At 67.3% G+C, this 112,835-nt stretch carries 101 protein-coding genes (2 of these 101 cut by a window edge); 43 read left to right on the forward strand and 58 right to left on the reverse strand.

Features of this window, described 5'->3' with window-relative positions:
- From EZ304_RS02355 to EZ304_RS02375, 5 genes are all read right to left on the reverse strand, one after another.
- A protein-coding gene (locus tag EZ304_RS02355) for a (2,3-dihydroxybenzoyl)adenylate synthase (RefSeq protein WP_142806160.1) crosses the window boundary here: on the reverse strand, positions 1-1,238 show its 5' portion. Its footprint begins 415 nt before the window's first position; only the first 1,238 of its 1,653 coding nucleotides appear in the window; it begins with the start codon at positions 1,236-1,238; its stop codon lies beyond the left edge, outside the window.
- Positions 1,235-2,428 carry an isochorismate synthase gene (locus tag EZ304_RS02360; protein WP_142806162.1) on the reverse strand — a complete coding sequence of 398 codons (1,194 nt, stop codon included), beginning with the start codon at positions 2,426-2,428 and terminating at the stop codon, positions 1,235-1,237. Before EZ304_RS02360 ends, EZ304_RS02355 begins: the two co-directional genes overlap by 4 nt.
- Positions 2,425-3,621: an MFS transporter gene (locus tag EZ304_RS02365; protein ID WP_099553361.1), complete on the reverse strand. Its 1,197-nt coding sequence runs from the start codon at positions 3,619-3,621 to the stop codon at positions 2,425-2,427. The genes EZ304_RS02360 and EZ304_RS02365 overlap by 4 nt, the downstream gene beginning before the upstream one ends.
- A 153-nt stretch (positions 3,622-3,774) precedes the next feature.
- Positions 3,775-4,086: a DUF3817 domain-containing protein gene (locus EZ304_RS02370; protein ID WP_099553359.1), complete on the reverse strand. Its 312-nt coding sequence runs from the start codon at positions 4,084-4,086 to the stop codon at positions 3,775-3,777.
- A 125-nt stretch (positions 4,087-4,211) separates the two neighbouring features.
- Entirely contained in the window at positions 4,212-5,147 is a 936-nt protein-coding gene (locus tag EZ304_RS02375) for a TIGR03571 family LLM class oxidoreductase (RefSeq protein ID WP_142806164.1), read from the reverse strand.
- Between the two features lie 66 nt (positions 5,148-5,213).
- On the opposite strand from EZ304_RS02375, the gene EZ304_RS02380 reads away from it, so the two are divergent.
- From EZ304_RS02380 to EZ304_RS02400, 5 genes are all read left to right on the forward strand, one after another.
- Positions 5,214-5,663 carry a GNAT family N-acetyltransferase gene (locus tag EZ304_RS02380; RefSeq protein ID WP_142806165.1) on the forward strand — a complete coding sequence of 150 codons (450 nt, stop codon included), beginning with the start codon at positions 5,214-5,216 and terminating at the stop codon, positions 5,661-5,663.
- Positions 5,664-5,792: 129 nt separating this feature from the next.
- Positions 5,793-7,313 carry a thioredoxin family protein gene (locus EZ304_RS02385; protein ID WP_142806166.1) on the forward strand — a complete coding sequence of 507 codons (1,521 nt, stop codon included), beginning with the start codon at positions 5,793-5,795 and terminating at the stop codon, positions 7,311-7,313.
- 240 nt (positions 7,314-7,553) lie between these two features.
- A complete protein-coding gene (locus EZ304_RS02390; RefSeq protein ID WP_142806167.1) occupies positions 7,554-8,183 on the forward strand; it encodes a superoxide dismutase in 630 nt (209 codons plus the stop codon).
- Positions 8,180-8,755 (forward strand): flavin reductase family protein, encoded by a 576-nt coding sequence (locus EZ304_RS02395; protein WP_099553348.1) that lies wholly within the window; start codon positions 8,180-8,182, stop codon positions 8,753-8,755. The genes EZ304_RS02390 and EZ304_RS02395 overlap by 4 nt, the downstream gene beginning before the upstream one ends.
- Positions 8,755-9,090 (forward strand): tetratricopeptide repeat protein, encoded by a 336-nt coding sequence (locus EZ304_RS02400; RefSeq protein WP_142806168.1) that lies wholly within the window; start codon positions 8,755-8,757, stop codon positions 9,088-9,090. The genes EZ304_RS02395 and EZ304_RS02400 overlap by 1 nt, the downstream gene beginning before the upstream one ends.
- Before the next feature lie 5 nt (positions 9,091-9,095).
- Here the strand turns inward: EZ304_RS02400 and EZ304_RS02405 are convergent, their stop codons facing one another.
- Both EZ304_RS02405 and EZ304_RS02410 read right to left on the reverse strand, forming a co-directional pair.
- Positions 9,096-10,244: a fatty acid desaturase family protein gene (locus EZ304_RS02405; protein WP_099553346.1), complete on the reverse strand. Its 1,149-nt coding sequence runs from the start codon at positions 10,242-10,244 to the stop codon at positions 9,096-9,098.
- An 11-nt stretch (positions 10,245-10,255) separates the two neighbouring features.
- Positions 10,256-11,326, reverse strand: a complete 1,071-nt coding sequence (locus EZ304_RS02410; protein WP_185959213.1) for a ferredoxin reductase — start codon at positions 11,324-11,326, stop codon at positions 10,256-10,258.
- Between the two features lie 92 nt (positions 11,327-11,418).
- Here EZ304_RS02410 and fabR point away from each other — a divergent pair, with 92 nt between their 5' ends.
- The 3 genes from fabR to EZ304_RS02425 all read left to right on the forward strand — a co-directional run bounded on the left by fabR (position 11,419) and on the right by EZ304_RS02425 (position 15,050).
- On the forward strand, positions 11,419-12,075 hold the full coding sequence (gene fabR, locus EZ304_RS02415) for an HTH-type transcriptional repressor FabR (protein ID WP_005409961.1): 657 nt from the start codon (positions 11,419-11,421) through the stop codon (positions 12,073-12,075).
- Positions 12,076-12,352: 277 nt separating this feature from the next.
- On the forward strand, positions 12,353-14,512 hold the full coding sequence (locus EZ304_RS02420; protein WP_142806170.1) for a TonB-dependent receptor plug domain-containing protein: 2,160 nt from the start codon (positions 12,353-12,355) through the stop codon (positions 14,510-14,512).
- Positions 14,502-15,050: a thioredoxin-like domain-containing protein gene (locus EZ304_RS02425; RefSeq protein ID WP_142806171.1), complete on the forward strand. Its 549-nt coding sequence runs from the start codon at positions 14,502-14,504 to the stop codon at positions 15,048-15,050. The genes EZ304_RS02420 and EZ304_RS02425 overlap by 11 nt, the downstream gene beginning before the upstream one ends.
- A gap of 40 nt (positions 15,051-15,090) precedes the next feature.
- Here EZ304_RS02425 and mntR read toward each other — a convergent pair whose 3' ends face one another.
- On the reverse strand, positions 15,091-15,561 hold the full coding sequence (mntR, locus tag EZ304_RS02430) for a manganese-binding transcriptional regulator MntR (protein ID WP_005413716.1): 471 nt from the start codon (positions 15,559-15,561) through the stop codon (positions 15,091-15,093).
- Between the two features lie 117 nt (positions 15,562-15,678).
- Between mntR and EZ304_RS02435 the strand changes: the two genes are divergently transcribed.
- The gene (locus EZ304_RS02435) at positions 15,679-17,010 is read left to right on the forward strand and encodes an Nramp family divalent metal transporter (RefSeq protein WP_142806172.1); all 1,332 of its coding nucleotides are present in this window, start codon (positions 15,679-15,681) and stop codon (positions 17,008-17,010) included.
- 298 nt (positions 17,011-17,308) lie between these two features.
- On the opposite strand, the gene EZ304_RS02440 is transcribed toward EZ304_RS02435, so the two are convergent.
- From EZ304_RS02440 to EZ304_RS02455, 4 genes are all read right to left on the reverse strand, one after another.
- Entirely contained in the window at positions 17,309-17,635 is a 327-nt protein-coding gene (locus EZ304_RS02440) for a thioredoxin family protein (protein WP_005409967.1), read from the reverse strand.
- Positions 17,607-18,074, reverse strand: a complete 468-nt coding sequence (locus EZ304_RS02445) for a flavodoxin (RefSeq protein WP_142806173.1) — start codon at positions 18,072-18,074, stop codon at positions 17,607-17,609. Before EZ304_RS02445 ends, EZ304_RS02440 begins: the two co-directional genes overlap by 29 nt.
- Positions 18,075-18,099: 25 nt before the next feature.
- A complete protein-coding gene (locus tag EZ304_RS02450) occupies positions 18,100-19,140 on the reverse strand; it encodes a ribonucleotide-diphosphate reductase subunit beta (RefSeq protein WP_099553336.1) in 1,041 nt (346 codons plus the stop codon).
- Positions 19,141-19,286: 146 nt separating this feature from the next.
- Positions 19,287-21,650 (reverse strand): ribonucleoside-diphosphate reductase subunit alpha, encoded by a 2,364-nt coding sequence (locus EZ304_RS02455; RefSeq protein ID WP_142806174.1) that lies wholly within the window; start codon positions 21,648-21,650, stop codon positions 19,287-19,289.
- A 430-nt stretch (positions 21,651-22,080) separates the two neighbouring features.
- Here EZ304_RS02455 and EZ304_RS02460 point away from each other — a divergent pair, with 430 nt between their 5' ends.
- Positions 22,081-23,058, forward strand: a complete 978-nt coding sequence (locus EZ304_RS02460; protein WP_142806175.1) for a zinc-binding dehydrogenase — start codon at positions 22,081-22,083, stop codon at positions 23,056-23,058.
- Positions 23,059-23,245: 187 nt separating this feature from the next.
- Positions 23,246-25,924, forward strand: a complete 2,679-nt coding sequence (locus EZ304_RS02465) for a TonB-dependent receptor (RefSeq protein WP_260678208.1) — start codon at positions 23,246-23,248, stop codon at positions 25,922-25,924.
- Positions 25,925-25,997: 73 nt separating this feature from the next.
- Here the strand turns inward: EZ304_RS02465 and betT are convergent, their stop codons facing one another.
- From betT to EZ304_RS02495, 6 genes are all read right to left on the reverse strand, one after another.
- Complete coding sequence (betT, locus tag EZ304_RS02470) at positions 25,998-27,977, reverse strand: choline BCCT transporter BetT (RefSeq protein WP_099553326.1); 1,980 nt, start codon at positions 27,975-27,977, stop codon at positions 25,998-26,000.
- A 233-nt stretch (positions 27,978-28,210) separates the two neighbouring features.
- The gene (locus EZ304_RS02475; RefSeq protein WP_142806176.1) at positions 28,211-28,918 is read right to left on the reverse strand and encodes a phosphotransferase; all 708 of its coding nucleotides are present in this window, start codon (positions 28,916-28,918) and stop codon (positions 28,211-28,213) included.
- A 122-nt stretch (positions 28,919-29,040) separates the two neighbouring features.
- A complete protein-coding gene (locus tag EZ304_RS02480; protein ID WP_142806177.1) occupies positions 29,041-29,601 on the reverse strand; it encodes an acyloxyacyl hydrolase in 561 nt (186 codons plus the stop codon).
- Positions 29,602-29,809: 208 nt separating this feature from the next.
- A complete protein-coding gene (locus EZ304_RS02485; protein ID WP_142806178.1) occupies positions 29,810-31,114 on the reverse strand; it encodes an ATP-binding protein in 1,305 nt (434 codons plus the stop codon).
- A gap of 1 nt (position 31,115) precedes the next feature.
- Entirely contained in the window at positions 31,116-31,802 is a 687-nt protein-coding gene (locus tag EZ304_RS02490) for a winged helix-turn-helix domain-containing protein (protein ID WP_099553319.1), read from the reverse strand.
- Between the two features lie 111 nt (positions 31,803-31,913).
- Positions 31,914-32,294 (reverse strand): VOC family protein, encoded by a 381-nt coding sequence (locus tag EZ304_RS02495; RefSeq protein WP_099553317.1) that lies wholly within the window; start codon positions 32,292-32,294, stop codon positions 31,914-31,916.
- Between the two features lie 150 nt (positions 32,295-32,444).
- Between EZ304_RS02495 and EZ304_RS02500 the strand changes: the two genes are divergently transcribed.
- The 3 genes from EZ304_RS02500 to EZ304_RS02510 all read left to right on the forward strand — a co-directional run bounded on the left by EZ304_RS02500 (position 32,445) and on the right by EZ304_RS02510 (position 36,922).
- Entirely contained in the window at positions 32,445-32,963 is a 519-nt protein-coding gene (locus EZ304_RS02500) for a sigma-70 family RNA polymerase sigma factor (RefSeq protein ID WP_099553315.1), read from the forward strand.
- Positions 32,960-33,904, forward strand: a complete 945-nt coding sequence (locus tag EZ304_RS02505; protein WP_142806179.1) for a FecR family protein — start codon at positions 32,960-32,962, stop codon at positions 33,902-33,904. The genes EZ304_RS02500 and EZ304_RS02505 overlap by 4 nt, the downstream gene beginning before the upstream one ends.
- A 69-nt stretch (positions 33,905-33,973) precedes the next feature.
- On the forward strand, positions 33,974-36,922 hold the full coding sequence (locus EZ304_RS02510; protein WP_142806180.1) for a TonB-dependent receptor: 2,949 nt from the start codon (positions 33,974-33,976) through the stop codon (positions 36,920-36,922).
- Positions 36,923-37,024: 102 nt separating this feature from the next.
- Here the strand turns inward: EZ304_RS02510 and EZ304_RS02515 are convergent, their stop codons facing one another.
- Both EZ304_RS02515 and EZ304_RS02520 read right to left on the reverse strand, forming a co-directional pair.
- Positions 37,025-37,348 carry a DMT family transporter gene (locus tag EZ304_RS02515; protein WP_005409978.1) on the reverse strand — a complete coding sequence of 108 codons (324 nt, stop codon included), beginning with the start codon at positions 37,346-37,348 and terminating at the stop codon, positions 37,025-37,027.
- Positions 37,348-37,701 (reverse strand): SMR family transporter, encoded by a 354-nt coding sequence (locus EZ304_RS02520; RefSeq protein ID WP_099553308.1) that lies wholly within the window; start codon positions 37,699-37,701, stop codon positions 37,348-37,350. The genes EZ304_RS02515 and EZ304_RS02520 overlap by 1 nt, the downstream gene beginning before the upstream one ends.
- Before the next feature lie 160 nt (positions 37,702-37,861).
- Between EZ304_RS02520 and EZ304_RS02525 the strand changes: the two genes are divergently transcribed.
- Positions 37,862-38,713: a LysR family transcriptional regulator gene (locus tag EZ304_RS02525; protein WP_142806181.1), complete on the forward strand. Its 852-nt coding sequence runs from the start codon at positions 37,862-37,864 to the stop codon at positions 38,711-38,713.
- A gap of 75 nt (positions 38,714-38,788) precedes the next feature.
- Here EZ304_RS02525 and EZ304_RS02530 read toward each other — a convergent pair whose 3' ends face one another.
- The gene (locus EZ304_RS02530; protein ID WP_142806182.1) at positions 38,789-39,709 is read right to left on the reverse strand and encodes a M14 family metallopeptidase; all 921 of its coding nucleotides are present in this window, start codon (positions 39,707-39,709) and stop codon (positions 38,789-38,791) included.
- A gap of 131 nt (positions 39,710-39,840) precedes the next feature.
- Here EZ304_RS02530 and EZ304_RS02535 point away from each other — a divergent pair, with 131 nt between their 5' ends.
- The 3 genes from EZ304_RS02535 to EZ304_RS02545 all read left to right on the forward strand — a co-directional run bounded on the left by EZ304_RS02535 (position 39,841) and on the right by EZ304_RS02545 (position 44,575).
- Positions 39,841-41,922 (forward strand): TonB-dependent receptor family protein, encoded by a 2,082-nt coding sequence (locus tag EZ304_RS02535; protein WP_142806183.1) that lies wholly within the window; start codon positions 39,841-39,843, stop codon positions 41,920-41,922.
- Between the two features lie 62 nt (positions 41,923-41,984).
- The gene (locus EZ304_RS02540; protein ID WP_260678209.1) at positions 41,985-43,757 is read left to right on the forward strand and encodes a chloride channel protein; all 1,773 of its coding nucleotides are present in this window, start codon (positions 41,985-41,987) and stop codon (positions 43,755-43,757) included.
- A 101-nt stretch (positions 43,758-43,858) separates the two neighbouring features.
- Positions 43,859-44,575 (forward strand): MgtC/SapB family protein, encoded by a 717-nt coding sequence (locus EZ304_RS02545; protein ID WP_099553298.1) that lies wholly within the window; start codon positions 43,859-43,861, stop codon positions 44,573-44,575.
- Between the two features lie 73 nt (positions 44,576-44,648).
- On the opposite strand, the gene EZ304_RS02550 is transcribed toward EZ304_RS02545, so the two are convergent.
- Positions 44,649-45,056 (reverse strand): MerR family transcriptional regulator, encoded by a 408-nt coding sequence (locus tag EZ304_RS02550; RefSeq protein ID WP_142806185.1) that lies wholly within the window; start codon positions 45,054-45,056, stop codon positions 44,649-44,651.
- 63 nt (positions 45,057-45,119) lie between these two features.
- Between EZ304_RS02550 and EZ304_RS02555 the strand changes: the two genes are divergently transcribed.
- Positions 45,120-45,947 (forward strand): class I SAM-dependent methyltransferase, encoded by an 828-nt coding sequence (locus tag EZ304_RS02555; protein WP_142806186.1) that lies wholly within the window; start codon positions 45,120-45,122, stop codon positions 45,945-45,947.
- Between the two features lie 85 nt (positions 45,948-46,032).
- Here the strand turns inward: EZ304_RS02555 and EZ304_RS02560 are convergent, their stop codons facing one another.
- From EZ304_RS02560 to EZ304_RS02575, 4 genes are all read right to left on the reverse strand, one after another.
- Positions 46,033-46,323 carry a DUF6959 family protein gene (locus EZ304_RS02560; RefSeq protein WP_014037513.1) on the reverse strand — a complete coding sequence of 97 codons (291 nt, stop codon included), beginning with the start codon at positions 46,321-46,323 and terminating at the stop codon, positions 46,033-46,035.
- 123 nt (positions 46,324-46,446) lie between these two features.
- Complete coding sequence (locus tag EZ304_RS02565; protein ID WP_099553292.1) at positions 46,447-47,283, reverse strand: OmpA family protein; 837 nt, start codon at positions 47,281-47,283, stop codon at positions 46,447-46,449.
- Positions 47,284-47,344: 61 nt separating this feature from the next.
- Complete coding sequence (locus EZ304_RS02570) at positions 47,345-52,894, reverse strand: ESPR-type extended signal peptide-containing protein (RefSeq protein WP_142806187.1); 5,550 nt, start codon at positions 52,892-52,894, stop codon at positions 47,345-47,347.
- Positions 52,895-53,129: 235 nt separating this feature from the next.
- Positions 53,130-54,110 carry an AraC family transcriptional regulator gene (locus EZ304_RS02575; RefSeq protein WP_099553288.1) on the reverse strand — a complete coding sequence of 327 codons (981 nt, stop codon included), beginning with the start codon at positions 54,108-54,110 and terminating at the stop codon, positions 53,130-53,132.
- A gap of 693 nt (positions 54,111-54,803) precedes the next feature.
- Between EZ304_RS02575 and EZ304_RS02580 the strand changes: the two genes are divergently transcribed.
- From EZ304_RS02580 to EZ304_RS02640, 13 genes are all read left to right on the forward strand, one after another.
- The gene (locus EZ304_RS02580) at positions 54,804-55,007 is read left to right on the forward strand and encodes a Flp family type IVb pilin (protein WP_099553287.1); all 204 of its coding nucleotides are present in this window, start codon (positions 54,804-54,806) and stop codon (positions 55,005-55,007) included.
- An 89-nt stretch (positions 55,008-55,096) separates the two neighbouring features.
- Complete coding sequence (locus EZ304_RS02585) at positions 55,097-55,642, forward strand: A24 family peptidase (protein ID WP_142806188.1); 546 nt, start codon at positions 55,097-55,099, stop codon at positions 55,640-55,642.
- On the forward strand, positions 55,639-56,115 hold the full coding sequence (locus EZ304_RS02590; RefSeq protein WP_099553282.1) for a TadE/TadG family type IV pilus assembly protein: 477 nt from the start codon (positions 55,639-55,641) through the stop codon (positions 56,113-56,115). Before EZ304_RS02585 ends, EZ304_RS02590 begins: the two co-directional genes overlap by 4 nt.
- A gap of 23 nt (positions 56,116-56,138) precedes the next feature.
- Positions 56,139-57,176 carry a Flp pilus assembly protein CpaB gene (cpaB, locus tag EZ304_RS02595; protein WP_099553280.1) on the forward strand — a complete coding sequence of 346 codons (1,038 nt, stop codon included), beginning with the start codon at positions 56,139-56,141 and terminating at the stop codon, positions 57,174-57,176.
- 18 nt (positions 57,177-57,194) lie between these two features.
- Entirely contained in the window at positions 57,195-58,550 is a 1,356-nt protein-coding gene (locus EZ304_RS02600; protein ID WP_099553278.1) for a type II and III secretion system protein family protein, read from the forward strand.
- A gap of 28 nt (positions 58,551-58,578) precedes the next feature.
- Positions 58,579-59,835 carry an AAA family ATPase gene (locus EZ304_RS02605; protein ID WP_099553276.1) on the forward strand — a complete coding sequence of 419 codons (1,257 nt, stop codon included), beginning with the start codon at positions 58,579-58,581 and terminating at the stop codon, positions 59,833-59,835.
- Complete coding sequence (locus tag EZ304_RS02610; protein WP_099553274.1) at positions 59,820-61,169, forward strand: CpaF family protein; 1,350 nt, start codon at positions 59,820-59,822, stop codon at positions 61,167-61,169. Before EZ304_RS02605 ends, EZ304_RS02610 begins: the two co-directional genes overlap by 16 nt.
- 2 nt (positions 61,170-61,171) lie before the next feature.
- Positions 61,172-62,128: a type II secretion system F family protein gene (locus EZ304_RS02615; RefSeq protein ID WP_099553272.1), complete on the forward strand. Its 957-nt coding sequence runs from the start codon at positions 61,172-61,174 to the stop codon at positions 62,126-62,128.
- Between the two features lie 28 nt (positions 62,129-62,156).
- Positions 62,157-63,092 carry a type II secretion system F family protein gene (locus EZ304_RS02620; RefSeq protein WP_142806189.1) on the forward strand — a complete coding sequence of 312 codons (936 nt, stop codon included), beginning with the start codon at positions 62,157-62,159 and terminating at the stop codon, positions 63,090-63,092.
- Positions 63,092-63,982: a Flp pilus assembly protein TadD gene (locus EZ304_RS02625; protein ID WP_099553268.1), complete on the forward strand. Its 891-nt coding sequence runs from the start codon at positions 63,092-63,094 to the stop codon at positions 63,980-63,982. Before EZ304_RS02620 ends, EZ304_RS02625 begins: the two co-directional genes overlap by 1 nt.
- Entirely contained in the window at positions 63,979-64,437 is a 459-nt protein-coding gene (locus EZ304_RS02630) for a DUF3613 domain-containing protein (RefSeq protein WP_099553266.1), read from the forward strand. Before EZ304_RS02625 ends, EZ304_RS02630 begins: the two co-directional genes overlap by 4 nt.
- Before the next feature lie 8 nt (positions 64,438-64,445).
- Positions 64,446-66,599 (forward strand): TadG family pilus assembly protein, encoded by a 2,154-nt coding sequence (locus EZ304_RS02635; RefSeq protein ID WP_099553264.1) that lies wholly within the window; start codon positions 64,446-64,448, stop codon positions 66,597-66,599.
- Between the two features lie 99 nt (positions 66,600-66,698).
- The gene (locus tag EZ304_RS02640; RefSeq protein WP_012480553.1) at positions 66,699-67,412 is read left to right on the forward strand and encodes a DUF2968 domain-containing protein; all 714 of its coding nucleotides are present in this window, start codon (positions 66,699-66,701) and stop codon (positions 67,410-67,412) included.
- 78 nt (positions 67,413-67,490) lie between these two features.
- Here EZ304_RS02640 and EZ304_RS02645 read toward each other — a convergent pair whose 3' ends face one another.
- Entirely contained in the window at positions 67,491-67,886 is a 396-nt protein-coding gene (locus EZ304_RS02645; protein WP_099553262.1) for a DUF4124 domain-containing protein, read from the reverse strand.
- 186 nt (positions 67,887-68,072) lie between these two features.
- Here EZ304_RS02645 and EZ304_RS02650 point away from each other — a divergent pair, with 186 nt between their 5' ends.
- Positions 68,073-68,897, forward strand: coding sequence for an alpha/beta fold hydrolase (locus EZ304_RS02650; RefSeq protein ID WP_099553260.1), 825 nt, complete (start codon positions 68,073-68,075; stop codon positions 68,895-68,897).
- A 122-nt stretch (positions 68,898-69,019) separates the two neighbouring features.
- On the opposite strand, the gene EZ304_RS02655 is transcribed toward EZ304_RS02650, so the two are convergent.
- From EZ304_RS02655 to EZ304_RS02685, 7 genes are all read right to left on the reverse strand, one after another.
- On the reverse strand, positions 69,020-70,669 hold the full coding sequence (locus tag EZ304_RS02655; RefSeq protein ID WP_142806190.1) for an MFS transporter: 1,650 nt from the start codon (positions 70,667-70,669) through the stop codon (positions 69,020-69,022).
- The gene (locus EZ304_RS02660) at positions 70,663-71,946 is read right to left on the reverse strand and encodes an alginate export family protein (protein ID WP_142806191.1); all 1,284 of its coding nucleotides are present in this window, start codon (positions 71,944-71,946) and stop codon (positions 70,663-70,665) included. Before EZ304_RS02660 ends, EZ304_RS02655 begins: the two co-directional genes overlap by 7 nt.
- Entirely contained in the window at positions 71,925-73,772 is a 1,848-nt protein-coding gene (locus EZ304_RS02665; RefSeq protein WP_185959238.1) for an amidohydrolase, read from the reverse strand. Before EZ304_RS02665 ends, EZ304_RS02660 begins: the two co-directional genes overlap by 22 nt.
- A gap of 119 nt (positions 73,773-73,891) precedes the next feature.
- A complete protein-coding gene (locus tag EZ304_RS02670; protein ID WP_049437733.1) occupies positions 73,892-74,317 on the reverse strand; it encodes a DoxX family protein in 426 nt (141 codons plus the stop codon).
- 2 nt (positions 74,318-74,319) lie between these two features.
- A complete protein-coding gene (locus EZ304_RS02675) occupies positions 74,320-74,976 on the reverse strand; it encodes a hydrolase (protein WP_024956239.1) in 657 nt (218 codons plus the stop codon).
- Positions 74,973-75,416 (reverse strand): helix-turn-helix transcriptional regulator, encoded by a 444-nt coding sequence (locus EZ304_RS02680; RefSeq protein ID WP_099553249.1) that lies wholly within the window; start codon positions 75,414-75,416, stop codon positions 74,973-74,975. The genes EZ304_RS02675 and EZ304_RS02680 overlap by 4 nt, the downstream gene beginning before the upstream one ends.
- A 50-nt stretch (positions 75,417-75,466) precedes the next feature.
- Positions 75,467-75,799, reverse strand: coding sequence for a hypothetical protein (locus EZ304_RS02685; protein ID WP_099553247.1), 333 nt, complete (start codon positions 75,797-75,799; stop codon positions 75,467-75,469).
- A gap of 96 nt (positions 75,800-75,895) precedes the next feature.
- Between EZ304_RS02685 and EZ304_RS02690 the strand changes: the two genes are divergently transcribed.
- Both EZ304_RS02690 and EZ304_RS02695 read left to right on the forward strand, forming a co-directional pair.
- Positions 75,896-78,925: a sensor histidine kinase gene (locus tag EZ304_RS02690; protein WP_142806192.1), complete on the forward strand. Its 3,030-nt coding sequence runs from the start codon at positions 75,896-75,898 to the stop codon at positions 78,923-78,925.
- Positions 78,918-79,571 carry a response regulator gene (locus tag EZ304_RS02695; protein ID WP_142806193.1) on the forward strand — a complete coding sequence of 218 codons (654 nt, stop codon included), beginning with the start codon at positions 78,918-78,920 and terminating at the stop codon, positions 79,569-79,571. Before EZ304_RS02690 ends, EZ304_RS02695 begins: the two co-directional genes overlap by 8 nt.
- Before the next feature lie 515 nt (positions 79,572-80,086).
- On the opposite strand, the gene EZ304_RS02700 is transcribed toward EZ304_RS02695, so the two are convergent.
- Entirely contained in the window at positions 80,087-81,280 is a 1,194-nt protein-coding gene (locus tag EZ304_RS02700) for an MFS transporter (protein WP_142806194.1), read from the reverse strand.
- Between the two features lie 92 nt (positions 81,281-81,372).
- On the opposite strand from EZ304_RS02700, the gene EZ304_RS02705 reads away from it, so the two are divergent.
- Positions 81,373-82,302: a LysR family transcriptional regulator gene (locus EZ304_RS02705; protein WP_043035217.1), complete on the forward strand. Its 930-nt coding sequence runs from the start codon at positions 81,373-81,375 to the stop codon at positions 82,300-82,302.
- Between the two features lie 6 nt (positions 82,303-82,308).
- Here EZ304_RS02705 and EZ304_RS21235 read toward each other — a convergent pair whose 3' ends face one another.
- The 6 genes from EZ304_RS21235 to EZ304_RS02730 form a co-directional block, all read right to left on the reverse strand.
- Entirely contained in the window at positions 82,309-82,614 is a 306-nt protein-coding gene (locus EZ304_RS21235; RefSeq protein ID WP_428999709.1) for an acyl-CoA thioester hydrolase/BAAT C-terminal domain-containing protein, read from the reverse strand.
- Complete coding sequence (locus EZ304_RS21240) at positions 82,562-83,605, reverse strand: acyl-CoA thioesterase/BAAT N-terminal domain-containing protein (protein ID WP_428999710.1); 1,044 nt, start codon at positions 83,603-83,605, stop codon at positions 82,562-82,564. The genes EZ304_RS21235 and EZ304_RS21240 overlap by 53 nt, the downstream gene beginning before the upstream one ends.
- 124 nt (positions 83,606-83,729) lie before the next feature.
- Positions 83,730-84,461: a LytR/AlgR family response regulator transcription factor gene (locus tag EZ304_RS02715; RefSeq protein ID WP_142806195.1), complete on the reverse strand. Its 732-nt coding sequence runs from the start codon at positions 84,459-84,461 to the stop codon at positions 83,730-83,732.
- A complete protein-coding gene (locus EZ304_RS02720; RefSeq protein ID WP_260678213.1) occupies positions 84,458-85,513 on the reverse strand; it encodes a sensor histidine kinase in 1,056 nt (351 codons plus the stop codon). Before EZ304_RS02720 ends, EZ304_RS02715 begins: the two co-directional genes overlap by 4 nt.
- 176 nt (positions 85,514-85,689) lie before the next feature.
- The gene (locus EZ304_RS02725) at positions 85,690-87,147 is read right to left on the reverse strand and encodes an amidohydrolase family protein (protein WP_142806197.1); all 1,458 of its coding nucleotides are present in this window, start codon (positions 87,145-87,147) and stop codon (positions 85,690-85,692) included.
- A gap of 52 nt (positions 87,148-87,199) precedes the next feature.
- Positions 87,200-87,901 carry an ankyrin repeat domain-containing protein gene (locus EZ304_RS02730; protein WP_142806198.1) on the reverse strand — a complete coding sequence of 234 codons (702 nt, stop codon included), beginning with the start codon at positions 87,899-87,901 and terminating at the stop codon, positions 87,200-87,202.
- Between the two features lie 122 nt (positions 87,902-88,023).
- Here EZ304_RS02730 and EZ304_RS02735 point away from each other — a divergent pair, with 122 nt between their 5' ends.
- A complete protein-coding gene (locus tag EZ304_RS02735) occupies positions 88,024-88,905 on the forward strand; it encodes a LysR substrate-binding domain-containing protein (RefSeq protein WP_142806199.1) in 882 nt (293 codons plus the stop codon).
- Positions 88,906-89,036: 131 nt separating this feature from the next.
- Positions 89,037-89,474, forward strand: coding sequence for a DUF3806 domain-containing protein (locus EZ304_RS02740; protein WP_142806200.1), 438 nt, complete (start codon positions 89,037-89,039; stop codon positions 89,472-89,474).
- A gap of 77 nt (positions 89,475-89,551) precedes the next feature.
- Here EZ304_RS02740 and EZ304_RS02745 read toward each other — a convergent pair whose 3' ends face one another.
- Positions 89,552-90,712, reverse strand: coding sequence for an amidohydrolase family protein (locus tag EZ304_RS02745; RefSeq protein ID WP_142806201.1), 1,161 nt, complete (start codon positions 90,710-90,712; stop codon positions 89,552-89,554).
- A 184-nt stretch (positions 90,713-90,896) separates the two neighbouring features.
- Between EZ304_RS02745 and EZ304_RS02750 the strand changes: the two genes are divergently transcribed.
- Entirely contained in the window at positions 90,897-91,538 is a 642-nt protein-coding gene (locus EZ304_RS02750; RefSeq protein WP_142806202.1) for a hypothetical protein, read from the forward strand.
- Between the two features lie 9 nt (positions 91,539-91,547).
- Here the strand turns inward: EZ304_RS02750 and EZ304_RS02755 are convergent, their stop codons facing one another.
- Together EZ304_RS02755 and EZ304_RS02760 are read right to left on the reverse strand one after the other, a co-directional pair.
- Positions 91,548-92,195: a hypothetical protein gene (locus EZ304_RS02755; RefSeq protein ID WP_260678214.1), complete on the reverse strand. Its 648-nt coding sequence runs from the start codon at positions 92,193-92,195 to the stop codon at positions 91,548-91,550.
- A 104-nt stretch (positions 92,196-92,299) separates the two neighbouring features.
- Positions 92,300-95,026, reverse strand: a complete 2,727-nt coding sequence (locus tag EZ304_RS02760; protein WP_142806203.1) for a TonB-dependent receptor plug domain-containing protein — start codon at positions 95,024-95,026, stop codon at positions 92,300-92,302.
- 217 nt (positions 95,027-95,243) lie between these two features.
- On the opposite strand from EZ304_RS02760, the gene EZ304_RS02765 reads away from it, so the two are divergent.
- Entirely contained in the window at positions 95,244-95,843 is a 600-nt protein-coding gene (locus EZ304_RS02765; protein WP_099604049.1) for a GNAT family N-acetyltransferase, read from the forward strand.
- On the opposite strand, the gene EZ304_RS02770 is transcribed toward EZ304_RS02765, so the two are convergent.
- Complete coding sequence (locus EZ304_RS02770; RefSeq protein WP_142806204.1) at positions 95,840-96,619, reverse strand: CDP-diacylglycerol diphosphatase; 780 nt, start codon at positions 96,617-96,619, stop codon at positions 95,840-95,842. The two genes, EZ304_RS02765 and EZ304_RS02770, sit on opposite strands and share 4 nt — an antisense overlap.
- A 68-nt stretch (positions 96,620-96,687) precedes the next feature.
- Positions 96,688-97,344: a decarboxylase gene (locus EZ304_RS02775; RefSeq protein ID WP_142806205.1), complete on the reverse strand. Its 657-nt coding sequence runs from the start codon at positions 97,342-97,344 to the stop codon at positions 96,688-96,690.
- 171 nt (positions 97,345-97,515) lie between these two features.
- On the opposite strand from EZ304_RS02775, the gene EZ304_RS02780 reads away from it, so the two are divergent.
- On the forward strand, positions 97,516-97,812 hold the full coding sequence (locus tag EZ304_RS02780; protein ID WP_005413768.1) for a hypothetical protein: 297 nt from the start codon (positions 97,516-97,518) through the stop codon (positions 97,810-97,812).
- Between the two features lie 97 nt (positions 97,813-97,909).
- Here EZ304_RS02780 and EZ304_RS02785 read toward each other — a convergent pair whose 3' ends face one another.
- The 9 genes from EZ304_RS02785 to EZ304_RS02825 form a co-directional block, all read right to left on the reverse strand.
- Complete coding sequence (locus EZ304_RS02785; protein ID WP_142806206.1) at positions 97,910-98,794, reverse strand: hypothetical protein; 885 nt, start codon at positions 98,792-98,794, stop codon at positions 97,910-97,912.
- Positions 98,795-98,876: 82 nt separating this feature from the next.
- On the reverse strand, positions 98,877-99,485 hold the full coding sequence (locus EZ304_RS02790) for an SMI1/KNR4 family protein (protein WP_142806207.1): 609 nt from the start codon (positions 99,483-99,485) through the stop codon (positions 98,877-98,879).
- Positions 99,486-99,577: 92 nt separating this feature from the next.
- The gene (dld, locus tag EZ304_RS02795) at positions 99,578-101,284 is read right to left on the reverse strand and encodes a D-lactate dehydrogenase (RefSeq protein ID WP_142806208.1); all 1,707 of its coding nucleotides are present in this window, start codon (positions 101,282-101,284) and stop codon (positions 99,578-99,580) included.
- Positions 101,281-102,420: an FMN-dependent L-lactate dehydrogenase LldD gene (gene lldD, locus EZ304_RS02800; RefSeq protein ID WP_010485059.1), complete on the reverse strand. Its 1,140-nt coding sequence runs from the start codon at positions 102,418-102,420 to the stop codon at positions 101,281-101,283. The genes dld and lldD overlap by 4 nt, the downstream gene beginning before the upstream one ends.
- A 4-nt stretch (positions 102,421-102,424) precedes the next feature.
- Positions 102,425-103,189, reverse strand: coding sequence for a transcriptional regulator LldR (gene lldR / locus EZ304_RS02805; RefSeq protein ID WP_012480578.1), 765 nt, complete (start codon positions 103,187-103,189; stop codon positions 102,425-102,427).
- A gap of 53 nt (positions 103,190-103,242) precedes the next feature.
- The gene (gene lldP, locus EZ304_RS02810) at positions 103,243-104,901 is read right to left on the reverse strand and encodes an L-lactate permease (protein ID WP_099553209.1); all 1,659 of its coding nucleotides are present in this window, start codon (positions 104,899-104,901) and stop codon (positions 103,243-103,245) included.
- Between the two features lie 224 nt (positions 104,902-105,125).
- The gene (locus tag EZ304_RS02815) at positions 105,126-105,578 is read right to left on the reverse strand and encodes an MgtC/SapB family protein (protein WP_005410036.1); all 453 of its coding nucleotides are present in this window, start codon (positions 105,576-105,578) and stop codon (positions 105,126-105,128) included.
- A 127-nt stretch (positions 105,579-105,705) separates the two neighbouring features.
- Positions 105,706-106,464 (reverse strand): SDR family NAD(P)-dependent oxidoreductase, encoded by a 759-nt coding sequence (locus tag EZ304_RS02820; protein ID WP_142806209.1) that lies wholly within the window; start codon positions 106,462-106,464, stop codon positions 105,706-105,708.
- A gap of 146 nt (positions 106,465-106,610) precedes the next feature.
- Entirely contained in the window at positions 106,611-106,865 is a 255-nt protein-coding gene (locus tag EZ304_RS02825) for a hypothetical protein (protein WP_142806210.1), read from the reverse strand.
- Between the two features lie 45 nt (positions 106,866-106,910).
- Between EZ304_RS02825 and EZ304_RS02830 the strand changes: the two genes are divergently transcribed.
- Complete coding sequence (locus EZ304_RS02830; RefSeq protein ID WP_142806211.1) at positions 106,911-107,864, forward strand: helix-turn-helix transcriptional regulator; 954 nt, start codon at positions 106,911-106,913, stop codon at positions 107,862-107,864.
- Positions 107,865-108,031: 167 nt separating this feature from the next.
- Here the strand turns inward: EZ304_RS02830 and EZ304_RS02835 are convergent, their stop codons facing one another.
- The 3 genes from EZ304_RS02835 to EZ304_RS02845 form a co-directional block, all read right to left on the reverse strand.
- Positions 108,032-109,942: a CocE/NonD family hydrolase gene (locus tag EZ304_RS02835; RefSeq protein WP_142806212.1), complete on the reverse strand. Its 1,911-nt coding sequence runs from the start codon at positions 109,940-109,942 to the stop codon at positions 108,032-108,034.
- Between the two features lie 152 nt (positions 109,943-110,094).
- Positions 110,095-110,481, reverse strand: coding sequence for a DUF4440 domain-containing protein (locus EZ304_RS02840; protein WP_142806213.1), 387 nt, complete (start codon positions 110,479-110,481; stop codon positions 110,095-110,097).
- Positions 110,481-111,839, reverse strand: coding sequence for an MFS transporter (locus EZ304_RS02845; RefSeq protein WP_142806214.1), 1,359 nt, complete (start codon positions 111,837-111,839; stop codon positions 110,481-110,483). The genes EZ304_RS02840 and EZ304_RS02845 overlap by 1 nt, the downstream gene beginning before the upstream one ends.
- Before the next feature lie 105 nt (positions 111,840-111,944).
- Between EZ304_RS02845 and EZ304_RS02850 the strand changes: the two genes are divergently transcribed.
- A protein-coding gene (locus EZ304_RS02850) for a LysR family transcriptional regulator (RefSeq protein WP_142806215.1) crosses the window boundary here: on the forward strand, positions 111,945-112,835 show its 5' portion. Its footprint extends 6 nt past the window's final position; 891 of the gene's 897 nt are visible here — the first part of the coding sequence; the start codon lies at positions 111,945-111,947; the stop codon falls past the right edge of the window.

Consider the following 112,835-nt stretch of genomic DNA (forward strand, 5'->3'; position numbering starts at 1 on the left):
GTGAACGAGCGCGCATTGGCCACCGCATCGTTGTGGTAGCCGCGGATGGTGTAGGGGCCACGGGTGAGCAGATGCCCCACCTCGCCTTCGGCCACCGGCTGGTCATGGTCATCGACCACGCGCACTTCGTCATCCGGGCTGATCGGCCGGCCCTGGCAGGCCACGATCAGTTCCTCCGGGTCATCCAGCCGTGTGTAGTTGACCAGGCCTTCGGCCATGCCGAACACCTGCTGCAGCGTGCAGCCAAGACCGTCGATCACCCGCCGTGCGGCTTCCGGCACCAGTTTGGCGCCGCCTACCTGCAGTACCTGCAGGCTGGACAGGTCATGCTTGCTCGTAGCCGCGGCCTGCGCCCACAGCAGCGCCAGCGGCGGCACCAGGCCGCAGCAGGTCACCTGCTCGCGGGCGATCAGCGGGAAGGCCGCATCCGGCCCGGGGCCGGGACTGAGCACCACGCGGGCACCCGCATACAGCGCGCCGAAGAAACCAGGCGAGCTCATCGGGAAATTGTGCGCCGCCGGCAGCGCGACCAGGTAGACGCTGTCGCGGTCGATACCGCAGAGGTCATTGCTGGCACGGAACGAGTAGATGTAGTCGTCGTGGGTACGCGGAATCAGCTTGGACAGCCCGGTGCTGCCGCCGGAAATCTGCAGGAACGCCACCGACTGCGGGTCCGGATCGGCCGGCAGCTGGCTGCGATCGCCCTGCAGTGCCTCCAGCGCGATGAACTCCGCCGCATCGCCGTCGATCACCACATGGCGCACGGCTGGCACTTCGGCCTGCAGCGCCCGCGCCAACCCGCGATGATCGAAGCCATCGTGCAGCTCGGTGGTGATGTAGGCACTGGCTTCGGCCTTGCTGGCGAAGTGCACCAGCTCGGTGATCCGGTGCGCCGGCAGCGCGTACACCGGCACCAGGCCGGCACGGAACAGACCGCAGACCGTAGTGATGAACCCCGCGCTGTTGCCCAGCTGCACCAGCACCCGCTCGCCCGGCTGCAGGCCGAGTGCCAGCAGGCCGGCACCGATGCGTCCGGCCTCATGCCACAGCTGCGCGTAGCTCAGGCGGACATCACCGGCGACCACCGCGATGTCGTCGGCATAGCGTTCTGCACGTTCGCGCAGGAACGCCGGGAAGGTCTCGCCACGCCAATAGCCGGCCTCGCGATAGCGCGCCACCAGCGCGTCGGGCCACATCTGCTGCAGTGGCAGGCGGGAGGAATCAGCGGAGGTGTTCATGCTGCGGGCTCGACGACAGGCGCGGATTCATGGACACCCAGCGCGTTCAACAGGGCAGCGAACTTCGCTGCGGTTTCGGCAACCTCGGCCTCGGGGTGCGAATCGGCGACGATGCCTGCACCGGCGTACAGGCGCAGCTGCGTGCCCTGCAGGCGCGCGCAGCGGATCGCCACGTACCAGTCACCGTCACCCTGCGCGTCCAACCAACCCACGGCACCGGCGTAGAAGCCGCGCGGCACCGGTTCCAGCTCGCGGATGCGCTGCAGCGCCGTCAACCGCGGAGTACCGCAGACCGCCGGCGTGGGGTGCAGCTGCGCCAGCAGTTCGGCGGCCGGCGTCTGCGGATCCTTCAGGGTGGCGTGGATGCGGGTGCCCAGGTGCCACATGCTGGCGGTGGCATGCAGCACCGGGCGCGGCTGCGCATCGATGTGGCTGCAGTACGGTGCCAGGCCCTCGACGATGGCTTCGACCACATGGCGGTGCTCGTCGTGGTCCTTGGTCGAGGCCAGCAGCGCCTGCGCCGCACGCTCGTCCTCGGCGGCATCGGCACTGCGCCGCGCGGAGCCCGCCAGCGGATGTGACAACAGCTCGGCGCCGCGCTTGCGCAGCAGCAGTTCCGGGGTCGCCCCCACCAGCCACGCCGGGGCCTGGCCCAGCTCCACCGGCAACGGTACCGCGTAGGTCGCCACCGACGGATCCGCGCCCAGGCGTGCCAGCAGCACATCCGGAGACAGCGCCTGGCGGGTATGTGCCAGCAGGCTGCGCGCCAGCACCACCTTCTGCAGGCTCAGTTCGGGCGCACGCAGTACCTGCACCGCAGCAGCCACCGACGCCGCGTACGCATCCGGCGCGGGCTCGGCGCGCAGGGCGCCGTCCAGCGGCGGTGCGGCCTGCGGCTGCAGTGCCAGCGCCGGCAGCAGGCGCTCGGGCTGGAACAGCGCATCGTCCGCACGCGGCTCGAACGGCACGGCGCCAACCAGCAGGCCCGGGCCGCCACGCTGCTGGGCAAAGAAATCCGAAACACGTTCTGCCAGTGTCGCCAGTGCACCGGCCGGCAGCGTGGCGCGGCAGCCGCGTGCATGCACGTGCTGGCCCGCATGCTGCAGCAGGAACAGCGACGCGTCGTCGGTGCTCTCCTGCGGCGCTGGCGCGGCCTCCGGCCACGCGCCCGGCATCAGGGAATCGTTCATGGGGTCTCCTTCATCCGATGCGCTGCAGCCAGCGCGCACAGCAACAGCAGCAGCGCACCGACCAGCAGGTAAGGCAGGCTTGGCCCGCCGCGATACAACAGCGTGCCGAGCATCGGCCCGGCCACCATGCCCAGCCCCTGCGCGGCAGCGACGGTGCCCGCGGCGGCACCCTGTTCGTGCGCTTCCACCGCATCGGCGGCCAGCGCCTGGAACGAGGGGAATACGAAGCCCATGCCGAACGCTGCCAGCGCATAGGCTGCCGGCAACTGCCAGGCCTGCTGCACGCCTGCCACCGAAGCGAAGCCGATGCCGGAAATCAGGGCACCCAGGACGATCCAGCGGCGTGGATGTACCTCCAGCTTCATCACCAGCGCCTGCGCCAGGATCAGGCCGACGCCAACGGCGGTGAGTGCAATGCCAGCCATGCGTGCACCGGCCGCCGCATCCAGGCCCAGGCGATCAATCGCGAAGAAGCCGACCGTGACCTGCGCGATGGTCACCGAGACCATGGCGATGAACGCTGCCAGCTGCGGCAGGCGCAGCCGCGTGTCGAGGCGGTTCATCGGCGTGCGGCGCTGTGAGGACGCGCCCACCACGGGCGGCGTGGCCGGCAGCCGCCAGGCCAGCAACGCCAGTGCCAGCAACGGCAGCAGCGCGGCCACGTACAGCGCCAACGACAGGTTCGTATAGGCCAGCCAGCCCGCGGCGGCCGGGCCGAGCACCATGCCCAGCGCGTTGGCGCTGCCCAGGCGGGCGAGGAATTTCGCACGTTGGCCGGTCGGTGCCTTGTCGGCGATCAGCGCGGCTGCGGTAGGAGGCACCGCCGCGTAGAACAGGCCGATCAGGCCACGCGCGCCGACCAGCACCAGCACTGACACCAGTACCGGCGGCACCGCCTGCAGGGCGACGTCGATGAACACCGCCAGCGCGATGTAGACCACGGTGTAGGCACTCATCGCCAGCATCAGCACGCGCTTGCGGCCGATGCGGTCGCTGAGTTGGCCCCAGGGGCGCGCGGCCAGCATCCACAACACGCCTGCGGCGGTGACCGACAGGCCGGCATGCCACTCGGACAAGCCGAGCATGCGGACCACCGGGCCGATCACGGCGACGAAGGACATCATCGCCATGGTGCCGATCAGGGCAGCCAACACCAGCGCCGGCAAGCCGGGAACGACGGGACGTGCGTGCATGGAACACCAGCCGTAACAGGAAAGGATGGGCGGGCGCACCTGCGCGCCCTACCCGGCACCGGCCCTGCTCAGGACCAGACACCATCCTTAAATGATAACGGCTCGTATTTGCATTTGATACCCATTCTCTTGAATGGGCATGCAACAGTGGGTTCAGCGCATTGCACGCAGACCCAGCAGGCCACGGCGCTTGAACCACCATTCCAGCGGCAGCGTCACCAGCGGCGGGATGGCTGCCAGCAGCGCCAGCGCACTGGCCCACCACGGCCAGCGCAGGCGCACCGCCGCGAACAGGGTGACTGCCACGTAGACCAGGAAGGCCGCGCCGTGCAGCGGCCCGAACAGCTTCACCAGCGCCACGTTGGCCATCGGACCGTACTTCATCCACATGCCGATGAGCAGGCCTGCCCAGGTCACGGCCTCGATGAAAGCGACAGCCGCGAACAGGCGTCCGGTCGGGTGCATGGGGGAACGTTGGGTCACGCGAAGCTCCGGCATCGGGATATCAAATGCGAATGATACGCAGATGCGAACCCCATGTAGAGTCGAGCCGTGCTCGACTGCTGGAGCGTGTCCACCAAGGAGGACACCTACCGGAGCACATGCGGCAGAACCTGCTCCCCGATCTCACGCAGCACCGCGTCCATCGGCCGCCCGTTGTCGACCAGGTTGAACATCACGTGCGCCACGCCCTGCGCATGCACGCGCAGCAGGTAGTCACGCAGGCCATCGCGGCCGACCTTCAGGCCCAGCGGCAGCGGCTCGGCGGGCGCCTGCGGATCGGCCTGCAGATCCAGCAGCATCGACTGCACGAACGGCTTGCCTGGGCCGCCGCGTTGCGCCAGCGCCTGCTGCCACAGGCCGATGCGCCCCTCCTGCGCGGCCTCCTCGCGATGATAGGTGGCCCAGCCTTCGGCCTCGCGCGCGATCCACTGCAAGCTCTGCCGTGCAGTGCCCACCACCAGCATCGGAATGCGGGCTGCCGGCGCCGGCAGCACGTCGAAGCCACCGGTCGCCCGCACTACGGCGGTCCGCTCATCGGCCTCCGGTGACAGCGCCGCGCGCAACAAGGTCCAGCGCTCACGGAAGGTCGCCGCCCTGCCCTCCAGATCCTCGCCGAATGCGGCGAATTCTTCCGGGCGGTCACCCGAACCCAGGCCCAGCACGAAGCGTCCGCCGCTGATCCGGTCCAGGCTCAAGGCCGATTTCGCCACCTGCAGCGGCTGCCGCAATGGCAGCACGATGGCCGCGCTGCCGACCACGATGCGCTCGGTCGCGGCGGCCAGCATGCCCAGCCACAGGAACGGATCGTCCAGCGCGCTCGCTGTCGCGTCCGGACCCTGCGGCACCATCAGCGGGACATCACGCGTCCACAACGCGGCAAAGCCCAGGTCATCCGCCAGTCGTGCGATGCGTCGGGCGTCATGCGGATCGGCCAGCCCATGTGACGCCATCGGCGTCATCAGGCCCAGGCTCAGGCCCTGCTGCGGAAACAAGGCAGCGTAAGCAGGATTGAAATCACTCATGCCGCCAGCTTAGCGTGCAGGCCTGCGGCAACGATGACGCGCCCCCCACCACCGGAAGAACACTGCATGCCGAGGATCCGCCCTGCCCACGTCGATGACCTGCCCGCGATCAGCGCGGTGTGCCTGGCTGCGTTCACTGCGGCGGTGGCGCCTTCGCTAAGTGCGGCCGGCATCGCCACCTTCGGCAGTATTGCCGCCGCCGAAGCGTTCGGCGCGCGCCTGCAGGGTGACAACCACATCCTGGTGGCCGAGCAGGACGGTCGCGTCGTCGGCGTGATCGAACTGAAGGAAGGCCGGCACCTGGCGATGCTGTTCGTCGATCCCGCCTGCCAAGGCCAAGGCATCGGCCATGCTTTGTTCGAGGCGGTGCTTCCGCAGGTGCGCGAGCCGGTCGTGACCGTGCGCGCCTCGCTCAATGCAGTGCCAACCTACCTGCGCTACGGCTTCGCGCTGGACGGCGAGGTCGGCGAGTTCAATGGGTTGGTGTATCAGCAGATGGTGCGGGCAGCGACCTGAAGGCATCCGCCCGGCGTTGCCCGGCGATGCCCGGTGGGCGTCATGCCCTGCAGCACGCCCGTCATAAGCAAACTGAATCAGCAGGCCCCCCGGCGGTTCCTACAATGGCCTGTCACCCTGCCCTTCGAGATGCTGCCGATGCGCGTCGCGCTTTCCGTGTTGCTGCTGGCTTCGGCGCTGAGCGCCTGCACCCCGGCCCCGGTTTCCACCGCCAACTCCGCCGAGGCGCCCGCGTTGGCCAAGGAAATCTCCTGGCGCCAGGGCGATGTGGACGATGCCTTCGCCGAAGCCGCCGACAGCGGCAAGCCGGTGCTGCTGTACTGGGGCGCGGTCTGGTGCCCGCCGTGCAACCAGCTCAAGGCGGGCCTGTTCAAGGACCCGGCCTTCATCGCGCTGACCAGCAAATTCGTTCCCGTCTACCTGGACGGCGACGAGGAAGGTGCGCAGGCCTGGGGCGAGCGCTTCGGCGTACGCGGCTATCCGACCCTGATCGTGCTGGACCCACAGCGCAACGAAATCACCCGTGTAGCCGGTGGAAACGATGCGGCCGAACTGACCCGCGCATTGACCGTGGCCGCCGGCCGTCGCAGCGCGGTCGCCGCTACGCTGGCCACCGCGCTCGCCACGCCGGACAGGCTGGCCGCCGAGGATTGGCAGGTGCTGGGCGACTACGGCTGGGAAGTGGACGCCAATCGCCTGGCCGGTGAGCGCAAGAGTGCCGACGTGCTGCGCCAGCTTGCCAGAACCGCACCGGATGCCGCCCTGCAGCGCCGCTTCGCGCTGCTTGCCTTGGCAACGGCCGAAAAGCCCGATGCCTCGCCCACCGAAGTACGCGAGCTGCTGCAGGCGGTGCTGGCGCAACCGGCGGAAGTGCGCCGCAACCGTGAGTTGCTGGGCTATGCAGGCGTGCAGCTGGTCAAGCAGGCCAGTGCCGGGCCGGCCACCAGCAATACGCTGGGACAGCAGCTGCTGGTCGCGCTGGAGCGCGCAGATGCCGAGCGCGGCGACCGCGCCGACGACGCGTTGTCGCGTGCGCTGACCGAAGTATCCCTTGCCCGCCAGCAGCAGCCGAAGGGTGGATTGCCCGCCGCGCTGGTTGATCGGGTCAAGCAGCGCGTGGCTGCTGCCGATGCCGCCGCCACCGATGCGCATGCACGCCAGGCCACGATCAGCAGCGCGGTCTATGCCCTGCGCCAGGTCGGTGACGACGCAGGTGCCGAGGCGCTGTTGCTGGCCGAGCTGAGGCGCAGCGAGCAGCCGTACTACTACATGCCCGAGCTGGCCGAACTGGCCGAGCAGCGCGGCGACACCGCCGGTGCGCTGGAGTGGTTGAAGCGTGCCTACGACGGTGCCCAGGGCCCGGCCACCCGCGTGCAATGGGGCGTGCTGTACGTGGAGGGCCTGCTGAAGCTGGCGCCGGACGACGCACCACGCATCGAGCAGGCCACCGCATCGCTGATCGCCGAACTGGAAGCGCAGCCGTCGGGTTACCACCAGCGTACCCGCCAGCGCTTCGAGCGCCTGGCCGGGCAGTTGAAGACGTGGAGCGGCAAGCACCAGGGTGCGGAGACGCTGGCGCGGCTGCAGCAGCGGATGCAGCAGGCATGCGGTGACCCGGTGGATGGTGCGTGCAAGGACTGGTTGAGCTGAGTTGATGAAAACGCTGGCGGCGGGCACATCAGCGCGCCGGTGAGGTTCGAAAAGCGGGTTCTGGTAGTGCCGGCCGCTGGCCGGCAACCCGACCTTCGCTGCTTGCCGGCCAGCGGCCGGCACTACCATGCCGCTCTTTCACGCATTTCAATCCTTCCCCTTGACCTCAACCAATGTTTAGGTGCGATAACGATCTCCCCACGGCCAGCCCCTCTGGCCTTCCCCACGGAGACTGCTTCGATGTCGTACTCGCTTCCCCCGCTCCCCTACGCCTACGACGCCCTTGAGCCGCATTTCGATGCGCGCACGATGGAGATCCACCACAGCAAGCACCACCAGACTTACGTCAACAACCTCAACGCCGCCATCGAGCAGGCCGGCATCGCCGAGCAGCCGGTCGAGGCACTGATCGCCCGGCTCGATACCGTGCCCGAGGCCCAGCGCGGCGCCATCCGCAACAACGGCGGTGGCCACGCCAACCACAGCCTGTTCTGGACCGTACTCAGCACCAACGGTGGTGCACCCGATGATGAGCTGGCCGCCGCCATCGACCGCGATCTTGGCGGCTTCGATGCCTTCAAGGATGCCTTCACCAAGGCGGCGCAGACCCGCTTCGGCAGCGGCTGGGCCTGGCTGACCAGCGATCGCGATGGCCGCCTGCAGGTGGAAAGCAGCGCCAACCAGGACAGCCCGCTGATGGGTGCAGCCGTTGGCCTGTCCGGCAACATCCCGATCCTCGCACTGGATGTCTGGGAACACGCCTACTACCTGCACTACCAGAACCGTCGCCCGGACTACATCGGTGCGTTCTTCAACATCATCAACTGGGCCGAGGTCGGCCGGCGCTACCGCCAGGCCAGGGCCTCATGAGCGCCGAGACACTGCCGTACGCCGGCCCGTGGGCGGGGGTCTTCCCCGCCCCGGCGCCGGTGCCGTCGGTCGAGATGCCGCCGCGTGCCCTGCGGCGGCTGCTCGGCCACTTTCCTACCGGCGTGGCCATCGTCTGCACGCGCGACGCGCAGGGCAAGCCCATCGGCCTGACCATCAATTCGTTCGTGCCGGTGTCATTGCAGCCGCCCCTGGTGCTATGGAACCTGGCGTTGCACGCGCAGAGTCTGTCCACCTTCCAGCGCGCCACCCGCTTTGCGATCAGCGTGCTGGCGGCCGACCAGGAAACGCTGGCCCGGCGCTTCGCCGATCCGCAGGTACGCAACCGCTTCGACGGCCTGGCATTGCTGGATGACGGCGAGGACGCCCCACCGCGCATCGCCGGTGCGGTCGCCCATCTCACCTGTACCCGCCACGCGATGTGGCCGGTGGGCGATCACCTGCTGCTGGCCGGACGCATCATCGAGGTTCACGAGAACGGCGGCGCCCCGCTGCTGTTCCATCGTGGCCGCTTCCAGCCCGGTCCCACCGAACTGCTGGTGGAGGTGCGTTGATGAACATCGAAGCCCTGGAATGCATGCTTGCCAACGGCAAGGACGGCGCACTGCTGCGCTTCGGCCTGGGCAAGGGCTGGCTGGATGCCGGCAACCCGGTACGCGCGGCGACCCATCTGGGCCGTTGCGTGGTTCTTGATCCGCAGTACTCGGCGGCCTGGAAGCTGCTGGGCAAAGCCTGGCTGGCCAGTGGCCAGCCGCAGGCGGCGCGCGAAGCATGGCAACGCGGCCTGAGCGTGGCCGGCAGCAAGGGCGACCAGCAGGCACGCAAGGAAATGCAGGTGTTCCTGCGACGCCTGGACCGCGAGCAGGCGGACCTGGCGAAAGCGGGCTGAGTCGATCAGCCCGCGTTGGCCGATGCCGGTGCGGACATGATGTCCGACATCGGCAGGCGGCGCGGCTTGCTCGGGAACGCGTGGCGCAGGATGCGCCAGACCACCTGGCCGAACTGGCGCGGCAGCGAGCCGTTGTTGTAGTGCTGGCCGTAGCGGCGGCAGATGTCCTTCACTTCCTTGGCAATGGCCGCATAGCGGTTGGCCGGCAGGTCCGGGTAGAAGTGGTGCTCGATCTGGTGGCTGAGGTTGCCCGACAGCACGTTGATCAGGAAGCCACCGCTGATGTTGGACGAACCCCGCAGCTGGCGCAGGTACCAGTGGCCGCGCGATTCATTGCGCAGGCATTCCTTCGGGAAGGTTTCCGATTCGGCGGTGAAGTGGCCGCAGAAGATGATCACGTAGGTCCAGATGTTGCGCAGGCCGTTGGCCACCATGTTGCCCAGCATCACGGTGAGGAAGAACGGGCCGGCCAGCAGCGGGAAGAACACGTAGTCCTTCAGCACCTGGCGGGCCATTTTCCGCGCCACCGGGCGGGTCTGCAGCCACATCGCACGGCCACTGATACGCCCCTTCAGCCAACGGCCCAGGCGCAGGTCCTGCGCGGCCACGCCCCACTGGAACAGCAGCGCGAAGATCGGCGCGATGATCGGCTGCAGCAGGTAGAACGGCTTCCAGCGCTGTTCCGGGAAGATGCGCAGCAGGCCGTAGCCGATGTCATCGTCCATGCCGCGCACATTGGTGTAGGTGTGGTGGCGGAAATTGTGGGTCTTGCGCCAGTTGTCGGCGGTGGCAACGATGTCCCACTCGTAGGTATTGCCGTTGAGCTTGGGGTCGCCGGTCCAGTCGAACTGGCCGTGCATCACGTTGTGGCCCAGTTCCATGTTCTCCAGGATCTTGGACAGCGCCAGCAGCAGCGTGCCGGTGATCGCGGCCGGCCACAGCAGCGGCATCCAGAACAGCGGCGAGAACGCCGCCAGGAACAGCAGGCCACGGCCGCCCACGCCGAACCAGCGCACGGCGGCGGCCACGCGGCGGATATAGCGGGTATCGGAGGCACCGAGGCTGTCGATCACACGGTCGCGGATCGCGTCGAGTTCCTCGCCGAAGGCATGCATCTCGGCAGTACTCAAGGCACGGTCGGTAGCGCGGGTCATGGCAGGCGTCCTCAGAGATCCAGGGTCAGGTCGGTGGTCGGTGCGCTCACGCAGATCCGCACCGGCTGTGCCGATTCGGACTGCAGGTCGCCGGTGCGCAGGTGGCGGGTGGCGCCACTGACGCGATCACAGGTGCAGGTGTTGCAGATGCCCATGCGGCAACCGTGCTTGGGCTTGATGCCATGCGCTTCCAGGCTTTCCAGCAGCGAGCGGCCACGTGGCACGCTCAGCTGGCGGCCACTGCGGGCCAGGGTCAGCGACACTTCACCCTCACTGCTGGCATCGCGCAGCGGCGCCGGCGGGGCGAAGGCTTCGGCCTGGAAGCCGGCCACCTGGTGCGCCAGGCGTTCGCGCGCGGCGGCAACGAACCCATCCGGGCCGCAGGCCAGCACATGGCGCTGCGCCAGCGGCGTGTCATCGCCCGCCACCTGCAGATCGTGGGTATCGATGCGCGCGGCCGGCGCCTCACCCTCGCGGGTGGTCAGCAGGTGCACGCGCAGGTTCGGATGTGCCGCGGCCAGCGCCTGCAGCTCATCACGGAACTGCAGATGGGCAGCGGTGCGCTCCCAATAGAACAGGTCCACCGGTGCTGCCAGCGGGCGCTGGCAGGCGTCGCGCAACAGGCTGCGCATCGGCGTGATGCCACTGCCGGCAGCCAGCAGCAGCACCGGCGCCGCGGCCGGCATATGGAACTCGCCGAAGGCGGCATCGAGGCGGAACAGTTCGCCCGGCTGCGCGTGGTTGACCAGATGCTGGCTGACCCGGCCGCCGTCGATCGCCTTGACGGTGATCGCCAGCTCGCGCCGACCCAGTGCGGTAGGACTGTAGCTGCGCTGCCACAGGCGTCCTTCAATCTCGACGCCGAGGGTGACGTGCTGGCCAGCGCGCATGCCGGCCCAGTGCCGGTTGGTGCGCAGGACCAGGGTCGCCGCGCCCTCGCCGGCCGGCTCACGCCGGACCAGGCGGGCCACCGGCTCGCGCAGGGTCCACAGGGGATTGAGCTGGCCCGCCCAGAAATCGAACAGCGACGGCGAGACCCAGCGGTACGGAGAGAACAGGGACGGACGGACGACAGCGCTCATGAGCGAACTATACGGGCGCACATACACCTGTGTATACATGTGTATATTGAACCGGATTGGGTATGATTCAGCCTCGCCCCACCGGAACCCCCATGGCCGCCGCCACCGCCTTGTCGACGCCCGAAGATGCCAACAGCCCGGCCCGCCGCACGGTGAGCCGCGAGGATCTGCTGGCCGCCGCCCTGAAACTGATCGGGCCGCACCGCAGCCTGTCCACGCTCAGCCTGCGCGAAGTGGCACGTGAGGCCGGCATCGCGCCAAACAGCTTCTACCGGCAGTTCCGCGACATGGATGAGCTGGCCGTGGCGCTGATCGACGCCGCCGGCCGCTCGCTGCGCACCATCATCGGCGAGGCCCGCCAGCGCGCCACATCCACCGCCACCAGCGTGGTGCGGGTCTCGGTGGAGACCTTCATGGAGCAGCTGCGCGCCGACGACAAGCTGCTGCACGTGCTGCTGCGCGAGGGTGCAGTCGGCTCGGACGACTTCAAGCACGCGGTCGAACGCGAGCTGCACTACTTCGAGGAAGAGCTGCAGCACGACCTGGTGCGCCTGGCCGCACTGGATGGCGCCGTGCTGCATGCCCCGGAACTGGTGGCCAAGGCCATCACCCGGCTGGTGTTCGCGATGGGCGCTACCGCCATGGACCTGCCGCCGGAAAAGGATCCGGAACTGGTTGAACAGATCTCCACGATGATCCGCATGATCATCGTCGGCGCCCGTACCCCCGCCGCGTTCCGCCGCGGCTGACGATCGCCCCCTGGGGTCGGATCCCTTTCCAAAGGAAAGGGCTCTGACTCCAGCCTCTCTGCCCGCACGGCAACTCCATCCTCCGGACATGACCACCGGCAGGGTTAGGCCTCTAGGTGTAATGTTATAACACCACCATGATGTGACTCGGCCGGCACTCCATTCGGAATTGCTGCGGCTTCGTTATATAGCACTTGCTATATTCATAAGCCGCTGCTTTCATATGCGTCAGCCAGGTCGCCCTCGCCGCCTTTCTTCCCCCAAGGACGACGCCCTCATGCCCGTTGCCACACCCCTCTTCCATCGGCTGCCCCTGGCCGCCGCCATTGCCCTGACCCTGCCGCTGCCCGCGCTCGCCGCCACCCCGCGACCGACCGAGCTGGACCGCGTGCAGGTGAAGGTCAGCACTGCCACCCGCAGCGAACGCCTGCTATCCGATGTTCCGATCCGCACCGAAGTGCTGCGCAAGGAAGACATCGCGCTGCGCGCGGCCACCGACTTCTCGCGCGCCGCCGAGCTGATCAACGGCCTGCGCGTGGAAAGCAACTGCCAGAACTGCAATACCAGCGAAGTGCAGCTGCTGGGCCTGCCGGGAGCGTACAACCAGCTGTTGTTCGATGGCATTCCGCTGCTGTCCACGCTTGGCAGCGTCTATGGCCTGGAGCAGATTCCGGCCGGGTTCGTCGATCGCATCGAAGTGGTCAAGGGCGGTGGCTCGGCGCTGTACGGCCCGGGCGCGGTGGCCGGTGTGATCAACCTGATTCCGCCGCTGCCGGCACGTAGCGGCGGACATGCGCAGGCCGGCGTGGACGTACTGAAGGGCACGCCGCAGAAGAATGCCGACGTGCGCCTGGACCTGGTGGCGAAAGACGCCGACGCAGGGCTTTCAGTGATTGCCCAACGCAACTGGAACAGCGGCATCGACTACAACGGTGACGGCTACACCGAAATCACCCGCAAGAACCTCAAGGTCGGCGGGCTGCAGGCCTGGTATGCGCCCACGCCGGGCACGCGGCTGCGCCTGGACCTGCAGGTGACCGATGAAACCCGCCGCGGAGGCAACCGCCTGGACCAGCCCGAGTACCTGGCCAACATCGCCGAATCGCTGGATACGAAGTACCGGCGCGGTAGTGTGTCGTGGGACCAGGAGGTCAATGCCGACGTCGATTTCCGCCTGGCCTACGCCTTCGCCGACATCGACCGCGACAGCTTCTATGGCGGTCTGGGCGACGTTGTCACCGATCCGTCCGCACCCGGCTATGACCCCTCGCAGCTGGACCCGAACGTAGCCGGCAGCGCGGCCTCGCGTTCGTGGCGGCAGTACGGCCGCACCCACAATCCGCTGCACTACATCGACAGCCAGTTGAACTGGCGGTTGGGCGCGCACGCGCTGGCCTTCGGCGTGCAGTACAAGCACGAGGCACTGCGCGACGACAACCGCACCGGTGACGGGCAGCGCCTTGCGGTGCTGGAGGACGCCACCTTCCACAACCTGGGCGCCTTCATCCAGGACGAGTGGAGCCTGCGCGACAACGTCGATCTGGTGCTGGGTGCACGCGTGGACAAGAGCTCGGAGCTGGACAGCGCGGTGTTCTCGCCGCGCATCGCGCTGGCCTGGCAGGCCACGCCGAACCTGAAATGGCGCGCTGGCGTCGCCACCGGCTTCCGTGCACCGGAGATATTCGTCGAGGACGTGCATGTCGATACGCTGGGTGGCGAGCAGGTGCGCGTGCGCAACACCGATGGCCTGAAGGAGGAGCGCGCGCTGACCACCCTGTTCGGCTTCGACTGGCGTTCGGACCCGGCCAATCCGGTGTGGAGCTGGGATGCCACCGCCTCCTATGCACGCATCCGCGACACCTTCGCACTGGGTGAGATCCAGCGCGGCGATGACGGACAGCTGAGCCAGCTGCGCTACAACGCTTCCGGCTCCAACGTGCTGGGCGCGGAAACCAACCTGGGTTGGCAGCCGTCGCCGCAATGGCGCCTGACCGCCGGGGCTTCGTGGTACCGCTCGCGCTTCCGCGAACCGCAGCGCATCTTCGACGACACCGGCGACGGTGGCGACACCGTCATCGAAAGCCGCGACTACCTGAAGACCCCGCGCTGGACCGGTCTGGCCCAGCTCAGCTGGATGCCCGCCGAGCCGTGGGAGACCTTCGTCGCGCTGCGCCATACCGGCCCGATGTCGGTACTGAACAACCGGTTGGGCGAGCTGCACCGCACGCGTTCGTTCCTGGTCACCGACCTTGGTGCGCGCTGGCACCGGCATCTGGGCGCGCAGGCGCAGCAGGAAGTGTCGGTGGCTGCAGGCGTCAAGAACGTCTTCGATCAGCGCCAGAAGGATCTGGAGGTGGGCGCGCTGCGTGACAGCGACTACGTCTACGGACCGCGTTTCGCGCGCTCCTGGTACGTCAACCTTCGCTATGCGTTCTGATCCACTACGAGCGCTGTTGCTGGCCTGTGCCGTGCTGCTGGCCGCACCGGCGATGGCTGCGGATCTGCACGCGCAGGTCTCGGCCTCGCTGATGCGGCCGGAACAGCGTTCGCTGCGGCCGATGCAGTGGACGCCGCCGCCGAAACTGGTGGCACTGTACTTCGGTGCCGACTGGTGTGCACCGTGCCATGCCTTCGTACCCACGCTGCGCAGCGTGCGCGATGCGCTGCGCGAGGCTGGCGCCGATACCGAAGTGGTGTACGTCAGTCTGGATGAGAGCGAGAGCGCGCTGCGCCGCTACATGCACGCGCAGGAGATGCCGTGGCCGGTACTGGACCCGCGCCGCGCCGCACGAATGCCGGCGCTGCAGGCATTGGCCGGGCTGGCACCGCCGAATCTGGTGCTGATCGATGCCGACGGCAAGGTGTTGGCCAATGGCTGGCAAGGCCGGCGCTATGAAGGCCTGCAGCCGGTATTGAAGGAATGGACGAAACAGGCGTGTGCGCAGGAACAGGCGCGTTGCCCGCCTGGATTGTAGGGTCGCGCGAAATGCCGCCGGGCATGGCCCGGCGCTACCGTTACGGCGCCCCGCCCTCGGCCTTGCGCACGAAGGCTTCAAACAACGCCAGCGTCTGCTCGCTCACATGGTGCTCGATGCCCTCGGCATCGCGCCGCGCGGTATCGGCGTCCACGCCCAGCGCCAGCAGGAAACGCTCCACGGTCTGGTGACGCTGGCGGCTGGCATGTGCCAGCGCCTCGCCTTCCGGGGTCAGGAACACGCCGCGGTACGGCCGCTGCACCACCCAGCCATCGCGGGCCAGGCGCCGCAGCATCTTCGCCACCGTGGGCTGGGCCACGCCCAGGCGGGTGGCGATGTCGACCTGGCGAGCCTCGCCGCCGTCGGCCAGCAGGTCCGAGATCAGCTCGACATAGTCCTCCACCAGCTCCATCCGGTGCGCCTCGCGCACTTGGCGAAAGCTCTCGACCTGGCGCTCGGCCTCGATCAAGGGGGTGCTTTTCAGCGATGTCGAATCGTCGGTCTTGCCCACGCCTGCGCCTGTCCTTCCGGGGTGATCCGGTGTTGAACCTGAATTCTGGACCAGTAACGCGATAAAGACGATTGTTTCACATTGCTAATGACTATAGCAGGAGCTATATTCGAGCCCATGAACACCCTGGCACCCCGCGACCCTTCGGCCTCCACTGCGGCCAGCCTGGGCGCGCTCAACGCCTCGGTGGCGGTGCCCGACAAGGGGCACTGGTGGTTCCGCCTGCTGGCCTTCCTCGGCCCGGGCTACATGATCTCGGTCGGCTACATGGACCCGGGCAACTGGGCCACCGACCTCGCCGGCGGTTCGCGCTTCGGCTACCTGCTGCTGTCGGTCATCCTCATTTCCAACCTGATGGCGGTGATCCTGCAGGCGCTGTCGGCGCGGCTGGGCATCGCCACCGGCATGGACCTGGCGCAGGCCTGCCGCGCGCGTTACCCGAAGCCGGTGAACCTGGCGCTGTGGGCGCTGTGCGAGGCGGCGATCATCGCCTGCGACCTGGCCGAAGTGATCGGCACCGCGATCGCATTGAAGCTGCTGTTCGACCTGCCGCTGCTGTGGGGCGCGGTGATCACCGCACTGGACACGCTGCTGGTACTGCTGCTGATGAACCGCGGCTTCCGGGCACTGGAAGCCTTCGTGATCGCGCTGCTGATGGTGATCTTCGGCTGCTTCATGGTGCAGATCGCCCTGGCCGCACCGCCGGTGATGGACGTGCTGGGCGGATTCATTCCGCGCGCGCAGGTAGTGACTGATCCGCACGCGCTGTACATCGCGATCGGCATCATTGGTGCCACGGTGATGCCACACAACCTGTACCTGCATTCGTCCATCGTGCAGACCCGCGCCTATCCGCGCACCGACGAGGGCCGTCGCAGTGCCCTGCGCTGGGCGGTGACCGACAGCACCCTTGCGCTGACCCTTGCACTGTTCATCAACGCCAGCATCCTGATCCTGGCGGCAGCGGTGTTCCATGCCAACGGCCGATTTGATGTGGAAGACATCGAGCAGGCCCACCAGCTGCTGGCGCCGATGCCGGGCGTGGGCGCAGCGGCGACGTTGTTCGCGGTCGCCCTGCTGGCCTCCGGTCTGAATTCGACAGTGACCGCCACGCTGGCGGGCCAGATCGTGATGGAAGGCTTCCTGCACCTGCGCCTGCCGCCGTGGCTGCGGCGGCTGATCACGCGGGCGCTGGCCATCATTCCGGTGGTGGTGGTGATCATGCTGTTCGGCGACCAGGGCGCGGTAAAGCTGCTGGTACTGAGCCAGGTGGTGCTGTCGATGCAGCTGCCGTTCGCGATCATCCCGTTGGTGCGGATCGTGACCGACAAGGTGACGATGGGCGCGCTGGTGGCCCCGCGCTGGCTGGGCGCGATGGCCTGGGTGATCGCGCTGGTGATCGTGGTGTTGAACGTGAAGCTGCTGGTGGATACCTTCAGCGGCGGGTGATGCCAAACGCCGGGCTCGGTCCTGCCCCAAGTAGATCCACGCCATGCGTGGATGCTCTTGTGGAGTCGAGCCATGCTCGACTCATCGCGCAACGCGCGAAGAGCAGCCGAGCATGGGCTCGGCTCTACAGTAAATTCCACGCCATGCACTGTTGCCCAGTAGATCCACGCCATGCGTGGATGCTCTTGTAGAGTCGAGCCATGCTCGACTCATCGCGCACCGCGCCAACAACAGCCGAGCATGGCTCGGCTCTACAGGGATCAGGATCGAGCGAACAGCAGTCGAGCATGGCTCGGCTCTACAAATGCAACGCGATCGCGGCCTCGATCTGCTGCGGCGACTGGAACCCGGCCAGGCGCGTGCGTTCGTCACCGTCACGGAACAGGGACAGCGTCGGCGTCTGCCGCAGCCCCAGCTCCCTGAAGAACGCCTCACCCAGCACTTCCAGCTGCACGCGCAGCAGGGTCGTGCCCTGCCCCGCCACGCTGTTGGCCACCCGGTGCAACGACATCTCCAGCATCCGGCACCCCGGGCACTGGTCCTTGTGAAAATCCACCAGCACCCGCGGGTGTTCGGCCAACAGCTGCTGGAACTGCTCAGGCGTGGTGGCGTCGATGATCTGCATCGGTGTTGCTCCAATAGTGGGCCAGGACCGCGGCGGTCCAGGCCTCGATGGCCCCGGCATGGCGTTGACCATGCGGCATCTGTTCGATTTCCAGCGGCGGATAGTCGCTGCGGAAGTAGCGGATCAGCCGGTGCACGGCGCCGCAGTAGTACTCCTGCCCCCACTGCGTTTCACCGGTGCCGAACACCGCCAGCTGCCGTGGCCGCTCGCCGCGCTCGGCGATGCCTGCCACCCATGCCTTCATCTCCGACGGCGTGCGGCCGGCGTTGTCAGTCCAGCAGCCCAGCAGCACCAGGTCGGCCTCGTCGGCCGCCAGTGGCGGCGCCTGGCGCAGGTCGTCCGCCTCCTGCCAGTGCACCGCATGGCCGGCGGCGCGGCAGCGCTCGGCGATCTGCCGGCCGAGTTCGCGGGTGTTTCCGCTCAACGAGGCAACCACCACCAGGATGCTCAGCGCGGCGCCTGGCTCAGAGGTCGTCGAAGCCGTTGTCGACGTTGGTCTTCTTGTAACTTGCATTGCGCATCTCGAAGAAGTCGGTCTTGGTTTCGGTGAAGTTATCGGCGTAGGCCTTGATCCACGGCATCACGTTGTCGGTGGTGTCGCTGTACAGGCGCTCGATGCCGAGCATGCCGGCCATCTTGTTGGCGCGGTACTTCACGTAGCGCACCATCTCGTCCACGTCGATGCCGTCGATGCCATCCAGCACCTCCGACGACCACTGCGTCTCCAGCTCGATGGCGTGCTCGAACGATTGGTGCACGTAGGCGGTCAGCTCGTTGGTCTGCAGCTCGGGGTTCTCGCCGATGATGGCGCGGATCAACTCGCTGATGAACTTGGTATGCGCCAGCTCATCGCGGTTGATGAAGCTGATGATCTTGCCGGTGCCGTTCATGCGGTTCTGCCGCACCATGTTGTAGAAGTACGCGAACCCGGAATAGAAATTGATGCCCTCCAGGATCGAGGACTGGATCAACGACCTGAGCAGGGTCTCGGCGGTCTTCTCGCGCATGAAATCGTCATACGCCCCCATGATCGGCGCATTGCGCTTGATGATGGTCGGGTGGGTGCGGGCGATCTCGAAGATGCGGTTCTGGTTCGGCAGGTCGGTGATCGAGGCCAGCACGTAGCTGTAGCTCTCGTTGTGGATCACTTCCTGCTGCCCGATGATCGCCGCGTTGGCGTGCGCGGCCGGGTCGGTGATGTACTCGGCCACGTTGTAGATGAAGCGCGTCTGCGGTGAATCGAGCGTGGCGAGCAGGCCGATGATGGAGTCGTAGGCGTTCTTTTCGCGTGCGTTGAGCTCGCCGTACTGGCGGGCATCGAGCTTCATGTCGACCTCGTCGGGAATCCAGAAGTTGGTCGACAGCTCCTTGTAGGCCCGATAGAACGACGGGTATGGGATGTCGTTCCAGTTGAGGATGCCACTGGTGCGCCCGTTGATGATGCCGGTGCTGCGGTTGGGATGGCGTGGTTCGAGGATCTTGATGCGGTCGAGGGGGGTTGCCATGGTTTTCTGCCTTCGTTCTCTTTCCATCGTGTTGCCGGCCAGCGGCCGGCACTACCGTGGATCGCGGGGTTGCCGGCCAGCGGCCGGCACTACCCTGGACGCGGTGCTGCCGGCCAGCGGCCGGCGCTACCGCGAGTCGTCGGTGATCAGCTGGAGCACCATTCGCATTCGCTGATGTCGATGTCGTTGGAGCGCACGTAGTAGGTGGTCTTCAGGCCTTCGCGCCAGGCGCTCAGGTGCAGCTCCAGCAGGGTGCTGGCGCGGATCGTGCTGGGCACGTACAGGTTGAAGCTGATCGACTGGTCGACATGGCGCTGGCGGCGCGCGTTCTGGCGCACGCTGGCGAACTGGTCGACCTTGTAGGCGCCCTTCTCGTAGTACTGCCAGGTTTCCAGCGACAGGCCCGGCGCCGCCACCGGCCGCCGGAAGTCCTTCTTTTCCTCGTAGTAGAACGCACTGTAGATCGGGTCGATGGAGGCGGTGGAGCCGGCAATCTGCGCGGTGCTCATGTTCGGCGCGACGGCCAGCAGCCAGCCATTGCGCAGGCCATGCGTGGCGACCTCGCGGGCCAGGCTGTCCCACGCGGCGCCGCTGTAGTCGCGGTCACGGAAGTAACGCCCGTTGTGCCAGTCGCTGCCCGCGAACATCGGGTAGCTGCCCTTCTCCTTCGCCAATTGCGCGCTGGCCTGGATGGTCAGGAAGTTGATGCGTTCGTAGAGGCGGTCGGCCAACTCTTCGGCATCCGGTGATTCCCACTGGATTGCCTGCTGCGCCAGCAGGTGGTGCCAACCGAACGTGCCCAGGCCGATGGCGCGGTACTTGCGGTTGGTGATCGTGGCCTGCGGCACCGGCAGCGCATTGAGATCGATCACGTTGTCGAGCATGCGCACCTGGATCGGGATCAGGCGCTCCAGCACGTCGGTGGCCAGCAGGTCATCCGGCGCACTGATCGCCCGGCCGAGGTTGATCGAGGACAGGTTGCAGACCACGAAGTCACCGGCCCGCCGTGTGGTGACGATCTGGTCGCCGCTGACGATCTCCTGGATCATCCGCGTCGGGCTCATGTTCTGCAGGATCTCGGTGCACAGGTTGCTGGAATAGATCATGCCCGCGTGCTTGTTCGGGTTCCGGCGATTGACCTCATCGCGGTAGAACAGGAACGGGTTGCCGGTCTCCAGCTGGCTGAGCATGATCCGCTTGAACAGATCGATGGCCTTCACCGTGCGGCGGCTGATGCGCTCGTCGGCCACCAGTTCCGCATAGCGGTCACGGAAGCTGCCCGAGCCGCGCTTCTCGTCGTAGAAGTCCTGCAGGTACCAGCCCTTGGCCTGCTTTACCTCGTGCGGGTCGAACAGGTACCAGTCGGCGCGACGCTCGACCGCTTCCATGAACAGGTCGGGCACGCACACCGAGGTGAACACATCGTGCGCGCGCAGGCGCTGGTCGCCGTTGTTGAGGCGCAGGTCCATGAAGGCTTCGATGTCGCGGTGCCAGATGTCCAGGTACACCGCCACCGCGCCCTTGCGCTGGCCAAGCTGGTCGACCGACACCGCGGTGTTGTTGAGCTGCTTGATCCAAGGCACCACGCCGCCGGAGGAATTGGCCACGCCGCGGATCGGTGCGCCACTGCTGCGCACATAGCCCAGGTAGGCACCAACGCCGCCGCCATGCTTGGACACGCGGGCGATATCGGTGTTGGAGTCATAGATGCCCTGCAGGCTGTCGTCCACCGTGTCGATGAAGCAGCTGGACAGTTGCCCGCCCACCTTGCCGGCGTTGGCCAACGTCGGTGTGGCTACCGTCATGTACAGGTTGGACAGCGCCCAGTACGCCTCGCCGACCAGCTGCATGCGCCGCTCACGCGGTTTTTCTTCCTGCATGAGGTACAGCGCGATGGTCAGCCAACGCTCCTGCGGCAGCTCGTAGACCTCGCGGCTGCGATCGCTCGCCAGATAGCGCGTGGCCAGCAGGTACAGGCCGTTGTAGGCGAACAGTCGGTCGCGTTCCGGGTCGATCATCTCGCCGGCCTGCTGCAGCTCTTCCTTGGAATAGCAGCGCAGGATGTCGTTGCTGTAGATGCCGCGGTCGGCCAGGCTTTCCTGCAGGCCCACATACGAGCCGTACTTCAGGCCGACGTCGTAGAAGCGGTTGCGGCTGGCACGCTTGTACAGGCGGCGCAGGTAGATGCGCGCGGCAAACTGTTCCCACTCCGGTGCGACCAGGTCCACGCGCGACTCGGCCTCACGGATCAGCAGATCGACCAGGTCGTCGGCACTGATACTGGGCTTGCGCTCGACCATCGCCTGCACCACGCGGCGGTAGTCGCTCACATCCAGCTGCGGGAACTCGGCATGCACGGCATCGATGCTGCGCTGCAGGCGCTCGGCGTCGAACGGCAGGCGGCGGTTGCCGGCCTCCTTGGTGATCCAGGTCGGCACGCGCTCGCCACCGGCGCGCAAGGCGTCGCCAGCGCCGGCCAGATCGGCCACGCGGAAGGTACTGTCGGTCATGGTGGTGAAACTCCAGGCTCGCACGCGCGTTGGCGGTCGATGCCATGGCGGCCCTGCACGCGATACCGGCGCACGGGGCGAACGGGTGGATTGCCAGGGCACGGGAACGTAGGTCGTCGGCATCTGCCTGCGCCTGCGGCCGGTATCCGGGCCGTGGGGGCGACCTGCGTCCGCACGATGGCGGCCGCGTCGACACGGCAAGCCTCAGGGGCGGGCCGCGGGACGTTTGCTGCATGTCCGGCGGCGGCGGCTGACCGGGAGTGACGGCCACAACATAGTGGGGATATCTCGAGTCGTCAACACAAGATGCGGTAATCAGCACATGTCGCGACGATCAGTCGCAGGATGCCGTGTTGCACCTGCGGCGCCTTGTCGACAACGCCTGCGTCCCCAGTTCGGTACAACATCAACTTTCCCCGGAACACCGCCCATGCGCGCTGCCCAGTACCCCTCCTTCGGCGACCCGGCCGACGTCCTTGCCATTGCCGATGCGCCGCTGCCCGAGCCCGGCCCCGGCGAGGTGCGCATCCGCACCGTGCTGGCCTCGATCCACAACCACGACCTGCTGACCGTGCGTGGCCTCTACGGCTACAAGCCGACGCTGCCGGCGATCGGTGGCAGTGAAGCACTGGGCGTGGTCGATGCACTCGGCGACGGTGTCGACGGCCTGCAGATCGGCCAGCGGGTTGCCGCCGCCTCGGTGCACGGCACCTGGGCCGAAGCGTTCATCGCACCGGCACGCATGGTGATTCCGATGCCGGAGGCGATCCCCGACGAAATGGCCGCACAGCTGATCGCCATGCCGCTGAGCGCGCTGATGCTGCTGGAGTTCCTGCACGTCGAGCCGGGCCAGTGGATCGTGCAGAACACCGCCAACGGCGCGGTGGGCAAGTCGCTGGCGATGCTGGCGCGGGCACGTGGCGTGCATGTGGCCAACCTGGTGCGCAATGCCGATGCAGTCGCGCAGTTGCAGGCGCTGGGCATCAATCATGTATTCGACACCTCGCTGGACGGCTGGAAGGATCGCGTGCGTGAGGCGACCGGCGAAGCACAGGCCGCGGCCGCGGTGGACTCCATCGGCGGCGACGCCAGCGGTGACCTGGTCGACCTGCTCGGCCACCACGGCACCCTGGTGTCGTTCGGTGTGATGAGCGGCGAACCCATGCGCATTCCCGCCGGCGGCCTGATCTACAAGGAAGCCACCGTGAAGGGTTTCTGGGGCAGCAAGGTCAGCCAGGCGATGGCGGTGGACGACAAGCGCCGGCTGGTTGGCGAACTGCTGAAGCGTGCGGCGAGCGGCGAACTGACCCTGCCGGTGGAGCAGATCTTCGCACTGGACGACATCGCCCAGGCGGCGAAGGCCGGTGCGGGTTCGGGCCGCAATGGCAAGGTGCTGCTGCGGCCCTGAGGGTCTCCGGGTCGGAGCCCTTTCCACAAGGAAAGGGCTCTGACCCTGCAGGGGTGTGCGGACCAACGGTCCGCACCGACCACAGATCGGTCCGCCCCCACCGAGTGGGTCTGCTCCACCGGGCGCACCGACTTTCGTTAAGAACCTGTGATGTATAACTGAATGCGCTTTCGTCATTGGAAGGCGCATGCGCCTGCGTGCGGTACTGACGGCTCCTCCCCCGTTCGGCGTTGTCGCTTCCATGTACCGCACCACCCTGAACCTGCTTGCCGGCGCGATCGCGCTGGGCCTCACCGCCGGCGCTGCCGGCGCCGCTGAATCCGCCGACACCGGCAAGGACAGCACCACCCTCGGCGCCGTGCTGGTGACCGGCTCCAACATCAAGCGCAGCGATACCGCCGGGCCGAACCCGGTGCAGATCGTCAGCCGCGAACAGATCGAGCAGACCGGCCGCTCCACCCTTACCGACGTGCTGCGCAACCTGTCGGCCAATGCCGGCAACAGTTTCGACGAGCAGTACACCGGCAGCTTCGCCGCTGGCTCTGCCTCGATCGGCCTGCGTGGCCTGTCGCCGAAGAACACGCTGGTGCTGGTCAACGGCTACCGCGTGTCCAACTTCGGCTTCGCACTCAATACCCAGGACACCTTCGTCGACCTCAACGCGTTGCCGATCAGCGCGGTGGAACGCATCGAGGTGCTGAAGGACGGTGCTTCGGCGGTGTACGGTTCCGATGCCATCGCCGGCGTCATCAACATCATCCTGCGCAAAAACTTCCAGGGCGTGGAAGTCGGCGGCGGCTTCGGCACCGCCACCCAGGGCGGCCTCGACGAACGCAAGGCCAGCCTGCTGGCTGGCTTCGGTGACCTCGAACAGCAGGGCTGGAACGTGCTGTTCGGGCTGGACCTGCTCAAGCGGGACCGCCTCGATGGCGACGATCGTGCCTATACCCGCAGCGGTGACTTCCGCGACAAGCCCGGTGGCCGCCTGGCCGGCTGGTCCACCGCCGGTGGCAACTGGCTGTCCAACCCACGCGCGCCGCAGCCGTTCGCCAACTGCCCCGACGGCAGCCAGCTGCGCCCATACAGCGACTTCGGCAGCACCCTGCCTGGCCAGGCCTGCGCCTTCAACGCGCAGCCGTTCAAGACCCTGCAGCCCGGCGCCGAGCGCCTGCAGGCGTCGTTGAGCGCGACCTACCGCTTCAATGACAGCGTCGAAGCGTTCGCCGACGTGCTGTACAGCCACAACAAGGCCGACCAGATCTTCAGCGCGCCGCTGACCGTTGGCCCCGGCCTGCGTGCCTATAACCCTGCGACCGGCACGCTGATCGACGTGCCGGCGGTGCTGCCGGTCGGCCACCCGAACAACCCGGGCAGCACGCCGCTGCCATTCGAGTACACCTTCTTCGATATCGGCCCGCGCCTGAAGGACAACACCCAGGTGTTCTACCGTGCCCTGGCCGGCGTGCGTGGCAGTGGCGAGCGCTGGGACTGGGAAGTGGCGGCGCTGACTTCGCAGAGCGCGCAGCGCGAATACGTCGACAACTTCGTCAACCGCTACGCGTTCGAACAGATCCTGCGCGATGGCAGCTACAACTTCCTCAACCCGTCCGCCACGCCGGGCGCGCTGGATGCACTGCGCCTGCAGACCAAGCGCCCGGGCTGGTACAAGCTGCACGCGTTGAACGTGAAGGCCTCGACCTCGCTGTGGGAGATGCCGGCCGGTGCGGTCGGCTTCGCCTGGGGTGCCGAGTTCCGCAAGGAATCACTGGACGCGCGCACCAGTGCGCAGGTGCTGTCGGGCACCGAGCTGCGCCCGGCCATCAATGTGGTCAACGGCGAGCGCCAGGTCAGCGCCGCCTATGCCGAACTGAGCGTGCCGCTGCACCGCACCCTGGAGCTGCAGGTGGCCGGACGTGGCGATCACTATGACGACTTCGGCAACGCGTTCTCGCCGAAGGTAGCGCTGCGCTGGCAGCCGCTGGACAGCCTGCTGCTGCGCGGCTCGTTCTCGCGTGGCTTCCGTGCACCGTCGCTGCCGGAGATCGCGCCGGGCCAGACCGTCAGCTACGGCTCGGTGATCGATCCGCTGGATCCGTTGCAGCCCGGCGGCAGCCGTGGCGTGACCAACATCCGCACCGGCAACCCGGACCTGAAGGCCGAACGCTCGCGCAACTTCAACGTGGGCGCGGTGTGGTCGCCCGATGGCGATACCAGCATCGGCCTGGACTGGTACCGCATCGAGCAGGACAACCTGGTCAAGCCGGACAGCGCGCAGTACATCGTCGATCACCCGGAGTTGTTCCCGGGCCGCGTGCAGCGCGAGAACGGGCGCATCCAGTTCATCACCAACCAGTACGCCAACCAGGGCGAGCTGATCACCTCAGGGCTGGACCTGGACGCCAACCACACCTTCCGCACCGAGGGCTGGGGCAACTTCACCGTGGCCGGCAGCTGGACCCACCTGCTCAGCTTCAAGCAGCCGCTGGTGGCCGGCCAGGCACCGTACGAGGGAGCCGGCAACAACCGCCACGGCGCACTGCCGCGCACCCGCGGCACCACTTCGTTGAACTGGGCGGTGGGCGACTGGAGCAGCACGCTGAGCCTGCAGTACGTGAGCGGCTATGACCAGCGCGCGGCGACGGCGACCAGCAACCCGGGCCTGCGCGACCGCATCAAGCCGTATCACCAGCTGGACCTGTACGTGGCCTACGAAGGCATTCCCAACACCACGCTGTCGCTGTCAGTGCTGAACCTGACCGACAAGGACCCGCCGTTCGATCCGGCAGGTGGCTCCAATGGCTTCGACATCAGCCAGTACAACCTGCGCGGGCAGTTCGTCTCGCTGGGGGCGCGCTACCGGTTCTGATGGGCCACCTGTAGAGCCGAGCATGGGCTCGGCTCTGCAGGGGTGTGCGGACCAACGGTCCGCACCCACCGCATCACCGGCTCAGGTGCAGGAACTGCAGGTGCCGTTCGTACTGGCTGATGATGTCGTTGATGATCTGCTTGCGGCTGTACCCTACCAGGTCGTAATCCTGGCTGCCTTCGAACAGGTGCACCTCGGCGCGGTAGTAACGCTGGTTGCGCAGCTGCTGCGCGGCGAACGAAGGGGTCAGGTAGCCGCTGAGGATCACCCGGTACAGGAAGTCCTGCTGTTCGCCGTGGTTGACCGTCAGCTCCATGTCGCCGGCCTCGAAGCGGGTGGATACATCCCAGCCCTGCCCGCGCAGCTGCTCGGCCACCGCCTCCATCGCCGGCTTCACCGTGTCATCCATGAAGCGGTAGACCTGGTCGCGCACCGGGAAGTGCATGGCCTGGCTCAGGCGCTGGCGCCAGCCCTGATGGTGGCGATCGTCGCCGATCAGCGGCGATGGCCGATACTGCAGCGCACGCTTGCGGTGCGACTCGTCACTGAAGGCGCGGGTCAGCCCCCACATCATCAACAACAGGATCGCCGAGAACGGCAGCGATGCCAGCACCACCGCAGATTTCAATGCGTCGATGCTGCCGGCCAGCAACAGGCCCGCGGTCAGCACGGCAATCACGGTGCCCCAGAACACGCGCAACCAGCGCGGGCCGTCGTCCTCGGGTGCGCCGCCATGCGACGACAACGTGGACAACACCACCGCGCCCGAGTCGGCCGAGGTCACGAAGAAGATGAAGCTGACCAGCACTGTCACTGTAATCACCGCGCGGCTCCACGGGTAGCCGTCCAGCAGCGCATACAGCACGGTCGGTGGATCATCCACCGCCAGCTGCGCCAACTGTTGCTGGCCGTGGTGCAGCACCTGGTCCAGCGCGCTGTTGCCGAAGATCGACAGCCAGGCCAGGGTGAAGCCGAGCGGGATCAGCAGCACGCCGAACACGAATTCGCGGATGGTGCGGCCTCGAGAGATGCGCGCGATGAACAGCCCGACAAAGGGCGCCCAGCCGATCCACCAGGCCCAGTAGAACACCGTCCAGCCACCCAGCCATTCGGGGCGGCCGCCGTAGGCATACACATCGAAACTCTTGCCGACCACGCTGCCCAGGTAGTCGCCCAGGTTCTGCATCAGCGTGCTGAACAGGTACTGCGTCGGCCCGGCGAACAGCATGAACAGCACCAGCGTGATCGCCAGCAGCATGTTGATGTTGGCCATCCAGCGTACGCCCTTCTCCACGCCGGAGACGGCCACGGCCACCGCCGCGCCCATCATGCTGACCACCAGGATGATCTGCACCAGGTTGGAGTGCGGGATGTTGAACAGGTGCGCCAGCCCGGCGTTGAGGTGCAGCACGCCGAAACCCATGTCGGCGCCGATGCCGAACACGGTGGCGACGATGCCAAGCGCGTCCACGGTGTAGCCGATCGGGCCGTTGATGCGCTTGCCGATCAGCGGGTACAGCGCCGAGCGCAGCGCCAGCGGCAGGTTGTGGCGGTAGGCGAAGTAGGCCATCGCCATCGCCGCCAGCGCGAACACGCCCCAGCCATGCAGGCCCCAATGCAGGAACAGCAGCTGCATGGCCTGGCGCGCGCCGGCCTCGCCCGCGGCCGGATCGCCCTGCGGCGGCTGCAGGTAGTGGGTCAGCGGTTCGGAAACACAGAAGAAGAACAGGGTGATGCTGATGCCGGCGGCGAACAGCATGCCTGCCCAGGAGAGGTAGCTGAACTCCGGTTCGTCATGGTCGGCGCCGAGCTTGATGCCACCGTATTTGGACAGCGCCACGCCGACCACGAACACCAGGTACAGGGTCATCGCCAGCAGGTAGTACCAGCCGACATTCAGTGCAGCCCAGTCCTGTGCCTTCAGCAGAAGGCGGCCCGCACCGAGCGGGAACAGGCTGACGAACAGCGCGAACGCCACGACAACGATCGCCGCGAAAGCGAACACAGGCCGAAGGGTGCGCACCGGGGATTGTTGCGGCTCCAGTACATCCATGGGGCGGCGTTCTCCGGTAGATCAAGGAATTAGCCGACCGAGTCTGGCTGAACCGCAGTGGACAGAGCATGAAGTTGTGGCCTGCGGTCACAGGTCCGCTCCACCATTCCGTGTTATCACGCGCGCGGGCCGGGGCCAGAACACATCCGGCGCCCCCGCTCCACGCGTAGGACGGATGTGACGTGATCCGTTGCAGAGAAGCCGGCAGTTTCGGCCCGACCGGCACAACCGGCTCAGGCCAGAGCGCGGCGCAGGATGAGCACGCTGTCGCCCAGACCCCTTGCGCGGCGGCCAGCGAAGCGGCACAGCGCCGGCAGGAACCACAGGCGGCGCACCGCACCACGTAACAGCTGCTGGACGTCAGGCCCGGTCTGCCGCAGGCACTGGCCGATCACGGCGACCAGTGCGCCGGCGGGCAGCCCCGCATGGCGGACACTCCCACTGACGAACAGCAGCCAGTCGCGCGCCTGCGCTTCGGCCAGCACCATCACCTGCAGGGGATCTTCTTCCAGGTCGAGGAAGCGTACGCAGCCCGCCACATCCACCGTGATGTTGCGCGCCACAGGCTGGCCGACACAGCAGCCAGCCCAGTGCACGCGCAGCAGTTCGTTGGCAGCAATCCGCATCAGGTGCTCGGCTTCGGCGGGCCCGCAACGGCGCAGGCGCTGCGCCAGACTCGGACCACCATCCTCCAGCAGCAGGGCGGTTTCACCATGGCCCAGCACGCGTGGCACCGGCACCCCATGTGCAGCCAGCTCGCGCAGCCGCCGGCGCTCCAGCTGGCAGGCCTGTTCGGCCTTCAATCGTGGTGGGGGCCGCAGGCAGCGCAGGCCGAGCAGGCGCACGCCCAGGTCCAGCGCGGCCAACGCCAACCAGCGCCGCTCGCCATCATGCTGCTTCAGCCAAGTCCGTCGACCTGCGATCTGCAAGGGTTCGACCATCTTCAGTCTCCCTGCCCTGCACGGGCCAGTCCTGCACCAGCGGCCATCGTGCTCACGTACTGTCTGCATCGCATGCAGGGCCTGTGCTGCTTGTGTAACCACCGGTAATGCCTGTGCACGCTTCAGTACTCCACGCGCCAGCTGAGCTGCAGCAGATCCAGCCCCGGGTTGGGCTTCTTGATGCTTGCATTGGAGTAATGCGAGTAGCGCAGCGATACGCTGTGGCGTTCGGCTACCTGCAGCCCGATCCCCAGGTGATCACCGAACTGGAAGGCGGTACTGATGCGACGACCGCCAACACGGGTGGTATCGAACACGGTCGGGCCGACCCCAGCTTCGATGAACAGATGTGCGTTCGGCCACCAGCGCAGCATCGGGATGGCACTGGCCTGCCAGGCGTGCTGACGATGCGGATCGCTGGCCTGCCACCGCGCAAATCCCAGCTCCATCGCCAGCTGCAGTTGCCGCCCCGACGCCAGCTCGCGTTGCCAAAGCGGGCCACTGTCCCAGATCACGCCTGCCCGCTGGTAGTCGCCACGACCATGGCCCAGCTGCAGGCCTATCGAAGGGCTGGTTTCTGCCGCCGCCGACAGGACCGGCAACAGGGCCAGCGTAGCAATCCAGGACAGGCCGCACCGCTGCAGCAGGACGGCTCGGGGAACAGGGAAGACAGACAGAATCACGCGACAACTCCAGGCGGGAGCCGCACGCCACCCTCACGCCGGCAGGAACCGGCGCGTCACAGGGCGTGGGCTGGGGATGACGTGAAGGCAGGCGCGTCCACGGAAGCGTCCGTCACCCGCAAACGCACAGATGACCGCTTCGACATACAGCCTGGGTCACGCCCCCGCCTCGATCCTCGTTACGCGGTATCCGCTATGTAACGGATTGTCAGCGCAGCGCCGGGATCGGCCAGCGAACCACGAACGACGCACCGCCCAAGGCGCTGTCCTCCACCCGCACACTGCCGCGATGGCAGGCCACGATGCGGGCGACCATCGCAAGCCCAAGGCCCACACCACCGGTAGTGCGCTGGCGGCTGAGATCAAGCCGGGTAAAGGGCTGGAACACCCGCTCGCGATCGGCCGCGGCAATGCCGGGACCGTCGTCGCAGACACGTAGCTGCCAGTGATCGTCCTGCTGCTGCAGCTGCAGGACGATCCGCGAATGCGCATGGCCCAGTGCGTTGCGCAGCAGGTTGAGCGTGGCCCGCCCCATGTAGTGCGGGTGCAGCTGCACCTGTGCCGGCGCGCCATCTGCTACTTCGCACTGGATGCCGCTGCCTTGCGCATCGCGACTGATCGCACGCAATTGTTCATGCAGCCAGTCGCGGGCATCGACCGGCTCCTGCTGCAGCCGGCTGCCTACGTGCTCCAGCCGCGCCTCGAACAGCAGCTCGCCGACCAGCTCATCGAGCCCTTGCAGGTCCTCGCGCATCTCCTGCTGCAGTTGCCTGCGCGCCTCCGCATCTTCCTCAACAGCCAGCAGACCCAGCTCGAACTGCAGGCGCGCGATCGGTGTCCGCAGTTCATGCGAGACATCGTTGGTCAACTCGCGCTGACGTGCGACCAGACCGGCGATGCGTTCGCCCATCTGGTTGAACTGACGGGCCAGCGGCGCCACGCTGGAGCGAGGTGAGATCGGCGCACGGGCATCGAGGTCGCCCTCGCCCATACGCTTGCTGGCCGCTGCCAGCCGCTGCAGGTCGCGCCAGGTTGGCCATGCCCACGCCATCAGGAACGCAGCCGACACCGAGACCATGAGCAACACCGCCAGCGCGATGGTGGTCGGGTCCAGCGGCGGTGAACTCGGCAGCCTCAGATGCAGCCACTGCGCTGGCGCAGCGGCGTGCCCGGGCAGCAGCCGATAGAAATCCTGCTGGTCGTTGCGGGCGAGGATGCCGTACTCAAGCAGCACCTGCTGCTCCTCCGCGCGCGGCTGCACCGCATCGGACGCCAGCAGCTCCAGCGCCGGCCCATAGTGCGGTGCCAGACGTTGCAGTTCGGCCGAGCGATCGGCAGCGCTGCGATCCTGCAGCAGTTCGCCCAGGGTAAACAGGGGGCCGCGCACCGCATCGCGGTAGTAGACGTCAGCATCGTCGCTGAATCGCTCCTGCAGCAGCAGCGGCACTGTCCAAAGCGCCACGCCGAAACCAATGCTGGCGAGCAGCAGCAGCCGCAGGAAGAAGCGCAGCACGTCAGGCCCCGGCCGGCAGGAACAGATAGCCCTGACCGCGCACAGTCTTGATCCTCGCCGGATCGCGTGGATCGTCCTGCAGCTTGCGCCGCAGCTTGCTTACGCACATGTCGACGCTTCGATCCAGCCCGTTGAAGTCGATGCCGCGCACGCTGTTGAGCAGATCGTCACGGCTGAGGACTTCGCCACTGCGGCTGGCCAGCGTCCACAGCATCTCGAACTCGCCTGTGGTCAGCTCCAGGCGACGGTCGCCCAGCTGCACCCTGCGGCTACGACGGTCGATGTCCAGCGTATCGAAGCGCAACCGCTGCTCGTTGGGCTGGCGCTGCGCCGGGCGGCGCAGCAGCGCGCGCAGGCGTGCCAGCAGCACCGGTGGCTCCACCGGTTTGATCACATAATCATCGGCGCCGGACTCCAGGCCCAGCACATGGTCCAGCGCGTTGTCGCGCGCGGTCAGCATCAGCACCGGTACATTGCAGAAGTCGCGGAGATCGCGGCAGACCTGCAGGCCATCCCGGCCCGGCAGCATCAGGTCCAGCACCACCACCTCCGGTTGAAACGCCTGCACGGCCGCGCAGGCCTGGCTGCCGTCGTGCACGCAGTGCACGTGATAGCCGTGGGGTTGCAGGTAACGGCCGATCAGTCCGGCCAGCTTCAGATCGTCTTCCACAAGCAGCAATCGGGTCATCGAGTTCCGTCTCATCCGGCGCCCGCCTTTCGTTGGCGGGCGCGGCCGATTGTACCCACCGGCGGAAAGGCCGCATCGGTCGGAAGTCCCGGGTCGTAGCCTGCGTTGTGTTCAGGTCATCACATGCACCGCGCACAGCTTGTTGCCATCCGGGTCGCGCAGGTACGCCAGGAACAGCTGGCGCCCGGCCATGCTGCGGATGCCAGCCGGGTCTTCGATGGCCGTGCCGCCATGGGCCACGCCCGCGTCCTGCCAGCCACGCACGGCCTCGGCACTGTCGAGGGTGAAACCAATGGTGCCGCCGTTGGCATGGCATGCCGGCTGCCCATCGATGGGCGCAGTGACGATGAACATGCGGCCATCCTTGAAGTACACCAGCCTCCCCTTGTCATCGAAGACGCCGGGACGTGCGCCCAACGCGGTGAACAGGGCATCGTAGAAGCGATGCGCGACGTCCATGTCGTTCGTTCCAACGGTGATGTGGCTGAACATGCGGGCACTCCCTGTGGAAAACCGCAGTGTCGGCGAGCACGCCGGGCATCGCAAATCCGGCGACCTCCGCCGCTGCGGCATGCGCAGGATTTGTCGTGCACCGCCCGATCATTCTATAATGGGAATCATTCTCATTCATGACCCATGCCGATGGCCGTGCCCGCCGCCTCCAGCACCGCGCTGGCGGGGTTCTACCGCGAACACCATGGCTGGCTGCTGGGCTGGCTGCGCCGCCGCACCCACAACGCCGACTGCGCCGCCGACCTGACCCAGGACACCTTCCTGCGCCTGCTCAGCCGGCGCGTCGATCCGTCCGAACTGCGCCTGCCGCGCGCCTATCTCAGCACCATCGCGCACGCCCTGCTGGTCAACCACTGGCAGCGCGCGGACCTGGAGCGCGCCTATCTGACCGCGCTGGCCGCACAACCGGAGCCGGTGCATCCCTCTGCGGAGGAGCGCACGCAGGCGCTGCAGCTCCTGCATGCCATCGCTGACATGCTGTCCGGCCTGGCCGAGCGGCCACGGCGTGCCTTCCTGCTGGCCCGGCTGTCCGGACTGGGCTATGCGGAGATCGGCCAACAGCTGGGCGTGTCCGAGCGCATGGTCAAGAAGTACATGGCGCAGGCGATGCTGCATTGCCTGCGCCTGTCCGGCGACGCCCCCGAATGAGCACGGCATTGGCCAGCCCGGCGCTGGAGCAGGCGGCAGAGTGGTTCGCGCTGCGCCAACAGGGCTGGAGCGACGACGACCAGCAACACTGGCGTGCGTGGCTGCAGGCCGATGCTGGTAACGTCGATGCCTGGCGCCGGGTCGAGGCTGTCTGGCAATCGTTCGCTCCCCTGTCGGCACCGGCGGCCGCAACCGCATTTGATGCTGCGCGCCTTCGCCGGCGGCGGGCGCTGCGCAGCATCGGTGGCGCGCTCGGCATCGGTGCGGTCTCGCTTCTCGGCCTGCACGGGCTGCAGGCGCAGCGCCACCTGCAGACGCAACGCACCGCTGCCGGGCGCACCGGTCATTGGACGCTGGCCGATGGCAGCCAGTTGTGGCTCAACGCCGGCAGCGAAGTGACCGGCGACATCGGCAACGGCAACCGCGCCCTGCATCTGCTGCGCGGCGAACTGCTGCTGCAGACCGGCCACCACCCAGCATTCACCGGGTTGCCCCTGAGCGTGCATGTACCCGGCGCGCGCCTGCAGCCAATCGGCACCCGCTTCGCGGTCGGCCGCGAAGCCCAGGACAGCCGGTTGGACGTGTTCGAGGGCGTGGTGCGGTGCCTGCCGATGTTCGGCGCGGCGCTGGATGTGCCTGCGGGAAGTGCGCTGCAGATCGGACCGATGGGGGGACTCACATCGGTGGCCGCTGATCCTCTGCGCGGCGACTGGCAGGACGGACGCCTGCAGGTGCAGGACACGCAGCTGATCCGGGTGATCGACGAACTGGCCCGTCACCATCGGGGCTATCTGGGCTGTGATCCGGCACTGTCCGCATTGAATGTCACCGCGGTATTGCCGCGCCTGGACAGCCTGCAGGCCCTGAAACTGCTGGCGCGCGCCCTGCCGATCCGCATCGAGCAGCGCTGGCCATGGTGGACCGTTGTGCGTCCGATCTGAAATGGCGGTTCCCTTTCTGCGCGCTCGGCGGGCCCTACAAGGGAACCCATTGCGGATGTCGCCGCCCCCATGAAACTACCCTGCCCTTCCCCTCGCCCGCTTGCCATCGCACTGTGCCTGGCCCTGGCGACGCCGTGCCTGTTGCCGGCCACCGCCCACGCACAGGATGCTGCCGCTGCCGTTCGCTGGCAGATCCCGGCCGGTCCGCTCGACCAGGCCTTGACCGCGTTCGGCCAGCAGTCCGGCCTGTCCATCGCTGCCGATGCGCGCCTGACCCGCGGCCAGCACAGCGGTGGCGTGCAGGCCTCGCTCAACACCGAGGCCGCGCTTGCACAGCTCCTCGCCGGCACCGGCCTTTCGTTCCAGCGTGATGCCAGCGGCGTGGTGCTGCAGGCCGCCCCCGCCACCGACGCTGGCGTGCGCCAGATCGGCACCCTGCGTGTGGCCGGCCAGGCCAGCGAAGGTGCTTCGCCGTGGGGGCTGGCCGATGCCGCCGCCGTCTACCGCGACAGCGGCTCGCGCGTGCACCTGGACCACCAGCAGCTGGAGCGGTTCCGCGGCCAGTCGATCGGTGATGTGCTGGCCGGTGCGGTCGGCGTGCACACCGCTGACGTGCGCAACGGCGGTGCCCTGGACGTCAACATCCGTGGCCTGCAGGGCCAGAACCGGGTGCCGGTGATCATCGACGGCGGCCAACAGGCCATCGATGTCTATCGCGGCTATGCCGGCGTGCAGCAGCGCAGCTACCTGGACCCGGACCTGATCAGTGCGATCAGCATCGAGAAGGGGCCGAGCCTTGCCGCCAATGCCGCAAGCGCGATCGGTGGCGTGGTCTACATGGAAACGCTGAAGGCCGAGGACATCCTCGACGACGACCAGGACTGGGGGCTGCGCGTGCGTGGCGGCGCGGCCGACAACAGCATCGACCGCACCCGTACCTTCAAGCAGATCGCGCGTGGCAGCGACAACCGCAACAGCCTGCGCGACCCGCGCGACTGGAACGGCAGCGTGGCCTTCGCCCAGCGCAGCGAGGACTGGCAGCTGGTCGCGGCCTACGCACGGCGCCGCCAGGGCAACTACTTCGCCGGCAGCAATGGCGCCCACCGCTACGACGACCAGCATCTGTCCAGCGGCGGTACCGGCATGTCCAGCCAGGCCGTTTCCAAGCTGTACCACCCGGGCGATGAAGTCCTGAACACCCACACCGACAACGAATCGGCGCTGCTGAAATTCACCTGGACGCCCAACCCCGACCAGCGGCTTGAGCTGAGCCACCGCTACTTCAACTCCAGCTTCGGCGAGATCATGCCATCGGCGATCGGCCGCGTGGGTGAGTCCAACGAATGGGTGACCTACGTGGACAAGGCCAACACCATGTTCCAGTTCGAGCCCGGGAAAATGCGGCTCAACGCCACCTCGCTGCGCCATCGTTACCGCCCCGAGGCGCACCCGTGGCTGGACCTGAGCAGCACGCTGTGGTTCACCACCGCCACCAGCCGCATGTTCAACAGCAACATCGCCAACACGCCGCTGTTCAAGGACGTGCCCAACGATCAGATGCCCGACACGCTGGGCGAGACCTACGGCCCGGGCCTGCAGTCGGACGTGAAGACCCGGCGTTGGGGCCTGGACAGCAGCAACACCACCCGCTTCAGCAATGATCTGGGTGACTGGACGCTGCGCTATGGCGCGTCCTTCCAGCACGAAGACACCGCACCCAACTCGCCGGTGCTGCCGGTGGACTACAACAACAACCGTTACCTGCGCTCGGGCACGCGCCGCGAGGCCAGCGTGGTGGCGTCGTTGCAATGGCAGCCGTGGGACTGGCTGTCGCTGACCGCAGGCGGCCGCTTCATCGACTACCGCACCCGCGACCGCAACCGCGTCGCCTTCGTCAGTGAATCGCGCGACCTGCGCTACACCTTCGCGCGCCTGAGCAAGGGCGGCCAGCTGCTGCCGGGCTGGTACAAGGAGTGGTACCCGGATGCACAGGGCAACTACACCTACGACTCGCTGCGGGCCACGCCCTACGGCGACAGCACGCTGGGCCAGAGCTACGACTTCGATGGCTTCATTCCCGACCCGCGCGGCGCCAACGGTTTCTACACCAAGCAGATTCCTACCGCGTGGGGCTACAAGCCGGCGATCCGGCGTTCCGGCCACGGCTTCGCACCCTATGCAGAGGCCCGCTTCAACCTCGACGAGGACATGTTCTTCTACGTGAAGTACGCACAGGGCTGGAAGATGCCCAGCCTGTTCGAATCGACGCTGGGCAACAGCACCTCGGCGCCGGTGGCCGACCTGAAGCCGGAAAAGAATCGCTCCTGGGACATCGGCTTCAGCCTGCTGAAGCAGGACCTGTGGCGCGACGGCGACCGCCTCGCGTTCAAGGTGGCCTGGTTCAAGAACGATATCGACAACGCGATCACCCGCCGCTTCGACTCCAGCAACTGGGCGTTCTACGTCGACAATGTCGACAACTACACGGTGTCCGGCTACGAGCTGCAGTCCGGCTATGACGCCGGCATCGCCTACCTGGACCTGTCGGCCAGCTACTACCAGCGCGCGCGTACCTGCGATGCGGCCATCGCCAAGCGCCTGCGCGAAGACCCGTATGCGAAGTGGAGCAAGCTGGACACCACGCCGGACTGCGTGGACGGCGGCTTCGGCACCTCGTTCGTCAACGCGCAGAACCCGCCCAAGTACTCGATCCACAGCACGCTGGGCTTCCGCCTGTTCGACAAGCGGCTGGATACCGGCATCCGCCGCACCTACAACAGCGGCCCCACCCATGAACTGGACAAGCGCTGGAACACCACCGGTTCGACCGGCCTGCAGAACATCTACCTGCCCACCGCGATCTATGACTTCTATGCGCGCTGGCAGTTCACCCCGAAGGCCGAAGTGGAACTGGTAGTCAGCAACCTGCGCAACACCTACTACATGGACACGCTGGCGATGAGCCTGATGCCGGGCCCGGGCCGCACCACGCGACTGAACTTCACCGCACGTTTCTAACTGCGGCAGAAACAGCAAGGCCCCGGGGAAATCATCCCCGGGGCGCTTGCCTGCGGCGACTCAGCACTGGCAGATACCAACCTTGGTTGGCACGGCGACGCGTTACTTCGCGGTACTCAGCAGCAGTACCGCGACGGTCACCAATGCGATGCCGACCCAGCCGATCGGGCGCAGTCGGTTACCGAACAGCAGGCGGCCGCAGGTGGCGGTACCGATCACGCCGATCGCACCCCACATCGCATACGCGGTGGCCAGGTCCATGTAGCGCACGGCCTGGCCCAGCAGGGCGAAGGCGATCCAGACCATGACGATCGCACCAACGCCCCAGCGCCAGCGGCGGAAGCCCTCCGACTTTGCCACCATCATGTTGGCGGCAACGTCGATCAGCGCCGAACAGATCACGAAAAACAATGCCAGGGTGTTCATCAGTGCGCCTCCCCGAGGGTGACGCAGACGATGCCGACCACCGCCAGCACCAGGCCGGCCAGCTGCTGCAGCGACAGGCTCTCGCCGAACACGGTGAGGCCGACCACGGTCAGCAGGGTCAGGCCCAGTCCTTCCCACACCGCGTAGGCCACGCCCACGGCGATGCGGCGCACCGACTGCGCCAGGAAGAAGTAGGACAGCGCCAGCGCGCCGGCCATGATCAGATAACCGGTCCAGCCGCCATCGCGGGCGGCATGGGCCATGAACGAGGTGCCGACCACTTCGGCGACGATCGCCACGGCCAGACAGGCCCAGGCGACCAGCGCGCCACGGGCGGGAACAGTATGGGACATGTGAAACTCCTTGCAGGACGGGGACCACGCCGCCTCATCACTAGATCCACGGCATGCGTGGAGGGCCCGGAACGCCCCGCAGACAGGGGCGACGGCGACCAGTATCATCGGCTTTTACGGTGGGATCAAAATGGATTCCATCGACAGGAGCGATGGATCAATGCCCTACTCCCCTGAATCCCTGCAGGCCTTCGTGGAAGCCGCGGCGCTGGGCTCGTTCTCGGCCGCCGCGCGACGGCTGCGCAAGACCCAGTCGACGGTCAGCACCGCCATTGCCCACCTGGAGGCCGACCTGGGCGTGCGCCTGTTCAATCGCAGCGGGCGCTATCCGCAGCTGACCGAGGCCGGGCGCCAGGTGCTGGGCCACGCGCAGGAGATCCTGGCCGCCGATGCCCGCCTGCAGCAGTTGAGCGTGCGCCTGGCGGCGCCGGTCGAGCCGCGCCTGACCGTGGTGTTCTCCGACGTCTACCAGCTCGATCCAGCGCAGCGGATCCTGCAACGCTTCGCCGAGGCGTTCCCGGAGATCGAACTGGAGTGGCTGGATGCCGAGGGCGAGGACGTGCTGGAGCTGGTCGGCAGTGGTCGTGCCGGGCTGGGCCTGCTGCCCAGGCAGGAGCGCTATCCCGATGGACTGGTGGCGCGGCCGCTGACGCACCACAGCGAGCTGTCGGTGTACGTGGCGCGCGAACACCCGCTGGCCAGCGCCGGCCGTCGCGCCGCCGCACAACTGGCGCGGCATCGGCAGGTGCGCCTGAGCGCGGAGGTCGATCAATCCCGCGTGGTCACCGGCCTGGCCTGGACCGCCACCGACTACCTGATGGTGATGGAGATGGCCGAGGACGGCATCGGCTGGGCCGAGCTGCCGCGGGCGCTGGTGCAGCGCTATGACCGTGGGCGACTGGTGGAACTGGTGCTGCCCGGCTGGCCGAGGCGCATCCACAGCGACCTGCTGTGGCGCCGCGACACCCCGCCGGGACCGGCCGCCCTGTGGTGGGCCGACGCATTGGGATGAACCGAAAAAGGGGACGGAGGGGATTAAGTCGTTTGTGGCACAAACGACTTAATCCCCTCCGTCCCCTTTTACGTGTCAGCGGTGGGCGAGCGCGTATTCCAGCGCCGAGCACACCGCAGCCACCTGCGCGTCGTTGCACTGCTGCGGGGTCGCCCGCGGGCTGTCCGGGTAGACCTCGGTGGTGGTGGTGTACTTCGCGCCGGTGATGCCGGCGCACAGGCCCAGCTTCACCAGCGGGTACTCGATCACGCCATGGGCCACCACCGGCGAACCGATGATCTCGCCCTTGTCGTCGGCGGGGGCGATGTGGGTGACCTTCTCCACCGCAGCGATCACCGCCTGCTGGAAGGCCGCCTGCGGGGCCTCGCTGTCATCCACCAGATAGAAGCCATCGGGAATCAGGCCCGGCTCGAACGGCTTGCCGTCGCGCGCCGCCAGCGCCGGGCGGAACTCGCTCTCGTCGCTGTCGGTGGTTTCGTGCAGATCGATGTGCAGCACGAACTGGCCCTTGTACGGCGCGATCAGTTCGATGACGGCGGTCGATTCACGCGCCGGGCCATCGCTGCGGAAATTGCGGTTCGGATCGATCGCATCGAAGTTCCAGCGGTTGATGCGCTCGAATCCCCACGGGTTCACGCACGGCGCCACCAGCAGGTTGGCCTTGCCGGCATAGTCGGCGGCGTGCTTCTCGAGGAACTCCAGCGCGCCCATCACGCCGCTGGTTTCGTAGCCGTGCACACCGCCGGTGATCAGCGCGGCCGGGAGTGCCGGGTTCCAGTCGCGGCTGCGCAGGGCGAACAGGGTGTAGGTCTCGCCAGCGTAGTCGAGCTGGCCATAAGCCACCTTGTCGAAGCGCGAGGCCAGCACCTCGATGCGGGGCAGCACCTCCTCGTCGTAGCGACGCAGGCGCTGCTGGCGGCCACGCCACGCCTCCCGTTCCGCCGCTCCCCACGGCTGGCCAGGGGTTCCGACGGGGTAGAAAGCGGCTTGGGACATGGCGGATCTCAGCGAGTCAGGAAGCAATCGCCCACTCTACCACCGGGGGAACAGCGTGAACTGGCGACGCATTCCATTGGCGAATGGAATCAGCAATAATTCTCATTTACCACCTTCCACAGCCCGCACCGATGCCCATCCCTGCCCTGCAACCGGCCCGCCTGCCGCTGGCCGCCGCCCTTGCCCTGTGCCTGCTCCCGACCGCCGCCGCCTTCGCCCAGGACGGCGCCACCACGCTGGACAGCATCCAGGTCTCCGGCAGCTGGCTGGGCACCGGCCTGCATGACAGCGTCAAGAGCTTCGCCGGCGCACGCACCGTGGTCGACCGCCAGCGCATCGAGGCCAGCGGCGCGGCCAGCATCGGTGATGCCATGCGCCGCATCCCCGGCGTGCAGGTCACCGACAACTCCGGCACCGCCGGCAGCTCGGTGTCACTGAACATCGGCGTGCGCGGCCTGACCGGGCGCTACTCGCCGCGCTCGACGGTACTGCTGGACGGCGTGCCGCTGGCGGTCGCGCCATATGGCCAGCCGCAGCTGTCGTTCGCGCCGACCAGCCTGTCCAACATCGAATCGATCGACGTGGTGCGCGGCGGCGGCGCGGTGCGCTACGGGCCGCAGAACGTCGGTGGCATCATCAACTTCAGCACCCGCGCCATCCCGACCGGCGCGGGCCTGCACGGCGAAGCGGGCGTGCGCTACACCGCCTACGACCATGGCGGCGGTGACAGCACCCAGTACAACGCCTTCCTTGGCGGCACCGGCGACAATGGGCTGGGTGCCGCCCTGCTGTACTCCGGCCAGGACGGGCGTGGCTGGCGCCAGGGCAGCGATGACCGCTTCAACGATCTCGCGCTGAAGTTCGCCTACGCCATCGACGAACAGCAGGAGCTGCGTGCCAAGCTGTCGTACTACGACGTGCGCTCGCTGCCCCCGGGCGGCCTGACCCGTGCGCAGTACGAGGCCGATCCGTTCCAGAACACCCGCCCCACCGATTTCTGGAAGGGCCACCGCACCGGCATCGACCTGGGCTACACCAACACGCTGTCGGCCAACAGCGAATTCGAGGTGCTGGCCTATTACAACGAAAGCAGCCGTGCCAGCTCGCTGATCAATGCCGCCAATACCCAGCTGACCGTACAGCCGCGTGACTACCGCGTGCTCGGCATCGAGCCGCGCTACACCCAGCGCCTGCACTGGGGCGCCAGCGTGCACGACATCACCGCCGGCTATCGTTTCCTGCGCGAGCGCGGCAACGACCGCAGCTACACCGTCACCCGTCGTACCGGCGTGGCCAGTGCCACCAACCGCTTCGACAACGCCACCGACGCCCACGCGTTCTACATCGACGACCGCATTGCGATCGGCCAGTGGCGGATCACCCCGGGCGTGCGCATGGAATGGATCGACATGGACCGCCGCCAGGCCGGTGGCACGGCGACCTTCAGCAGCCGCAACGACAAGGCCCTGCCCTCGCTCAACATCGCCTACCTGCTGACCCCGCAGCTGACCGTGTTCGGCAACTACACCACCTCGTTCGGGCCGGTGCAGAACATCCAGCTGAACTCGCAGACCGCCAGCAATCCGCTGAACCCGGAAATCGCCAAGACCACCGAACTCGGTGCGCGCTGGCAGGACGGTGCACTGCGCGCGGAAGTGACCGTGTTCAAGATGCGCTTCGACAACCAGATCCTGCAGGTGCCGGGCATCACCCCGCCGACCTTCCAGAACATCGGCGCCACCGACCACAAGGGCGTGGAGAGCGCGCTGGAGTACCACTTTTCCGAGGACGGTGCGCTGGCCGGGTTGGAGCTGTACGCCAACTACACCTGGACCAAGGCGATCCAGCAGTCGGGCGACAACCGTGGCCTGGACGTGCCCTTCTACTCGCGCGACACCGACAGCGTCGGCGCCCGCTACGCGCTGGCCGGCTGGACCTTCAATGTCTCCAGCACCCACCAGAGCGGCCAGTACTCCGATGCCGCCAACGCCTGGGCCGAGAGCGCCGATGCGCGCGTAGGCCGCGTGCCGGGCGTGCGCCTGTGGAATGCACAGGTGGCCTGGCAGGTGCCGGGACTGGGCGACAGCGAGATCGCACTGGGCGTGAACAACCTGGCCGACAAGCGCTGGTACACCCGCAACGTCGATGGCAACGCCGGCCGCATGGTGGCCGCGCCGCGCACCTTCTACGTGCAGGGCCGCTACCGCTTCTGACGCCGTAACCGCCCGATGCAGTGACGGTGGCGATCACGGTGGCGGCGTATCATGCCGCCACCATGTCACTGCCTGTTTCGCCATCGCGCCTGCATTCGGCCTTCCAGGGCCTGCGCCTGCGGCTGCGCGGCAGTGATCTGTGGTTCATCGCGCTTGCCCTGCTGGTCGGCCTGATCGCCGGCTACCTGACCCTGCTGCAGTCCGGCATCGCACGCTGGCTGCAGGGCACCCTGTACGGGCTGGATGAAGGCATGCGCCTCAGCTCCCTGCCCTCCCTGACCTGGACCGCGCTGCTGGTGCTGCCGTTGGGCGGCCTGCTGGTCGGGCTGGTCAGCCTGGCCGCGACCCGGCGCAAACGCCCCCTGCTCGATGCGGTGGAAGCCAATGCCCTGCATGGCGGCCGCATGTCGATGCGCGACAACCTGATCGTGCTGACCCAGACCCTGCTGTCCAATGGCTGCGGCGCCTCGGTCGGGCTGGAGGCTTCGTATACGCAGATGGGCGCCGGCAGCGGTTCCCAGCTGGGCCGGGTGATGCGCCTGCGCCGAAACGATGTGCGTATCCTGGTCGGCGCCGGTGCCGCCGGCGCCATTGCCGCCGCCTTCGGTGCGCCCCTGGCCGGTGCGTTCTACGCCTTCGAGATCGTCATCGGCGCCTACACCCCGGCCGCACTGGCGCCGGTGGCGGTGGCTGCACTGGCCGGCGCGTTCGTGGCAGACCAGGCCGGCATCGAGGCCTACCTGCTGCCGGCCGCCTCGACGATTGATGTCCGCGCCGCCGACTACGCCATCTACGGCCTGCTCGGCTGCTGCTGCGCGATGGTCGGCATCGCGGTGATGCGGCTGATCGCCTCGATCGAGGGCACGGTCAAGCGCAGCCGGTTGCCGCTGTGGGGCCGCCCGGTGGTCGGCGGCCTGCTGCTGATTCCACTGGCCCTGGCCAGCCCGCAGGTGCTGTCGTCCGGCCATGGCGCGCTGCACCTGGACCTCACTACGCACCTGCCGCTGATCTGGATCGGCGGCCTGTTGACTCTCAAGTCCCTGGCCTCGGGCATCTCGCTGGGCTTCGGCTTCCGTGGCGGCCTGTTCTTCGCCTCGCTGTTCATGGGCACCCTGGTCGGCGCGTTGTTCGCCGGGCTGCTGGCGATGGCCACCGGCGTGCCGGTGATCGACGCCACCTCGGCCGCACTGGCCGGCATGGCAGCGCTGGCCGCGGCGGTGGTCGGCGCGCCGATGACCATGGCCATGCTGGTGCTGGAAGGCACCCACGACTTCCTGCTGACCAGCGTAGTGATGAGCGCGGTGCTGGTGTCCAGCACGCTGGTGCGGCAGTGGTTCGGCTATTCGTTCTCGACCTGGCGCATGCACCTGCGTGGCGAGACCATCAAGAGCGCACGCGACGTGGGCTGGGTGCAGAACCTCAATGCCGGGCGGATGATGCGCAAGGGCGTGGCCACCGCACCGGCCGATCTCGATGCCGCCGCGTTCCGCCAACGCTTTCCGCTGGGCTCGGGCAGCCGGGTGATCCTGATCGACAGCGAAGGCCATTACGCTGGCATCGTGCAGATTCCACGGGTCTACGGCGATGGCGTGAAGCCGGAAACCCTGATCGGCGAACTGGCAGAGAACCGTGACGTCTCGCTGGCGCCGTCCTCCGACGTGGTCAGCGTGATGCAGCGCTTCGACCAGACCCAGGCCGACGAACTGGCGGTGGTGGCTGCCGACGGCCAGGTATTGGGCGTGGTCTCCGAGGCCTTCGTCCGCAAGCGCTACGCCGAAGAACTGGACAAGCGCCAGCGCGAACTGATGGGCGAGCGCGTCGAGGACACCGACTGATCCCGAAAAAGGGGACGGAGGGGATTAAGTCGTTTGTGGCCCATCCGGGTATCCACGCATGGCATGGATCCACCGTCACATGACCGGGGTAGACTCCGGGCATGCGCTTCATTGAAACCTTCCAGGCCGGCCCCTTCGCCGACACCGTGGTGAGCCTGCTGGCCGCCTTCGTGCTGGGCACGTTGATCGGCGCCGAGCGTCAGTACCGGCAGCGCACCGCCGGCCTGCGCACCAACGTGCTGGTGGCCGTGGGCGCGGCTGCCTTCGTCGACCTGGGCATGCGCATCGCCGGCAGCGCCGAAGCCGTGCGGGTGATCTCCTACGTGGTCTCCGGCGTCGGCTTCCTCGGCGCCGGCGTGATCATGAAGGAAGGCATGAACGTGCGCGGCTTGAACACCGCCGCCACCCTGTGGTGCTCGGCGGCGGTCGGCAGCTGCACCGGCGCGGACATGCTGGCCGAGGGCGTGCTGCTGACGGTCTTGATCATCGCCGGCAATACCCTGCTGCGCCCCCTGGTGAATGCGATCAACCGCATTCCGATCAATGAGGCCGCCACCGAGGCCACCTACGAGGTGCGCCTGAGCGTGGATGCCGACGCCGTGCCGCGGGTGCGCGAGCGCCTGGTCGATGCGCTGGAAGCCGCGCAGTACCCGGTCGGTGATGTGCAGCTGGTCGAGCATGCCGACGCACCCACCGATGTGATCGCGGTGCTGGTCAGTACCGCCGTGAGTGCTGATGAGCTGGACGTGGTGCTGGCGCGGATGGAGCACGTGCCGGGCGTGCTGCACGCCACCTGGGAAGTCAGTACCCGCGATTGATTCCTCCACGCAGGGCGTGGATCTACCGAGGTCGTGGTGCAGTAGATCCACTCCATGCGTGGATGCCCGTCTCTCACCCACCCGCCATGCGCTGCTGTGCTCGCAACAGTTTTCGGAACGAGCCGCACTTCCGGGCATCCTCTGCCTGCGGGCAGGCCGCCGCACGTTGCAGGTGCCGGCGTACCCGTTGCAGCTGGGTGATCTGCCGCTGCAGCACATCGGCCTGCGCCAGCAAAGCCTCGCGGTCCAGCGAGATGCACCCACGCTGCGGCGGCAGCGACGCCCCGATCTGCTGCAGCGACAGCCCGGCTGCCTGGCCGAGACCGATCAGTGCCAGCCGTTCCAGCACCTGCTCGTCGTACTGCCGGCGCAGGCCACGACGGCCCAGTGCCTGCAACAGCCCCAGCTGTTCGTAGTAACGCAGGGTCGAGGCCGGCACGCCGCTGCGCCGCACCACCTCGCCGATATCCAGTTCATGCACGGGCTTGACCTCAAGTGACCTTCAAGCGCCAACCTATGGGCAACTACCCACCGAGGCAAGGCCATGGCCAGCACATCCCCCGTTGATCAGAACGCCCTGTGGAACGGCCCAGGTGGCCAGGTCTGGGTTGCGCAGCAAGCCATTCTCGACGGCCTGTTCCAGCCGATGGCCGACCTGCTGGTGGCCGAACTTCCAGATACCGTCACGCAACTGCTCGACATCGGCTGCGGTACCGGCGCCAGCCTGCTGGCCGCCGCCGCAGCGCGCCCAGCGGCACATTGCACCGGCCTGGACATCTCCGCGCCGATGCTGGCGCTGGCCCGCCAGCGCGGCGAGGCGGCAGGACTGGACGCAGACTTCATCGTCGCCGATGCGCAACGGCATCCGCTGCCAACCGCACACTTCGACTGGGTCCAATCTCGTTTGGGCGTGATGTTCTTCGAGGATACCGAGACCGCCTTCGCCAACCTGCACCGCGCCGCGCGGCCGGGTGCCGGCCTGCGTTTGATCGCCTGGCGCAGCGCAGCGGAAAACCCGTTCATGACGACGGCCGAACGCGCCATTGGCGATGAACTCGATCTACCCCCACGCGCGCCAGGAGCACCCGGCCAGTTTGCCTTTGCCGATGGCCAGCGCGTGCAGCGCCTGCTGCAGGCCGCCGGTTGGAGGGATGTGGAGATGGTTGCGGTGAACCTGCCGTGCTCGATCGCCCGCGATGAGCTGCCAACCTACGTTGGCCAGCTGGGCCCATTGGGCCTGGCGCTGCGCAACCTGCCCGAAGACCGGGCCACCTCGCTCAGGAACAAGGCGGTAGCGGCATTCACCCCGTTCATCGAGGGCGACCGTGTGCGCGTGGATGCGGCCTGCTGGCTGGTGCGCGCCCTCGCCTGATGCAAAAAGGGGACGGAGGGGATTAAGTCGTTCTTGCCCCGGCTGTGCCGGAAACGACTTAATCCCCTCCGTCCCCTTTTTTCTTCTACAGCGCCTCGCCGGCGTCGGCCAGGCGCGATTCGATCAGGGCATACCACTGCTGCAACACGTCGATGAGCATGTCCAGCTCGGCGTCGGTGCGCTGTGCGCGGCCGCTGCGCAGGCAGGCCTGGGCTTCCTGCAGCTGGGCCAGGAACCCGGCCACGGTATCGGCCTGCAGGATCAACCCTGGCAGGCGCCGCCCGGGAATGCGCACCACGGCATGGTTGCCGAGCTGGCCATACACACTCAGTGTGGCTTCCGTCTTCATGGAAAGAGGCAGGAATTGGGCATTCATCGCGTGCACCATGGAGAAAACCTGAGCCACCGGCAGGCGTGGTCGACGGGGGAGACGTAACCACGTCCTGCCGGCGGTCAGGGGGGACTCGGAATACCGGGACACTTCCCCGGCGTGGAACTGTCAGCGCGGCTGGGCCATCCCGGCGATCTGCACGCGCCGGTTCGGTGCCAGGCACGCGATCAGCTCGCGACGGTTGCGCTGCTCGCACTGCACGATCGGCTCGGCTGCGCCCCGCCCTTCGGCGCTGATGCTGGCCGCAGGCACCCCACCCTGCACCAGCGCGCTGCGCACGGCCTCGGCACGTCGCTGCGACAGGGTCTGGTTGTAGCTGGCACTGCCGATACGGTCGGTGTACCCGGTCACCCGGATCGACTGCACCTGACTGGCCTCGCGCACCTGCGCCAGCACGCCCTGCACCGCCTGCTGGCCTTCGGCGCTGAGCACCGCGCTGTCGAAGCCGAACAGCGCGTCGGCCGACAGGCGCAGCGGCTGCTCCGGCAACGGTGCCGGTGCCGGCGGCGCCGGTGGCCGTGGCGGTTCGATCACCGCCGCGCACGATTCCGGCTTCCAGTAGCCCCCCTGGGCGATGCCCTTGCTGTCGAAGCGCACCTGGAACTGGCAGGTGAAGTACTCCGCGCCCTGCGCGGTGCGGAAGTTGAACAGGTAGTTCCACTCGCGCACGCCCCACATGCCTTCGTTGAAGTGCGGCGTTCCCAGCAAGGTATACAGCTGCCGCTTGCTCATGCCCGGCGCGAAGCGGCGCAGGTCGGCGACGTCGGGATAGATGCCTTCCTTCAACGAGGCCTTCGAGGCCTCCGGGAACTGCACGGCGGTGGTTTCGGCAGGGCCGTCGGCGGCCGGCGCATGGCTGCGGCAGGCGGCCAACAGGCCCATTCCCAGGATCAGGCCCAGCACTGCGACCATCTGGCCGGTGCGGGCGATGCGATGCTGTTTCATGTCATTCCCCCTTTGGACGTTTCCGCGATGCCGGGCCGCGCCTGCGGCCCGGCGGCGGCGATCACCACTGGATGCCGGCACCGACGGCCACACCGGCCTCGCCACGGCTGTTGGTCGAGCCGCTGAACTTGTAGATCCAGCGCCCTCCCTCGGAGACACCGGAGATGCCGACCGCCACGCCCGACTCGCCGTTGTAGCTGCCGGCGGCAACCGAGGCCATGCTGCGGCCCGCTTCGCTGGGCTGCGGCAGGGCTGCGGTGGCCATCGCCGACGCGATACCCGCCGAGGCGCGGTTGTCGGTCTTGCGCAGGTCGCGCTCGAAGCCACCCATGCGCTCGTCGGTGTACGCCTTCGACCAATCCAAGGTCTGGGCCATGCCCGACTTCAGCTGGTCCACGTTGACCGCGTCGGTACCGGCGGTGCCGGCGGCGACGTTGCGCACCGTGGTCGGGCCGCTGTTGGTACTGCCCAGCGTGACACTGTTGAAGTTGGTCGCGCCGTTCACCGTGGTGTCGTAACGGATCGTGCCCTGCTGCGAGGCCTGCAGCTGGCGCACGTTGACCGCATCGGTGGCCTGCGAACCGTCGGCCACGTTGACGACCTGGCGTTCGGCACCGGCGGCACCGACCGAGACCGTGTTGGCCCGGTTCGCCACCGAACCCGCACCCAGCGCCACCGAGTTGTCGGCCTGCGCCTGCGAACCATTGCCCAGCGCGGTCGAGTTGGCACCCGCGGCGGTGGAGCCTGCGCCACCTGCGGCCGAATTGGCCCCGCTGGCGGACGGATCGGCCAGGTTGTTGGTGTTGTTGGCGCGGAAGCTGCCGGCCACGTTGGTGATGTTCTGGATCTTCTGGTCGGTGTACTTCTTCGATTCATCGATGGCGTAGTTCACGCCGTTCTTCAGCTGGCCCACATTGGTTGCGTCGTACGTATCGGAGCCGTCGGCGACATGGGTGATCTTGCGCTCGCTGCCGGTGCTGCCGACCGAGACCTCACCGGCCGAGTTGCTGGCGCCGGTCTGCCCGTAGGCACCGGTGTAGCCACTCTGGGCACCGACGCTGGCCACCGAACCGGCACCCAGCGCCACGCTGTTGCCGGCACTGGCGCTGGCGCCGTTGCCGACCGCGACGCTGTTGGCACCGGCCGCACTCGCCTGCGGGCCGACCGCCACCGCTTCCGCGCCGGCCGCCGTTGCAGCCGCTGCCGTCGAGTTCACCGCCAGGTAGGCGCTGCCACCGCCACCATTGGTGATGCGCTGGTTGAGAACCTTCAGCGAGCCGTCCACCGCGGTGAATGCGGCGGTGACGTTGTTGTAGTCACCGCTGGTGAAGGTGCCATCGGTAGCGATGCTGGAGATGCTGAACTTTGGTGCGGTCCACACGTTGGTGGTGCCGTTGTAGGCGGTGGTGCCACCGAAGTAGTTGGCGATGGTGCTGTTCGTGCTGAACAGCTGGTCGCCGGTGATGGCATCACTGCTGCCAGCCAGGATGCTGCCGGCGGCGACGTTGGTCACCTTCACAGCACCGGTGCCGGTGCCCTTCAGCGAGACACTGTTGATCACGTTGCCGCCGCCGTCGACGTCGTACTTCACGGCCAGCTTGTCGATCTCGCCGGTCTGGTCGGCCACATTGGCCAGCGAGTTGCTGACCGCGTCGAAGGCCGTACCGACGTCGTTGTAGTTGCCCTTGGTGATCGTGCCGTTGGCGGCCACGTTGTTGATCGAGTAGGTCGGGGCGGTCAGCACACCGCTGGCGTTGACCGCTGCACCACCACCGAGGTGGGTGGCCACGGCCTGGTTGGCGGCGAACAGCTGGGCACCGTTGATGGCTTCACTGCTGGTGGCACTGACCTGGCCCGGGCCCAGGTTGCGCAGCGTGGTGGCGGTGCCGGTCTGGCCAAGCGTGGCGCTGGCGTAGTTGACGCTGCCATCGCCGTTGAGGTCGTAGCGCAGGGCGCCCTGCTCGGACGCCTGCAGCTGGCCCACGTTCACCGCATCGGTCGCCGCCGTACCGGCGGCCAGGTTGGTGACCTGGCGCTCGGCACCGGCCGCGCCGATGGACACACTGTTGGCACGGTCGGCCAGGCTGCCAGCGCCCACCGCGATGCTGTTGGCGGCGGTGGCGCGGGCGTTGGTACCGACTGCGATTGAATCGGTGCCGCTGGCCACGGCCTCGGTGCCGGTGGAGTTCACCCGCAGGTACTTGGTTCCGCCATTGCGGATATCGGTGATCTGCGTGTTGAGGTTGACCAGCGAGCCATCGACGGCCGCGAACGCGTCGGTGGCGTTTTCGTACAGACCCTTGGCGATGGCACCACCGGTGGAGATGCTGCTGATCTCGAACAGCGGTGCGGTGAAGACACCACTGGCCGGATCGAACGCCGCGCGACCACCGAAGAAGCTGGCGATGGCTGCATTGGTACCAGCCAGCTGGCCACCGTTGACCGCCTCCAGGCTGCCTGCGGTGATCGCGCCGCCGGCCAGGTTGCCGATGGTCGTGGTGCCGGTGCCCGCACCGAGGGTGACGCGGCGATAGTTCGGGTTGCCGGCACCGTCCAGGTCGTAGGTCACAGCGGCATCGGCCACGCCGTTGATCAGGCTGATCGCGCCCTTCAACTGGGCCACGTTGACCGCGTCGGTGTTGACGCTGCCGGCCGCGACGTTGGTGATCTGGCGCTCGCCGCCACCGGCGGTACCCACCGACACTTCACCGGCCGAGACCTGCGGCGCAGTGAGGCCGTAAGCGCTGTAGCTGGCCTGCGCACCGCGCAGTGCGGCCGAACGGTAACCCAGTGCCACCGAGTTGGCCTGGTTGGAGGTGGCTTCAGCACCCAGCAGGGTCTGGCCGTTGGCGGTACCCACGGCACTGTCACCGACGATCACCGAATGGCCCATGCGTGCAGCGTAGTCTGCGGTCGGCACACCGGTCGGGTTGCTCGGGTCGTTGACCCCATCACCCGGGAAGGCGACGTTCGCATCAACCTTCGGCAACTCATGACGTGCGTTGGCACCGATCACCACTTCCTTCGAACCGTTGGCGAACGCACCGTCGCCCATCAGCACCTGGTAGTCCTGCGCGGCGTTGACCGCCCAGCACGAGATGTCAGCCAGGGCGATGTCCAGGCACTTGGCTGCCCATGCAGGTGAATCCTTCGGCAACAGCAGGCCCAGCAGGCCGCCCGGATTGCCGTTGTTGATGTTGTAGATGTAGCTGTCGGAGGTGACACCACCGATCAGGGTCAGGTGCGAGCTGCCACCCGTGGCCGCGCCGCCCAGACCGTTGAGCGTGCTGCCCACTGGCGACAGGTTGACCACCGGCAGGCCCAGCACATTGACCGTCGAATAGGTCTGCATCACGTTGGCGTTGCTGAGCTTGAGATTTCCGTTGCTCAGGTAGCCGTTGCCGCCGAACAGGCTGGTGGTGGTCGGCCCGATCAGCTGGCCGACATTGCCGACCAGGCCACCGGTACCGATGATCAGCCCCGCATTCGGGTCGGCCGCCGCCGGCGCCTTCGGGCTGGTCGGCGGGATCGCCGAGGGTTTGGTCAGGCCGAGACCGCCCAGCGTGCCCCCCACCAGGCCACCCACCGCGCTGCCCAGGTTGCCGACCGTGCCGTTGAGATTGCCGTTGAGCAGGTTGCCTACGGCGCTGCCGACGTTGCCAAGCGTGTTGCCCAGCAGGCCACCCAGGCCAGTGCCGGAGCCGGTGGCGCCATTGAGCAGGCCGCCGACGGAACCGACCGTGTTGTTGAGCGTGCCGCCTACCGCAGTGCCGACGCTGCCAACCGTGCCGCCAACGGCGCCTACGGTGTTGTTGAGCGTGCCGCCTACCGCGCCGCCCACACTACCGACGGTGCCATTGAGAGCTCCGCCAACAGCGCCTCCAACCGCGCCGACAGTGCCTGCTGCACCATTCAATGCGCCGCCTACGGTGTTGTTGAGCGTGCCACCCACGGCGCCGCCCACGCTGCCGACGGTGCCGTTGAGGGCTCCGCCGACCGCGCCGCCGACCGTGCCCACAGCGCCATTCAGTGCACCGCCTACGGCGCCTACAGTGTTATTAAGCGAGCCACCCACGGCGCCGCCCACGCTGCCGACGGTGCCGTTGAGCGCACCACCGACCGCGCCGCCGACCGTGCCCACGGCGCCATTCAGTGCACCGCCCACGGCGCCCACCGTGTTGTTGAGCGTGCCACCCACGGCGCCGCCCACGCTGCCGACGGTGCCGTTGAGCGCACCACCGACCGTGCCCACGGCGCCATTCAGTGCACCGCCAACGGCGCCTACAGTGTTGTTGAGCGTGCCACCCACGGCACCGCCCACACTGCCGACGGTGCCATTGAGCGCACCACCAACCGCGCCGCCGACCGTGCCCACGGCGCCATTCAGTGCACCGCCAACGGCGCCTACAGTGTTATTAAGCGAGCCACCCACGGCGCCGCCCACGCTGCCGACGGTGCCGTTGAGCGCACCACCAACCGCGCCGCCGACCGCGCCCACGGCGCCATTCAGTGCACCGCCAACGGCGCCTACAGTGTTGTTGAGCGTGCCACCCACGGCACCGCCCACACTGCCGACGGTGCCATTGAGCGCACCACCAACCGCGCCGCCGACCGTGCCCACGGCGCCATTCAGTGCACCGCCCACGGCGCCTACAGTGTTGTTGAGCGTGCCACCCACGGCGCCGCCCACACTGCCGACGGTGCCGTTGAGCGCACCACCGACGGCGTTGCCCGCGGCGCCGACCACGCCACCCACCAGCCCCCCGACACCCAGTGCGCTGTTCTGCGCCGCAGCCGTTGCCTGGCCCGCCAGTTTCAGATTGCGATCAGCAACCACTTCCTGGCCATCCGGCGCCTGCACGCGCACCTTGCCAGCTGCACCGGCATCGAATGCTGCGGTGATCGCCCGATCGTGGGTTTCTCCCGGCACTTCCTCCCTGGCAGGCAGCGTGATCGCCGCCATCGCCTTTGCCTGGCCCTGGGCGTCGATCTGATGGCCTGCCACCGTCACCTTCGAATCGAGCGCCCCATCAACAGAAGCCTTCAGACCCCGCAGCGCACCTGTCGGCGCGCCGCTGATGCCGGCGGCCGCCTGTGCACCGGTATCGATTGATGCCACCTGCGCACCGCCGAGGCCGATGTTGGCTTTCGCACGGACATCAGCAGCAAGCCCAGGGACGGCGACCTGCTTCGGCGCCGTGTTCGCGGCCAGCTTCACCTGCACGGTGGCCGGCAGCACGTCACGCACCACCGGCAGCGACGCGGTGCTCAACTGCAGGCCGACCCGCGCATCCGCGCTGATTGCCGGGCTGCTCTGGGCCTGGCTTGCGGCAGCCGCGAGGGCTACCTCGGCATCGACCTTGACCGGCATGGGCTGCGTGTACTTGGCTGCAAGTGCCTGCAGATCACGCAGCGATTGATTGGATTCGGATGCCCCTGCGTGGCCACTGGCCAGCGCACACAGCAGGGCCATGGCGAGCGTGGTGGGCATCAGCAGGAAGGCGCGCGGATCCCGCGCGGCACTGCCACCGCTGTCGCCGGTGGCCAGTTCGGAGGCCACGACCAGAGCATTGAGCTGGCGGTTCCATACACGCCGGTAGATGCGATTCATGAGCACTTCCCCCGTAGGCGAACAACTGGAATGTCAGTGGACTTGCCGTTTGGCAGGTGATTGACATTTCAGCGCTCGCCGCGGCGGCTGCGCACTTCATTCCGGCACGGCAATCGCGCATTCCGGCAAATCCACGGCCGGAATCGGCAGCCGGTTATGCAGAAGCGGCAACGATATCGGCAAGCGCATGCGCAATTCCGGCAGAAACCACCCCGAAACCCTTGCGGCGCTTGATTCAGGCCGGCTGGCCGATCTGCGCGGGAGCGCGCATCAGCGTATCGCGCGGCAGTTCGCCGAAGACCTTGCGGTAATTGTCGGCAAAACGAGAGAGGTCCCAGAGGCCGCAGCTGAGGGCGATCGCCTTCACCGAACGGCGGCTGGAATCGGCCATCGACAGGCTGCGGCAGGCAGCGCACAGCCGCAGCATGGACAGATAGCGGTTGGGCGAGGTTCCGAACAGATCCTCGAAGGCATAGCGCAGGCCGCGTTCGCTGACACCCGCCGCGTCGCATATCTCGTTCATGTAGATGTTGCGGCGCAGGTTGAGCCGCATGAAGTTCTCCGCCCGCTGCGCGATCAGATAATGCGTGCGCCGCGCGCGGCTGCAACCAGGGCGATCGGCGGCGCCTGCACCGAGCAGGGCCTGCACGTGTTCGTGCAGCAATCGTTCGGTTTCCTCCGGCTGCAGGCCAGCACCCTGGCCGAGCTGAAGATGCAGTTGCTGATAATGATGGGCGAGTGGTGCCGAATCGTTCGCCAGATTGAACAGTGAAAGTGCTTGGCCTGCGGGTGGCGTGCTGCGCAGGCTCAGTTCGGTCAGCTTGCGTTGCACCCGTGCGACCGGCACCAGCATCAGGGTCATGTGCGTACCGGGGCTCAGCGTGAACTCGCTGATGCCTTCGGGCATCACCGTCAGCGCCATCCCAGGAGTAAGCGGCACCCCGTGGCACCAGCTCAGTGTTTCATCGGTCGCGTGCAGATACCCCAGCATCGCCCAGTCGGGTGGCAGCATGAAGCGGCCACGGCAATGGAAGCCGCAGCTGATGCTGCAGAACAGGGCTTCCTCATGCACGCGCGAAGCGAAGGCCGCCCGCGGCCCGTTGCCATCGAGCAGCAGCAGTTCGACATCGCACACACGAAGTACGCCGCTCAGCGTCGCCAGATCGATCGATCGCAGGCCGCTGTCGTCGCTGTCTTCTACCCCACCATCGACCATGACAGTGTCGTCCCCCCGTTGATCCGCAACACGCTGCGGCCCCCACTGCCTGACAGGGCCACACCATTCCTCCAGGAACCTTCGCTATTTCCGGGAGGGCTGCGACCGGTGCCGCGCGACCCACCCTGTTGAAAGCAGCAACTTGAAACCGAGTATGCCCGATAATCATCGAAGGTAAACCCGAACCCTGCATTGAAGAAAATAGATACACAGATGAAGAAAATGTGGTCGCCAGTGGCACGATTTTCGCATGCGCCATTTGCGACATCACATTATCTGCACGTCGATGAATCGTTTTGCCAGCGAACGGATATACGTCACAGAAACAGCCTGAAAGTTTAAGGATCGACGCGTTTCTGCCGAATTTGCATATAGGTTCCAGTTGCAGCCAACCGCCATTCAGGCAAAGTCGATAACACGGTGATCCGGTCGCTTCAGAACGGCCACACCTGGGGGAGCGCATGACCACGACCGTATCGCAGAACAGTTCGGCCACCGGCGCAGCGCCGCGTGGTTGCAACGTTGCGGCCGGTATTTCTCCCGGGGCCGATTACCCAGAATGAGCACGGCGGGTCATTCCCGTCATGCCACCCCGCCAGGACGTGCGGGGCCCACGGACGATCCCGGCGGAGCCGGGCCACCGCCCAACAGGTGTCCTGCATCTGCAGACAACAAGTAGAGGGAGACAAGGCCATGAACGCATCCATCCGCAAGTTCCTGAAGGAAGAAGATGGTGTCACCGCGCTCGAGTACGGGCTGCTGGCCGCCGTCATCGCCGGCATCCTGATTGCGGTCGGCAACAAGGAGATCAAGGGGTTCTTCGAGACGCTGTTCAAGAACCTCTCCGACCTCGCCACCAAGGCCTCCGGGTCGACACCTGCGACCGGCGGCGGCTGAGCCTGCGTGCATCGCACATCCCTGCAGCGGTGCTGGGATGTGCCCGGTGGCAACTGCAGACTGTCCAATGACGGACGACGGAGCGTGCGATGACGTTGCTGGGACTATTGGCCATCGGCGTGTGCCTGCGGATCGCGATCAGCGATCTGTATGCCCGCCGGGTGCCCAATGCCTGGCTGCTGTCTGCATCCGTCATTGCCATCGCATTGATCATCGCGGGGCAGTTCAGCGCGCCGCGCCAGCCGTGGCTTGCCCACGCAGCGGGCGCGGCGCTCGGCCTGGTGGCCCTGCTGCCGTTCTATGCCATCCGCTGGATGGGCGCCGGTGACGTCAAGTTCTTCGCGGTACTGGGCCTGATGCTGGGCTGGAAAGCCCTGCTGCCGATCTGGGTGGTGGCCAGTCTCGCGGCCGGCCTGCACGCGGCAGTGATCATTGTTGGCCGCCGTTTGGGCGTGATGCTGCCTACGGGCCTTCAGATGCAGGTCAACCGCGCCAGCAGCCAATGGCAATCACACCCTGCCCTGCGCGACATGCAGGCCGCCCGCCAGGGACGACACGGCATTCCCTATGCAGCCTACCTGGCTATCGCCGGCATCGGCTGGGTTCTGGCAAGCGTCTATGGAGGTGTGGCATGAACATCCGCAATCCACGGCGTCAGCGCGGCGTGGCCAGCATCGAATTCGCCCTGATGCTGATGCTGGGCCTGCTGCCACTGCTGCTGTTCACGTTCTCCGGCGTGATGATCATGGCCGCGCAACAGACATTGGCGACGGCCTCGGCCGAGGGCGCTCGCGCTTCATTGCGCTATGGCAGTGCCAATGAACGGCGTACTGCCGCCTGCGTTGCAGCCCGCAGTTCGATGCAGTGGCTGTTGAAGTTCTCTGGACAGGGTGTCGACTGCAGCAATGGCGGTAGCAACGCCATCCTGGTCTCCGCACAGGCGCCCTGCGCCGGCCTGGCCACTGCCCAATGCATGACGGTGACGGTCAGCTATGACTACGCCAGCCATCCCTTCCTGCCGGGCACCGCCACGCTTTACAAGTGGGTGATGCAGGCTCCCATCCGTAGTGTCGCGGTCGCCCAGCTCGACCTCGGCAGCGGCAACTGACGATCGGTACAGGAGACGGTTCCATGCTCAAGTTGACCCGCATCGCTGCCGTCGCCCTGATCGGGCTGGCCGTGCTGCTGGCAGTGATCGCCCTGATGATCGGGCGCAAACCGGCCGCGCCGGCGGCGGCTGCCCCCGTCGCGCACAGCGAAGCCCAGGCGATCACCGTGGTCGAAGCCGTGGCCCGGCTGCCTGCCGGTGAACCGATCACCGCCAACGGCCTGCGCCTGGCGCAGCGGACCAACGCGGTAGCCGGTGCTGCCACCACCCTCTCTGCCGTGGTCGGCAAGGTACCGGTGCAGGACATCGCCGAGGGCACCGCCATCAGCAGCAGCGCCCTGGCACAGGGATTCTCCCTGCAGCTGCGCCCGGGCGAACGCGCACTGGCCGTTCCGGTGGATGAACTTGTCGGTGCTGGAAACCGCATCCTGCCGGGTGATTTCGTCGATGTCTTCCTCAACCTGCGCAATGCCCAGCCCAACGCCAGCGGCCCGGCGGAGGCCGCGCAGACCCGCCTGCTGCTGTCACGGCTGCGCGTGCTCAGCTACGGTCAACAGGACATCGCTCCGGTCACCAGCGATGCAGTCGCCGGCAACGAGGGCGATACCCGCAACGACCCCCGCGCCGCCGACATCACCGGTAATGGCAGCAGCCATGGCGCTGGCAACGAGGCCACCCAGCCGGCACGCAGCGCGGTGCTGGCAGTGCCGGTGGCCGATGCCAACCGGCTGCTGCTGGGGGCGCAACAGGGAAAGCTGTTCCTGGCCCTGCGCAACCCGGCTGATACGGGGCAACCTGACCTTGCATTGTTTCCACAGGCGCGTGGCGTGATCGATCCTGTGCGTGGCCTCGATGCCGAACAGCAGCTCGCACTGCAGCGGCCGGAGAACCACGCCTTCGCCGGCATCGATGGTGATGCCCTCGCCGGCCGCGGCAACACCGCTGCCCGCAGCAACCCGGAGGCCCCGGCGCGTGCGCCGGCGGCTCGGCGCAGTGCACCGCGTGCGTCGGGCATCGAGATCATCCGTGGCGACAGCTCCGCCCCCCGTGGTTCCCTTTGACCTGCATCGAGCGCATCCATGACCGAACGCCGCCGCCCACGCCCTTCTCCCCGCCAGCGCTGGCTGGCCCTGCTGCTGGTGCTGCTGGCTCCGGCGACAAGCGTGGCCGCCGACGATCTCGTGCTGCAGGCGCGTGAGCAGCGCCCATGGACCCTCCCGGCCGATCTGGAACGGGTCGCCATCGCCGACCCGGGCGTCGCCGACATCGTGATGCTGCGTGGGCAGCGCCAGGCACTGCTGGTCGGAAAGGCGCCGGGTACGACGACGCTCCTGCTGTGGCACCGCAAGCAGGCCGAGCCGCAACGCCTGCAGGTGCGCGTACAGAGTGCCGTGCAGGGCGCGGCAGACGCAGGCTCGAATGGGCTGGTGTTTACCCAGCAGGACAACCAGGGCCTGCTGCAGGGAAGCACCGACAGCGTGCTCTCGCACATGCAGGAGCAGAAGACCGCCGCCATGGCGCTGGGCAAGGACGGGCTGCTTGCCGATGCGTCGACGGTCAGCAGCGGCGGCGTGGTCCAGGTCGAGGTCAAGGTGGTCGAATTCAACAAGACCGCGTTGAAGCAGATCGGCATCAGCTTCCAGAACCGCAATGGCAACTTCGCCTACGGCTTCGCCCGCCCGGGCGGACAGCTGCCGGGCAATACCGGCATCCTGCCGGGCATGAAGGAAGGCAACTCCGGCAATGAGGCCGAGTCGCCCATCTCTTCGGCGTTCCGGCTGGTGTTCGGCTCGACCAAGGGCCTGTGGAACGCCGATGTCGACCTGCTGCAGAGCAACGGCATGGCGCGCGTGCTGGCCGAACCTACCCTCGTCGCATTGTCCGGCCAGAGCGCCAGCTTCCTGGCCGGCGGCGAGCTGCCTATCCTGGAACCGCAGGGACTGGGCACCACCACCATCACCTACAAGCCGTTCGGCATCGGCCTGACCGTGACCCCGACGGTGCTGGCCCCCAACCGCATCGCCCTGAAGGTCGCCCCCGAAGCCAGTGATCTGGACTACAGCAACGCCATTGCCCTCAATGGCGTGCAGATTCCGTCGATCACCACGCGCCGTGCCGACACCACGGTCGAACTTGGCGACGGCGAGAGCTTCGTGATCGGTGGCCTTGTCAGCTCCAATGTCGTCTCCAACGTCGGCAAGATTCCCCTGCTGGGCGACCTGCCGATCATCGGTTCGTTCTTCCGCAACTTCGACTACAAGCGACAGGACAAGGAGCTGGTGATCATCGTCACGCCGCGGCTGGTGCAGCCGCTGGCGCGCAATACCGAGCTGCCGTTGCCTGGCGAACGCGAAGCCAAGCCGAACCTTCCCGAGTGGGGGGCCTGGCTGCTTGGCCCGATCAGCCAGGATCCGGTACCTGGCTTCTCACGCTGATTCTCATGATGCCTGCGATACCACGCCCATGCCCTACGCCACCGCCCAGCCGCTGCATCCGCAAGGACCGCCGATGAATCTGGTCCTGTACGGGATGGATCGCGAACTGCTGCCCCGGCTGGCGGCGAAACTGCCGCCGACCACCACCCTGCACTGGCAGGACAGCAGCATGCCGACCTCCGCACAGGATCTGCAGCGTGGGCCACAGAGCCTGGTGCTGCTCGACTTCCGCCCGGAACACGCCGCGGCCTCCAGCCTGCTGGCGCAACAGCTGCAGCAGACCCAGCCCGACCTGCCTCTGGTCGCGGTCGGCGCCACCAGCGCCGCCCAGGTCGAAGGCGTGGTGATCGCGCTGCGCGCCGGCCTGCGCGATGTGCTGGACCTGGACAGCGACAACATCGGCATCGAGGCTGCATTGCGCCGTGCCCTTTCGCCGCGTCCAGCCGCCACCGCCCAGCATGCGCACAAGGCGCGCCTGATCGTGCTGCTGGGCGTGCGTGCCGGGGTCGGCACCAGCACCCTTGCCGCGCATCTTTCGGTACTGGCCCAGCAGACCCGCGCACTGGCGCAGGGCGAGGCCCTGCAGCAGGACGGCCTGTTGATGGAACTGGCGCAGCCGTCCGGCGACCTGGCGCTGTACCTCAACCTGGACAGCCGCTTCCACTACGAAGATGCACTGCGCAACGCCAGCCGCATCGATGCCACCCTCGCACGCACCGCGATGGCTCGGCATGACACCGGCCTGGTGCTGCTCGACCGCGCCAGCGGCAGTGATGCCGTGCCGCCGTCGGACCCGGGCGCACTGCTGCAGCGCCTGCGCAGCGTGTTCGCCAGCGTACTGTGCGATGCCGGTGGCTGCCCGCTGCGGCAGCTGCCGCCCCTGCTGCTGGACCAGGCCGACGAGATCTGGCTGGTCACGGACGCGTCGATCGCCACGCTGGTATCGCTCGACCAGGCCTTGAAACACCTGGCCGGCCAGCGCGAACGCGAGAAGCGCCTGCAGCTGGTGATCAACCGCCACGACGACAGCAGCGGCATGAGCCCCGACCAGATCGCACGCCGATTCGAAGTGCCACTGCTGGCCACGCTACCCGAGCGCCCGCGCGTGCGCCTGGCGGCCAGCCAGGGGCACCTGCTGCTGCAGGACGCACCGCGCGACCCCTACCTGCGTGCCCTCGCCCCGCTCGTGTCGCGCCTGGATCCGGCTGCCTGCCCGGTCCAGGCACACGGCCTGCGGGAAAGACTCTCCCTTGCCCTGGGTGGATCGCAATGGAAGACAAGGTAACCCCGTTCCCGCATGCCGCCACCCGCCCGGTGCTGCCCGACAGCACCCCGGGACACCTGCCGTTCGCGCAGACCGAGCAGTACCAGAAGGTGCTGTCGGCCGCGCATGAGCACCTGCTCAACAGCATCGAGGACGAGCGCATCGACATCGATTCCTGGGCGCCTGACACCATCGCCCGCTGGGTGCAGGTGCAGACGGTCGGCTTCATCCAGGAATGGCGCATCCCGATCAACGAGGAGGAGATGCAGGTGGTCGCCGAAGGCCTGGTCAAGGAGCTGACCGGCTTCGGCCCGCTCGACGACCTGCTGCACGACCCGACGATCGAAGACATCCTGATCAACGGATTCAAGGATGTGCACGTCTCGCAGGGAGGGCAGCTCAAGCGCGCCACCCAGCGATTCACCGACGACACCCACCTTCTGCGCATCCTGCGCCGCATCCTCGCACCGCTGGGTCGCCGCCTGGACGACTCCAACCCGATGGTCGACGCGCGCCTGCCCAACGGCGGCCGACTCAACGCGATCATCTCGCCGCTGGCGGTGGATGGGCCGATGGTCTCCATCCGCAAGTTCCGCAAGGACCCGTTCACCCCCGACGAGCTGCTGGCCAAGGGCACCTTCGATGCGCCGATGCAGGCGCTGCTGAAGGCGATGGTGCTGGGCCGCTGCAACATCCTGGTGTCCGGCGGCACCAGCTCGGGCAAGACCTCGCTGCTGAACGCCCTGGCCAGCTACGTGCCGCCGAACGAACGCGTGATCACCGTCGAGGACACCGCCGAGCTGTCACTCAACCATCCGCACGTGGTCCGCCTGGAAAGCCGCATCGGCGGCGCTGAAGGCCATGGTGCGGTGAGCATACGCGACCTGGTCCGCAACAGCCTGCGCATGCGCCCCGACCGTATCGTGGTCGGCGAGGTGCGTGGTGCCGAAGTCCTGGAGATGCTGCAGGCCATGAACACCGGCCATGACGGATCGATGGCGACCATCCACGCCAACTCGCCCCGTGACTGCCTGTACCGCATCGAGATGCTGGCCGGTTTCGCCGGGTTCCAGGGCAGCGAGGACAGCCTGCGCCGGCAGATCGCCAGCGCCATCGACTTCATCGTGCAGATCTCGCGGCTGGGCAGCGGCCGGCGCGTACTGGTCTCGATCACGGAAATCACCGGTGTCAGCGACAACCTGATCACGACCCAGGAAATGTTCCGTCACGAACTGCAGATCGACGGCAACGGCAAGGAAACCGATCGCTGGATCGGCCTGGGCTTCCATCCGCATTCGCACAAGCTGGAACCGTTCCGCCAGCAGTTGCGCGAATCGTTGTACGGAGACTTCTGAGCATGGGCACGGGCCTGCTGCTGGGTGTACTGAGCATCATCTCGGTGCTGCTGGCGCTTGCGGTGTGGCTGTGGGGCACCGCCAGCAACCGCGAACAGCGCCAGGCCTCGCTGCAGCACGCCGAGCAGCAGCTGGCGCGCGGGGGGGCCAGTGGCGGCGCCCCGGCCGGGGCATCCGTGGCCGCCGCCAACGACCCGGCGCGGCCGGCAAGTGCCGGGCGCCGGGTGTTGCCACTGGACGGCCTGCTGCAACGTGCCGGCCTGCAGACGGGTTGGAAGCTGCCCATCATGATGCTGGTGCCGGGCCTGGTGCTTTCGGTCGTGGCCATGCTCAGGCTCGGCACGGCGTGGATGTTCCCCCTGACCCTGCTGCTGTACCTGCTGGCCTGCTGGCTGTGGGTCATGCGCCGCACCACGAAACTGCGTGCACAGCTGCTGCATCAGCTGCCGGACTTCCTCGACAACCTGGTGCGGCTGACCGCGCTGGGCAACAGCCTGCAGGCGGCCTTCCAGGTGGCGTCGATGCAGACCAGCGCGCCGCTGCGCGGACTGCTGGACACCACCGTGCGCTACGCACGCAGCGGCATGGACCTGGACCGTGCCCTGAGCCTGGCAGCACAGCCCTACCGGATGGATGTGCTCAAGGTGCTGTCCGTGGTGATCGGGGTCAGCGTGCGCATCGGCGGACGTTCCGATCAGATCCTGCAGCGCATGGGCGATTTCATGCGCGACCTGGAGCAGGCCCAGCAGGAGCTGGCCGCGACCACGTCGGAAACGCGCATGTCGGCCTGGGTGCTCGGCCTGCTGCCACCGGCCAGCGCGGTGCTGATGGCGATTTCCAGCCCTGAGTTCTTCCAGCCGGTGCTGCACGATCCACTGGGTCACAAGATCCTGCTGATCGCGCTCGGGTTGGAACTGCTTGGCGCGTTCCTGCTCTATCGCCTGGCCAAGTCGCTATGACCACCCGGATCCGCCACGGAGGTGCCCGATGAGTGCCAGCACCTGGTTTGCCCTGTCGCTGCTGGTGCTTGCTGCTGGCATTGCCCTGCTGGGTATTGCCGGGTGGGTCCGCAGCCACCGCGAACAGCGCACCTCGGCCACCTTGAAGACCGCTCTGCAACCCCGGGATGAGGCACGCGACACGGAGGCAGCGCGCCGTGATTCGCTCGGTTGGCTGGAACGCTTCGGGCGCGCACTCAGTGGCGGCCGTCTGGAATCTGCATTGCTGGCCAATGAAGACCGGCTGCTGCTGGACCTGGCGGGCTGGAACACACGCCGTGGCACCGCCATCTATCTTGGCCTGCGCCTGCTGCTGGGCGTGCTGGTGCTGGTGCTGGCCCTGGCATTCAGCAGCGCCCAGGGGCTGGCCAAGATGATGGTCGTGATCGGTGCGCTCGCAGCTGGCCTGCTGCTGCCGAAGTTCATCCTCTCTTCGTGGGTGAAGCGGCGCCGACGCGCCGTCGACAACGAGCTGCCCCTGCTGATCGACCTGCTGCGCCTGCTGCAGGGCGTGGGATTCAGCATGGACCAGAGCCTGCAGACGCTGGGCGACAAGCTGCGCGATGCGTTGCCGGTGCTCGGCGGCGAACTGCAGGAGGCCAACGTCGCGTACACCCATGGTCGCACGCGGGCGCAGTCCCTGCGCCGCCTGAGCGAGGTCTACGCCGATGATGACCTCACCAGCCTGATGCAGTTGATCCTGCAGGTGCACGCACATGGCGGCGCGGTGCAGGAGCCGCTGCGGCAGTTCAGCATCCGGCTGCGGGAACAGCGCCGCAACACCCTGAAGGAAAAGGTCGGCAAGCTCTCGGTGAAGATGACCGTGGTGATGATGCTGACCCTGCTGCCAGCGCTGATGCTGGTTCTTGCCGGACCGGCGCTGGTCGCGCTGGCCACCACCATGTCCAAGATGGGATCGCCCTGATGCCTGCCCTGCGCACCTCCTGCCTGCTTCTTGCCCTCGCCGCCGTTGCCAGCGGCTGCGCGTCGACGACGCCGAAGTACCTGCGCGCCCCCAGCCTGGCTGCACCCGAACCGGCACCGCAGGACAGCCGCAATGCCTACCTGGAACTGATCGGGCGCATGCAGCAGCAGGGTGCCTGGTATGCATCGCTGGCCCACGTCGATGCCTTCCGCCAGCGCTACGGCGATCCGCCGGCGCTGCGCCTGCTGCAGGCCGACGCCCTGCGCGAGACCGGGCAGGCCGACGCTGCCATCACCCTGTACCGCGAGCTCTCCACTGGCCCGCAGGCCGCTGCAGCCGCCCACGGCCTGGGCCTGATCGCGGCGCGCCGTGACGACGATGGCGGCAGCGAGGAGGCACTGGCCCGGGCCACGCAGCTGCAGCCCTTGAACACCGACTACCTGGGCGATCTCGGCTATGCACGCCTGCGTGCAGGCCAGTTCGAACAGGCCCGTGAACCGTTGGCCAAGGCACTGGAGCTGTCTCCAGGCAACCCCAAGGCCACGGCCAACCTTGCCCTGTGGGCCGTGCTGCGCGGCGACGCCGCCACCGCAGAGCGCCTCGCCGAGCAGGCCAACCTCAACGAGGACACCCGCCGCAGCATCCAGCAGCAGGCCGCGCAGATCCGTGCTCGCCTGCAGCAGCGCCAGGCCGCCGCGGCACAGGTTGCCCCTGCGTCCCCGTCCACCCGCGCAAGCGCCGATGCCACCTCCCGCGCGCCGCAAGGCGCCACGCGCCTGGCCGCCGAACCACGTCGCGACATCCGTGATGCGCGCGATCCACAGCGCCTGCCGCCCTCGATGCTGGAACGCTTCAGCACCTCCGATCAGCCGAACGGGAACACTCCATGAGCGCGATGCCCCTGACCCGACGCCTGTTGCCTGCACTTGTCTGCCTGCTGATGGCCAGCGGCGCGCGGGCGCAGCAGCAACCCCTGACCGGGCAGATGCTCGGCGGCAGCGCACCGGTCGCAGCGGCCACGCAGCCACTGCAGTCCGAGGCATTGGCCACGGTGGACCTTGCAGCCCCTGCTCCATCGGGATCACCGGCCACCGCCCCGCCGATCATTGCCACCGACCACCTCGCACCAGCGCCCCGCCCTGCACGCACGCAGATCGGCGATACCGCGCGCGACCTGTTCCGCCTGCAGGCATCGGGGCAGCAGGCCGGGCAACGCCTGCCGATCCTCGGCGACCAGGCCACGTTGAGCTACGCCCGCTACTTGAAGAGCTTCGAACACGAGATCCCGGACTTTTTCGAAACCGATGTCGCCAAGTCCAAGGGAACATCCTCATCCGGACGCTGAGGTAGGCCATGAAACGCCCACGCCAGTTCAGTTTCAGCCGCCCACGCGGCGGCATGTCGGTCACCATGATGCTGGTCATGCTGGCGCTGCTCGCCATGCTGGGCCTGATCGAGATCGGCTACCTGTTCTGGGCCAAGCGTGACGCACAGAAGGTCGCAGACCTTGCTGCACTGGCCGGTGCACAACGGCTGGAACTGTGCACGTCTGACAACAGCGACAACAGCGCGGCGCGGCAGAGCGCGGTCACCCAGAACAGGTTTGCAGGCTCCCTGCAGATCCGCTGCGGCAACTGGAGCGCCGCACGCAGCACGTCGAACCGCTTCGTCACCACCGTCGATGCCAGCAACCCACGCAATGCCGTGCAGGTGGTCGCACAGCGCAGCGTGCTGCCGTTCTTTGGCCAGAACACCAGCCTGCCCACCGTCAGCGTGGAGGCGGTGGCCCGACGCTCCGAACCGACTGCGGTGTTCGCGGTCGGTTCGCAGCTGCTGCGTACCAATGGCGACTCGGTACTGCTGTCGACCCTGCGCCTGGTCGGCCTGGATGTCACCAATGCCACCGTGCTTTCCTATGACGGCCTCGCCCAGGCCAACGTCACGCCGTCGGGTCTGCTCAAGGCGTTGAACATCCCGGTCAGCGCCAACCTCAGCGTGGCCGACTTCAACCGGTTGCTGTCGGTCAACAAGATCTCGCTGGCGCAGCTGGTCGATGCCACCGCCACCGTGGTCGGCCGCGATACCACCGTTGGCGTACAGCTGCGCGCGCTGTCCGACCTGGTCGCCACCCAGCTGGACATCAACAAGCTCAATATCGTGCTGGGCAGCCAGTCCGGCGGCGGTGGCCTGTTCGCCGAAGTCGTCTCGCCGGATGGCACCGTCGGCAGCGCGCTGGAAACGAAGGTCAACGTCCTCAACCTGATCAGCACCGCCATCTCCATCGCCAACGACGGCAACGGCGTGGCGGTCAAGGGATTGGACCTGCTGGGCATCAACATCCAGGCCGGCGTGGTCGAGCCGCCCTCGATCGCCATCGGTGGTGTCGGTACCCGCGCGTACAACGCGCAGGTGCGGCTGATGGTGGACGTGGACAGCAACAACCTGTTCGCGGTGGGCCCGCTGCTGAACCTGCTCGGCACGCGACTGCACCTGCCACTGCATGTCGATGTCGCCAATGCGATGGGCACGCTGACCGGCATCCAATGCGGCGCCAGCCCACAGAAGGCCACCATTCGGGTCGACTCGTCGGTGCTGCGCGCCTGTGTCGGCAATGTCGACCCGGCGCAACGCTTTTCCAGGAGTAATGTCTGCGACGACTCCCTGAAGAACGAGCAGCTGCTGAAACTGCTCGGGCAACCCTTGATCAATGACAGGATCACCCTGCCTGCCCTGACCAGCTCGCAGAACCTGACCCTTGCCGCCGGCGAGACCGCTTCGACCCGGATCAATCCACTTGCAGTGGGCAACGCGGTGTCGGACCTGGTCAATGAACTGCTGCGCGTGTTGTCGGGCATGCTCAGCTCACCCAAGCAGGGCATGAGCGCCAACGACACCGCCAAGGCACTGGCCGACCGCTACCTGCAGGCCACCTTCCCGCCGAACACCCGCTATGAGGTGGACAAGTTGATTCCACTGCTGCGCGATGGCGACGCAAGCCGACAACTGGCCCCGCTCAACAGCTGGACCGTGCCCGGAGGCCTGCCCTACGCCTGCGGCCTGCTGAACCTGGCCACCTGCCACAAGGACGGTCCGGTCTGGGATGCGTTCAAGGTGACCGTCACCGGCCAGGGACTGGGCGTGCTCGATGGGCTGCTGGGATCGCTGGTGGGTGGCCTGCTGATCAACCGCTGCGACAGCCTGCTGGGCAACCTGATCGACTACAACGGGTGTGTACGCAACAACCTGGCCTCGTACATCCAGACCGCACCGGCCGGCTTCCTCGATGGTACCGGTGGAACCGGCGTCACCAATCCGGATGGCAGCGTGAGCTGCAGCGGCCTGCTGTGCACGCTGCTCAAGCCGATCCTGGCCGCCCTGCGGCCGGTGCTCAACAGCGTCGGCACCCTGCTGACCAACCTGCTGGCGAGCGTGCTGGGCCTGGAACTCGGCCGCACCGACGTCAACGTGCAGTCGATCCAGTGCAGCGCGGCGCAGCTGGTCTACTGACCCGTGACGGGCGCCCTTGGCGGCGCCCGCGCCCATGCTAGACTCCCGGCGGGGAACCACCTTCATCTCAACCCACACTCATCCGTGGATGGTCTAGACATGCGAGAAACTTCAGGGGGCGCGGTCTTCGCCCGGCACGCGCGCGGCGCGGCACTGCTGGCCGTGGCCATGATGCTGGTGGCACCGGCGGCGATGGCTGCCCGTGGCGACCGTGAGGCAGCCGCAGAGCCGGCCGCACGCAGCGCGCCGGTGGTGCGCAACACCGTTGACGAACTCAAGCAGCTGATGGATTCGCGCCAGCTGACCGAGCTGCGCACGACCTACAACGGCAACTACGGCGCCAGCCTGCTGTTCAACGCCAACACCCTGACCTACTACGTCGCCCTGTTCCAGGAGAAGAACTTCTGGCGGGTGATCAAGACCGATGCCGTCGACAACGCCGAGCGGGTCTACCGTACCTTTGCCCAGCAGTCCGAGCAGCTGGCCCAGGTGTACATCGATACCACCCGCCTGGAAGCCGGCAAGCGCTACACCGAGCGCCTGGTGGCCTACAACGAGGAACGCCTGCGCACCCTGCAGCAGGAAATGGAACAGCAGCAGGCGCAGTCGGCCCAGGTCAGCGCGGCCCTGCAGCAGGCGCAGCAGCAGGCGGTCAGCCTCAGCACCGACGTGCAGAGCACCAACAGCCAGCTGGACGCCCTGCAGCGCCGCATCCAGATCCTGCAGGCCGAACAGGGCAACCCGGAACTGAGCCTGCCCAAGCCGGAAAGCGTGCCTTCGCCGGCACCGGCTGCCGCCAGCGACGGTCGCTGAGGCCCGGCCATCCGCATCCACGCACAACGGCGCCAAAGGGCGCCGTTGTCGTTTTCGGCCTTTCGTGAGCCACCACGCTCAGCGGCAGGCGTCGTACACCGCGTCGTCCAGCTGACGGCGTTGCACGAAGTCCAGGCGCTTGCTCCTGGCCAGCACCTCCCCGCGTTGCTGTCGTGCGCGCTCACAGGCCCCGGGGTCCGTACTGATCGGTATCAGCGCGGCCTGCGCCCGCCCCGAGCGCACGATGCGTGGTGGCGCCAGCACCGCGCCACCCGCCCTGGCCGGCTTTGGCACTGCTCCGCGCGACAGCGACTGCTCCTCCGGCACCTCCCAGCGCCATTCCGCGCGCCCCTGGCAGGGTGTCTGCTGATAGACCGGATGCGGACCGTCCACGCATTTGTAGACGTTGGTCTGCGCGTGAACCGCTGTGGCCAGCAGCAGGCACAGCAATGGGCTGCATCGCACTCTCGACATCGCACGCTCCTGGACAGGCCGGCCATCATCGTCAGCGCGGACGCCGCCGGGTTCCAGAGCGATACACGTCACACCCCGGTCAATCCAGCACAGCCGTGCAAGCCACCCACCGGGCCGTGCGCTGTACTGCCGGCGGTACCGGCATGTCCGCCGGCGCCGCCCCTCCCTTCCGCCAAGGAAACCGCAATGAGCAACTTCGTCACCGTCGCCGACGGCGCCCGCATCTTCTACAAGGATTGGGGTACCGGCCAGCCGATCGTGTTCGCCCACGGCTGGCCGCTGTCGTCCGATGCCTGGGACCCGCAGATGCTGTTCATGGGCCAGAACGGCTTCCGCGTGATCGCTCACGACCGTCGCAGCCACGGCCGTTCGAGCCAGACCTGGGATGGCAACAACATGGACACCTACGCCGATGACCTGGCCGCGGTGATCGAGGCGCTGGACCTGAAGGACGCGATCCTCGTCGGCCATTCCACCGGTGGTGGCGAAGTGGCGCACTACATCGGCCGCCATGGCAGCCAGCGCGTGGCCAAGGTGGTACTGGTCGGTGCCGTGCCGCCGTTGATGCTGAAGACCGCCAGCAACCCGGCCGGCACCCCGATGGAGGTGTTCGACGGCATCCGCAAGGGTACCGGTGGCGACCGCTCCCAGTTCTTCAAGGATCTGGCCACGCCGTTCTTCGGCGCCAACCGCGATGGCAACAGCGTCACCCAGGGCATGCGTGATGCGTTCTGGCTGCAGGGCATGCTCGGCGGCGTCAAGGGCCAGTACGACTGCATCCATGAGTTCTCGGAAGTCGACTACACCGAAGACCTCAGGAAGATCGACGTGCCAGCACTGGTGGTGCATGGCGATGACGACCAGATCGTGCCGTTCGATGCTTCGGCCAGGCTGTCCTCGCAGATCATCAGGGACGCCGAGCTGAAGGTGTACGCCGGTGCCCCGCACGGACTGACCGTCACCCACGCCGACCAGTTCAACGCCGACCTGCTGGCCTTTGCACGCAATTGATGTCCCGCGGCGGCGCCCCACAGCGCCGCCGCTCCCCCGGTAGTGCCGGCCGCTGGCCGGCAACCCGATGAATCCATCGCGATCTGCGCAGACGGCCAGCGGCCGGCTTTACCAGGTGCCGCTCAGATATCGCTGTGGTGGTGTGGGACCTCAGTCCTGGGTAACGGATCGTGGCCGCCCACGAAGTGACGCACCACCGGCGCACGCTCGCCGCGATGCAGCCCACGCAGCACTTCCTGGATGGCCTTGTCATCGGCGGTGATGCGTTCGTGTTGGCGCAGATGCTCCAGCCATGACGGGGTCACGAAATACTCCAGGTGGATGCCCGGGGTGGCCACGTCCTCGACCACGCCCCAGACCACGGCACCATCGCGGCGGCGGATCGTGCCCAGCGCGCGCATCTGCGCCTGGAACGCGGCACGTTCAGCATCGTCGATGCGGTACTCGATGGTGATCAGCACCGGGCCGCGATCGTTCGACACCGGCACCGACAGCTCCGGCGCCGGCCAGTGCCCGGCCGGTTGCAGGTTCAGATCCTCGGTACCAGCAATGCGAACGCGCCACACCAGCAGCCCCCCGATCACCGCGCCTGCGGCAGCCACCAGCAACGCCAGCTCCGGCGAGGTGCGCTGTGCCAGCGCGCCCCAGCTCAGGCCACCGGCCGCCATGCCGGCCGAGAACACCATGATGTACAGCGCCAGCGCACGCGCACGCACCCATGCGGGAACTGCCGTCTGCGCGGCAATCTGCAGCGACGACAGCACGGTGATCCAGGCAAAACCGTTGATCAGCATCACCAATGGCAGCACGTACCAGCTGCGGGTCAGCGCCAGCCCGACCAGGCTGAGCGCCAGCGACAGCGTGGCCAGCAGCACCAGCAGGTCGCGATCCAACTGCGCGCGCAGCTTCGGCAGCAGCAAGGCCCCGCCCACTGCACCGATACCGATGCAGCCCAGCAGCATGCCGTACTGCCCCGCCCCACCCTGCATCTGGCCACGTACCACCACCGGCAGCAGTGCGTTCATCGCCGCAGCAAAGAAGAAGAAGCCCACCGACTTGATCAGTACCGCCTGCAGCCGCCCAGCGCGGCTGGCGTAGCGCAGGCCCGCCTTCAAGCCTGCACCGAAACCTTCCGGTGGCAGGCTGGACTGCTTCGGATCACGCTTCCAGCCCCACACCACGAACAGCATCGCGGCAAAGGTGATGGCATTGAAGCCGAATGCCCACATCGCGCCCAGCTGCGCCACGATCACGCCACCAATGGCCGGGCCGATCGAACGCGCGATATTGATACCGATCGAGTTCAGGGCTACCGCCGAGGCCAGCATCGGCTGCGGCACCAGCTCGGACACGATCGCCGCCTGCGCTGGCATCGCCATTGCCGCACCGCAGCCCATGCAGAAGGTCAACAGCACCAGCAACTGCGGGGTCAGCATGTCCATCGCCGTCAGCGCGGCCATCACTGCGGCCACCAGCAGCATCCACCCCTGGGTCGCCAACAGGTACTTCCGGCGATCGACAATGTCGGCCAGCGTTCCGGCCGCCAGTGCCAACAGCACGATCGGTACCGTTGTGGCCGACTGCACCAGCGCCACCATCAGCGGCGAACCGGTGCGTTCGGCCATCACCCAGGCGGCGGCCACGTCGTTGACCCAGGTGCCGATGTTGCTGGCCAGGATTGCCAGCCAGATCGAACGGAACATCTGGATCTTCAGCGGGGACCAGGCACCTGCGGCCTGTGCGGAGGGTTGCGACGCGTTTGCGTTCACCATTGCCATGCTCCAACGATCGAGGCGAACAGCGTGTCCTGGCCGCCGGCCTGCTTCAGTGCAGGACCGGCATCGACCCAGGCCAGCTGCAGCTGCCATTGCCAGTGTTCGCTGGCCTGCCAGCGGGTTTCGGATTTGTATTGATTACCGATGCGGCGCGCGCCACCGGCACTGCCTGGCAACGCCACCAGCGGCGCCGGCGTGGTGTAGACCGCATCGGCGCGACGATGCTTCCAGGCCATCTGTACGCCCAGCTCCGTCGTCACCGCGTCGTGCAGGCGCAGGGTCAGGGTCGGCTGGACGTCCATCAGATTGGCCGGGGCCAGCAGGCTGGCCTCGCTGAAGTAGGCCGATTTCGGGAACAGTGCATTGAAGGTTCCCAGGCGGCTGTCCCGCGGATTGCCATCGCCGCTGGCGACATCGGCCTTCAGCCCCAGACGCGGTTGCAGCGGCACATCGTTCCAACGCCAACCGGTATCGGTAGCCAGCGTCCAGGCGCGAATGTCGAGGTTGCCGGTCGCGGTGCGCAGTTCACCGCCCTGCGCCACCAGCTCGCTGTTCCAGTCCAGTGCACCGGCCTGGCCGAACCAGCGCGCACCCAAGGTCTGCCGCCGCTCGATGCCGGAACCCGCCGCGAAGCGTGCGCCTTCACGGCGGTAGTCCAGCAGATACAGGTCCCACTGTCCCGTGCCCTGCCTGCGTGCCGTGGTGGCATAGGTACCCCACAGGTGGGCACCGTGTTCCCCGCGATCATCAAAGGCACCCGGTCGGTTCTCCACCGGTCGCAGTGCCAGCAGATCAAGCGTGCCGAGGCGGCCCTTCCAGCCCAGGCGCGCACCATCGAAGGCCAGGCGGATGTTCGGCCCATCGCGCACCGACAACAGTCGTGAACTTCCGTAGCCGGCTTCCTGCCGACCGAGTTGCAGGTGGAAGCCGCCGCGCTGCCAGCGCCAATACGCCTGCTGCACGTCCAACGCGCTGCGGTCGGTGCGGCCGGGTCCGCCGGCCTTGCCATTCTCGGCATGCACGCCCAGCTGCAGCTTTGCCTGCCAGCTGTCCTCCACATAGGTGGCCGAGGCCAGCGCACGCAGCAGGCCATAGCCATCTTCGCTGCCACCAATACCGAACCGGGTCGGGTCGTAGTACAGGCCACGCACGCGCAGTGAGGCATCCCACTGCAATTGGCCGTCACCGGCGTCAGTGCAGTGGCCACCCTCGCAGGCCAGCGCCAGCGAGGGCACGGCCAGCAGCGCCAGGCTCAGAACGCGAAGCACGAGCATCCCATCGCGCCCCAGAACGCGGTCAGGTCATCGGTGGGCGCCGCGTGCTGCGCGGCATGCCCGTGCGCGCCGTGGGTGCTGCAGGCCACGCCGTGATGGTGGCGATGGGTGGCGGCCAACCCGGTGGCGGCACCGCCGACGTGGTAGCCACCGAACCGGTTGACCGGCGACCAGTCCGGCATCGCTGGCGGCAGCTGCGGCGCCAGCCCTGCATAGTCGGCATCCGCATGCACGATGCGTCCGCCGACCACGGTCAGCACGCTGGTGATGTCGGCGATCTGCGCGTCATCCACGCGGAAGAAGTCGGCCGAGAGCAGGATGAAGTCGGCCAGCTGACCGGCTTTCAGCGTGCCCTTCACCGCTTCGTCGCCGGAGAACCAGGCGCTGCCCTGGGTCCACAGGCGCAGGGCCTGCTCGCGTTCAAGCAGGTTTTCCTCGCCATACAGGGCCAGCCCACCCACGGTGCGCCCGGTCACGAGCCAGGACAACGCCACCCACGGGTTGTAGCTGGCCACACGGGTGGCGTCGGTACCGGCACCGACCGGCACGCCTTCGGCCAGCATGCGCTTGACTGGAGGCGTGTGCCGCGCGGCCTGCACGCCATAGCGCTCGACGAAGGCTTCGCCCTGGTAGGCCATGCGGTGCTGCACGGCAATGCCGCCACCCAGCGCACGGATGCGTTCGATGTTGCGCGGGGTGATGGTCTCGGCGTGGTCGATGAACCAGTGCAGGCCATCGAACGGCACCTCGCGGTTGACCTGTTCGTAGACATCGAGGATGCGGGTGATGCTCTCGTCGTAGGTGGCGTGGATGCGGAACGGCCAGCGCTTCTCGACCAGCAGCTTCACCACGTCATGCAGTTCGGGCTCCAGCTCCGGCGACAGTTCCGGGCGGGGCTCGTTGAACAGTTCGAAGTCGGCCGCCGAGAACACCAGCATCTCGCCGGCACCGTTGTGGCGCAGCAGATCGTCGCCCTGGCGCGGCTGCAGGATCTCGCTCCAGCCACGGAAGTCATCGACCTCCTTGCCCTTGTTCTGGGTAAACAGGTTGTAGGCGATGCGCACCGTCAGCTGGTCATCGCGATGCAACTGCTCGATGACCTGGTAGTCCTCGGGATAGTTCTGGAAGCCACCGCCGGCGTCGATCACCGAGGTGATGCCCAGCCGGTTCAGTTCGCGCATGAAGTGGCGCGTCGAGTTCGCCTGGTACTCGATCGGCAGGCGCGGGCCCTTGGCCAGCGTCGCGTAGAGGATGAGCGCGTTCGGCTTGGCCAGCAGCAGACCGGTCGGATTGCCCAGCGAATCGCGCACGATCTGCCCGCCCGGCGGATCCGGCGTGTCCTTGGTATAGCCGCAGGCGCGCAGCGCGGCACGGTTGAGCAGCGCGCGGTCGTACAGGTGCAGCAGGAACACCGGCGTTTCCGGCGCGATGTCGTTGAGCTCCTGCAGCGTCGGCAGTCGCTTCTCATTGAACTGTGCGGCGGTGAAGCCACCGACCACGCGTACCCACTGCGGTGCGGGCGTGCGGTCGACCTGGGCCTTCAGCATGTCCAGCGCGTCACCCAGCGAGCGCAGGCCGTCCCAGCGCAGCTCCAGGTTGTAGTTCAGGCCACCACGGATCAGATGGGTATGGCTGTCGTTGAGGCCGGGCAGCAGGCGCCGGCCCTGGGCGTCGATCAAGGTCGCTTCATTGCCCCAGCCACGCATGATCTCCTCGTCGCTGCCGACGGCAACGATGCGTCCTTCCTGCACGGCCAACGCCTGCGCATGCGGCTGCTGCGGGTCGAGGGTGGTGATGCGGGCATTGCGGATGACCAGCGTGCTCATGCGACGCTCCTTGGAAGTGGAATCGAGTGCGCCAGCGGCGCGACCGGCCAGGCCGAGCGCAACAGCGGCGCCGCTGGCCAGCACGATGTTGCGGCGGCCGTGATCGAGTGGATCGTGACTCATGCGAGGTCTCCCGGAAGACGGTGGACGTCCAGTGCCCAGGTGCCGGGCCCGGCCAGCGCGATGGCCAGCAGTACCGTGGTCCACATCAAGGGGTACTCACTGCCGCCGCGCATCCAGAACCAGCCCTTGGGCAGGGCCAACAGGACGGTGAAGCCGATGAAAGCGGCCGCTGCAAGCGCGGCGATGCGGGTCTGCCATCCCAGCAGCACGGCCAGCCCGGACAGCACCTGCAGCAGGGCCAGCAGCAGCGGCAACGGTGCCACCGCTGGCAGCCCGAAGCCGCGCAGCTCGGTAGCGAAGCCGGACAGTCCCGGTCCACCGAACCAGCCGAACAGCTTGCCCAGCGCGTGTGGCAGCAGGAAGCCTCCTGCGGCCACACGCAGCATCAGCAGGGCCAGGTCGAGGCCATGGCCGGCCAGCATGCTCAGTGCCCGCCTTCCTGCGCGCCGAACATGCTCTTGGCGTACTGGATGCCGATGCCGTAGCCGCCAGCATGGTCGCGGGCAATGCCGGTGGTCAGATCGTAGGTTTCACCGCGTGCCCAGTCGCGCTGCAGCTCAAGCAGGTACTGCACGCTGGTCATCGGCACCGCGCCGGCCTGCACCATGCGGGTGATCGCACGCTCGTGCGCCTCTTCGCTGACATCGCCACAGGCATCGGTGATCACGTAGACCTCGAAACCCTGCGCCAGCGCCGACAGCGCCGGCCCGACGATGCAGACGCTGGTCCACAGGCCAGCAACAACCAGACGGCGCTTGCCGATGCGGTTGATCTCATCGATCACCGGCTGGTCTTCCCAGGTGTTCATCGAGGTGCGGTCGAACACCGTCTGGCCCGGAAAGATCTGCGGCAGTTCGGGGAACATCGGGCCGGAGAACGACGTTTCGGCGACGGTGGTCAGCACCACCGGCACGTTGAAGCCCTTGGCGCCCTTGCTGATCAGCGACACGTTGTTGCGCAGCGCGGAGATGTCGATGGTGTGGGTGGCAAACGCCATCTGCGACTGGAAGTCGATCAGCACCAGGGCATGGTCGGTCGGCGACAGCAGTGCCGGGGCGGGAGTAGCGGTGGCAAGGCTCATGGGTGGACTCCGTTGGAAACACGATCAAGGGGAAGCAACAGGGCGGCATCGCCGGCGACGTACTGGCCGGGGCTGCAGCCGGTCTCCGCGCGGAAGCTGCGGACGAAATGGCTCTGGTCAAAGAAGCCGAGCTGCTGCGCCAGGCAGGACATCGGCAGATGCTGGGCCGACAACAGCTGGCGCGCACGTTCGATACGGCGGCGACGTACATAACGCAGCGGGCTGGCGCCGGTACCGCTGCGGAACAGGCGCACAAGATGGAAGCGACTGACGCAGGCGGCGGCCGCCAGTTCGGTGACCCGCAGCGGCTGTGACAGGTGTTCATCGACATAGCGCAATGCACGCTGCAATGCTGCGACCTGCTGCGGTGCCAGCGACGCAGCGGGGAATTCCTGTGGAGTAACGGTGGCCATCGAGGACGCCGCGAGGGGGTGGCCCATGGTGCGGGCCCCCTGCGCGACGCCCTACCCCCGTCGGTCGAGGCCCACGCCTACCCGAATGGGGGAGGCCGGCGGCCGATCACGCGGCGACCGAACAGCCGTGCGTCCAGCGAATAGGCGCCCGGCCCCAGCACCAGCAGTGCCAGAGGCAGCAGCGCCAGTGGCCAAGGCCCGGGCAGCGTGGACAGAAACGCGGTCGCCATCACCGCCGCCAGTGGTGTCAGCGCACCAAGTGCGAGCATCGCCACGGCCAGCAGGCACAAGGTCGACAACCAGCCCCCTGGCATATCGGGCGCGCAAAGTGCGGCCGCAACGCACAGCCGCAACCACAGCAGGCCGACGCCCGGGCCACGGTCGGGAAACATCACGAACAGGCGCTGCATGGCCGGGCTCCACGGGGTATGCCGGCGTGATACCGGATGGGGCCGCGTGCCGCCTACCCCGTTCGGGTCACCCTGGCCTGCCCCGCACCTGCCAGAATGCGCACCATGCGTGGCCGCCCCTTCCCATTCCTGCGTCGCCTGCCGGCGCTGCTGACGTGCCTGCTGTTGATGACCGCCCTGCCCGCGCTCGCCGTGCAGCGTCCCGCGCTGAGCAGCGGACTGCCCGGCTACGAGCACACCGCATGGCGGGTCGGCCAAGGGGCGCCTGGCGATATCTGGGACATCGCGCAGGACCGTGATGGACTGCTGTGGCTGGCGACCGGTTCTGGCCTGTACCGCTTCGACGGCCGCCGTTTTGAACGCCAGGCGCCGCCACCGGGCAGCAGCTTCCCGTCCACCAACATGGTCACCCTGGCAGTCGGGCGCGATGACGCAATGTGGATCGGCTACTTCCAGGCCGGCATCAGCCAACTCGCACGCGGCCAACTGCACAACTACGGCCGGCAACAGGGCGTACCAGTCGGCGTCGTGCCGCACTTCAGCCAGGACCGCGAGGGCCGCCTCTGGGCAGCGATCAACGGCGGACTGCGCTGGTTCGATGGCCGGCGCTGGCAAGCCCCGCCCGCCTCCGCCGGGCTACCGGAACGCCGCGTGCAATGGGTGTTGCATGACAGCCGTGGCACGTTCTGGGTACTGGCCGATCTGAAGATCTGGATGCGCGGGCCGCGCCAGGCGGCCTTCGTCGATACCGGCATCGCCGTCTCGCAGATGGCAACACTGGTGGAGAGCCCGCAGGGTGAGGTGTGGCTGGCCGACCGCCTCCGTGGTGCCTCGCCACTGGCAAACGCACACGGGCTGCTGGCCGAGCCCGAACGTGAGGCACGGCGCCTGCCCGACCTGGTCGCTGCCCGCATGCAGTTCACCACCGACGGCGCGCTGTGGGCGACGATGAGCCCGCATGGAGGCGTCGCCCGGGTCACATTCGAGGGCACCCGTGCCCTGCGCATGGAGCGCTTCGATTCGCCGCACGGACTGACCGCCACCTCGGCGGTGCCGATCATCGTCGATCGCGAAGGCAATCTCTGGGTCGGTACCAATCTCGGCCTCAACCGCTTCCGCGCGCGCAGCGTGCACACCCTGCTGGTCGGCCCCAGTGATCCCTACCGCTCGCTGGTGCGTGCCGGCGATGGCCGCGTGTATGGCTATGGCGAAGACCTCAAGCCCTACGATCTGCGGCGCACGCTGCTGGATGGCAGCGCCACGCAGTTGCAGTCCGCCGCACGCCTGGCACCCACGCCGATCTGGCAGTTCGACTGGGTCAATCTTGCGCGCACGGTCGCCGGCCACACCTCGTTGATCCCGCTGCCGGCCCCGTTCACCGGGCAACCATTGCATGCGCTGCTGTTCCCTGACGACGCGCAGGCCTGGGTGTGCGCCGGCGAACGCGGGGTGCTGCACTACCAGCACGCCCAGTGGCAGCGCGAGGTCCGCCTGCCCGAACAGGCCTGCTCGTCGCTGGCGCTGGATGCCCAAGGCCAGCTGCTGCTTGGCTATGCCGACGGCCGCCTGCGCCGGATGAGTACGAACCGCATCGAGAGCTTCGATGCCAGCCAGGGCCTGTCGGCGGGGCCGATCACCGCAATGCTGCATCACCAGGACCTGCTGCTGGTCGCCGGCGAAGCCGGCCTGGCTGCGCGGCTGGGCAATGGACGTTTCGTTCCGGTGCGCACCGACATGGCCGGCGTCCTGGAAGGCATCACCGGCATGGTCGCCGATCCGAACGGACACCTCTGGTTCAATGGCAGCCGTGGCCTGGTGCGGATGGAAAGCGGGCAGCTGCGCCGCGCCTTGCGCAGCGGACTACCAGTCACGCCACGCCTGTTCGACGCGATCGACGGCATGCCTGGCATTGCCCTGCAGAGTGGACCAATCGCAACCGCGACGCTGGCCGACGACGGCCTGCTATGGCTGGCCACCAACCAGGGCCTGGCCTGGCTGGACACCACGCGTTCGCACGTCAACACGCTGGCACCCAGCGTTCGCATCGGCGACGTGCTGTATGGCAGCGAACAGCAACCACTGCAGGACGGCCTGCGCCTGCCGGCCGGCACCAGCCAGCTGCAGATCGACTACGTGGCCCTTTCACTGGCCCGACCGGAGCGCAACCGCTATCGCTATCGCTTGTCCGGCGTCGATGTCGGCTGGCAGGACGCAGGCAGCAGCACCCGCGCCTATTACACCAATCTGGCGCCGGGTAGCTATCGCTTCGACGTGGAAGCCGCCAATGAGGACGGCATCTGGAGCACGGTCCCGGCCAGCCGCAGCTTCCGCATCGCACCCACCTTCACCCAGACCGTGTGGTTCAAGCTGCTGTGCGTGGCCGCCGTGCTGGCGCTGCTCGTGCTGGCCGTGCGCATCCGCAGTGGCCAGCTCGCTGCGCTGTTCCGTGCTCGCCTGCAGGAGCGCAATGGCGAACGTGAACGCATTGCGCGCGACCTGCACGACACCCTGCTGCAGGGCAGCCAGGGCCTGATCCTGCGCCTGCATGCAATCAGCCAGTCCGCGCAGACGCCAGAAGCAGTACGCGGCCAGCTGGAGTCGGCGATGCAGCTGGCCGAGCGCAATCTGGCCGAGGGCCGCGAGCGCGTCAACGCATTGCGCGACGGCCCATTCTCCGGTCGCGACCTGGCTTCGGCATTGGCCGATGTGCATGCCGAGTACGCCGGGCATGGCACCAATCCCCTGCGCCTTACCGTTGAAGGCGCGACGCCGCCACTGCAGGCCGATGCCGCGGAGGAAGTATTCCTGATTGGTCGCGAGGCCATCCGCAACGCATTGCGCCACGCCGATGCCAGTGCCATTGAAGTGGAACTGTCCTACGGCACGCGCTGCTTCCTGCTGCACGTACGGGATGACGGTGTCGGCATCGCCGATGAAGACGCTGGACACGGCCATTGGGGTCTGCAGGGAATGCGTGAGCGTGCACAGCGGCTCGGGGCCGAGCTGCAGCTGTGGACCCGCCCCGGACTGGGTACCGAAGTAGCGCTGGCGGTCCCCGCCCGGCGCCTGTATCACCGCCGCCCATCGCGTTGGCGCTGGCCCTGGAGTAGCGCAAACCATGACTGAGTCACCTGCCCCGATCGGCGTACTGGTGGTCGACGACCACCCGCTGCTGCGTGACGGCCTGGCGGCGCTGCTGGGCGCGCAACCCGATCTGCGCCTGCTCGGCGAAGCCGCCGATGGCGAGGAAGCCATCGCACGCTACCAGCAGCTGCAGCCGGACGTGGTGCTGATGGACCTGCAGATGCCACGCCTGGATGGTGTGGAAGCCATCGTGCGGATCCGCGCGATGGACCCGCGCGCACGCATCATCGTGCTGACCACCTACCGCGGTGACGTACGTGCAGTGCGGGCGCTGCAGGCCGGCGCCAGTGCCTACCTGCTGAAGGACATGCTGCGCCACGAGCTGGTCGATACGATCCGCATGGTCGCCGGCGGCCGCCGCGCACCGATTCCCCCGGCAGTGGCGGCGAGCATCGCCGCACATGTGGTGGAAGACCGGTTGTCGCCGCGCGAGACCGAAGTGCTGCGGCACGTAGCCGGAGGCCTGTCGAACAAGCGCATCGGCGAGCGCATGCAGATTTCCGAGCAGACGGTGAAGGCGCACATGAAGAGCCTGATGGACAAGCTGGGCGTGGGCGATCGCACGCATGCGGTGACCCAGGCGCTGCGGCGCGGCATCATCAGCCTGGACGACAGCGGTCACGATTAAGGGGTTGTTCGGCAGGGCCTGCGGCCCTGCACCCACGGTAGTGCCGGCCGCTGGCCGGCAACCTCAACAGCAAAATCAAAAGCGGGCTCTCCGTGGGATGGCGCAGCGGTGTCGGAGTGCGGGGACGCTGCAAGTACGTCCCTGTAAGCTTGGCAGCCGCATCCATGCGGCTGACACCCCGCACTCCGACACCGCCCCACCTCTGACAGATTCCGATGGCGGTTGGTAGGTGTCGACCTTGGTCGACACGGTAGATCCACGCCATGCATGGATGCTTCTGGATTCCAATTCGAAATATTCGATTCCGATGGAGATTCATCCACGCATGGCGTGGATCTACTGCAGATCGCGGAGATCTGTCGAAGGCGGGGTGGGTCCGGTTGCGGGGGTGACGGCGTCCCCCGCAACCGGACCCACCCCGTCTGCCTACAGGAAACCCGCTGTTTGTGCTGTTGCCGGCCAGCGGCCGGCACTACCGCAGGTGCAGGGCTGCAAGCCCTGCCGAACACCATTCCTTACTTCAAACGCAGCAGCAGGCTGCCGCCCGCACACACCACCGCCAGCCAGGCCACGCCGTACCAGCCCCATTGCGCCAGCGCCAGGCTGCCCAGCGCACCGCCAGCGGCCATGCCGATGAACATGCCGGTGAACAGCAACGCGTTGAGCCGGCTGCGTGCCGGCGGCACCAGGCCGTAGACCAGGGTCTGGTGCGCCACCAGCGCCGACTGGAAACCGAAGTCGAACAGCAGCGCACTCACCGCCAGCAGCGGCAGCAGCGCGGCGGCCGGCAGCCAGGACTCGGCCAGCAGAAGGCCGAAGCCCAGCAGCGCCACTGCGATCGCCAGCCGCGCCACTGCATGGCAGCCCAAGCGATCGGCGAAACGACCGGCGAACGGCGCGGCCAAAGCACCGGCCGCACCCGCAACACCGAACGCACCCGCCGCCGCACTACCCAGGCCCAGGCGGGCATGCAGCATCAGCGCCAGCGTCGACCAGAACGCGCTGAAGCCCACTGCCAGCAACGACTGGCTGGCCACCGCACGGCGCAGCTGCGGCTGCTCGCGCCACAACGCCAGCAACGAACCCAACAATGCCGGATAACGCAGCGTGCTGGTCGGTGCGAAACGCGGCAGCGCACGCGCCATCACCGCGCCCATCGCCGCCACCGATACCGCGGCCAGCACGAACTGGGTGCGCCAGCCCCATGCCTCGGCCACTACGCCACTGACCACGCGCGACAGCAGGATGCCGAGCAGCAGGCCGGTCATTACCCGGCCGACGATCTGGCCGCGCTGAGCATCCGGCGCCAGCACCGCAGCGGCCGGCACGATGTCCTGTGCCAGCGTGGCCATCAACCCGACCAGCAGGCTGGCCATCAGCAGGCCCGGCAGGTGCCCGGCCATCGCTGCAGCGCCCAATGCCAGTGCCAGCAACGCGGACTTCAACAGGATCAGGTTGCGGCGGTCGAACCGGTCGCCCAACGGCGCCAGCAGCAGGATGCCCACCGCATAGCCGAGCTGAGTCAAGGTCGGTACCAGGCCGGCGGCGCGCTCACCGGCGCCGAGGTCCTGGGCGATCAGGCCCAGCATCGGCTGGCTGTAGTAGAGCGAGGCGACCGAGAAGCCGGCGCCGGCCGCCATTGCCAGCACCAGCGGGGTGGAGGGTGCGGTCGCGGGTGCGGCGGCGACGGACAGCGAAGGGGTAGACATGGGGAGTCCGGTGGAGGAAGTGGACGCATCGTGCCTGTATTCACCAAACGTCTGTAGTAGGCTTCATTACATATCCTTCATACGCACTACGCATGAATGACCTCGCTACCGGTGCCGATCGCCTGGATCTGCTGCGCACCTTCCTGCGCATCGTCGATGCCGGCAGCCTGTCTGCTGCTGCCGTGCAGCTGGGCACCACCCAGCCGACGGTCAGTCGCCGCCTGCAGGCACTGGAGCGACAGCTCGGCCTGCGCCTGCTGCAGCGCTCCACCCACGGCCTGCAGCTGACCGAAGATGGCCTGCGCTGCCAGCGCCATGCGCAACGCGTGGTCGACGAATGGGAGTCGCTGCAGGCCGAACTGCACGGCGAACCGGAAACGCTGCGCGGACGCCTGCGGGTAATGGTGCCGCACGCCTTCGGCCAAGCGCAGCTGCTGCCGACCATGCTCGCGTTCCTCGCCCAGCACCCACAGCTGAGCCTGGAGTGGATCCTTGAAGATCGTCGCCCGGATTTCATCGCCGAAGGCATCGACTGCGCGGTGCGGGTGGGTCCGGTCGACGAACCGCGCATGGTCGCACTGCCGCTCGCCGAAGTGCCGCGCATCGTCGTGGCAGCGCCGTCGCTGGTGCAGGCCACCGCGATCAGCACACCAGAACAAGCGCAGGCACTGCCGTGGATCTCACTGGTCACCTACTACCGCGAACGCCTGCTGCTGCATGACGCACAGGGCCGCGCGCATACGCTGTCGATCAGCCCACGCCTGCTCAGCGACAACCTGTTCGTGGTGCAGCAGGCCGCACGCGCTGGGCTGGGCGCAGCGGTGGTCTCGGCCTGGCTGGTAGCCGACGATCTCGCACAGGGGCGGCTGGTACAGCTGCTGCCGGACTGGCAGGCGCCGGCACTGCCGGTGCACGTGGTATTTCCCGCTGCGCGTCAGCAGCCGCCGCGGCTGCGCGCCTTCATCGATGCAATGAAGGCCGCACTGCCGCAGCTGCACGGAATGCGTCCGGCGCCGCGCTGACGTCGCTCACAACGTCTCGGCCAGGAACGCCAGCACGGCGGGCCCAGCCTCACTGTCCGCGTGCGCGTGGCCTTCTGCGGTACCCCCCACTTCAATGAAGGGCCCCACGTCATGGCGATGGGTGGTCGGTTGCAGAACCGGTGTGATCAGGTGTCCCGCATCCGGGTAATAGAGGAAGCGATCGCGATCACCTCGTCCTGCTTCGGCCAGCCGCCGTTGCGCAACCGCCATCAACACGCCGGAGTCGCCGAGGCGGTCATCACCGCCGCCCACCCACAGCGTGCGTGCGACGATCTTCTCGATCGGCAACACCGCGGCCTGCAGCGCCGGCGCCCATTGCGGCCCTGGACGTCCCCAGTCGACATCGTCGCGGTACGGCAACCACGGCAGCGGTTTGCCCTGCCAGCTCAGCGGCGATCGATCCACGGCCCGGAAATCGGCAGGAGCCACATCCCGCGCAATGCCACGGAAGGGCACCGGACTCCCTACCCAGGAGACCGCAACCCGCAGGGTCGGCAGGTGGATTGCCGTGGCCATGGCTGCAATGCCACCCCAGGAGCCCCCCCAGCAACCCGACCCGCTGCGGTTCCACCCCAGGGTGCCGCTGAAGCCAATGCACCGCGTCACGTACGGTCTCCAACGGAACGTCAATCAGATCCTTGGGCACGCCTGGCCCGCGATACCACGCAATCGACAATGCGACGTAGCCGTTGCTGGCCAGCCAGGCGGCATACATGTCACCGCCCTCGAACCCGCCTTCTGCGCCGCCCAGCGTCACCATCGCCGCCACGCGGGCGCCGGGTCGCAGATCCGCTGGCAGATACAGATGCGCCTCACGCCCACCAATCTCGACCCGTTGCACCTGCACGCCTGGCAGCATCAGGTGGCGCTGCAATGTTCGCCGTGCAACCACCGAACCGGCCCGTTCCACTTCCAGTTCAAACGTCTGCGGCAGGAACCCCATGCCATCGGCGGCGCGGCGCCACGGCAGCGGTAGTGCACTGGCGCGTCCCTGCTGCGGCTGCATCGACCAGATCAGTCCGCTCGCATCGATCCCGCGGTAGCTACCCTGCTCCGATCCGCTGCGGGCAGTATCGACCTGGCCATCCAGGTCAGCACGCAACACTGCCTCCGACTGCCAGCGCTGGCCACGGCTGTCCTGCATCGACAGGCGCAGGCGCACCGCCTCGGCAACCGCAAGGCCTCCCACCGTGATCACCGGAACGCGATCAGCACGTCCCTGCTGGTCATCCACCTCAACGCGGACATCGGCCATCGCCGGGATCGCCAGCGCGCACAGCAACCATCCCCAACCTCGTCGCATCCGCATGTCTTGCCCTCACCTGCAAAGTGAGCAGGGTGCCCTGATGGCCATGCGTGTCCCGCAGAATCCAGCGTCGATGGCGCCAACCGTGCCGCCGCTGGCCTCAACCGTGTTTCAAGCGTGCTTCCAGAGCCGCGGCCAAGGCGGGGCGGTAACTTCGACTGACCGGCACCTGCACACCCCCGGCCAACTCAAGCAGCGCGTCACCGTTGTGACGTTCGACAAGGCCCTGCACGCGCAACGGGTTGACCAGCACCGAGCGATGCACGCGCAGCAGGCCGCTCGGCACCAGACGCTCGGCCAACCGGGCAATCGGCTCGCGCAGCAGATGCAGGCGAGGCCCGACATGGACGCAGGCGTAATGCCCGGCCATGTCGATGTAGTCGATCTGCGCCACGGGTACGTAGTGCGTTCCGCCTGCGGCGGGAACAGCCAGAGCCCGGGCATGGCACTCTCCTTCGTCGAGCAACCCGGCCAGGCGCCGTACGCGCGCGATCGCCTCCTGCAGTCGTGGCATCGCCACCGGCTTGAGCAGGTAGTCGGCCACGCCCAGTTCAAAAGCCTGCAGTGCATGCTGTGGCAGCGCGGTCACGAAGATGGTGTGCGCGGCCAGCGCTGGCTGCTGCGCCGGCAGCTCCCAGCCCCGGCCATCAGGCAGCACCAGATCCAGCAGCAACAGATCGAAGCGTCGCCCCAGCAGCAGGTGCCGCGCCTGTTCAAGGCTGGCAGCTTCGGCATCGACCCTGACCTGCGGGATACGTGCCAGCAGCTCACGCAGGCGGTGACGCGCCAACGCCACGTCATCCACCAGCAACACGCTCAACGGGCGCATCATGCCGCACGTTCCGGCAGGAGCAGGCAGACCCTGTAGCCGGTGTCCATGCGGCCAGCCTGCAGATGGCCGCCGACCATCGCCAAGCGGCGCTGCAGCGTGTCCAGGCCACTGCCGAGGCCGTCGCCACGCGCAGGACGCAGGCAGGGATTGAACACAGCGACCTGCAGCCCGTTACGGTGTACCTCTGCTTCCAGCTCGATCTGCAGGGGCGGATCCCCCGCCTGCCAGCCGCTGTGCAGGACGGCGTTCTCGATCAGGGGCTGCAGCAACAACCCCGGCACCGGCCACCCCAAGGCCTCCGCACTGGCCTGCAGGTGCAGATGCAGCGCCTCGTCATGGAGCAGCGATTGCAGGGCCACATAATCCTGCGCGGCTCCCAGCTCATCAACCAACGAACGTTGCGCCGGGCATTGCAGGGTGTCGCGCAACAGCGAGGACAGCTGCACCAGGGCCGCGTCCGCCGCCAGCGGGCGCAGCAGCGCCAGGCCGCCGATGGCGTTGAGCGCGTTGAACAGGAAATGATGCTGGAGGTGTTGGCGCAGGGCCACTTCGCGGGCGAGCTGCAGGGCCTCCGATTGTGCTTTCAGTCGCTGCAGCCAGGCCAGGCCGTGGCCTGTACCGGCCACTGCGATGAATGTTGGCAAGGCGAACAGCGCGGTAATGCCGATTGCCCGAGCCACCTGCCCGGACGACGGCAGCGGCTGTTCCTGCCACAGCTGCAGCAGCAGGTGGCCCAACCCCCAGCCCAGAGCGGTCAATGCCGGAGTCAGCAGCAGGCCCAGCAGCATCCAGACGGCCAGGTGATGCCGTCCCGGCAATGGCCAGCGCCGACACGCCGCCCACAGCAACGGCGTCGCCAGCATCCAGGGCAACTCGGCGCCGAGGATGAACAACGCCGCTGGCACCAGGCCACCCGGTTGCTGGCTCAGGTGTACCGCTGGAATGGACGTGGCGATGAGCAGCCCCCACAACGCCAGCATCACCCCGAGCGGGCGAGGCAGCGACAGCGGCGCTTCATGGGCGGGCAGCAGGGAAAGTGGCAAAGCAGGCATGCAAGGAATCGAACAGGAAACGGGCACCATGCTAGGTGCCCGCACCGGTTCGTTCCCGTGCCGGAAGCAAGGGGCTCATCCACGCATGGCGTGGATCTACTGCTGATCGCAGGAATGGATACCTTGACGGTCGCCGGTAGTTCCACGCCATGCGTGGATTCCGTCCAACCCCACAATCAGTCAGCTTTCGCCGCCCCTGCATTCCACGCCGCCACCTTGGCCTTGGTATCAGCCAACATCCTGTCCAGCGCGGCACGGTCATACACGTTGCCACGCAGGATCACGCTGTCGATCTTTTCGGTGGCAGCGATGTCCTGCAGCGGGTTGGCGGTCAGCAGCACGAGATCGGCAGCCTTGCCCTGCGCGACACCGCCGTAGCGGTCCATCTGGCCGAACCAGGCCGGGCCGGAACGGGTTGCGGCCGACAGCGCCTGCGGTGCGCTCAGGCCTTCCTTCACGAACAGCTGCAGTTCCTGGTGCAGGGCGATGCCCGGGAAGTTGAACGAGTTGAGGAAGCCCGCATCGGTACCGGCGATGATCGTCACGCCGGCCTCCTGCAGCATCGGCAGCACTGCAGCGACCTGGTGGTACTGCGCGTGGCGCGCTTCGATCTGCGCCGGCGTCGCCTTCGCCGCGCGGTCCACGCGCCACTGGTAGGTCGCGCGCAGGCCCGGGCCGATGTAGGCCAGGTACGGATCGTTGGCGTGGTCATCCTGGTCAAGGAAGTCGAGGATGCGGCCACCGTTGAGGGTCGGGGTCACGAATACGCCACGCTTGGCGAAATCACGGTAGGCGTGCATCGCCGTGTCACGGTCGAAGCTGGCGTCGAGGCGGCGGTTGGCTTCGGCGCGGTCGATCCGGCCGGCACCGAAGTCGGTGGCGATCTTCGCTTCGTCCTTGCTGCCGGCCTTGAATGCGTAGTCCAGGTGCTCGATCGAGGCCAGGCCGGCATCGACCGCCTGCTCCACGGTCAGCGCCATCGGGATGTGACCCGAGGCCTTGAAGCCGGCCTTGCGCGCGGCACTGGCCGAGTACAGGAACAGTTCCGGCTTCAGCGTGCTGTCGGTGATCTTCACGAAATCAACGTTGTCGTGCTGCAGGCGGGCGATTGCCTTGTCGGCGTCGGCCTCGCTGCCCACTTCGATCGTGCCCTTCCAGACCGGCTTGATGCCCTCGATCTTCGCGCCCGAACTGAGCAGGCGTGGGCCGAACAAGGTGCCCTTGGCGATCTCGCCGCGCCACTGCAGCACCTGCCCGGGCAGATCGCCGGAACAGTCGCGCACGGTGGTGATGCCGTGCGCGATGTACAGCGGCAGCAGTGCCTTGTTCTCTTCGATCAGCGCCGGGCCACCACCGAAGTGCACGTGCATGTCCCACAGGCCCGGGATCAGGTACTTGCCCTTGGCATCGATCTGGCGGGCCGCACTCCACTGGCTGCGCAGCTGCGCGTCCGGGCCAACGGCGACGATGTCCTCGCCACGGATCACCACACTCTGCCCGGCCAGGGTGCTGGCGTGCTCGACATCAACCACGGTGGCGTTGCGGATCAACAGGTCAGCACGCTCGGCGGCAGACGCCGACAACGGTGCAACCGCAAGAAGGATGGCGAGGGACAATGGACGGGAGCGGAACATGGACAGGATCCTGGTAGGCACGACCAGCGTGCGGGGTGGAAGGGGCTCGATATCAGCGCGTCGCGCCGTGCTGGCGCAGCAGCGCTTCAATGTTGGTATAGCCGCGTTGACGGGCATGGGCCAGCGGTGTAGCGCCATCGCCGTCGGCCAGCTCCGGGTTGGCGCCGGCCTCCAGCAGCAGCTGCACGATCTGCACATGGCGCGCGCCGCCATCGCCAAGCAGGATCGCCTCCAGCAGCGCGGTCCAGTGCAGCCGGTTGACATGGTCCACCGCCACACCGGCGCGCAGCAGCGTGCGCACGGTGGCGACGTGCCCGCGCTCGGCGGCCGGAATCAGCGCGGTGCCACCATAGCGGTTGGTGCTGCGCAGATCGGCGCCATGCGCCAGCGTCATCGCCAGGATCTCGTCCAGGCCGCGCGCACCGGCATACAGGTAGGCGCTGTCCTGCAACGCATCCTTGGCATTGACGTCGGCGCCGGCTTCGATCAGCTCACGCGCGGCATCCACGTTGTTGCCGTGCGTGGCCAGCAGCAGCGCGGTGCGGCCCTGGCCATCGCGCGCCTCCAGCGTGGCGCCATCCTCGATCGCCTGTCGCACCGCATCGGCGTCGCCGCGGCTGGCGGCATCACGCAGGCGGCCATCGACGTCGGCTTTGGACATGGCGGTGCAGGCGGGGGTGACCATGGCCAGCAGGCACAACAGCAGCACGCGCGTGAACGGCGCAGGCCAGCCAGGGGAACGATGGACGCGCATGACAGTGTCTCCTCATGTCCGTCGCCACGGAACGCCGTGCGACGGTAGCAACAGCCGGGCATTGCCGGCCCCTGCCCTGCATGGTAGAAGTCGGCCTGGGTATCCAGAAGTGAAATGTTCAAATGCAAGACAGTGCCAAATCGAATAGAACCCTGTTCGAACTGGACCTGCTGCGGGCGCTGGTGATGGTGGCCGACTGTGGCAGCTTCACTACGGCGGCTACGCGCCTGCATTCAACCCAGTCCACGGTCAGCCAGAAGGTGCGACGGCTGGAAGAGCTGGCCGGGCACCGTCTGCTTGAACGCGGCCACCGCGACGTGCACCCCACCGACGCCGGCCATACCCTGCTCGGCTACGCGCGGCGGATGCTGGATCTGAACGACGAAATGGCCCAGGCCCTGGCCGGGGCTACGGTGGAAACCGCCGTGCGCATCGGCGTGCCGGAGGACTTCGTCAACGCACAGACCACACGCATGCTGGCCGCCTTCAGCCGCCGCCACCCGCAGGTGAAGCTGGAGATCAGCAGTGGGCTGAGCCGTGACCTGGCGCACGGCTTCGATCACGGCGAGCTGGACCTGGTGCTGGTCAAGCAGCGGCGCAACAGCCGCCAGGCCGTACACTGCCGGCGCGAGCCGATGCACTGGATCGACAGCCTGCGCAGCAGCTGCCTGCTGCAGGACCCCCTGCCACTGGTCACGTTCCCGCCGCGTGGGCTGTACCGCGATGAGATGATCCACGCCGTGGAAGCGCTGGGCCTGCGCTGGCGCATCGCCTTCACCAGCTCGTCGCTGAGTGGCATCCAGGGCGCGGTGGCCGATGGCATCGGCATCAGTCTGCTGCCGCGTCGCGCGGTTACCCGCGAACACCGCATCATCGATGGCGAGCGTGAGCTGCCGGTGATCAACAACTACGAAATCGGCCTGCTGCATCGCGCGGACGCTGATGATGCCGTGCGCGCTCTGGCCAGCGAGCTGTGGCGGCAGGTGCAGCGCGAACCGGACTGACCACAGCAGATCCACGCCCTGCGTGGATGCCTTTCGCGCACCGCGCATCGAAACATGGCCACTCCGGCCGTACGGTGGGCACCATCGCCTCGTACAGTGCCTGTTGTTTCCGTGCTCCACGGCGCCTTGCGATGTCCGACGAAATCCCGACCCGCTTCGATCCCCTGCCCGCTGCCCTGCAGACGCATCTGCAGCACCAGCGTTCGCTGATCGCCGCGCGCGTGGCCGTCGGCTTCCCGACGTTGCCGGTGCAGTGGCCGCTGGCGGCCACCACCCTGCAGCGCGTGGTCGATGCCGAGCTGATCGATCGTGACGACTGCGATGGTTGGGAAGCGCTGGGCGTGGCGTTCGGTGACACCCTGGCCCAGCGCGTGCCGGGCCTTGCCTGGATGCAGGTCACCGATGCCTGGGGCATCGACGCGGTGCTGCGCTATGCCGACAGCAGCCTGCAGATCGGCGCCAGCACGCTGCTGCTCAAGCGCGTCGAGCAGGGCGAGATCATCGACATCGCCCACCTGCTTGCGTGGCTTGAGGAATTCGTCGCCACCCGCGCCGGCGATTACGCCTGACGGCCCATCGGGGGAGATCCAGGCCATGCGTGGATGAACGAGACCACGCGATGGTGCCATCCACGCATGGCGTGGATCTAGAGCCAGCGACCATCAACCACCACCCGGCGCTCCACCGGCACCGCAGCCACTGCGGCCGGGCCGTGGTCGGCGCGCACCGCCACGAAAGTGGCCGGCAGGTCTTCGGCAATACCGTAGCGCGGTAGACCGATCACCTGCGCGGCATGGGTGGTGACCATGTCCAACGCGAGCATCAGGTCGGCATCGGTGTAGAAGCCCGAGCGATAGCCGAGCAGCATCGCCCGCTGCAGCAGGTCGCCATTGCCATACGGCCACCAGCAGTCGCGGATGTTGTCGTTGCCTGCGAACACGCGCACGCCGGCATCATGCAGCGCGCGCAAAGGCGGGAACGGATGATCACCCGGCGCGTTGCTCATGATCGCTACGCCCGCCGTGGCCAGTGCCTCACCCACCTGCAGCGCGCGCGCCAACGGCACGTCGCCCAGCGAGTAGGCATGGCTGACGGCAACGCGCCCCTGCAGGCCCGCGGCACGGGTGCGTGCTGCGATGCGCAGCAGCTGGGCCAGCCCGGTTTCACCGGGCTCGTGCAGGTGGATGTCCAGCTGCACGCCATAACGCTCGGCCAGGCCGAACAGCAGCGCGAGCTGGCCTTCGGCATCGCCATCCAGCGTGGTCGGGTCGATGCCACCCAGTACCTCCACGCCCGCTGCGATGGCCTGCTCGAGCACGGCAGCGGTGCCCGGGCAGGACATCACCCCGGCCTGCGGAAACGCCACCAGCTGGATCCGCATGATGTCGGCGCAGCGCAGCGCCGCCTCGCGCACCGCTTCGAGATGGCCGAGACCGGTGCTGGCGTCGATATCGACATGGCAGCGCATCGCCACCGTACCGAACGCACTGCACTGGCGGATCAAGGCCTCGGCACGGTCCACCATCGGTGCCGCACCCGCCACCGCCGCCTTCTCCACCGCCAGCCGCTCACGCAGGCTGTTCACCGGCTGGTGCGGGTGCCAATGGTCGCCGACGAAGCTCTTGTCGAGGTGAATGTGGCCGTCGACCAGCCCGGGCAGCATCGTGAAGCCCTGCAGGTCGACGCATTCCGCCCCTTCGGCCGGCGCGGCCTCGCCGTTGAAACCACTGATGCGACCGTCGTGGATATGGAAATGCAGCGGCGCACCGTCGCGGTCAACCGCGCCATGGACGAACTGAAGCGTCATCGGAAACTCCCGGAAAGCCAAGTCATGGCGCCATCCTGCGCGCTGGCACTGCCATCGGCCAACGAAATATCTGGATGCCACACATTCACCAGAACGATGAACACCCCTGCGACAACCGGTCACAGCCACGCCGTGCACACGCCTGAACGGGTACCATAGGCACCTGTTTCCGTTGTGATGCCGCATGGGCCCGTCCGACCGCCACGATCGTCTCCGCCGCTGGCAGGCCGCGTCCCTGCTTGCTGCTGCCCCGATCGCCAGCCTGTCCGCCACTGATACGGCCGCCACCGCGCCGCTGCAGGCGCCACCGGGCCAGCAGCGCATCGCCCCGGCGGCGCTGGTCGAGCGCCTGCACCAGCGCGTGCTGTCCGGGCAGAGCGCCACCGCCACGCTGGAACACTGGTGCGCCGAGCACGGCCTGGCCGAACAGGCGCGGGTGCGTGCGGTGCGCGTACACGGCCAGGACAAGCCCGCGCCCACCGACGTGCTGCAGGCGCTGGGCGCGAAACCGGGCACCGAACTGCGCTATCGCCGCGTGCAGCTGGTCTGTGGCAGCCGCGTGCTGTCCGAGGCCGACAACTGGTACCTGCCCGGCCACCTCAGTCCGGCCATGAACCAAGTGCTCGATACCACCGATGAACCCTTCGGCCGGGTGGTCGGCCCGCTCGGCTTCAAGCGCCAGACGCTGGCCGATCAGACCTTCTGGCCGCCACGCGGTGAAGGCGACCAGGGCGTCATCCTGGAAGTTCGGGCCCTGCTCCGCGACCGCCAGCAGCAGCCTTTCAGCTACGTCATCGAGTCGTACCTGCAACAAGCGCTGCCCTAGCTGCATGTGTCACCGGTCAGGGCCCCACTGCGCGGTAATGCTGTTGGATGCCGGGTCCACCGAGAATACGAAGCGCCCACCATGCTGATCCCTGCCCCACGTCATCGGCGCAGTGGCCAGGCTGTAGACCGGGGCACCCTTGTCCATACCGATCGCCTCGGACCAGGCACTGAAATCCTCATCGGTACGGCTTCGTATCTCGCCGACACACAGGCTGTAGCCACAGGCGAAAGACACCAGCGTGCCACCGCTGCCGATGAGCCGGGTCGCTGCCGCCCTGTAGAGCCGGGTCAGGTCCTGCACTTCCGGGTGGCCCGCCGCGTCCCGCTCGAACTGGCTGATCGCCTGTGCAAAGGCGTTGTCCGAGCCAAGGACCACGTCGCTCTTTTCCGTCGACAGTGCACCTTCCGTCAACAGCATGCGCTCACCCTCGAGGAAGTGACCCTCCGCATCCGCAGGCCCCTGCTTGGCCGTCACCCGCATCGATGCCGTTTGCCCGTGTGTTGAGCCCGCATCGGCCGTTGCGTTGGGCTGGGACGGCACGGGCGCGGCACTGGTCGCGTCCGCAGCCTCGTCCACGCTGGCCGCCTGCTCGCTGCTGCAACCGGCAACGGCCAGTACGGCAATCACACTCCACATCCTGACATCCATGCGCATCCTCCTCCATGTCTCGCCACAGCATGCCACGTGCGCGACGGCTACACGGATGCGCCGCACAAAGAAAAGCCCGGCAATGCCGGGCCTTTCGTTCGCCTGCCGGATCAGCGGAACCGGTAGTCCAGCTGCACCCAGTACTGGCGGCCATACGGGTCGTAGTTGCCGACCGGGTAGAACGGCCAGCCGCCACCGTTCCTGTCCGCCGGCGGGCGACTGTCACGCAGGTTGTTGACGATCACGCCCACCGACAGGTTCTCGCCGAACTGGCGGAACACGCTGGCGTTGTACGTCATGTACGGCGCGATGCGGCCACTGCCATCGGTCTTCGGCAGCGAGCCGAAGCGGTTGCCGTACAGCGTGGTGGTCCAGTCACCCTGGTTCCAGGTGATGCTGCCGTTGGCCTTGCTGCGCCACTGGTAGTCATCCAGCGAATTGCGGATGTCACGCTCCGGATCATCGGAGAACTGCCGGTACTTGTGCTCCAGCACCACGGTATAGGCCAGGCGCGTGGTGAAGCGGCCATAGCGGCCGGCATCGAAACGCCAGTTGCCCTTCAGGTCCAGCCCGCGAACCGATTCAGAGGCGGCGTTGATCGGGTTGATCAGCACACGGGTCACCTGGTCCGGCTGCACCGTGGCATTGGACGGGTTGCGGATCACACGCGACAGCGCGTCCTGGCACAGCGGTGAACCGATATCACGCGCCTCGCCGCCCAGCGTCTTTCCCAGCCGGCAATCGGCCTCGTCACGCAGGATGCGGCTGGTATCGAGGCTGGTCACCTCGTTGTCGATGCGGATGTCGTAATAGTCGGCACTGAAGTCCAGGCCGGCCAGCGGCGACCAGACCACGCCGAAACCATAGGACTTGGCCGATTCCGGCTGCAGCTGCGCGTTGGCACGGTTGCTGTAGTCGATCGACAGGCCGTTGTAGTCACAGTTGTCGTACGACTGGCCCGCAGTCCGGCAACGCCAGTAGTCGGTCATGCCAGGGTTGTAGCCGCGGGTCTCGGTCGCGAACACGTAGTTCATGTCCGGCGCACGGAAGCTGGTGGCAGCCGTACCACGGATCAGCAGGCTCTCGATCGGGCGGAACTCGACGCCGAAGCTCCAGGTTGCCTTGCCGATGTGCTCGCCACCGGCACGGTACTGGTCATAGCGGCCGGCCAGGGTGGTGGTCAGCGACTGCAGCAACGGCAGCTGCAGCTCCACGCCGGCAGCATAGCGGTCGCGCTCGCCACCGGCACCGATACCGGCGCTGGTGTTCCAGAACTCGCCGGTGCCCAGGCGCGGGTCCGGGCGATTGCGGTAACCCTGGCTGCCGGCCTCGACCACGGCGGCCAGCGCGGCATCGCCACCGGGCAGTGCGAACAGCCGGCCGTTGACGCTGGCGCTGAAAGTCTGCAGCCACGCCGCGTTGCGGCTCTCCTGGTAGCCGGACAGGTCCTGGTACTCGTTCGGGCTCAGCGGCTGGAACAGGCGCGCCGGGTCCGGCGCATAGACCTCTACGCCATTGCGCACGCCCAGCTTCGGGCCAAGCAGGTATTCATTGATGCCGGCCAGCAGCACCGGGCGACGGGTGCGGTTCTCGTAGCGTGAGCGGCTGTAGACCGCTTCATAATCCCAGCCACTGTCACCGATCTGGCCGCGCGCGCCGACGTTGAACGACCAGGAATTTTCCAGGAAACGGTTGGCATTGCGCGGCAGGCCACCGATTTCCTCGGGTGCAAAGCGGCGGTACCAGCTTTCCAGGTTGCCGGTGGTCTGGTTGTAGAAGTAATTGCGGGCCGAGGTCCAGGTGGGCGCACGGGTGTTGTTGGTGATGCGTGCGCTGCCCACGGCCAGATCGGCGAACAGGTCGGTGGTCTCGTTGACGTGGAAGGTCAGCAGGCCGTAGCCGTTGAGATTGCGCTTCTCAGTCTGCACCGTCCAATAGCTGGCGGCGGCCTCGTTGCTGCCGCAATACCAGCCCTGGCGCGGGTTGAAGGCGCGGAACACGCTGCCGCCATAGATGTCCGACGCCGCGTCGCAGCCATTGACGCCCGGATCGATGTTGCGGCCGGTGGCAGCGTTGCGGCGATACGCGATCGCGGTCGCCTGCGGCGCCTTGCCGGTCGGATCGTCCTCCAGCGAATCCATGAAGTCGCGCTGGCGCGCATGGATCGCCTTGCGCACGTCGAACTCGATACCGAACAGGGCATCCCAGCGCTCGCCGGAACTGCCACCGACCACCTGCGCGCGCTGGTTGTCGCCACCGCCCTGCTGGGTGCCGCCGGCGCGCACGTTCACGTCCACACCTTCAAAGCGGTCCTTGAGGATGATGTTGACCACGCCGGCGATGGCATCCGAGCCGTACACCGCCGACGCACCGGCAGCCAGCACCTCGATGCGCTCGATCAGGGCGCTGGGAATGTTGGCCAGGTTGACCACGTTCACCGAGCCTTCGTAGGCCAGCGGGTAGTCGGCCTGGCGGCGTCCGTTGACCAGCACCAGCGTGCGGTTCGGGCCAAGGCCGCGCAGGTTGATGGTGTTGGCCGCCGGAGTGAAGGTGTTGCCGAAGTCCTCGCCCTGCACGTTGCCGGTGTTTTCGGTCAGGGCGCTCAGCGCGTCGAACGCATTGCGGTAGCCCTGCGCGTCGATCTGCTCGCGGCTGATCACGGTCACCGGGGACGGCCCTTCGACGCTGGCGCGCGGAATGCGCGAGCCGGTGACCTTCACTTCCTGCAGCGAGGTGGGTGCGCTTTCCTGCGCGAAGGCCGGCAACGAGACCAGCATCAGGGACGACAGCGCGAGCACCAGCGGACGCGGGCGCAGCGCCTTGTGAGAGGCGGACATGGGCTTCCTGGGGGAGTTGGGCGGGTGGTACGGGACCGGAGGCGTGCGCGGCACATAACGATCCCGTAACGAAAGTGTCCTGAATGGGTGGTTTCAACGGAAATGACCAGCCCTGATGGCCTTATGCCTGAACCGAATCAGGCCCCGCCCGGTGGTCGTCGTGTTTTTGCAATCTTTTGAATGGTCTGGCGAACCGGGCGTTGCCATCGTTCCGGGGATGATGACCCCGTACCCCACATCCCTCCTCCCCCCTTTGCGCCCTGTGTCGCGCCGCCATCTGCTCCAGCTGCAGGTGGCGCCGGTCACCCTGCGCCCGTTCCAGCGGGCCGACCTGCCGGCCTGGCGCCTGTTCGACGACCGACGCCGGCGCGGTCGGCATCTTCACCCTGGCCTTGACGAAGAAGCACGTTTCCTCGCCCACATGCACCGCTCGCGCCTTGAGCAGGACAACGACCAATTGATGCTGGGTGTTTTCGATGACCAGCACGGGACCGTGCTGGACCAGTTGCACGTCCGCCTGCATTCGCTGCACTCGCGCTGCGCCGAGCTGCTGTCACTGCAGCACTGGCACGCGCACACCGACGCGATGCTGCACGCACTGTGCCCGTTCCTGTTCGAGGATGTCGGCCTGCACCGCCTGTTCGTGATGCTGCCGCCGGACTGCAGTGACCCGTTCGCCACTGCGCTGCACGCCTTCGGCTTCGAGCAGGAAGGCCTGCTGCGCGACCATCATCTGGATCTGGATGGCTGGCAGGATCGCAAGCTGCTGGCGCTGACCGCACCGGTCTGGCGCAGCCGCCAGCAGCCCCAGGGTTAGCGGACCCGCTCCAAGGAGTCGCTTGCGCCGGTCAACACCGAGCAGGCGTGGTCCTGCAGCTCTTCGGCGCTGGCCTCATTGCCGGTGCCGGCGTCCACACGGGTCGCCAGCAGAATGAAGCCCGGGCCGCCCTGCACGGCGTCCCGGCCGGCCACGACCAGGCTCCACTGGCCCACGTCGTCCACGCCAGCGAGGTCATAGGCCAGCAGATTGAGCGGATTGGCGGTCAGCTCCGCGCCCGGCAGCAGCCGGGCCCGGTACTGATGGCCGCGCAGCAGTACCGGCAGTGGCGCCCACCGGGTGCCCAAGGCACCGGCATGTGCATCCAGGGCCTGCAGCACATCGGCGCGCAGGCAGTCGACATGGATATGCAGCTGGTGCTGCGAGCGGCCATGTGGTGAATTCAGCGCCAGGCTGGCGACGCTGCGCGGCAGTGGTTGGCCCAGGGCCCGTTCGGTGTGGCTGCGTGCCTGCCAGGCTGCGGCAAAGTAATTCGGCGCACCGCGCTGGTACAGGGCGAGGTTCTCGATCCCGCTGACCTTGTCCAGCGGCATCAGCAGGAACTGATAGTCGCCGTGCGCGTCCTTGACCAGCACATCGCGGCGGTCCGCAGCCGTCTCCACGCGCAGGCAGTCGCCGCGTGGACCTTCGGCGCCCCGGCAGTCACGTTCGATCAATCGCCACAGTGCATCGGAATGCGCCGGCGGCGGCGGTGGAGCGCTGGCACAGGCGGACAACAGCAGCAGGGATGGCAGCAGGAAGGGGCGCAGGGACACGGCAACGGCTCACGGAACAGGCACGGCAGACGGCGCCGCGCCGCATTCTAGCCAATGGAGTGCTGCAATCAGTAAGTGCCGAACGGCACTTCAACCACGATCGGGGCGGCGCCCTCACCTGTCTGCAGGGTGTAGCGATCCAGCGCGCCATCGTCATCGGCATGCGGCTGGCGCTGGAAATGCAGCGGGTAGCGGGTGTCCCCCAGGCGCACGGCACTGCCGTCGGCCTCCAGTGCGGCACCTTCCGGAATCAACAGCCCGCCCAGGTCGCTGTAGGCGCCCGGCACATCGGCGAAGCTGTAGTCGGCCAGTTCGTCCACCCGTTGCATCGCGTAGACGTGCGGAACATAGGGGCGTGCCGGGCTGCGGCCATTGCTCAGGTCGGTCACCCAGGCCTGCGGCAGGTGGTACTGCTCGCGCAGCGCGGCCACGCCCAGCGACGGACTGGCCACCTGCAGGCAGCACACCGCGCGCTTGCCCTCACGGTCGACAATGGCGAATCGATCACCGCGGGTGGAGGCCTGCGGCAGCATGGCAAAGGCGAGGTCGCGCTGGGCCGGCGTGTAGCCGGCCTCGGTCTGCAGGTTGCGCCAGGCGCCGAATACCGGGGTTTCGACCGGCGCGGGTTCCGGATCGGCAGCGGAGGCGGCAAACGCCATGCCCAGCATGGACAGCGCCAGTGCCATCATCGTCCTGCCCTTGTCGCGGAAACTGCCTGCCGTCATACCGTGTCCAACGCCTGCGCCGGAAAGGCCCGGCCTGCCCGCTGGCGTACTGCCAGCCATTCCTCCCACTATGCAATGACCACGCTGTGCCGGCAATGACCGGGGCGCTGACGCCTTTCGCACGCTCGGTGCTATCGTTTCCGCCATCTTCCCCTGCGCAGGAGCGCTCGCATGTCTGCATTCCGTCTGTCCCTGTTGCTGCCGGCCTCTGCCCTGCTGCTGTCGGCCTGCGTCAGCACCCCTGGCCCGGAAGTCAAAGGCAGCGGCCGCTGCGACGCCAGCCAGCTGGGCTGGGCGATCGGCCAGCCGGCCAATGAGCCCAACATCCGCCGCCTGTCCCGCGAGAGTGGTGCCGGCCTGGTCAACCCGATCGGCCCCAGCACCATCACCACCAAGGACATCCGCCAGGACCGCCTGCGCGTGTTCGTGGACAAGGACAACATCATCACGTCCACGCGCTGCGAGTAAGCGCCGCCACGGGCTTCTGTAGAGCCGAGCCCACGCTCGGCTCCTCTCTGGTCGGGCCACGCGGGAACCCGAGTCGAGCATGGCTCGACGCTACATTTCAGGGTTCGGTATAGCCGGCGCAGTCCGGCAATTCCTGGTCCGGGTGGAACATGCCCTCGCGGAAGTGGAACAGCCGGGTATAGGTGCATGCCGGATCCTGCTCGCTGCGCAGGTCCTTCTTCTTCAGCGGCCCCTTGGCCAGCGAATCCTCGAAGCGCGAAACACCGGCCGGGAACCGGGTCGCCACGGTCTGGTAGCGCAGCACCGGCATGCCCCCGGCAACCGTATCCAGCGCAAGCTTTGCCGAGAACCCGTACTCGTCGTGGCAGGCACCTGCGCGCTGCTTGATGTCCTGCTCGCTGAAACAGGCGCGGATCATCGCACTGCCCAGCCATGGCACGGTCAGCACGTCGTCGTCCACCTGGATGTCGTCCTGCAGGTGGCGCACGCGTGCCAGCTGCAGCGTGGACGCGTCGGCACCTCCACCGGAGTACATGGCGCTGAACGTGACGATGCCACCCACCAGCACATTCTGGCGGGCGCGCTGCTGCGGATCGGTCACTGGTTCATCGCTGCCCACGCCTGGGGCAAGCCGCACGATCCATGGCCACAGCGACAGCTCGCTTTCCTGCGGCACGTCGATGCTGACGCGATAGCTGTGGGGCTTGCCTTGGCCCTGCACCTTTTCCAGCACCTCAAGCATGGTGGGCCGGTCACCCTCCTCGGAGACCGGCTGCACGCGCACGCACCAGTTGCCGTCCCGGGTGCAGTCATAAAGACCCGACGGTCCAGTCTCACTCGCGATCAGCACCTGCCCCAGCGGCTCCATCACATTGCCGGCGGCATCGCGCTGCTGCGGCAGGATCGCGCTCTGGGCCAGCGCCAGCAGCGGGGTGGCCAGCAGTGCAACGCACAGGGTGGCGCGGGCGGCAGCGGTGGGCATGGAGGAGATTCCTGCTCGTGGAATCCAGATGGTAGCGCAGGAGTAACAGGACGATCGCGACCAGTCAGAACGGCGCTCCCAACTACGCCCCGCCAGCAGTCCGGAGAATGGCCGGGGGAGCGAAGCCGTCATCAGTTGGCGACTCGAGATTCTCACCATCCCAGCTTGCCTGACTGATCCACTCCACAGCCTTTTCAGCGAACTCAGCGAAAGTGGGAGCGAGAAGGTACTTGGTGTCTTCATCTGCACCAAAGGCAATCATCTGTCCTTCAGCACCGCCAATGTCGGGATCGAAATCCAATCCCATGTGATTGCCGCCACCATCGTGAGTCAGCGGTATCCAACGCGCATTGGTGTACATCGGCTTCACCACCCCCGCGGGACTCGCCTTCATGAACTCCGCGCAGTCCTCGTTCATGCCGTCGGCCTCGATCTCACGCCAACCGCGCCACTGCCGCCTGATCTCCATGGACGAGAGCATCTGACTACCGAACAGAAGCCCTACCCCATCCTGGCCATCGTGAATCATCAGCAACTGCCTTAGCAGATCTGGCAAAGCGACTCCAAGCTGAGCCTCCAGTTCAGCCAACTCGCTTTCGGAGGCTCCCGGCCGCAACTGCACTTCATCCAGGCAACTCTTCTCATGAAGCGACGCTTTGATGGACGCCCATATCTGATCGGCACTCTGCATTGGTTCTGTATCCGTCTCGGCCAAGACCTCAGCCTAGTGCCAACCCGATCAGTGAGGAATGCAAGAAATCCGGACTTTCGGAGAGTGCGCCGCTAGTGCCCACTACAGTCGCAGCCACCCCAGCCCTTGGCTTTCGAGGTCTGGCCGATGCCCGGATTGAACGTATTGCTCGGGTCCAGCTGCTTGTAGAACCCGGCCAGCGCCGGCTTGGCCGGGTACAGGTGGCCGACGTTGTGCTCGGCCGGATACTCGGCGCCGCGCTGGTCCAGCAGCGCCCACATCGCGTGCTCGATCGCCATCGGGTCTTCGCCCTTGCGCGCGATGTAGTCCTGGTGGAACACGTGGCACAGGAAGTGCCCGTAATACAGCTTGTGCAGCAGGCGGTCGTCGATATCGGCCGGCAACTGCTCGAACCAATCGGCATCATCTCGGCGCAGGGCAATGTCCAGCGCCACGATGTCCTGCACCTGCTCGCGATGCACTTCGCGGTAGCGCACCGCGGCACCGGCCACGGCGAAGCGATGCAGGAACGCCTTGCGCCCCTCCTCCGCCGTGCAGTGGAAAAAGCCGCCTTCGTGCCCGGCGAAGAAGCCGCGCAACCAGGCCTCGGTTGCCGCCGCGTCCTGCGCGGAGACCTTCAGCAACAGGTGATGCTCGTAGCGCTGGCGGAATTCACCCATGCGCTTGGGCAGGTGCGAGGGCAGCAGGCCGGTCAGCACCTGCATCACCCGGTCGGTCACCCCGCGCAGGCCGAGCCGTTCGAACCAGCCATCGACGCGGCTCTTCAGCGCGAACGCGGCCGGCACGCGCGCGGTACCGAGGCGATCGATCAACAGGAAACTGTCCTTGCCGTAGCGCTCGCCAATGTCATAGGCATCGCGGTGGATGTACTCACCGGCAATCGGCAGGCGCTCGAAGCCGGTCAGCAGCTGGCGCCGGATCGCAGTGAGGCTGTCGGTGCGGTTGCTGCCGATGTAGAAGACCTCGGCGGCCTCCTTTTCAAAGGTGTCCAGGCGCACCGCGAACACCGCCAGCTTGCCGGCCGAACCGGCAGCTTCGAAGTGGCGGCTGGGGTCGGCGTTGAAACGCGCCGGCGTATCGGCATCGACCCTGCGCACTTCCTCGGCGTAGCGTGGATCGGAGGCGGCGCGGCCATCGCCGTCACCCACGTCGCCAGCAGCATAGTCGCCGGCCTGCAGGCGCTGCAGGATCTGCTCGGGCGTATCACCCAACGCAATGCCCAGATGGTTGACCAGCTGCAGCTGGCCCTGCGCATCGACCTGCGCATACAGCGCCAGCTCGGTGTAGGCCGGCCCACGGCGCACCAGCGCACCGCCGGAGTTGTTGCAGATGCCGCCCAGCACCGAGGCGCCGATGCAGGACGAGCCGATCACCGAATGCGGCTCACGGCCCAGCGGTGCCAGGGTCTGCTCCAGGCGGTCGAGCGTGGCGCCGGGCAGGCACAGCACCTGGCGGCCTTCGTTCAACAGCTGGATGCCGGTCAGGCGCAGCGTGCTGACCAGCACGATCGGCCGCCCATAGTCGTTGCCATCCGGGGTCGAGCCGCCGGTCAGGCCGGTATTGGCCGCCTGCAGGATGATCGCCGCCCCACCCTGCACCGCCGCCTGCAGCACGCGCCACAACTCCAGCAAGGTGCCCGGGCGCACCACCGCCAGCACCGGGCCGTCGCCGAAACGATAGCCACGGCGGAAGCGGCGCGTGGCCTTGTCGCCGGTCAGCACATGGCGGCTGCCGACGGCGTCGCGCAGCTGTGCCAGCACGGCATCGTGGCCACTCATGGCAGGCTGACCAGCGAATCGCGGCCGATGTCGGCGATGCGACGCGCGCCGGTCAGTGTCATCGCCACGCGCATTTCCTTGGCGATCAGGTCCAGCAGGTTGGCCACGCCGGCCTCGCCCTGCGCGGCCAGTGCATAGACGAAGGCACGGCCCAGCAGCACGGTGTCGGCACCCAGCGCCAGCATGCGCACCACGTCCAGGCCGGTACGGATGCCCGAATCGGCGAGAATCTTCAGGTCGCCCTGTACCGCATCGGCAATCGCCGGCAGTGCGCGCGCGGTGGACAGCACGCCGTCCAGCTGGCGGCCACCGTGGTTGGAGACCACGATGCCATCGGCGCCGAACTTGACCGCATCGCGCGCGTCATCCGGGTCGAGGATGCCCTTGATCACCATCGGGCCCTTCCAGAATTCGCGGATCCACTCCAGGTCCTTCCACGAAATGGAGGGATCGAAGTTGCTGCCCAGCCAGCCGATATAGTCCTCCAGCCCGGTCGGGTTGCCACGGTAGGTGGAGATGTTGCCCAGATCATGCGGGCGGCCGAACAGGCCCACGTCCCACGCCCAGTGCGGATGGGTGATGGCCTGGCCGATGCGGCGCAGCGAGGCATTCGGGCCGCTCATGCCGGAGTGTGCATCGCGGTAGCGCGCGCCCGGCACCGGCATGTCCACGGTGAACACCAGGGTGGTCACGCCGGCGGCCTGCGCCCGCTCCAGCGCGTTGCGCATGAAGCCACGGTCGCGCAGCACATACAGCTGGAACCACATCGGCCGCTGGATGGCCGGTGCCACTTCCTCGATCGGGCACACCGATACGGTGGACAGAGTAAACGGGATGCCGCGGCTGTCGGCCGCGCGCGCCGCCTGTACTTCACCACGCCGGGCATACATGCCGGTCAGGCCGACCGGCGCCAGCGCCACCGGCATCGCCAGTTTTTCGCCGAACAGCTCGGTTTCCAGGCTCAGGTCGGACATGTTGCGCAGGATGCGCTGGCGCAGCGCGATGTCGGACAGGTCGGAAACGTTGCGCTTCAGCGTGTGCTCGGCATACGCGCCGCCATCGATGTAGTGGAACAGGAACGGCGGCAGCCGGCGTTGCGCTGCAGCACGGTAATCGGTGGAGGCGGAGATGATCATGGGGTCAACCGTGTGGGGAAGGTAGACGCGAGGCCCGCGCACGCCGGGCTTCGTTGTCATCGAGGGTGCGCAGCGTGGTGTGCACGAACTCGAGGTGGGCATGCGCGGCGGCGCGCGCGCGTTCGGGGTCGCCGGCCAGCACCGCATCCATCATCTCGCGATGCTGGTCGGACAACGGCGAGAAGGTCCTCGCCGAGGTGTAGAGCTTTTCGCGGCTCTGCGAGATGTTGGTCTGCAGCAGTTCGAACAGGCCACGCATCACCTGCAGCAGCACCAGGTTGTGCGAGGCCTCGGCGATGGACAGGTGGAAGGCCGCGTCAGCCTCCGCTTCACCGGTGGGGTCGTCCTTGCCGTGCGCGTCCATCATGGTCTGGAAGGCCTGCGCGATGCGCGTGCGGTCCTCGTCGGTGGCACGCAGCGCTGCATGCCAGGCAGTGGCACCTTCCAGCGCGTGGCGGATCTCCAGCACGTCGAAGCGGTATTCCGGGTCGCCCTGGAACAGCGGCAGGTAGGGCGCCAGTGGTTCGTCCAGCGCCTGCCGCGCGCGCGCCGCAGGTTCGGCCACGTAGGTACCGCCACCGACGCGTGCGGTCAGCAGGCCCTGGCTGGCCAGCTGCGCGATGGCCTCGCGCAGCGCGGTGCGCGAGACCCCCAGCTGCACCGCCAGGGTGCGCTCGGCCGGCAGCCGGTCACCCGGCTGCAGCCGTTGTTCCTGCACCAGGCCGCGCAGCTGTGCGGCCACCTTGTCGGAAATACGTTGCGTGCTCATGGCGCCATTGTGGCCCGAAGCGCGCAGTGGGTGGTCTGCTGGCCGTGCATGGCTCAGGGAATCATCCAGGTCAGCCAGTAGGCCTGGGCCAGGGTGATCAGGCCGACCATGGTGGTGAAGATCAGGCTGTGCTTGACCGTGAAACGGAACAGGTCCGATTCCTTGCCGGCCAGGCCGACCGCCGCACAGGCAATGGCGATCGACTGCGGCGAGATCATCTTGCCGGTGACACCACCGGTGGTGTTGGCCGCTACCAGGAGCACGTCGGACACGCCGATCTGCTGTGCGGTGGTGGCCTGCAGCGCCGAGAACAGCGCATTGGACGAGGTATCCGAACCGGTCAGGAACACGCCCAGCCAGCCCAGGAACGGCGAGAAGAACGGGAACGCGTCGCCGGTGTGCGCCAATGCCAGCGCCAGCGTTGCCGACAGACCCGAATAGTTGGCGATGAAGGCAAAGGCGAGCACCATGCCGATCGAGTAGATCGGCATGCGCAGCTCCCGCACGGTTTCGCCGAAGGTGTGCAGCGCCGAGCGGGCCGGCATGCGCAGTGCGATGATCGCGATCACCGCCGCGAGGATGATCGAGGTGCCGGTGGCCGAGAACCAGTCGAATTTGTAGACCGCCTCGTAGCTGAGCGGTGCGTCCACGATCGGCGGCATCTTCTGCACCATCTGGTCCAGGCCCGGCACCGGGATCTTCAGCACCCAGCCTTCCAGTGGGCCGCCGGCCGCGAACAGCGACTTGAACGGCTTGATGCTCCACAGCGTGACCATCGCGGTGAGGATCAGGAACGGCGACCACGCCTTGGCGATCTGGCCGACGCTGTAGCGCGGTGCCTCCAGTGCCTGTGCGGCCGCCTCGGCGCTGGTTTCGGTATCGAAGCGGAAGATCCGTACCGGCTTCCAGCGGCGCAGGAACAGGGTCAGGCAGACCAGCGACGCCAGCGACGCGGTGATGTCCGGCAGTTCCGGGCCGATGAAATTGGAGGTCAGGTACTGCGCGATGGCGAACGAGCCACCCGCAACCAGCACCGCCGGCCAGGTTTCCTTGATGCCGCGCCAGCCATCCATGATCGCCATGATCCAGAACAGCACGATGATGGTCAGGAACGGCAGCTGGCGACCGGCCATCTGGCCAATCTCGAATGCATCCAGGCCGGTGACCTGCCCGGCCACGATGATCGGAATGCCCATTGCGCCGAACGCCACCGGCGCGGTGTTGACGATCAGGCACAGGCCGGCGGCATACAGCGGCTTGAAACCCAGCCCGACCAGCAGTGCCGCAGTGATCGCCACCGGTGCACCGAACCCGGCCGCACCCTCCAGGAAGGCACCGAAGGCGAAGCCGACCATCAGCATCTGCAGGCGCTGGTCTTCGGTCACCGACAGGATCGAAGCGCGGATGATGTCGAACTGGCCGGTCTTGACCGAGACCTTGTAGAGGAACACCGCGCCGATGATGATCCAGGCGATCGGCCACAGGCCGTAGACGAAGCCGAACCCGGCCGCGCCCAGCGCCTGGCTCAGCGGCATGCGGTAGAACAACAGGGCCACGCCAAGCGCGATGGCCACGGTGATGGTGCCGGCCAGCCAGCCCTTCATGCGCAGCACGGCCAGGGCAATGAAGAAGAACGCGATCGGCAGCAGCGCGATCAGGCTGGACAACCACAGGTTGCCGGCGGGGTCGTACAGGTGTTGCCAGGGCTGCATGAAGACTCTCGACTGGATGCGGAAGATGCCCCACCGCAGGCGGTGGATCGCCGTGGCCGTCGATTATTGGTCGTACCAATAATGAGTTCGATCAGACCACTTGCAGCGGATTTAACCGCCACTCCGACGAAGAGCCTATTAGACCATAGGGCTAGACGACATATTGGTACGACCATTGGGGTCACCACGGTAGTGCCGGCCGCTGGCCGGCAACTCGGGATTCCCTACGAAATCCGCTTCTCCAACCGCCGCATCACCGCCAGCACCAGCACGCACAGCACGCTCACCCCGATGGCAATCACGTATTTGCCGATACCCACGGCGATCCCGATCGCTGCGGCCATGATCAGCGAGCTGGCCGTGGTCAGGCCGCTGACCTGATCCTCGCGTGACCCACGCAGGATGGTGCCGGCGGCAACGAAGCCGACACAGGCCACCACCGCTTCGATCAGGCGCACCGGATCGACCTGCAGCAGGTCGCGGTAGCGCTCCTGCTGGAAATGTTCGGCCACCGAATCGCCGAGGCCGACGATCAATGCGGCAGCCCCCGCGATCAGCATGTGCGTGCGCAGACCGGCAGCGTGCTTGCCCATCTCGCGCTCGACGCCGAGTACGCCGCCGAACAACATGGCTGCGGCCACGCGCAGCAGGATCGAGACATCCTGGGTGAGTTCCATGGGCAAGGCTCCGGGATTTTCCCGGAGCGTCGCGCGGCGATCGTGGGACAGGGGTGAAGGCGATGGCACGCCTTCTTCACCGCGCGCTTTCATCCACGCATGGCGTGGATCTACTGACCGCATTCGCTCACTGCGCGAGGTAGCCACCATCGATGGCGTAGTACGCGCCGGTCGCGAACGAAGCGTCGTCACTGGCCAACCAGGCCACCAGTGCTGCCACTTCTTCGGCCGTACCCAGCCGCTTCAGTGCATGCCGCCCTTCCAGCGTGGCGCGTACCTTTGGATCCATTTTTTCCAGCAACGGTGTGCTGATGAAGCCCGGGCCGACCGCATTGACACGGATACCGTCGGCCGCGTATTCCCAAGCGGCGGTCTGGGTCAGCCCGACCACGCCGTGCTTGGCTGCAACATACGCGGTGGAGCCGGCATAGCCCACCTGGCCCAGAATCGAGGCCATGTTGATGATGCTGCCACCCGTGCCGGCCGCACGCATGGCCTGGATCTGCGCACGCTGGCACAGGAACACGCTGGTGAGGTTGACGTCGATGACCCGCTGCCAGCCATCGATCGGATAGTCACCGCTGCTGGCGGCCGGCCCACTGATGCCCGCGTTGTTGACCGCGACATGCACACCGCCCAGCTCCTTTACCGTGCGCTGCACCGCCGCCTCGACGGCGGCATCGTCAGTCACGTCCAGCGCGATGCCGATGGCCTGTGCACCGCTGCCCTGCAGCCGTGCCACCGTGGCATCCACTGCGTCCTGTTTCAGGTCCCATACCGAAACGCGCGCACCGGATGCGGCAAGGGTCTGCGCGGCCGCCAGGCCGATGCCGGATACACCGCCAGTCACGATCGCGGTCTTGCCGGTGAGCTGGTAATCGATCATCTGCATTCTCCTTCTGTGGGGGTATCGATGCGGCGTGTCGCCGCGAACCCCACACGCTACGCCTTCATCCGTGATGACCCGGCAGACAGCGCGTCCACGGCTGATCGTTCCACGCGTAAAACCTCAACTCCAGTTGATGTATGGAATTACGTACGGATATGCATGCAAAACGCTGGCGTATGTTCAGCAGCATTTTCACTTTGGCCGTAATCGTCAATCGTTTTGACCATCTCGAAATCAAATGCAGATGAATCAAGGCGACAATGGGAAACGTTTCCAGTTTCTTCGACACACTCATTCCAATCTGGCGTTTCCCCAGCCATCCAGCGTGCCATCGCCACCGCATCGCAGCGGGTCCGCACAGGCCACGACCGGAACTGCATCTGCAATGCAGAGCGCATGGGCGAGGTACTGCCAGCGTCCACCTCCTGCGCACGTGCCGAGCAATGTCCCGATACTTCACTTTTGCCGATTACCGCCGCTTCGGCCACCGCCACGGCTTTGACTACCGCGCTGACCCCGAACACCTGCGCGACGACCAGTGGGCGGGCCATGGCGAAGTCAACGAGCAGTTCCTGCGCGGTGGCATGAGCCTGATCGCATCCGACGTCCACAATCGCTTTCCATACGTCGCCACTGCCCAGCAGAGTCCCGGGCTGGCCATCCGCGTGATGCTGCAGGGGCAGGTGGATGTACGCATTCCCCGGCGCAGTGGCTTCACCCTGCGCGCGGGCACTGCGATGACCGCGCACCACCGCGAACAGGTCGAAATGACCGGTGCACATCCCGGCGAAACGCGCATGCGCGGCGTCAGCGTGATGGTACCGGCGGAGATCGATCCGGATCTGTTCCAGCTGCCGCAGCTGCACACGGCGCTCAGCACTCACCTGGAGTGCCGCCACTGGGCGATTCCGCATACCCTGCTGCCGGTACTGGGCCAGTTGTTCGACAGCCCATGGGAGGACGGCATCGATGCGCTGTGGCGCGAGGGCGTAGCCCTGCAGCTGCTCGCCGTTGGCCTGCAGGCCGAGGATCTTCAGACCGAACAGGTGCGCACCCTGCGTGCCGGCCAGCGCGAACGGCTGGAGCGCGTGCGCGCCTACCTGCATGATGACCCAAGCCATGCCCACAGCCTGGTCGAACTGGCGCAGCTGGCCTGCATGAGCCCGAGTTCGCTGCGCCGTCATTTCGCCCAGCAGTATGGGAGTTCGGTATTCGATTATCTGCATGAGCAGCGCATGCGCCATGCCGAGCAGGGCCTGCGCGAAGACGGCTGGACGGTCGAGCAGGCCGCCGCCGCCAGTGGTTACCGCCACCCCAGCAACTTTGCCGCTGCATTCCGCAAGCGCTTCGGTCTGGTGCCCAGCCGCTGGCGCACGGGCCCCTCGAAGGTGGGCTGAAGGCCTGTGCCCTGGCAGGTGTCGATCTTGGTCGATCGGCATACCATGGCCCAGCCTTGGTAGGTGTCGACCCTGGTCGACACGCTCCTGCTTCATCGCGGATACCGGCCAGCGGCCGGCACTACCGCAGCCGCCGGGCATCGCGCACCCGGCGGATCTCACCAACCTCAGTACACCGGCAGATCGATGTAGCTCGCCTGCGCCGCGCTATGCCAGACCCGCTGCGTGGCCTTCTGGTAATCGCCCGGCTTGGCCAGGTAGACATTGGGCACGTAGGTCTGCGGGTTGCGGTCATACAGCGGGAACAGGCTGGACTGCACCTGCACCATCACCCGGTGCCCCTTCTGGAAGGTGTGGTTGGCGTTGGGCAGGTCGAAGCGGTACGGCAGCACCTGGTTCGACGCCAGCGGCTTCGGATCGCTGAAGCTCTCGCGGTAGCGGCCGCGGAAGATCGCCAGCGACACTGGCAGCTCGTAGCCCCCCATCTCCGGCGTGGACGCTTCCTGGTCCGGATACACGTCGATCAGCTTCACCACCCAGTCGCTGTCGGTGCCACTGGTCGAGGCCTGCAAGTGCACCACCGGCGCGCCGCCGATGCGCAACGGCGCGGTCAGCGGTTCGGTGATGAAGGTCAGCACGTCCGGACGACCATCGACAAAGCGCTGGTCCTTGACCAGCCAGGTGGTCCACATGTCGCGGTCACCGAAGCGGACCGGCCGCGGCACGAACGGCACCGGCTTGGCCGGGTCGGACACGTATTCCTCGAAGTCGCCCTCGCCCGCCGCCGGCGCCTGGAAGGCCAGCTTGCCGCCGGCGCGCAGGTACAGCGGCTTGCTGCTGGCAGCACAGCCCTTGTCACAGCTGCGTGGCCAACCCTTCAAGCGGTCCCAATGGTTTTCGCCAGTGTTGTAGATCAGCACCGGCGGCGTATCAGCCTTCGGCGCGCCGTCCACCAGATACTGGTCGAAGAATGGCTTCAGCACATCACGGCGGAACTGAAGCGCGGTATCGCCATCGAACTTCAGCGCGCCCAGCTCGCTGCCGCTGTAGTTCACCTGGCTGTGCCGCCACGGCCCCATCACCAGGTAATTGCGGTTGTTGCCGCTGTCGCGCCCTTCCATTGCCTGGTAGGCGTGGTTGGCGCCCCACATGTCCTCCTGGTCCCATAGGCCCTGCAGCCACATGGTCGGGACCTTCAACGGTGTCTTCGCCATCACCGCGTCCAGCGCCTGGCCCTGCCAGAAGCCGTCATAGGCCGGGTGCTCGACCAGCTTCTTCCACCAGGTCAGCTGGTCCACGCCGGTGAAGCGCGCGTAGTCGCCAGCCGAACCGATGCGCAGGAAGGTGCTGTAGTCGTCGTAGCCGAGGCTGGGCAGCGGCGTACCCTTGCCGCGCTTCTCGGTCTGCATCGCGAAATAGTTGAAGTTGACCTGGCGGAACGCGCCGTAGTTGAGCCAGTCGTCACCCATCCAGCCATCGACCATCGGGCTCTGCGGTGCCGCCACTTTCAGCGCCGGATGCGGATCGGTCAGTGCCATCACCACGGTGAAGCCCTCGTACGACGAGCCGAGCATGCCGACCTTGCCATTGCTCTCCGGCACGTTCTTCACCAGCCAGTCGATGGTGTCCCAGGCGTCGGTGGAGTGGTCGACTTTGGTGTTGTTCAACGGCCCGCGCAACGGCCGGGTCATCACATAATCGCCTTCGGAGCCGTACTTGCCACGGATGTCCTGGAACACGCGGATGTAACCGCCGTCGACGAACACCTCGTCGCCCTGCGGCAGCAGGTCGCGCATGCGCGGCGAATCACTGCGGCTGGCGCGGCCAGCGGCATCGTAAGGAGTGCGGGTCAGCAGGATCGGCGCGTTGCGGGCGCCCTTGGGCACCACGATCACCGTATACAGCCTGGTGCCATCACGCATCGGCACCATCACCACGCGCTTGTCGTAGTCACGACCGACATCGGGGGCAACGAAGGGCTTGCCGCTGATGTCCGGGGTCATCGGCGGGGTATCGGCGGCCAGCACAGTGCTGGACAGGCAAAGGGCAATGGCTACAGCGACGGCACGCACACGCATGGACAACCCCTCCCGGCAGGAAAGCCTCAAGCCTACTCCTGCCTTGAGCCGTGAGGTGTGTGCGCGCTTTGCATTCTGCGGTGGATGCGGGCAGGACTGATGGCACATGTGCCTGCCGTGCCTCTGCGCTCGCCAGCGGCCGGCACTACCGGTCAGGCCACCGGCACTTCATGCAGCGCCAGCCAGCGCCAGCGTCCCTGCTCCTGGCGCAGCACCGCCAGCGATTCGCGCCATGTGGGCTGGCCGCCATCGACCGAATGGCCTTCGCGATAGCGCAGTACCGCCAGCGGTGACGGCGCCTGGACCGCCTGCACGGCCTCGATGGAAATCAGCAGCCCCGGACGCGCGCCATGGCCGCCCTCAAACAGCGCCTGCACAGCCGGCCGATCCAACCGGCGCCCGGCGATGCCGACCATGCTGAAGTCCGCGCAGAAATGCGCCATCAGATGATCCAGCGCATCCGCACCCACCTCGGCCCGGAACCAGACCTGTAGTTTGTCATGCAGGTGGTGGATTTCATGTTCTGCGGTGGTAGCCATCAAGTGTTCTCCGGTTGCGAAAGGGTGATCCTCTGCGGCCGACGCAGCAACGCCATCGGCAACAGGGTCAGTACGGCGGCCAACCCCAGCGCCACGCCGGTGGCGCGGGCAGGCAGCCACTGCATGGCCAAGGCCAGCAGCAACGCAATGGCGGCAGTGCCAAGGCAGAAACTGAGCTGGCGATTGAGATTCCAGAGAGCGCTGGCATCGCTCAGCGCCTCACCTTCCACGCCATGGAAGGCGAGCGTCTGCGCAGTGCTGCTGCACAGGCTGCCGCCGGCGCCCATCAGCGCGAACAACAGCGCGGCCAAGGTGAAGGCCGGCTGCGGCAACAGCGCCATCAACAGCAGGCCGCTGGCCTGCAGCAGCATGCCGGCGCGCAGTACCGTGGCCGGGCCGAAGCGGGCCAGCAGGCGCTTGCTGACCGTGATCGCAATGGCCGAGGCCAGCGCCCAGGGCAGCATCAACGCGCCGATGCGTGCCGCGCTGTAACCGGCCTGGTGCAGCTGCAGGGTACTGACCAGCTGACTGCCGATGAATACACCCGGCACTGCCAGATACACCAGCATCGCCAGCCGCAGCCCACGGTGGGACAACAGCGACCAGCGCAGCAGTGGCTGCGCCTGCCGACGTGCATGCCGCAGGTGGGCCGCCGCCAGCAGCAGTGCGACCAGCAGCAACACGGCACCTGCGCCACGATGTCCGGACTCGCCCAGCCAGGTCAGCGCCAGCAGCAGCGCGCCCAGCGCCAGCATCGCGGTGGACAGCGCATAGGCCTGCAGGCGCGGCGCACTGCGCGCGCCATCGGCCGGCATCCAGGCCAGCACCAGGCCGATCGCTACCACCGCCAACGGCAGGCTGGCCCAGAGCACGCCGCGCCAGGACAACCACTGCACCAGCAGGCCGCCCAACGCGGGCGCCAGCGCCGGCACCAGCAGCGCCACCAGCAGGATGCGCCGGGTCAGCGCGCCACGCTGCCCGGGCGTGCACTGACGGTAGGCCGCCGCCTGCGCCACCGGAATCAGCAGGCCGCCGGCCAGCCCCTGCAGCAGGCGCCAGCCCAGCAGCCAGCCGATCCCCGGTGCTGCGCCGGCCAGCGCAGCGGCAACCGCGAACAACAGCAGCGCCACAAGCAGCAGACGACGCTCGCCACAGCGCGCGGCCAGCCAGGGGGCCAGCGGAATCACCACGCTCAGGCCCAGCATGTAGGCGGTGCCCACCCAGGCCAGGGTGCTGATGTCAGCGTGCAGTTCCGCGGTCAATGCCGGATAGGCCACCGTGGCGATGAACATGTTGACCAGGTCCAGGGCGAACACCAGCAGGAAGATCGCCTCATGGCGCAGGCGGGGGGACGGCATCGGCGGCGCTCCAGCAGGGAAGCGGCCAGCATGCCGTGCGGGCCTTGTTGGAAAAACACGACAACAACTGCAACACTGTCAAATCTACTTTGACAATGAATTGCCATGGTCAGCCTCGATCGCTTCGATATCTTCCGGGCCGTGGTCGAGGCCGGCAGCCTGACCGCTGCGGCCGATCGCCTCGGCCTCAGCCGCGCGGTGGTCAGCTTCAACCTGAAGCGGCTGGAGCAGGAACTGGGCGTGACCCTGCTGTTGCGCAGTACCCGCCACCTGGCCCTGACCGAGGCCGGCGAACAGTTCCTGCAGCACTGCGTGCAGGCGCTGGATGCCGCACAGGCAGCGATCGATGCCGCGCGCCGCGACCAGCATCAGCTGCAGGGCGTACTGCGCCTGACCACTACGCCGGAATACGCGCAGCTGCGCCTGATCGCAGCGCTGGAGGCCTTCCGTGCCCGGCATCCGGCCCTGCAGCTGCACCTGTCGACTTCACCGGCACCGGCCGACCTGATTCCCGAACGCTTCGATCTGGCGATCCGCCTCGGCCGCCTGCCAGATTCGGGCCTGCACGCCAGTGAACTGGAGCGCCACCCGCTGTGCGCGGTGGCGGCTCCGTCCCTGCTGGCGCGCCTACCCTCCGCCGAGGCGGCCGATGATCCTGTACAGCTGGGAACCCTGCCCCGCCTGGGCTACCCGCGTCTGGCCGATGTGCCGGTGGTGGCACCGGATGGCAGCGACGCCCTGTTTGCCACCAACCCGGGCAACGCGGTGGTGCGCGTGGATGGCGCCAGCAGCCTGCGCGCTTTCGCTGTGGCCGGCGCCGGGGTCACCGTGCTGCCACGCTGGCTGATCGAGGACGACCTGGCCCAGGGTCGCCTGCGGCCGGTACTGCGCCAGCACCGCTTCCCGCAGCAGAGCGTGTACGCGGTCTACCCGCACAGTACGCAGCCCTCACCAAAGGTGCGGCAGCTGATTGATTTCCTGCGCGACCGGTTCGCC

The organism is Stenotrophomonas maltophilia, from assembly GCF_006974125.1.
GTDB classification, from domain to species: domain Bacteria; phylum Pseudomonadota; class Gammaproteobacteria; order Xanthomonadales; family Xanthomonadaceae; genus Stenotrophomonas; species Stenotrophomonas maltophilia_O.

Excerpts from the sequence above, each read along its gene's own strand:
- EZ304_RS02605 (WP_099553276.1), top strand. The coding sequence starts at position 58,579 with ATGCCCTACGCCACCGCCCAGCCGCTGCATCCGCAAGGACCGCCGATG.
- EZ304_RS02725 (WP_142806197.1), bottom strand. The coding sequence starts at position 87,147 with ATGTTCCGCTCCCGTCCATTGTCCCTCGCCATCCTTCTTGCGGTTGCA.
- lldP (WP_099553209.1), bottom strand. The coding sequence starts at position 104,901 with ATGCAGCCCTGGCAACACCTGTACGACCCCGCCGGCAACCTGTGGTTG.
- EZ304_RS02720 (WP_260678213.1), bottom strand. The coding sequence starts at position 85,513 with ATGCCTGCTTTGCCACTTTCCCTGCTGCCCGCCCATGAAGCGCCGCTG.
- EZ304_RS02745 (WP_142806201.1), bottom strand. The coding sequence starts at position 90,712 with ATGACGCTTCAGTTCGTCCATGGCGCGGTTGACCGCGACGGTGCGCCG.
- EZ304_RS02690 (WP_142806192.1), top strand. The coding sequence starts at position 75,896 with ATGCGCACCATGCGTGGCCGCCCCTTCCCATTCCTGCGTCGCCTGCCG.
- EZ304_RS02425 (WP_142806171.1), top strand. The coding sequence starts at position 14,502 with ATGCGTTCTGATCCACTACGAGCGCTGTTGCTGGCCTGTGCCGTGCTG.
- dld (WP_142806208.1), bottom strand. The coding sequence starts at position 101,284 with ATGAGTGGCCACGATGCCGTGCTGGCACAGCTGCGCGACGCCGTCGGC.
- EZ304_RS02520 (WP_099553308.1), bottom strand. The coding sequence starts at position 37,701 with ATGTCCCATACTGTTCCCGCCCGTGGCGCGCTGGTCGCCTGGGCCTGT.
- EZ304_RS02610 (WP_099553274.1), top strand. The coding sequence starts at position 59,820 with ATGGAAGACAAGGTAACCCCGTTCCCGCATGCCGCCACCCGCCCGGTG.
- EZ304_RS02420 (WP_142806170.1), top strand. The coding sequence starts at position 12,353 with ATGCCCGTTGCCACACCCCTCTTCCATCGGCTGCCCCTGGCCGCCGCC.
- EZ304_RS02540 (WP_260678209.1), top strand. The coding sequence starts at position 41,985 with ATGTCACTGCCTGTTTCGCCATCGCGCCTGCATTCGGCCTTCCAGGGC.
- EZ304_RS02645 (WP_099553262.1), bottom strand. The coding sequence starts at position 67,886 with ATGTCGAGAGTGCGATGCAGCCCATTGCTGTGCCTGCTGCTGGCCACA.
- EZ304_RS02440 (WP_005409967.1), bottom strand. The coding sequence starts at position 17,635 with ATGCAGATCATCGACGCCACCACGCCTGAGCAGTTCCAGCAGCTGTTG.
- EZ304_RS02600 (WP_099553278.1), top strand. The coding sequence starts at position 57,195 with ATGACCGAACGCCGCCGCCCACGCCCTTCTCCCCGCCAGCGCTGGCTG.
- EZ304_RS02760 (WP_142806203.1), bottom strand. The coding sequence starts at position 95,026 with ATGTCCGCCTCTCACAAGGCGCTGCGCCCGCGTCCGCTGGTGCTCGCG.
- lldR (WP_012480578.1), bottom strand. The coding sequence starts at position 103,189 with ATGAGCACGCAACGTATTTCCGACAAGGTGGCCGCACAGCTGCGCGGC.
- fabR (WP_005409961.1), top strand. The coding sequence starts at position 11,419 with ATGGCCGCCGCCACCGCCTTGTCGACGCCCGAAGATGCCAACAGCCCG.
- EZ304_RS02495 (WP_099553317.1), bottom strand. The coding sequence starts at position 32,294 with ATGTTCAGCCACATCACCGTTGGAACGAACGACATGGACGTCGCGCAT.
- EZ304_RS02560 (WP_014037513.1), bottom strand. The coding sequence starts at position 46,323 with ATGAATGCCCAATTCCTGCCTCTTTCCATGAAGACGGAAGCCACACTG.
- EZ304_RS02825 (WP_142806210.1), bottom strand. The coding sequence starts at position 106,865 with ATGCGCTCTGCATTGCAGATGCAGTTCCGGTCGTGGCCTGTGCGGACC.
- EZ304_RS02820 (WP_142806209.1), bottom strand. The coding sequence starts at position 106,464 with ATGATCGATTACCAGCTCACCGGCAAGACCGCGATCGTGACTGGCGGT.
- EZ304_RS02525 (WP_142806181.1), top strand. The coding sequence starts at position 37,862 with ATGCCCTACTCCCCTGAATCCCTGCAGGCCTTCGTGGAAGCCGCGGCG.
- betT (WP_099553326.1), bottom strand. The coding sequence starts at position 27,977 with ATGGATGTACTGGAGCCGCAACAATCCCCGGTGCGCACCCTTCGGCCT.
- EZ304_RS02500 (WP_099553315.1), top strand. The coding sequence starts at position 32,445 with ATGGCCGTGCCCGCCGCCTCCAGCACCGCGCTGGCGGGGTTCTACCGC.
- EZ304_RS02685 (WP_099553247.1), bottom strand. The coding sequence starts at position 75,799 with ATGCAGCGCCTGTTCGTGATGTTTCCCGACCGTGGCCCGGGCGTCGGC.
- EZ304_RS02460 (WP_142806175.1), top strand. The coding sequence starts at position 22,081 with ATGCGCGCTGCCCAGTACCCCTCCTTCGGCGACCCGGCCGACGTCCTT.
- EZ304_RS02665 (WP_185959238.1), bottom strand. The coding sequence starts at position 73,772 with ATGAGCACGCTGGTCATCCGCAATGCCCGCATCACCACCCTCGACCCG.
- EZ304_RS02845 (WP_142806214.1), bottom strand. The coding sequence starts at position 111,839 with ATGCCGTCCCCCCGCCTGCGCCATGAGGCGATCTTCCTGCTGGTGTTC.
- cpaB (WP_099553280.1), top strand. The coding sequence starts at position 56,139 with ATGCTCAAGTTGACCCGCATCGCTGCCGTCGCCCTGATCGGGCTGGCC.
- EZ304_RS02640 (WP_012480553.1), top strand. The coding sequence starts at position 66,699 with ATGCGAGAAACTTCAGGGGGCGCGGTCTTCGCCCGGCACGCGCGCGGC.
- EZ304_RS02700 (WP_142806194.1), bottom strand. The coding sequence starts at position 81,280 with ATGTCTACCCCTTCGCTGTCCGTCGCCGCCGCACCCGCGACCGCACCC.
- EZ304_RS02755 (WP_260678214.1), bottom strand. The coding sequence starts at position 92,195 with ATGCGCATGGATGTCAGGATGTGGAGTGTGATTGCCGTACTGGCCGTT.
- EZ304_RS02635 (WP_099553264.1), top strand. The coding sequence starts at position 64,446 with ATGAAACGCCCACGCCAGTTCAGTTTCAGCCGCCCACGCGGCGGCATG.
- EZ304_RS02650 (WP_099553260.1), top strand. The coding sequence starts at position 68,073 with ATGAGCAACTTCGTCACCGTCGCCGACGGCGCCCGCATCTTCTACAAG.
- EZ304_RS02360 (WP_142806162.1), bottom strand. The coding sequence starts at position 2,428 with ATGAACGATTCCCTGATGCCGGGCGCGTGGCCGGAGGCCGCGCCAGCG.
- EZ304_RS02410 (WP_185959213.1), bottom strand. The coding sequence starts at position 11,326 with ATGAGCGCTGTCGTCCGTCCGTCCCTGTTCTCTCCGTACCGCTGGGTC.
- EZ304_RS02475 (WP_142806176.1), bottom strand. The coding sequence starts at position 28,918 with ATGGTCGAACCCTTGCAGATCGCAGGTCGACGGACTTGGCTGAAGCAG.
- EZ304_RS02375 (WP_142806164.1), bottom strand. The coding sequence starts at position 5,147 with ATGAGTGATTTCAATCCTGCTTACGCTGCCTTGTTTCCGCAGCAGGGC.
- EZ304_RS02615 (WP_099553272.1), top strand. The coding sequence starts at position 61,172 with ATGGGCACGGGCCTGCTGCTGGGTGTACTGAGCATCATCTCGGTGCTG.
- EZ304_RS02555 (WP_142806186.1), top strand. The coding sequence starts at position 45,120 with ATGGCCAGCACATCCCCCGTTGATCAGAACGCCCTGTGGAACGGCCCA.
- EZ304_RS02730 (WP_142806198.1), bottom strand. The coding sequence starts at position 87,901 with ATGCGCGTCCATCGTTCCCCTGGCTGGCCTGCGCCGTTCACGCGCGTG.
- EZ304_RS02565 (WP_099553292.1), bottom strand. The coding sequence starts at position 47,283 with ATGAAACAGCATCGCATCGCCCGCACCGGCCAGATGGTCGCAGTGCTG.
- EZ304_RS02660 (WP_142806191.1), bottom strand. The coding sequence starts at position 71,946 with ATGCTCGTGCTTCGCGTTCTGAGCCTGGCGCTGCTGGCCGTGCCCTCG.
- EZ304_RS02510 (WP_142806180.1), top strand. The coding sequence starts at position 33,974 with ATGAAACTACCCTGCCCTTCCCCTCGCCCGCTTGCCATCGCACTGTGC.
- EZ304_RS02655 (WP_142806190.1), bottom strand. The coding sequence starts at position 70,669 with ATGGTGAACGCAAACGCGTCGCAACCCTCCGCACAGGCCGCAGGTGCC.
- EZ304_RS02590 (WP_099553282.1), top strand. The coding sequence starts at position 55,639 with ATGAACATCCGCAATCCACGGCGTCAGCGCGGCGTGGCCAGCATCGAA.
- EZ304_RS02370 (WP_099553359.1), bottom strand. The coding sequence starts at position 4,086 with ATGCACCCGACCGGACGCCTGTTCGCGGCTGTCGCTTTCATCGAGGCC.
- EZ304_RS02790 (WP_142806207.1), bottom strand. The coding sequence starts at position 99,485 with ATGCAGAGTGCCGATCAGATATGGGCGTCCATCAAAGCGTCGCTTCAT.
- EZ304_RS02580 (WP_099553287.1), top strand. The coding sequence starts at position 54,804 with ATGAACGCATCCATCCGCAAGTTCCTGAAGGAAGAAGATGGTGTCACC.
- EZ304_RS02395 (WP_099553348.1), top strand. The coding sequence starts at position 8,180 with ATGAGCGCCGAGACACTGCCGTACGCCGGCCCGTGGGCGGGGGTCTTC.
- EZ304_RS02620 (WP_142806189.1), top strand. The coding sequence starts at position 62,157 with ATGAGTGCCAGCACCTGGTTTGCCCTGTCGCTGCTGGTGCTTGCTGCT.
- EZ304_RS02400 (WP_142806168.1), top strand. The coding sequence starts at position 8,755 with ATGAACATCGAAGCCCTGGAATGCATGCTTGCCAACGGCAAGGACGGC.
- EZ304_RS02705 (WP_043035217.1), top strand. The coding sequence starts at position 81,373 with ATGAATGACCTCGCTACCGGTGCCGATCGCCTGGATCTGCTGCGCACC.
- EZ304_RS02775 (WP_142806205.1), bottom strand. The coding sequence starts at position 97,344 with ATGACGGCAGGCAGTTTCCGCGACAAGGGCAGGACGATGATGGCACTG.
- EZ304_RS02780 (WP_005413768.1), top strand. The coding sequence starts at position 97,516 with ATGTCTGCATTCCGTCTGTCCCTGTTGCTGCCGGCCTCTGCCCTGCTG.
- EZ304_RS02750 (WP_142806202.1), top strand. The coding sequence starts at position 90,897 with ATGGGCCCGTCCGACCGCCACGATCGTCTCCGCCGCTGGCAGGCCGCG.
- EZ304_RS02365 (WP_099553361.1), bottom strand. The coding sequence starts at position 3,621 with ATGCACGCACGTCCCGTCGTTCCCGGCTTGCCGGCGCTGGTGTTGGCT.
- EZ304_RS02765 (WP_099604049.1), top strand. The coding sequence starts at position 95,244 with ATGATGACCCCGTACCCCACATCCCTCCTCCCCCCTTTGCGCCCTGTG.
- EZ304_RS02625 (WP_099553268.1), top strand. The coding sequence starts at position 63,092 with ATGCCTGCCCTGCGCACCTCCTGCCTGCTTCTTGCCCTCGCCGCCGTT.
- EZ304_RS02585 (WP_142806188.1), top strand. The coding sequence starts at position 55,097 with ATGACGTTGCTGGGACTATTGGCCATCGGCGTGTGCCTGCGGATCGCG.
- EZ304_RS02490 (WP_099553319.1), bottom strand. The coding sequence starts at position 31,802 with ATGACCCGATTGCTGCTTGTGGAAGACGATCTGAAGCTGGCCGGACTG.
- EZ304_RS02515 (WP_005409978.1), bottom strand. The coding sequence starts at position 37,348 with ATGAACACCCTGGCATTGTTTTTCGTGATCTGTTCGGCGCTGATCGAC.
- EZ304_RS02715 (WP_142806195.1), bottom strand. The coding sequence starts at position 84,461 with ATGATGCGCCCGTTGAGCGTGTTGCTGGTGGATGACGTGGCGTTGGCG.
- EZ304_RS02815 (WP_005410036.1), bottom strand. The coding sequence starts at position 105,578 with ATGGAACTCACCCAGGATGTCTCGATCCTGCTGCGCGTGGCCGCAGCC.
- EZ304_RS02455 (WP_142806174.1), bottom strand. The coding sequence starts at position 21,650 with ATGACCGACAGTACCTTCCGCGTGGCCGATCTGGCCGGCGCTGGCGAC.
- EZ304_RS02570 (WP_142806187.1), bottom strand. The coding sequence starts at position 52,894 with ATGAATCGCATCTACCGGCGTGTATGGAACCGCCAGCTCAATGCTCTG.
- EZ304_RS02530 (WP_142806182.1), bottom strand. The coding sequence starts at position 39,709 with ATGTCCCAAGCCGCTTTCTACCCCGTCGGAACCCCTGGCCAGCCGTGG.
- EZ304_RS02675 (WP_024956239.1), bottom strand. The coding sequence starts at position 74,976 with ATGAGCCTTGCCACCGCTACTCCCGCCCCGGCACTGCTGTCGCCGACC.
- EZ304_RS02385 (WP_142806166.1), top strand. The coding sequence starts at position 5,793 with ATGCTGCCGATGCGCGTCGCGCTTTCCGTGTTGCTGCTGGCTTCGGCG.
- EZ304_RS02670 (WP_049437733.1), bottom strand. The coding sequence starts at position 74,317 with ATGCTGGCCGGCCATGGCCTCGACCTGGCCCTGCTGATGCTGCGTGTG.
- EZ304_RS02505 (WP_142806179.1), top strand. The coding sequence starts at position 32,960 with ATGAGCACGGCATTGGCCAGCCCGGCGCTGGAGCAGGCGGCAGAGTGG.
- EZ304_RS02695 (WP_142806193.1), top strand. The coding sequence starts at position 78,918 with ATGACTGAGTCACCTGCCCCGATCGGCGTACTGGTGGTCGACGACCAC.
- EZ304_RS02465 (WP_260678208.1), top strand. The coding sequence starts at position 23,246 with ATGCGCCTGCGTGCGGTACTGACGGCTCCTCCCCCGTTCGGCGTTGTC.
- EZ304_RS02785 (WP_142806206.1), bottom strand. The coding sequence starts at position 98,794 with ATGCCCACCGCTGCCGCCCGCGCCACCCTGTGCGTTGCACTGCTGGCC.
- EZ304_RS02390 (WP_142806167.1), top strand. The coding sequence starts at position 7,554 with ATGTCGTACTCGCTTCCCCCGCTCCCCTACGCCTACGACGCCCTTGAG.
- EZ304_RS02630 (WP_099553266.1), top strand. The coding sequence starts at position 63,979 with ATGAGCGCGATGCCCCTGACCCGACGCCTGTTGCCTGCACTTGTCTGC.
- EZ304_RS02435 (WP_142806172.1), top strand. The coding sequence starts at position 15,679 with ATGAACACCCTGGCACCCCGCGACCCTTCGGCCTCCACTGCGGCCAGC.
- EZ304_RS02735 (WP_142806199.1), top strand. The coding sequence starts at position 88,024 with ATGCAAGACAGTGCCAAATCGAATAGAACCCTGTTCGAACTGGACCTG.
- EZ304_RS02835 (WP_142806212.1), bottom strand. The coding sequence starts at position 109,942 with ATGCGTGTGCGTGCCGTCGCTGTAGCCATTGCCCTTTGCCTGTCCAGC.
- EZ304_RS02380 (WP_142806165.1), top strand. The coding sequence starts at position 5,214 with ATGCCGAGGATCCGCCCTGCCCACGTCGATGACCTGCCCGCGATCAGC.
- EZ304_RS02740 (WP_142806200.1), top strand. The coding sequence starts at position 89,037 with ATGTCCGACGAAATCCCGACCCGCTTCGATCCCCTGCCCGCTGCCCTG.
- EZ304_RS02450 (WP_099553336.1), bottom strand. The coding sequence starts at position 19,140 with ATGGCAACCCCCCTCGACCGCATCAAGATCCTCGAACCACGCCATCCC.
- EZ304_RS02405 (WP_099553346.1), bottom strand. The coding sequence starts at position 10,244 with ATGACCCGCGCTACCGACCGTGCCTTGAGTACTGCCGAGATGCATGCC.
- EZ304_RS02840 (WP_142806213.1), bottom strand. The coding sequence starts at position 110,481 with ATGGCTACCACCGCAGAACATGAAATCCACCACCTGCATGACAAACTA.
- EZ304_RS02830 (WP_142806211.1), top strand. The coding sequence starts at position 106,911 with ATGTCCCGATACTTCACTTTTGCCGATTACCGCCGCTTCGGCCACCGC.
- EZ304_RS02680 (WP_099553249.1), bottom strand. The coding sequence starts at position 75,416 with ATGGGCCACCCCCTCGCGGCGTCCTCGATGGCCACCGTTACTCCACAG.
- lldD (WP_010485059.1), bottom strand. The coding sequence starts at position 102,420 with ATGATCATCTCCGCCTCCACCGATTACCGTGCTGCAGCGCAACGCCGG.
- EZ304_RS02535 (WP_142806183.1), top strand. The coding sequence starts at position 39,841 with ATGCCCATCCCTGCCCTGCAACCGGCCCGCCTGCCGCTGGCCGCCGCC.
- EZ304_RS02575 (WP_099553288.1), bottom strand. The coding sequence starts at position 54,110 with ATGGTCGATGGTGGGGTAGAAGACAGCGACGACAGCGGCCTGCGATCG.
- EZ304_RS02545 (WP_099553298.1), top strand. The coding sequence starts at position 43,859 with ATGCGCTTCATTGAAACCTTCCAGGCCGGCCCCTTCGCCGACACCGTG.